Here is a 113,185-nt window from a genome sequence, read left to right on the forward strand (position 1 = left end):
ACCAGACGCCAAAGATCAACTAGCGGCACGACCCAAGATCGACAGTGGATCCAGGCTCAGTCTCAGGTTCACGTGCACCAAGCGCGAACGAGCACAGCCGACCCCGCCCAGATTCTCATCCTTCGAGGCGGCCCGGGGTAGGGCCATAACATCTCAGTCCAGCAGGGGCCTGATCTCGGTGTGGAAGCGGCCGAACAGCTCCCGTGCCTGGTCGGCGTCGCCGTGGAGGCCGGGCACGATCAGCTCGTCCAGACCCGCCTCACGCCACCGGCCGATCACGTCGACGATCCGGTCCACCGGGCCGGCGACGACCCCGGCGGGCGCGTCCGCGGGGGAGCCGTCGATCTGCAGCACCGCCTGCGTGGAGCGGCGGATCGTGCGGGGGTCGCGGCCGATCCAGGCGCAGTGCTCGTCGAGCACCGCGGACTTGCGGGCGAAGACCTCCGGGGTGGACCAGCAGTTCCACTCGTCGGCCCACCGCGCCGCGATGCCGAGCATCCGTCGCTCGCCCGAGGCCCCGAGCATCAGCGGGATCCGGCGCCCGGTGGTGACGGCCGGGGCGTCGGTGATCGTGTAGTGCGTTCCCGCAGGCGCGGCGGGACGGGCGTGATCAGTGGTACGGGGCCGGGTCGAAGGTGCCGTTGAGGTCGCGGAAGGACTGGGCGGAGCCGGGCCAGAGGAGCGTGAGCCGCCCGCTGCGGGGGTCGACGTACCAGCTGCGGCAGCCGCCGCGGAGCCAGACCGTGTGGGCGGAGCGGGCGTCGATCTGGCGCGTGTAGGCGCGTTCGGCGGCCGGGGTCACCTCGAGCGCGGCGCCGGGGTGGGCGGCGAGGTGGTCCAGCGCCCCGCGCACGTACTCGATCTGCGTCTCGATCATGTGGATGGCCGAGTTGTGGCCGAGGCTGGCGTTGGGCCCGTCGAGCACGAACAGGTTCGGGAAGCCGGAGACGACGGTCGAGGCGTAGGAGGTCATGCCCCGCGACCAGTGGTCGGCGAGCCGGATCTCGTCGCGACCGGTCACCCGGCCCGCAAAAGGGGCCTCGGCGGCGAGGAACCCGGTGGCGAGGACGAGGGCGTCGAGCTCGTGGCGCTCGCCGTTGCGCGCCACCGCGGTGCGGCCCTCGAGCCGCTCCAGCGCGGCCGACACCAGCGTGACGTCCGGCCTGGTCACCGTGGGGTAGAAGTCGTCGGACAGCAGCACGCGCTTGCAGCCGATCTCGTAGTCCGGGGTCAGCCGGGCGCGCAGCCGCTCGTCGGGCACCTGGGCGGCGAGGTGGCCGAGCGCGAGGTCGCGCAGCTCGTCGATCGCGGGGCGGGCGCCGAACCGTTGCGCGACGTTGCGGTCCGCGGCGGTGAACAGCTCCGCGCGTAGCCGGCGGGCCGCGGCGGGGTCCCGGACGAACGCCTCCTGCTCGGCAGGGGTGTACCGGCGGTCCTGCCGCGGCACGATCCACGGCGCGCTGCGCTGGAACAACACGAGGTGCTCGGTCCGCTCGGCCAGGTGCGGCGCGATCTGGACCGCCGACGCGCCGGAGCCGCACAGACCGATCCGCAGCCCGTCGAGCCGGGCCGTCGGGTCCCACTGCGCGGAGTGGACCACCGGGCCCGGGAAGTTCGCGAGGCCGGGGAAGTCCGGGATGCGTGGCTCGGACAGCCGCCCGGCGGCCATCACGAGCACCCGCGCGCGCACGGTGCCGGCGGTGGTCTCGACGGTCCACCGCCCGTCCCAGCGCGCGGCGAGCATCTCCGCGCCGAACCGCAGGTGGGGGCGCAGGCCCTCGTGCCGGACGACGTCGCGCAGGTACTGCTGGATCTCCGCGCCGCCCGCGTAGACGCGCGTCCAGTCGTGCTTCGGCGCGAACGACAGTGAGTAGAGGTGGGAGGGGACGTCGCAGGCGACGCCCGGGTAGACGTTGTCCCGCCAGGTGCCGCCCACCTCGTCCGCCCGTTCGAGCACGACGAAGCTCTCCCGAGCGCGCCGGGCGAGTTGCACGGCCATCCCCAGTCCGGCGAAGCCCGCGCCGACGACGGCGACGTCGACGTCGAGGGCGCCGTTCACAGCCCCGTTCACACCGCCGTCCACAGCAACGTTCACAGGGACGTTCACGCCTCGACCGGGCCGTAGGAGGTGGTGCGCTGCCGGATCTGGCGTCCCGGCGGGGCGATCGCCGCGACGTCGTCGACGGTGAGCTGCAGGCCGGCCTCGGCGCCCGCGGTCGGATCCAGCGTGCCGTCGAGCAGCAGGCCGCCGGCGTCGTCCGCGCCTGCGGCGAGCACCTCGCGGGACACCTCCCGGCCGAGCTTCGGCCAGGCCGCCTGGACATGGTCGATCCGGCCGTGCAGCAGCAGCCGGGCCACGGCGTGCAGGGCGAGGGTCTCGCGCCGGTCGGCGTAGCGGACCGCGAGCCCCGGCGGGACCTGTGCGGGCTGGACGGGCATCGGGATGAACTCGGTGAACCCACCCGTCCGGTCCTGGATCGCGGCGAGGGTGCGCAGGTGCGCCACCTGCTGCGCAGGCGTCTCGACGTGCCCGTAGACCATCGTCGCGGTCGACCGCAGGCCCACCCCGTGGGCGGTCTCGATCAGCTCGATCCACCGGGTGACGGGCAGGTCCGGACCGAGCCGGGCCCGTACCCCGTCGTCGAGGATCTTGGCGGCGGTGCCCGGCACGGAGTCGAGCCCGGCCTCCTTCGCGGCCGACAGGAACTCGCGCGGCGATACGCCCAGGCGTGCGGCACCGTCCGCCACCTCGGCCGGGCGGAAGGCGTGCAGGTGCACCGGCGCCTGCTCCTTCACCAGCCGGACGACGTCGAGGTACGACGCCCCCTCCGGCACCGGTCCCTGCATGCAGATCTCGGTGGCGCCGAGCGCCCATGCCTCCGCGACCAGCTCGCGGGCGAGCGCCGGGTCCCGTGCCGCCTGGGCCGGGTCCAGGTTCCGGTTGACGACGTAGGTCACCGCAGGACCGACGGCCGCCTCCCGCACCGCGTCGGCCAGCGCCGTCAGGGCGGCGAGCTCCGGACCGTCGGCCCCGAGGAGGGCCACGTACTCGGCGTCGGTGAGGCCCGCGGGGTCCACCTCGGCCCGGCGCAGTGCCGACGCCAGGGCGGGGTCCAGGGCATGCGTCGCCAACTCCTACCTCCCGACCGGCGGCGCCCGCCGGCGCTCGCTGCCGTGCCGGCGGATGACCTCCGGGAGAGGGCCGCCGATGCCACCCTAACGCGGCGGGCGGGGGCGACGGAGGCGCGCGGACGACGCCCGCCGCACGCGCCGGCTGGTCGTCCGGCCGGCGGGACGCGGGACCGTCACTCCGCCGGCGCGGGCATCTCCCAGTAGTCCTCCTCAGACAGCTCCTCGTGCTCGGGCTCGGCGGCCCACCGAGGTGCGTCGCGCACCTTCTTCAGCAACGCGAACAACTGATGCGCCTCCTGCTCGGACAGCGCGCCGAGCCCGAACTCGTTGCCCAGCAGCGCCGGGGCGCTCGCCTCGACGGCGGCGCGGCCGGCGTCGGTGATGCGGGCGAGCGTGGCGCGCCGGTCCCTCGGGTGCGGGACGCGCTCGACGAAGCCGAGCTTCTCCAACCCGGCGACGGTGCCCGTGACGCTGGTCGGGTGCACCATGAGGCGCTCGCTGATACGCCCCATCGGCATCTGCCCGTACCGGCTGAAGTGCAGCAGCGAGAGCAGCTCGTGCCGCGGGTAGGTCAGCTCGTGCTCCTTGAGCAACCTGCTCGCCTGCTCGCGGATCATCGCCTCGACCCGCAGGATCGACAGGGAGGCGGCCAGGCGCTCCCCACCGTCCCAGCCGTGCTCCCGCCACTTCGCGGTGATCTGCAGGATCGAGTCGGCGTCCCTCTGTGTTGGCTCGATCGTCGTGCCCCCGTCCTTCGTCAGCGGCCGGCCCGTCGGTGGGGGCCGAAGCCTACCCGCGGCGGCCCGGGCCGCAGGCGACATCCGCAAGTTACTCGTTACCCCTATTGATTTACTAGGGATCCCTAGTACTTTGCTGATCCGAGACGCCGGTCACCCTCTCGGGGATCCGGTCGTCGTCCAACGAGGACGCCGTTGTCCTCGTGCGACGCAGGGGAGAGCGCACCGGGATGCTCGAGAGCGCCGATGTCGCGGGCCGGCAGGCCGGCGAGGAACCGCTGGCCGAACGCCGTCGCCGGATCACCGAGCACCTGGGTGGACCGGAGCGGCTCGCGCGCCTGCGGTCCCGCGGGAAGCCGACGGTGCGGGAGAGGATCGCCGCGCTCCTCGACGCCGGCTCCTTCGACGAGATCGGGATGCACGCCCACTCGGCCCGGTGCGAGGACGCGGCGGACACGCCGGGCGACGGCAAGATCGGCGGGTACGGGAGGGTCGACGGCCGCAGGATCGCCGTCGTCGGCGACGACCTCACGGTGAAGAGCGGGACCAGCTCGCAGAACGGTGGCCGCAAGGTCGAACGCATCTACGACCAGGCCCTCCGGTCGAGGGTCCCGTTCGTCTTCCTCGGGGAGTGCGGCGGAGGCCGGATCCCGGACATCCTCGCCTCGTCGGACTTCTCGCGGCTCTCCGCCCTCCCGGTGTACGGGCACCGTGCCCGCCGCATCCCGTCGATCGCGTTCATCACCGGGGACTCCTTCGGCGGCTCGTCGTTCCACGCCGCGCTGTCCGACGTCGTCGTCCAGCTGCGCGGGTCGTGCATGTCGGTCACGTCGCCCCGCGTGGTCGAAGCCGCGGCGGGGGAGATCGTCACGCCGGAGGAGCTCGGCGGGGTCGAGGTCAACGGATCGATCAGCGGACAGGCGGACATCGTCGTCGACACCGAGGAGGAGGGGATCGCGACCCTCCGCCAGCTGCTCTCGCTGCTGCCCTCCTCGGCCCGCGAGATGGCCCCGCGCGCGCCGGTCGCGGAGCGCGACCGGTCCACGCCGATCACCCGGTTCGTCAGCCCGGACCGGCGCCGCGGCTACGACATGCGGCGGGTGCTCCGACTGGTCGCCGACGACGAGCCGCTCGAGCTCGGGGCCGGCATCGGCCGGGGCATCCTGACCGCCCTGGGCCGGATCGGGGGCCACGCCGTCGGCATCGTCGCGAGCCAGCCGCTGCACCACGCCGGGGCGTTCGGCGTGGACGGCCTGAACAAGATCACCCGGCTCGTCCTGCTGTGTGACTCCTTCAACCTCCCCCTGGTCTTCCTGCAGGACACCCCGGGCCTCATGGTCGGCCCCGACGAGGAGCACCGGCGGCTGCTGTTCACCGCGATGCACCTGCAGCAGGCGCTGGTCAACTCGACGGTGCCCAAGCTGACCGTGGTGCTGCGGAAGGCCTACGGCCTCGCGCACCACCTGCTCGCCGGCTGCGGGATGGGCGCCGACCTGCTGTGCGCCTGGCCCGGCTCGGAGTTCGGCTTCATGGACCCCGAGGTCGGGGCGAACGTGCTGCACGGTCGGGAGCTGGCCGGGCTCGAGGGAGAGGAGCGCCGGGCGCGGCGCCGGCTCCGCGCCGAGGAGCTCCGCCGGGAGACCGACGTCTGGGGTCCCGCCGGCGCCATGTCCATCGACGACGTCATCGAGCCCGACGAGACGCGCGAGGTCCTCCGCGCCCACCTGGACCGGCTGATGGAGGGCCGGACCGCCGCCGACCACGACCACGCCCTCGCCGGCTGGCCGACCTCCTGGTGAGCGCCGGGCGCCGGCGCAGCTGCACCACCTGGCCTCCGAGAAACGCGGCCCACGGGTCGCCAGAACGAGCGGAGCGAGATGCAGACCGCATCCGAGTACCTGAAGTCCCTCGACGACGGTCGGCAGACCTTCTTCGAGGGCGGCAGGGTCACCTCCATCCCCGACCACCCCGTCATGGGGACCGCCGCGGAGTGGGTGTCGACGTCGTACGACACGTTCTACGACCCGGCGGAAGGAGCCACGAGCCCGATCCTCGAACCGCCCCGGTCGGCGGACGAGCTGCGCGAACGCATCCCGCAGCTGCGCAGGGTCGACATCGTCACGCGCACCACGTTCGGCTCGCTGATGGCCATGCTCACCGCCGCCGCGCGGCTGCAGGGGGTCGAGGCGGCCCGCAGCGACAACGTCCTGGCCTACCGCGAGTCCGCGGCGCTGCGCGACATCCGGATCACCGAGTGCATCACCGACGCCAAGGGCGACCGCGGCCTCGCGCCCAAGGACCAACCGGATCCGGACGCCTACGTCCGGATCGTCGACCGCGACGACGCCGGCATCGTCATCCGGGGCGCCAAGCTGCACATCACCGGCGCGTCCTTCGGGCACGACCTGATGGTCATGCCGACCAAGCGGATGAAGGCCGGCGAGGAGGACTACTCCGTCGCCTGCGCCGTTCCCGTCGGCGCCTCCGGCGTGAAGATCATCAACTCGTCCTACGCGCCGCGCTCGGCCGACACCCGGCACTTCCCGGTCACCTCCCGCGAGCACATGCCCGACGGGTTCGTGATCTTCGACGACGTCTACGTGCCCGACGAGCGGGTGTTCCTCGCCGGCGAGGGGCGCTACGCGGCGGTCTTCGCGCACTCGCTGGGCCTGTGGGAGCGGATCGGCGGGACCTCGGCGATGGCCGAGCAGGCCGATCTGCTCGTCGGCTTCGCCCACCTCGCGGCCGATGCCAACGGGACTCTCAAGTACTCGCACGTCAAGGAGAAGATCGCCGAGATGGTGATCCACGCCAGCCTGATCCGGGCCGGGCTGGAGGCGGCGATCCTGCACTGCGTCGAGACCCCTGAGGGCTTCGTCCACCCCAACGAGCTCTACACGAACGCGGCGAAGTACCACGGGGCCGCCAACTACAACCTGATGGTCCGCCACGTGCACGACATCGCCGGCGGCGTCGTGCTGACGGCTCCGACGATCGGTGACCTCGAGAACGAGGAGACCAGGGCCTTCGTCAGCAAGTACATGCAGGGGCGCAAGGGCGTCGAGGCCGAGCACCGGCTGCGGCTGATGCACGCGATCCGCGACCTCACGGCCGACTCGCACGGCGGATGGCACTCGGTCACCAACGTCCAGTCCGGCGGCGGTCTCTACGCCCAGCGGATCGTGTCGTCGAACCACTACGACATGGAACGCGCCCGCGAGCTCGCGCTCGAGGCGGCCGGCATCACCGAGTGGGCGAGCTGATGCTCAGCCACTCGAGGATCCTCGCCGCCGCCACGTCCGGCTACGGCGCCCGCGTCGCGGTGGGCAGCGCCGAGGCCGGGCCGGTGACCTACGCCGAGCTCGCCGCGCGGAGCCGGGCCGTCGCCGCCGGGCTCCTGGGCATGGGCCTGCAGCCGAAGGACCGCGTGGTCTGGTTGTCCCACAACAGGGTCGAGTACCTGTACACCTACTTCGGCACGGCGCTCGCCGGCCTCGCCCTCGCGCCGATCAACTACTGGCTCCGGCCGGTCGAGATCCGTGGGCTGCTGGAGCTGCTCGAGCCGAAGGTGGCCTTCGTCGAGCGCGAGCTGCTGGAGTCCTTCACCCAGGCGGCCGACGGGCTGGCGATGCGGATCGTCACCGTCGACGGTCCCGCACCCGAGGTCGAGTCGACCTCCTGGGACGCATTCCTCGACGGTGCCACCGGGGGCTTCTGGGCGGAGCCATCCGACGACCTGCTGCACGAGATCGTCTTCACCAGCGGCACGACGGGCCAGTCCAAGGGGGTCATGCGCTCGCAGCGCAAGCGCATCATCGACTCCCTCGCCGCCGCGACGACGTTCCGGCTGCACCGGGACGACCACCTGCTCGGGTCCGGCCCGCAGTTCCACATCGGTGGGGGCGCGGTGCCGGGCCAGCTCCTCGTGCAGGGCGGCCGGGTAACGATCATGCGCCGGTTCGAGCCGGACCACATCGCGGCGACGATCGGTACGGGCGTCACCTACTTCATGGGCGTACCGGCGCACTTCAACCTGCTGTTCGCCTCCGGCGAGCTGGACCGCATCGACACCCGCGGGGTACGCGGGGTGTACCTGGGCGGCAGCGTCGCGACGCTGGGCCTGTTCGAGCGGATCCGCGAGGCCTTCCCCAACGCCGAGATCAGCCACGGCTACGGGTCGACCGAGTCCGGCCCGCACTCCATCGGCGTCCGCGGCGAGGTGTTCCTGCAGCGCCCCGGCACGATCGGACTGCCGGTCCCGGGCACCGAGGTCCGCGTCGAGGTCGACGGCAGGCCGGCCGCCCCCGAGGAGGTCGGCGAGCTCGTGCTCCGCGCGCCGACGACCATGGACGGCTACTACGGCAGGCCCGAGCTCACCGCCACCGTCCTCGACGCGGACGGCTGGTACCGCACCGGCGACCTGGTCCGCCGGGACGACGACGGCTACTTCTACGTGGCCGACCGGAAGAAGGACATGATCATCTCCGGTGGGGAGAACGTGTACTCCCGCGAGGTGGAGGACGTCCTGAGCCTGCATCCGGCGGTCGACGAGGTCGCGGTGATCGGGACCAAGGACCCGATCTACGAGGAGTGCGTCACGGCGGTCGTCCGGCTGCGCGCCGACGCGCCGCCGGCGGACTTCGAGGTCCTCCGGGCGTTCGTGCGCGAGCGCCTCGCCGGCTACAAGGCGCCTCGCCGCGTCGAGTTCGTCGACGAGATGCCGCGCAACCCGGTCGGCAAGATCGACAAACTGCAGCTGCGCGAGCGGTTCGGCTCGGCGTTCGCCGCCGCCGACGCGCCTACCCGCACGGAACAGGGGGCACGATGAGGTACCCACGAGTCCCGAGATCGCTCGGGGCGCTCGCCGCCGTGGCAGCGGTCCTGGTGGTCGCCGCCTGTGGCGGATCGGGCGGGGGCGGCGACGCCGCCGCCCCGGGCGGGCCGATCACCTACGCGGACTGGCAGATCGACGGCGCAGGTCGCGGCGACGCGCTGAAGGCGGCCGTCGAGGGCTTCGCGCAGTCGCCCGGCGGCAGCCCGGTCACCATCGACCAGATCGCGTTCCCGCAGTACCAGGACACGCTGCTCACCCAGCTCGGCGGCGGCACCGGGCCGGACGTCTTCAACGTGACCGTCGACGACTTCTACAACCTGCAGTCCCAGGGGCTGCTCGGCGACCTCGCCGGTACCGTCACCCAGCCGGCGTCGGACTTCATCGCGGCGGACAAGTACGCCTTCGTCGACGGCAAGCGCTACGGCGTGATCCACAGCGTGCAGAACTACGCCTTGTTCATCAACAAGGACCTCTTCGCGAAGGCCGGGTTGAACCCGCCGACCACGTACGACGAGTTCCGGGCCGACGCGCACGCGCTGACCACGGCGGACACCTTCGGTTTCGCGCTGCGGCACAGCACCAGCGATCCCGCCGGCTGGTGGTACGACCTGTCCAACTGGGTCTACGGCTTCGGCGGCCGCTGGTCGACGGACGACGGGACGCCCACCGTGAACAGCCCCGCCGTGAAGCAGGGCGTGGCCGCCTTCGCCGACATGGTGGCCAGCAAGGACCACCCCTACGGCAGCGATGGCGCGACCAACCGGCGGATGTTCTGGGAGGGCAAGCTGGCGATGATGATCGACAACGCGGCCGTCCCGGCCACGTTGCTCGGCAACAACCCGAACCTGAACCTGCAGGTCGTGAAGGTGCCGTTCCCGACCGACTCGACGGTGATCATCCCGATCTTCACCGCGACGAACGCCGACGGCAAGCAGCCCGAGCAGGCCGGCAAGTTCGTGGACTACTGGCTGAGCAAGCCGGTGCAGGACAAGCTGAGCACCGACACCCGCGGCAACATCATGGCGACGTCGCTGGAGCCGCCGCAGAGCCTGCTGGCCCAGAGCCCGTGGCTGCAGACGTTCTCGGACGGGACGAAGGACGCCGCGCTGGCGCTGCCGGCCGGGTACGAGGAGAACGCCAACCAGTTCCGCGACGCGGTGCTCCGCGAGATCGACCAGGTGATCACCAACGGCAAGTCGGTCGACCAGGCGCTGGACGACGCCCAGAACGCCGTCCAGGCGTTGAAGCGGTGACCGTCGCGCAGGTCGCGGCGCCGGCCCGGCGGCCCGCCCGCCGGGCCGGCGGGTTCGGCCTCGCGCTGGTGGCGCCGACCGTCCTGCTGTTGCTGTTGGTGCAGGCGTACCCGCTGGTCGAGGGGCTGCGGCTGAGCTTCACGCAGACCGCGCTCGCCCGACCCCGCGCGGGGAGCTACGTCGGTCTGGACAACTACGCCGAGCTCTTGGCGGACCCCCGGCTCGGCAAGATCCTCTGGGTCACCCTCGTGTACACGGTGGCGTCGGTGCTCGGGTCGCTCGTGCTGGGGCTGGTGGCGGCGATGGTCATGAACGTCGGGATCCGCGGGCGCGGTCTGCTGCGGGCGATCCTGACGGTGCCCTGGGCCGCGCCCGGCGTGGCCACCGCCCTCGTGTTCATCTGGATGCTCGACAGCCAGTACGGCATCACGAACTGGGCGCTGACCCGGCTGCCCTTCGTCGACTCCTACCAGCGCTGGCTCAACGACCCGGCGCTCGCGATGCCCGCGGTCGTCGCCGTCACGATCTGGAAGGTCTTCCCGTTCGCCGCGATCGCCCTGCTCGCCGCGCTGCAGGCGATCCCGGGCGAGCTGTACGAGGCGGCGAAGGTGGACCGCGCGACCGCGTTGAACCGCTTCCGGCAGGTCACGATGCCGGGGATCGCGCCCACCGTGCTGACCCTGGCCCTGTTCCTCACGATCTGGTCGTTCCGCCGCTTCGAACTCATCTGGCTGTTGACCGGCGGCGGCCCGGTCGACGCGACGAACACGCTGATGATCGACCTGTACCGGGAGAGCTTCCGCAACCGGCAGCTCGGGTACGGGTCGGCGATCGGTGTCGTGGGGCTGGTGCTCTCGGTGGCCGCCGCGGTCGTGTACTTCGTCGTGAGCCGCCGGCTCGGGCGCCGCTACGGAGGTGCCGGATGACCGCCGTCGTCACCACGCCGGCCGCACCCGAGTCCGTCCGGCCGGGTGGCCTCGTCGCCCGCCTGGCATCCCGGCTGGCCAAGTCGGTCGGGATCCTGGCGCTCTGCGTCGTCTGCGTGTTCCCGGTCTACTGGATGCTGGTCACCGCGACGCTGCCCACCGCCGACCTGTTCGACCGCACCCCGGAGCTCCTGCCACGGCCGGGGGACCTCGCGGTCTTCGGCGACCTCGTGTCGGGCACACCGATGCTCCGGTGGCTGGCGAACTCCACGATCATCGCGCTCGGCACCACCGTCATCAGCGTCGCGTTCGGGGTGACCTGCGGGTACGCCCTGTCCCGCACCCGCTTCCACGGGCGTGGTGTGCTCGGGTTCGCGCTGTTCGTGACCCAGATGCTGCCGGAGGCGCTGCTGGTGGTGCCGCTCTACGCGGTGTTTGCCGCACTGGGCCTGCTCAACGACCTCGGCGGGCTCGTGATCGTCAACGCGGCGTTCGTCGTGCCGATCATCGCGTGGATGATCAAGGGCGCGGTGGACGGGGTCCCGGCCGAGATCGAGGAGGCGGCCCGGGTCGACGGTTGCCCGCGGCTGGCCACGCTGCGCTTCGTGGTCCTCCCCGTGATCAAGCCGTCGGTGGCGGCCGCGGCGGTGCTGGCCTTCTTCTCGGCCTGGAACGAGTACCTGTTCGCGGCGACCTTCGCGACCGCCGACGCCGTCAAGCCGACCTCGGTCGGGCTGACCACCTTCATCGGGGAGTTCGCCACCCCGATGAACGTCGTCATGGCGGGCTCGCTGCTCTACGCGCTGCCGGCCGTCGTGTTCTTCATGCTCCTGCAACGCCACGTCGTCAGCGGCCTCGGGGCCGGCGCGGTGAAGGGATAGGTGGCCTGATGGGGCGGATCGAGATCCGGGACGTCACGCGCCGGTTCGGCGCGACGACCGCGCTCGACGGCGTCGACCTCGTCGCCGAGGACGGCGAGTTCCTGGTCCTGCTGGGCCCGTCGGGCTGCGGCAAGTCCACTCTGCTGCGCATGATCGCCGGCCTCGACACGCCGACCACCGGTCGGATCGTCGTCGACGGCGAGGACGTGACGGATCGGGCGCCGGGTGAACGGGACCTGGCCGTCGTGTTCCAGTCCTACGCCCTCTACCCGCACATGACCGTCCGCCGGAACCTCGCGTTCCCGCTGCTCATGGACGGGTTCCGGTGGTGGCACCACGTCCCGTTCCTCGGCTCGGCGCTGTACCGCCGCGAGCGCAGCGACCGCGGGGTCGCCGAGCGCGTGGCGCGCGCGGCGGACGTCCTCGGCATCACCGAGCTGCTGGACCGGCATCCCCGCACTCTCTCCGGCGGGCAACGGCAGCGGGTCGCCCTGGGGCGTGCCCTCGTGCGGGACCCGGTCGCCTTCCTCATGGACGAGCCGTTGTCCAACCTCGACGCGAAGCTGCGCGCCGAGACCCGCTACGAGATCCTCGCGCTGCACCGGCGCACCGGGCGCACGGTCGTCTACGTCACGCACGACCAGGTCGAGGCCATGACGATGGGCACTCGCGTCGTGGTGCTCCGGGACGGCGCGGTGCAGCAACAGGGGCCACCGGCGGAGATCTACGGCGAACCCGCGTCGGTCTTCGTCGCCCGCTTCCTCGGCACCCCGCCGATGAACATCGGACCGGGGGAGTGGGACCCGGCGGAGGGCGTGAGCTGGTGGGGCGGGCTCCTGCCGGCGCTGCCGGAGGGGACCATGCCGGCTGCCGGCGAGCTGCTCGTCGGCGTGCGGGCCGAGGACCTCGTCGTGGCCGTGGACACCGGGCCGGCGGAGGAGCCGGGCGTGCGGGGCACGGTGGAACTGCACGAGGACATCGGGCACGAGACGCTCGTCGCCGTGACGCCGCTGGCCGCCGACGCGAAGTCGGGCGTGCGCCGGGCACGGCTGTTCGTGCGGCACCACGGCGAGGCCCCGCCGGTCGGCGCGCCGGTGCGCGTCACCGTCCGGGACGGCGGCCGGATCACCCTCTTCGACCCGGCGACCGAGCTGCGCCTGGGCGCCACCCGCGGCGTCCGGATCCCGACCTCGCTCGGCCGCTGACGGCCGGGCACCCCTCGAAGACGGAAGGAGCACGGGAATGGTTCCCGCGCGGGCGGACGTGACCGGGAGCGTCGTCGTGGTGAAGGTGGCCGCGGGCGACGCCGTGGAGCAGGACCAGGAGATCATCGTCCTGGAGTGCATGAAGATGGAGATCCCGGTGCTCGCCCCGGTCTCCGGGACCATCGAGCGCGTCGACATCGCCCCGCACGACTCGGTCAAGGAAAGGCAGATCCTCGCCACCATTCGTGAGCAAGGATAGCGAGCGGCGGCGAGAAAGCCCGGCGACGGTGATTTCGGCCGCCTTCGCCCGGCCGCGGTCGGACCGGGGAGCGATCGTGCCGGTGTAGGCTCCGACCTGCATGTTTCCTTCTCGCGAACAGTCTACTCCGCACGCCGTGGACGTCGTCCCACGCGGCAGGTAACGTCCCGTGTCGAGAAATCCTATCCACTGGACCGACGGAGTTCCGAATGGGTGGATCGCGCGAGGGAATTGCGGGGAGAACGGATTCTCCGCACTCGGTGAAGTCCGTGCTCCACGCAGTCGACGTACTCGATGCGCTGCACGCCTCGCCCCGCCCGCTCGGCGTCAGTGACCTCGCCCGGCGGACCGGGCTCAGCAAGAGCACGGTGCACAAGATCCTCGTCACGTTGAGGTCGCGTCGGCTCGTCGAGCAGGATCCGGGCACCGCGCGGTGGCGGATCGGATGGCGGCTGTACGAGTTCGGCGCGGGGTTGACCGGCGACAGCGACCTGGCGCGGTGCGCGCGGCTCTCGCTCGACCAGCTGGCGGAGGAGACCGGCGAGACCGCGCTGCTGGGCGTGCTCGCCGACGACGAGGTCCTGTACCTCGACAAGTCGGACGCCCACGGTCCGGTGCCCATGGTGACCCGGCCGGGCCGGCGGAGCCCGCTGCACTCCTCGGCGTCCGGGAAGGTCCTGCTGGCGTTCGCCGAGCACACCGTCGTCGACCGTGTCCTCGGTGGTCGGCTGGTGCAGCGCACCCCGCGGACGGTCACCGACCCGGAGCGCCTGCTCGCGATGCTCGAGCGCGTTCGCGACGAACAGTTCGCCAAGGCCGAGGGGGAGAACGAGGTGGCGCTCACGAGCGTCTCCGTGCCGGTCCACGGCCCCGGGGGCCGGGTGCTCGGGGCGATGACGGTCGCCGGCCCCTCGGCGAGGTTCGGCGCCGCACGGATCCGGCGCTTCACCCGCTGCCTCCGAGCGGCGGCCGCCGCGACCACCGAGCTGCTCTGCCCCGATCCCGTCCCACCCGCGAGGGCCACCGAGCCCGCCTGATCAGCGAACGTCATGGACCGCCGGCGCCGACCGGCTGTCTCCGCCTGCCCGAAAGGCACCTGATGTCTGCCCCTACCGATGCCCGAACAGAACAGTCCGCTCCGCCCACCACCGGCGCGGTGGATGTCGACGTCCACCACGACCTGGCGGCGGTCGAGGAGCTGTTCCCGTACCTCGACGCCCACTGGCGCGACTACGTCGTGGAGCGCGGGCTCCCCGGGTTCGACACGAACTACTACCCGCAGGCTTCCCCGATGTCCGTCCGCCCGGACCTCCTCCGGCCCGACGGACCGCCACCGGCGACCGACCCGGCGACCGTCGCCGCCGACGTCCTCGACCGGACGGGAAGCTCGACGGCGATCCTGAACTGCCTCTACGGCGTGCAGCCGATGCAGAACGAGTATCTGGCCGCGGCGCTGTCCTCGGCCCTGAACGACTGGCAGCGCGAGCGGTGGCTCGCGGTCGATCCCCGGCTGCGCGCCTCGATCGTCGTGCCCACCCAGAACGCCGAGCTCGCCGCCCGCGAGATCGACCGGACGGCCGCCGACGGCGCGTTCGTCCAGGTGCTGATGTTCGTCCGGGACCGGATGCAGCTGGGGAAGCGCTTCTTCTGGCCGATCTACGAGGCCGCGGAGCGGCACGGCCTGCCGATCGCCGTGCATCCCTTCGGCTCGTTCAACCACCCGAACACACCTGCGGGGTGGGCCTCGACCTACATCGAGGAGTACGTGGCGCAGGCGCAGCTCTTCCACGCCCAGGTCGTGAGCATCGTCTGCCAGGGTGTGCTCGCCCGGTTCCCCGAGCTGCGGTTCGTCCTGCTCGAGAGCGGGGCCTCCTGGCTACCGCCGCTGATGTGGCGGTTCGACAAGGACTGGAAGGGCCTGCGGCACGACACGCCGTGGGTCGACCGGGCTCCCTCGGACCTGATCCGGCGGCACTTCCGGCTGGCGACGGCACCGCTCGACGTCGAGGGCCCCGACGGCCTGCTCCGGCTGATCGACCAGCTCGGCTCCGACGAGATGCTCCTGTACTCCTCCGACTACCCGCACCACCACCACGACCCGGGCGTCGGTTCCGTGCTCGGCCTGCCCGACGACCTTCGGCAGAAGGTGTTGTCCGGCAATGCCCGGGCCCTCTACCCGCTCGACCGAGGAGGCCACCGATGATGACCGCCGCTGAGCTGCCGGTCCGCGACCGCTCGCGCAGCGTCCTGCAGACCGGGATCGTCGATGCGGACGTCCACAACATGTACCCCGCTCCGGGCGCACTCGTGCCGTACCTGTCGCAGCGGTGGGCCCGGCACCTGGAGACGATCGGCCTCCGGACGACGGTGCCGTACCGGGACAACGCCACGACCTTCTTCAAGCTCGCCCCGGCGATCAGCCGTCGCGACGCCTGGCCGCCCGGCGGGGGCCTCCCGGGCTCCGACCTGGCCTTCCTGCGCGAGCAGTTGCTCGACGGCGTGAACGTCCGCTGGGGGGTCCTCAACTTCCTCACGTCGCTGGAGGACCAGCTCAACGAGGAGTGGGCGGCCGCCATGGCGCGGGCGATGAACGACTGGCAGATCGCGGAGTGGCTGGATCCGGAGCCGCGGCTGCGGGCGTCGATCGTCGTGCAGGCGCAGAACCCCGAGCTGGCCGTCGCCGAGATCGAACGCCTCGGCGGCCATCCCGGGTTCGTACAGGTGCTCATGCCGAACCGGACCGCGGAGCCGCTCGGCAGGCGGAAGCACTGGCCGATCTTCGAGGCCGCCGAGCGGCACGGCCTCACGATCGGCATGCACACCAACGACTCGTGGCGGATCCCGCCGAACTCGGGCTGGTATTCCTACTACCTCGAGGACCACACCCTGTTGTCCGGCACCACGCAGAGCCAGCTCGCCAGCCTGGTCCTTGGCGGCGTCTTCGAGCGGTTCCCGGGGCTCCGGGTGGTCTGCATCGAAGGCGGCTTCGCTTGGATGCCGGCGCTGATGCAGCGCCTCGACGCCGTCTGGCGCCGACTCGGCGACGAGATCCCGGACGTCGTGCGACCACCGTCCGAGTACCTGCGCGAGCAGGTCTGGGTCACGACGCAGCCGATGGAGGAGCCCGCCCGACCGCGGCAGCTGCTCGACGTGATCGAGCAGATGGGGGCCGACCGGATCATGTTCGCCACCGACTACCCGCACTGGGACTCCGACGACCCCGTCCACGCCTTCCCGCTCAAGCTCCCGCACGACATCGAGACCATGATCTTCCGCGACAACGCCGCGCGGCTCTACGGCTTCCCGATCGAGGAGGACACCGGTGTCTAGGCACGTCGTCGCCCGCACCGACGAGCTGGCCGACGGCGAGCGGAAGATCGTCGAGATCGAAGGGCGGTCCATCGGGCTGTTCCGGGTCGGCGACGCCTGGTACGCGGTCCGCAACACGTGTCCCCACCAGTCGGGGCCGCTGTGCCGCGGCTACCTCACCGGCCTGCTCGAGTCCGACGGGCCGGGGGAGTTCCGGTACAGCAGGCGCGGGGAGATGCTGCGCTGCCCCTGGCACGGCTGGGAGTTCGACCTGCGTACCGGACAGTCCTGGGTGGACCCCACGCGGCTGCGAGTGCGCCACTACGAGACGACGGTCGAGCCCGGCAGCGCCCTGCTCACCGGGACACCGCCTGTCGCGCCCGGACAGCGCGTCCCCGGCCCGTACACCGCCGAGACCTACGAGGTCTCGGTCGACCACGACTACGTGGTGATCGAGTTCTGATCGCACGGCAGCGAGAACCCGGCCTGCGCCGGGCCCACCACTCCGCAGAGAATCGCAGGTGCGCACATGGACGTGACGCCTTCCCCACCGCCCGCCTCCATCCGCCAGGTGGCCTTCGCGGGCTTCGTCGGCAGCATGGTCGAGTGGTACGACTTCTACATCTACGGCACGGCCTCGGCGCTCGTGCTGGGCAAGATCTTCTTCCCCGAGTTCAGCTCGACGGCCGGGACGCTGGCGGCCTTCGCGACGTTCGGGGCGGGCTTCTTCGCCCGGCCGCTCGGCGCGGTCGTCATCGGCCACTTCGGCGACCGGATCGGGCGGAAGTCCATGCTGGCGCTGACGCTGGTGCTCATGGGCGTCTCGACGGCCCTGATCGGGTTGCTCCCGCCCTTCTCCAGCATCGGCATCTGGGCCTCGGTGCTGCTGGTGCTGTTGCGCCTCGTGCAGGGCTTCGCCGTCGGCGGTGAGTGGGGTGGCGCGGCGGTGATGGTGGTCGAGTACGCCCCCGAGAGGAGACGGGGCTTCTACAGCGCGCTCCCGTCGTCGGGCAACGCGACGGGGCTGGTGCTCGCCAACGGGATCTTCGCACTGGTGTCGCTGCTGCCGCGCGACCAGTTCCTGTCGTGGGGATGGCGGCTGCCGTTCCTGGCGAGCCTCGTCCTGGTGGCCGTCGGGCTCTACGTGCGCATCCGGCTGGTCGAGACCCCCGAGTTCCGGCGCATGCAGAAGGCGGCGACCCGCGACCACATCCCCTTCCTCGAGATCCTGCGCCACCACAAGCGGCCGGCACTACTGGCAATGGGGATGGCAGCGGGCCTCTTCTCGCTGGCTTACGTCGCGATCACCTTCGTCGTCTCCTACGCCGGCGCGGACGGGAAGCTCAGCTCGACCCAGGTGCTCTTCGGGGTCACGGTCGCGGCCGCCTGCGCGACAGTCCTGTGGCCGCTCATCGGGCGATGGTCGGACCGGATCGGCCGGCGTCCCCTCTTCCTCGCCGGCGCGGCGCTCGCGGTCGTGTACGCATTCCCGTTCTTCTGGCTCGTCGACTCGGGCAACGTGGCGCTCACCTGGATCGCGATCGTCGTCGCCTACGCGGGTGTGGTCGGGCTCTACGCCGGCCCGATGGCGGCCTACTTCGCTGAGCTGTTCAGCACGGACGTCCGGTACACCGGAGCCTCCATCGGCTACCAGGGGTCGGCGCTCGTCGCCGGTGGCCTCACCCCCTTCATCGCGACGGCGCTCGCCGCGGCGACCGGCGGGTCGTCCTGGCTGATCTCGGTATACATCATGGCCGTCGCCGTGATCACGTTCGGCTGTGCGTGGGTGTGCAAGGAGACCTCGCACGCGCCACTGCAGGACTCCCGCCTCGATGCGGCGCGGGCGACCGGTACGGAAGGACAGGAGGCGGTACAGGCATGACGGGGACACCGACGGGGAACCGGATGCGGCGCGAGTGGACGCGCGGACCCGTACTCGGCGCCTGGTGCACCATCGGCAGCCCGGGCGCGGTCGAGCTGATGGCGGACTGCGGCTACGACTTCCTCATCCTGGACTGCCAACACGGCGAGTTCGGGGTGACCGAACTCGAGCCCATGCTGCGGGCGTTCGGCGGCACCGAGGTCACGCCCACCGTGCGGGTGCCGCACAACGACTACTTCGCGATCGGGCACGCACTCGACGCGGGCGCCCAGACGATCATCGTACCGATGGTGGAGACCCGGGAGCAGGCCGAACGGGCGGCACGGGCCGTGCGCTACCAGCCCGACGGCGCACGGAGCTGGGCGGTCACGCGGGCCGCACGTGCTCTCGGCTCCGATCCCGCCGCCGTCAACGAGCAGGTCGCCCTGCTTCTGATGATCGAGACCGCGACGGGCTTGGAGAACGCCGCCGAGATCGCCTCGGTCCCCGGCGTCGACGGGATCTTCGTCGGGCCGGCGGATCTGGCGCTCACGATGGGTCTGCAGCCGGGCGTCACGGCACCGGCGGCCGGGGTCGAGGACGCGCTCGACAAGATCGCGGGCATCTGCGCCGAGCACGGCATCGTCGCGGGGCTGGCCGGAGGTGCCGAGTACGCCCGCCACGGCTTCCGGGTGCTGACCGTCGGCAACGACCGCGCGCTGCTCGCGGCGGGCCGGGCGAAGGTCGACGAGGCGCGGGCCGCGGCGCCCTCGACGGGGTAGCTGCCCCGCGGTCGCGGGGGCGAGGCCCGGGGCTCGAGGATCACCGCCGGTCGCGGTCACGGACCGGGATCATGATCATCTTCACGTCGAGGTACTCCTCGATGCCCTGCCGGCCGCCCTCGCGACCGAAACCGGACTGCTTGACGCCGCCGAAGGGTGCGGCCGGGTTCGAGACCGCGCCGCCGTTGAGGCCGACCATGCCGACGTCGAGGGCCTCGGCGACCGACAGCGCGCGATCGAGGTCGCGGGTGAAGACGTAGCCGGCCAGGCCCCAGACCGTGGCGTTGGCGAGGGCGACGACGTCGTCGTCGGTGTCGAAGACCTGGATCGCCGCGACCGGTCCGAAGATCTCCTCCGAGACCAGGGCGCTGTCCGGGGCGACGCCGGCGAGGACGGTGGGCGGGTAGAAGTACCCCGAGCCGGACGGGATCGCGGCACCGCAGACGACCTCCGCCCCTCGCGCCACCGCGTCGTCGACGAGGCCGGCGACCTTGGCCCGGCTGCCGGCGTCGATCAGCGGGCCGACCTGGGTCGTGGGCGAGGTCCCGGGGCCGACGACGAGGGAGCCCATGCGTGCGCCGAGCCGTTCTGCGAACTCCGTCGCCACGGAGCGGTGGACGAAGAACCGGTTGGCGGCCACGCAGGCCTCGCCCATGTTGCGCATCTTCGCCTGCACCGCGCCGTCGACGGCGACGTCGAGGTCCGCGTCGTCGAAGACGAGGAACGGGGCGTTGCCACCGAGCTCCATCGACGTCCGGACGACGGCGTCGGACGCCTGTGCCAGGAGGAGCCGGCCGACGGCGGTGGAGCCGGTGAACGACAGCTTCCGGACGTGGCCGCTGCGCAGCAGCGGCGCGACGACCTCCCCGGCGCGGCTGGTCGGGACGACGTTGACGGCCCCTGCCGGGAGGCCGGCCTCGGCGAGGATCTCGGCGAGCAGCAGGCTCGACAGCGGGGTCTGCGGCGCCGGCTTGAGGACGACCGTGCAGCCGGCGGCGAGGGCCGGGGCGATCTTGCGTGCGGCCATCGCCAGCGGGAAGTTCCAGGGCGTGACCAACAGGCAGGTACCAACCGGGCGGCGGGTCACGACGGTGCGCGCCGCCCCGTTGGGCGTCCGGCCGTACTCGCCGCCGATCCGCACCGCCTCCTCGGCGAACCACTCCAGGAAGCCGGCGGCATAGGCGACCTCGCCGCGGGCCTCGGCCAGCGGCTTGCCCATCTCCCGGGTCATCACCAGGGCGAGCTCCTCGGTCCTGGACACGACCAGGTCGTGGGCGCGGCGCAGGACCCGGCTGCGCTCGCGGGCCGGGGCGGCTGCCCAGGCCGGGCCCGCGGCGCGGGCGGCGTCGAGCGCCGCGACCCCGTCGGCGGGCGAGGCGTCGGCGACGTGGCACAGGACCTGCCCGGTGGCCGGGTCCTCGACGGGCATCGTCGCCCCGTCCGACCCGGCGATCCAGCGCCCGCCGATGAAGAGCCGCGTCGGGACGTCCGTGGGCAGGCGGTCGGGTGCCGGGGCGTCGATGGTGGTCATCAGAGGGTTCTCCGTCGCAGCTGAGGGTGAGCGGCGCAGGGCGGCAGGGGTCGACGCCCGGCGCGCGCAGGCGGGTCGGCAGGAGGTCCGGGCGCGGGAACGGTCCGGGTGCCCGGCGGTCCGGTGTCAGGGCGACTGGGCGCCCGTGACGTTCAGGTAGATCGCGTAGAGCGACGACGTCGCGGTGATGTAGAGGCGGTTGCGCTTGGGTCCGCCGAAGGCGAGGTTCGCGGTGGCCTCGGGCACCCGGATCTTGCCGATGAGCTCGCCGTCCGGCGTGAAGCACTGCACGCCGTCGCCGGCCCCGACCCACAGACGGCCGTCGGTGTCCGCGCGGAACCCGTCGGGGATGCCGGGCTCCACCTCCGCCAGGACGCCCCGGTCGGCGAGACCGTTGTCCGCGTCCACCGCGAAGCGGCGGAGGTGCCGGGGCGCCGATGCGTCGGTGAGGAAGGCCGAGTCGGCCACGTAGAGGAGCGACTCGTCCGGGGAGAAGGCGAGCCCGTTCGGCATCACCACGTCGTCGGCGACCGCGGTGATCGTGCCGTCCGGGTCGATCCGGTAGACGTTGTTGGTGTCCTGCTCCTGCTCGGCCCTGTTCCCGACGTAGTCGGACATGATCCCGTAGCTGGGGTCAGTGAACCAGATGGTCCCGTCAGACTTGACCACGACGTCGTTGGGGGAGTTGAGCCGGCGGCCGCGGTACGAGTCGGCCAGGACGGTCGTGGAGCCGTCCGGCTCGGTCCGCACCACCCGTCGCGCCCCCTGCTCGCAGGTGACGAGGCGGCCCCGGCGGTCCCGGGTGTTCCCGTTGGCGTGCCCGGTCGACGCGCGGAGCACCGACACGGCGCCGGACTCCTCGTCGTAGCGCAGCAGCTTCTGGTTGGGGATGTCGCTGAACACGAGGCACCGCAGGTCCGCGTAGTACGCCGGCCCCTCGGTCCAGCGGTGGCCGCCGGAGAGGCGCTCGAGCCAGGACACCGGGTCGACGCACGCGCCGAACGCGGGGTCGAGGATCTCGTAGGTCGGTTCGGGGCCGATCACCGGGCCGAGCCCGCCACCGGGGGAATCGGGGGCCACGGGCCGGACCGTGCTGCCGGGGAGGGTCACTGCGGCTCCCAACGTCACACTGTCTGATTGTCAGACGAACCGTAGGATGCTCGACGTTCGGTCGTCAATCCTCACGAGCCTCTTGACATCCGGCCCGGCAGCGGCTTGAGTCCCGCGTTGTCGGATTGCCAGACGATCCGACATCACGGCGAGGTGAAGGTCTGCAATGGACAACCAGGTGTACGCGGTGCGTTACGGAACGCGCAGCACGACGAAGTCGAAGGTCTATCTGAACCACTGGCTCTACGACGAGGCCGACGAGCCGGTGGACATGGACTACTACTTCTGGGTCGTGCGTCGGGGCGATCGCTGCGTGCTCGTCGACACCGGCTTCTCCCGCTCGGGCGGGGACAAGCGGGCCCGCACGACGCTCGCCGATCCCGTGGACCTGCTGGCCCGCCTCGGCCTCGCGCCCGGCTCGGTGGACACCGTGGTCGTCAGCCACGCGCACTACGACCACATCGGGAACCTGTCGGTCTTCCCGGAGGCCCAGATCCTGATCGCCGAGCAGGAGTACGACTTCTGGACCTCGCCGATGGCGACGCGGCTGCAGTTCGCGACCTCCGTCGAGGCCGAGGAGCTCCGGTACCTCGAGAAGCTGCGCGGCGACGACCGGCTGACGATGGTCCACGGCGAGGGCGAGGTCGCCCCGGGCGTCTCGTTCGTCCAGGTCGGCGGGCACACACCCGGCCAGCTCGTGGTGAACGTCGAGACAGCTGCCGGCACGGTCGTCCTGGCCTCGGACGCGGTGCACTACTACGAGGAGGTGGAGCGGGACCGCCCGTTCCACTCCGTCGCGGACCTCGCCGCGATGTACCGCGCCTTCGACAGGGTGGCCGAGCTCGCGCAGGCACCCCGCACCTCCGTCGTCGCCGGGCACGACCCCCTGGTGCGGGAGCGTTTCACCGCCGTCGCCCCCGACATCGTCCAGATCCCCTGACCTCCCGGAGTTCCCCTGTGACATCCGTCCATCAGGACCAGGTCGCCGTCGTCACCGGCGGGGCCCACGGCATCGGCCGCGCGACCTGCGAGCTGCTCGCCGCCGCGGGTGCGCACGTGGTGGTCGTCGACGTCGACGGCGGGGCCGCGGAGAAGCTCGCGGCCGAGCTACCGACCGAGTCGGTCGCCGTGGTCGGCGACGTGGCCGACGAGGCCACCGTCGACGCGTACATGTCCGCCGCCGTCGCCCGGTTCGGGCGGGTCGACCTGCACCACCTCAACGCCGGGATCGGCAGCTCGCTGGCGCCCTTCCCGGACCTCGACGTCGCCGACTTCGACCGGACGATGGCGGTGAACGTCCGGGGCATGTTCCTCGGTCTGCGGGCCGCGTTCCGCGACTACCGCCGCCGCGAGGCCACCGGCGCGGTCGTGCTGACCGCCTCGATCGCGAGCCTGCGCGGCAGCGCGGACCTGATCGCCTACCAGACCTCGAAGCACGCGGTGCTCGGTCTGCTGCACGGCGCCGCGGTCTACGGCGGTCCGCTGGGCATCCGGGTCAACGCCGTCGCGCCCGGCATCGTCCCCACCGAGCTCTTCGCCGCGAACGCCGACAAGCCGGGCGGCCGCGACGACATGCGGCAACGCGCGTCGACGAGCCCGTTGCGCCGGGCCGGCACGCCCCAGGAGATCGCCTCGGTCGCCACCTTCCTGCTCGGCCCCGGGGCCGGGTACGTGACCGGCAGCTGTGTGAGCGCCGACGGCGGCTCGGCGGTGCTGTCGTCGGTCCGCCCCTCCGGCGGGGCCGGCGCCTGGGACCACGAGGCCGTCGACCGGCAGATGTACGGCTGACCCCGGGCCGAACCACCTCCCGAACCGCGACACCGAACCGACAGGAGCACGTCCATGTCCGTCACCGAGTCCACCGACGACCTCTACGAACGGGGTCTCGGGATTCGGCGCGAGGTCCTCGGGTCGGCGCACGTCGACCGATCCCTCGGCAACGTCAGCGAGTTCGGCCGGCCGATCCAGGAGCTCGTCACCCGGTACTGCTGGGGCGAGATCTGGGACCGGCCCGGCGTCGAACGCAAGACGCGCAGCCTGCTGAACCTCGCGATCCTCACCGCGCTCAACCGCATGCACGAGCTGGGCGTCCACGTCCGCGGCGCGATCAACAACGGCTGCACGCAGGAGGAGATCCAGGAGGTCCTCATGCAGACCGCGATCTACTGCGGCGTTCCCGCCGCCCTCGAGTCCTTCCGTGTGGCCGAGCGCGTGCTGATGGAGATGGCGGATGAGTGAGCAGCCGCGGGTCGCGTTCGTCGGCCTCGGCCGGATGGGCCTGCCCATGGCGGGCAACCTGGTGGCCGCCGGCTACCCGGTGACCGGCAGCGACCTGAGCGAGGCGGCCCGTTCGGCACTGACCGAGGCGGGCGGCGTCGCCGAGGCGGACCCGCTGCGCGCGGTCGACGGGGCGGACGTCGTGGTCCTCATGCTGCCCGACTCCCGGGTGGTCGACGTTCTCCTGTTCGACACCGGCGTCTTGGCGGCCCTGCCGGGCGGGACGCTGGTCGTGGACATGGGCTCGTCGGAGCCCGAGGCCACCCGCCGGATCGCCGAGCTGGCGGCCAAGAGCGGCGTCGCCTACGTGGACGCGCCGGTCTCCGGTGGCGTCTCCGGGGCGCGGGCCGGTTCGCTCACCATCGTCGCCGGCGGCGCGGACGCCGACGTCGCGCGGGCCCGCCCGCTGCTGGAGGTCCTGGGCTCGCGGGTGCTGCACGTGGGCCCCGCCGGCGCCGGGGACGCGGTGAAGGCGCTGAACAACCTGCTCTCGGCCACGCACCTGCTCGTGACGAGCGAGGCGATGCTCGTCGCCCGGAGGTTCGGGCTGGACGTCGGCCAGGTGCTCGACGCGATCAACACGAGCAGCGGCCGCAGCGGCTCCACCGAGAAGAAGTGGCCGGACTTCATCGTCCCGGAGACCTACGACTCCGGCTTCGGGCTGCGGCTGATGGTGAAGGACATGGGGATCGCGGTCGCGCTGGCCGAGTCGACCGGCGTGCCGTCCCCGCTCTCGCACGACGCGCTCGCGCTCTGGAAGCGCGCGGCCGACGACCTTCCCGAGAACGCCGACCACACCGAGATCGCCCGCTGGCTGAGCGGGCAGAACAGTACTGACGAGTGAGGACGAGGACGTCATGAAGACACGCGGTGCGATCATCCGGAAGGCGCCCGGCACCTACGAGACCGTCGACCTCGAGTTCGACGACCCGCGCCAGGGCGAGATCCGGGTGCGGATGGTGGCCACGGGCATGTGCCACTCCGACGACCACTTCGCCACCGGCGACATGGTCCCGGCCGTGTACCCCTGGCTCGGTGGCCACGAGGGCGGCGGTGTCGTCGAGGCCGTCGGCCCGCACACCCCCGGCTGGGAGGTCGGCGACCACATCGTCACCTCGTTCCTGCCCTCGTGCGGGCAGTGCCGCTGGTGTGCCGCGGGCATGCAGAACCTCTGCGACCTCGGGGCGACCCTCCTGATGGGTGGGCGCTTCGACGATCTCGGGAGCTACCGCGTGCACCTGGACGACGGCTCGCCCGTCGGCCAGATGTGCGGGCTGGGCACCTTCGCCGAACGCACCGTGATCAGCACCCAGTCCGCGGTCAAGGTGCCGAAGGACCTGCCGCTGGAGAAGATCTGCCTGCTCGGTTGCGCGGTGGGCACCGGTTGGGGCTCCTCGGTCAACGCCGGCCAGGTCGGCGCGGGCGACGTCGTGATGGTGATGGGCGTCGGCGGTGTCGGCATGAACGCGGTGCAGGGCGCCCGCCACGCCGGGGCGGACCACGTCATCGGCGTGGATCCGGTGGAGTTCAAGCGGGAGAAGGCCCTCGAGCTCGGCGCCACCCGCGCGTTCGCCGACGTCGACGAGGCCATCGAGTACGGCCGCAGCCTCACCAACGGGCAGGGCTGCGACGTCGCGGTCGTCACGGTCGGCCGCACCACCGGCGAGCACATCGCGAAGGGCTTCGCCGCCATCCGCAAGGCCGGCGTCCTCGTGTGCACCGGGATCGGCGACATGACCGAGGTCGGCATCCCGGCGCCGATCACCGAGCTGGTGACCTACCAGAAGCGGATCCAGGGCACGCACTTCGGCTCGTGCAGCCCGAAGGGCGACATCCCGCGCCAGATCCAGATGTACCGGGACGGCCGGCTGAAGCTCGACGAGCTGATCACCAAGGAGTACTCGCTCGACCAGGTCGCCTCGGCCTACGAGGACATGCACAACGGGACGATCATCCGCGGCGTCGTCCGCTTCGACTAGGTCCGATCCACCCCACCAAGGAGGTTGGGCTGTGAACGTCAGATCTGCCCGGCGGCGCCCCGCGCTGCTGGCGGCGGGGCTCGCCGCACTGACCTGCCTGGTCGCCGCGTGCGGCGCCGGGCCGTCGACGGAGCCCGGCGCCGCGCCGAGCATCGGGCTGTCGACCTACTACACCGGCAACAACTGGCGCAAGGAGATGGTCTCCAGCTTCCAGAGCGGGGCCACCGACGCGCAGAAGACCGGGATCATCGGCAAGTACTCGGTCGCGGACTCCAACGGATCCGTGCCGCAGCAGGCCGCGCAGATCCAGTCGATGATCATCCAGGGCTACAGGGCGATCCTGGTCGAGGCGGCGTCCCCGACCGCGCTCAACGGCTCGATCCAGAAGGCCTGCGACGCCGGGATCACCGTGGTGGCGTTCGACTCGCTGGTCACCGCGGACTGCGCCTACAAGGTCGCCACGGACTACGTGAAGTACGGCGAGCTGGAGACCGAGTACGTCGCGCAGCGCCTGGGCGGCAAGGGGAACATCCTCATGGTCCGGGGCATCCCGGGCAACTCCGTGGACAACGACGTCTACGCCGGCGTCCAGAACGTGCTGAAGAAGTACCCGGACATGAAGCTCGTGAGCGAGGTCTACGGCCAGTTCACCGAGTCCGTCGCCCAGCAGCAGGTCGCCGGGGTGCTCCCGTCCCTGCCGAAGATCGACGCCGTGCTCACCGAGGGCAACGACGGCGGCGGCGCGATGCAGGCCTTCCGGCAGGCGAACGTGAACCCGCTGCCGCTCGTCGTCATGGGCAACACCGGACAGGACCTGCAGGTCTGGCAGAAGGTCGCCCAGCAGGTCCCGGGGTACACCACGATGTCGGTCTCCTCGTACCCGTCGATGTCGACCGTGGCGATGTGGGTCGCGGTCAACGTGCTGGCGGGCAAGCCGGTGCCGAAGCTGGTCTACGCGCCGGTGCTCACCATCCCCGAGCAGAACCGGGACGCGTGGGCGGGTCACCTCGGCTACGGCGAGGTCGCGAACAAGGTGCTCTCCCAGGAGGACTCGCAGCGCTTCATCGACGCGTCGGCCTCGGGCAACCCGCTGCACGTCGACTCCCCGTTGCCGGAGGCGGCGCAATGACCACCGGAGGCGGAGACATGAGCGAGACCCTGCTCTCGGTCGAAGGCGTGACCAAGCGGTTCGGGTCGACCCTCGCGGTCGACGACGCCGCGTTCCGGCTGGCCCGTGGCGAGCTGATCGGCATCGCCGGGCACAACGGTGCCGGCAAGAGCACCGTGCTCAACGTCGTCACCGGCCGGTTGGCCGGGGACGCCGGCACGGTCACGCTCGACGGCACCACCCGCGACGCCACGGTTCCCGTCGCGTCGGCGGACGCGCTGGGCATCCGGATCGTCTTCCAGGAGCTGTCGCTCTGCCCGGCGCTGCGCGTCGACGAGACCGCGGCCGTGTTCGACCGTTCCGCACGCGGTACCTCGTGGCGCACGGCGGCCTGGAACCACCTGCAGACGGTGCTGGACGAGATGTTCCCCGGGCACGGGATCCGCCGGCAGCAGCAGATCCGGGACCTCTCGATCGCGCGCCGCCAGATGATCGAGTGCGCCGCCGCGATGCTCCCGGGGGAGGTGCCGGCGAAGCTGGTGATCCTCGACGAGCCGACCTCGTCACTGGACGCCAGCTCCACGGAGAGCTTCTACGCCTACCTGCACCGGCGCGCGGCGGAGGGCCTGTCGGCGATCGTCACCACGCACCGGCTGCACGAGATGATCGACAACCTCTCGCGGCTGTACATCATGCGGGACGGGCGGATCGTCTCCGAGGAGGTCGCCGCCACGTCGACCAAGGAGTCGCTGGTCGCGGCGATGGGTATCGGCGGGCACGAGGCCGCGCGCGAGCGGACGGTCTCCGACGTGGAGCGGCCCCCGGTCCCGGGCGACGCACCGGTGCGCGTGCACATCGGCGACCGCGCCACGGGAGCCGAGATCGAGCTCCGTGCCGGAGAGATCATCGGCCTCGGCGGGCTCGAGGGCCACGGCCAGGTGGCCGTGCTGGAGGCGCTCGCCAAGGCCGCCCGCTCCCGGCTGCCGGGACCGAAGCGGACCCTGCGCCAGGACGTGACCGTCGACGGCACCGTGGCCTACGTCAGCGGTGACCGCGGCGACCGCGGCATCTTCCGCTACTGGGACGTCGGCCAGAACGTCACGATCGCGAACCTCAAGCGGCTCAGCACCGCCGGGTTCCTGTCGCGGGGAGCCGAGCGCAGGCTCGTCGACGGCTGGTGGCCCAAGCTGGGCATCAAGGGCGGCCCGGAGGACCCGATCGTCAGCCTCTCCGGCGGCACGCAGCAGAAGGCGCTCATGGCCCGTGCCATGGCCGAGGACTCGGACCTGCTGCTGCTCGAGGACCCGACCCGCGGCGTGGACCAGTCCACCAAGGAGGACGTCTACGCCCTGCTGCGGCGGCAGGCCGCCGAGGGCCAGTGCGTGGTCTGGTACTCCACCGAGAACGAGGAGCTCCGGCACTGCGACCGGGTGCTCGTCTTCCGCAGCAACGAGATCGTCGCCGTCCTGGCGGGCTCCGAGGCCACCGAGGACGCCATTCTCTCCTCCTCCTTCGCCGGAGCCCCCTCCTCCTTGTCAGGTGCGTCATGACCCAGAGCGTCAAGGTCCGGTCCGGGACCGTGCCTCCACCCACTGCGCCCAAGCGCCTGAGCGTCCCCGGCGGGACGCTGGGCTCCTGGTTCCTCCCGGTCGTCGCCGCGGTGATCATGTTCGTGGTGATCTTCGCGGTGGCCCCGGCGGCGTCGAGCTACCTCGGCCTGTCGCTGCTGCTGTCCAGCCTTCTGCCGCTGGTGCTCGCGTGCCTGGCGCAGATGTTCGTGATCGCCGCTGGCGACGTGGACCTGGGCATCGGCTCGTTCGTCGGATTGGTCAACGTGACCGTCGCGGCGATCCTGCCCACCCACACGCTGCCCGGCATCCTGCTGCTGATCGGGCTCGTGGTCGCCTACGCCCTGATGGGGATGCTCATCGCGGTGCGGCGGCTGCCGTCCATCATCGTGACCCTGGGCATGTCGTTCGTGTGGCTCGGCCTGGCCATCCTGATCCTGCCGACGCCGGGCGGCACCGTGCCGGAGGGCATCGTGTCCTTCGTGGACTGGTCGCCGCCGCTGGTTCCCGGGACGATCGTCGCGATCGTCGTGGTGACGGTGGTGGTCGCGCTGTTCCTCAACCGCACCCGCTACGGCGCGGTGCTGCGCGGCTCCGGGAGCAACCCAGAGGGCATCCGCCGGGCCGGCTGGTCCGTGGTGCGCACCAAGATGGCGCTGTACGGCATCGCCGGGCTGCTCGGCGTGCTCTCCGGGATCGTGCTCTCCGGGCAGGCCGCCTCGGGCGACCCGAACATCGCCACCAGCTACGTGCTGCTGTCGATCGCCGGCGTGATCGTCGGCGGCGGCAGCTTCCGCGGAGGCGACATCTCGCCGGTCGGCACCGTGGCCGGTGCGCTGGTCATCGGCCTGATCGCCACCCTTCTGCAGTTCCTGGACGTCCCCTCGAGCTACCAGGTCGGCACCCAGGGCCTCGTGCTCGTCCTGATCCTCGTCCTGCGGGCCGGCGTGACCTGGTGGCGCCGCCGTGTCGAGACCGGAGGCCTGGCATGACCGCCACACTCGCCGCGCCGTCGCGCGAGCCCGTGCTCACGAAGATCACCCGCTCGCCCGCGCTGCCTGCCTTCGTCGGAGCACTCGTCATCTGGCTGGCCACCTGGCTGGTCTCCGGCAACGGGCTGTGGGGCACGCTCGCCATCGGCGCCAGCGTGGCCACCTACCTGGTCATGGTCGGCATCGGCCAGCTCTTCGTGATCACCTCGGGCAACGGAGGCATCGACCTCTCCGTGCCCTTCGTCATGACGATCAGCGCCTACCTGGGCAGCCAGGTCATGAACGGGGACGACGGCAACCTCGTGCTCGGCCTGATCGTCGCGATCGCCGTCGGCATCGGGGCGGGGCTGGTCAACGCGCTGCTCGTCGAGGTCGTCGGGATGCCGCCGCTCGTCGGCACGCTGGCCGTCGGCTTCACCATCCAGACCGCGATCCTGGTGTTCTCCAGCAACAGCACCGGCGTGCCGAGCCCGGGCCTGTCGAGCTTCGTCGACGGCAACTGGGGCCCGTTCCCGATCTTCGCGATCTTCGGTGTCCTGCTGACGATCGTGTTCGCGGTGCTGCTCAAGCGCACCAGCTACGGGCGGCGCACCGAGGCCGTGGGGCAGAGCGCCACCGCGGCGCGGCTCGCCGGGATCGACCCGCGGCTGGTCCGGGCGGCGGCGTTCGTGCTGTCCGCCGCGCTGGCCGGCCTGGCGGGCATCCTGCTCGCCGCGCACGCCGGCGGCCCGTCGCTGGAGCTCGGCACGCCGTTCCAACTGGAGTCCATCGCCGTCGTCGTGCTCGGCGGATCGCTCATCGCGGGCGGCCGCGGCGTGGTGCCGGGGGTGTGGGCGGGCGCCATGCTGCTCACCCTGCTGGTCACCCTCGTCAATGTCGCGCACGTCAGCTCCGCGGTGCAGAACATCGTCGAGGGCCTCTTGATCGTGGTGGTGCTCGCGGTGGCCCGAAACCCTGTGTTCCGCAAGTCCTAGAAGGGAAGCCATGTCCGCAGTGCCCTATCCGGTCGCGGCCCGGCTCGTCGCCGCGGCCCTCGACCGGGCGGCCGAGATCGCGTGCCCGGTGAGCGTGGCCGTGCTCGACGAGACCCGCGAGCTGGTCGCATTCGCCCGCCAGCCCGGCGCCCCGGTGTTCACGGCCGAGGTCGCGAAGGCCAAGGCGTTCACGGCCCGCTCGCTGCTCACCCCGACACACGAGACACAGAAGTTCACCGGGCCCGGCGGCCCGTTCTACGGGCTGGAGTCCGTGGGCGGCGGGGTCGTCTGCACCATCCCCGGCGGCCTCCCGCTCTCGGTGGACGGCGAGGTCGTCGGCGCGATCGGGGTGTCCGGCGGCAGCGCCGAGCAGGACCTCGACGTCGCCACCCACGCGGCAGGGGCGTTCTGATGCGCCTCGAGGGCAAGAAGGTCCTGCTCACCGGGTGCGTGGCCAACATCGGCCGGGCCGCCGCGGAGCGTTTCGCCGACGAGGGCGCGGATCTGTTCCTGGTCGACATCGACCCCCGCGTGGCCGAGACCGCCGGCGCGGTCCGTGCGCGCGGGCGGCGGGCCCGGTCGCACCTCGCCGACGTCGGCGACCCGGACGCCGTGCAGAAGGCGGTGGAGGAAGCCGTCGGGTTCCTCGGCGGGCTCGACGTCGTCGTCAACAACGCGGGTATCCAGCGCAGCGGCGTCGTCGAGGAGTTCGCCTACGCGGACTGGGCCGACACCCTGCGGATCAACGCCGGCTCCTGCTTCCTCTTCGCGAAGTACGCGCGGCCGTACCTGAAGAACACACCGGACTCGGCGATTGTCAACACCTCCTCGATCGCCGGGACCCATGGTGGGCCGCCCAGCCTGTCGGCGTACTCGGCGTCGAAGGGTGCGATCGTCGCCTTCACGAAGGTGCTGGCCAAGGAGGTCGGCCCGTTCGGCGTGCGGGCCAACGCGCTCTGCCCGGGCTGGGTCGACACGGCGTTCAACGACCCGGTCATCGAGTTCCTCGGCGGTCCGCAGGCGGTGGCCGACGACGTCGCGACGAACGTCCCGTTGCGCCGGCAGGGCACCCCGGAGGAGATCGCGGGCGCGATGGTCTTCCTCGCGTCGGCGGACTCCTCGTACATGACGGGCCAGGCGCTCGTCGTCAACGGCGGGGCGGGTTGAGCCATCAGCTCGTCCGCTCGTCATACAATGCGGGCCACCCCGCGGAAGGAGGCCGACGACGTGCCCAGCCGTCGGATCGGATTCATCGGTGTCGGGAACATGGGCGGCCGTATGGCCCGCTGCCTCGTCGCGGCCGGACGCCCGGTCCTCGCGTACGACAGGGACCCGGAGGTAGCCAAGGCCTCGGGTGGTGACGTCGCGGAGTCCGTGGCCGCCGTGACGCGCGACAGCGACGTGATCCTGCTCAGCCTGCCGGACAGCACGGTCGTCGAGGCCGTCGTGCTCGGTGAGGAGGGGGTCCTGGCCTCGTGCCGGGAGGGGCAGGTCGTCGCCGACCTGAGCACGGCCGCGCCCGCATCGACGCGGCGGATCCACGGCCTGCTCGCCGAGCGCGGCGTCCGGTACGTCGACGCCGGGATCTCCGGCGGTGCCGCGGCGGCCGAGAAGGGCGCGCTGACGATCATGGCGGGTGGCGACGCGGGCGTGCTCGCCGAGCTCGAGGACGTTTTCGCGCCGATCGCCTCGAAGGTCCACGACATGGGCGGGCCCGGCGCGGGCCACACCGCCAAGCTGCTCAACAACTTCCTCAACGCCGTCGCGCTCGCGTCCACCGCGGAGGTCATGGTGGCGGGGAAGAAGGCGGGCCTGGACCTCGACGTGCTGCTCGAGGTGCTCAACACCTCGAGCGGTGTCAACTTCGCCACGCTCAACCGCTTCCCGAAGATCGTCCACGGCGACTACCTCGAGGGCGGCCTGACCAGCGCCCTGATGACCAAGGACGTCACGCTCTACCTCGATCTCGCCCAGCAGCTCGGGGTGGCCTCGCTGAACGCCGCCGGTCCGCTCGCGAGCTTCGGGCTGGCCAACAACACCGGCTACGCCCAGAAGATCAGCAACCGTGTCGTCGACGCGATCGGCGACATCTCGGGCGGCGTGCGCGTCGCCGAGCCGTGGCCCGTGGAGGAGAACTGATGTACGTCGCACGTCGCCGGCTCGAAGGCTCCGCCTCGACGGCCAAGACCGACACCTTCACCGGCACCGTCTGGGCCGACTCGGTCGTCCCCACCACGGACGGCACCACGATCAACGACGTGTTCTTCTCCCCGGAGGCGCGCACCTTCTGGCACCATCACGAACACGGCCAGCTGCTGATCGTGCTGTCCGGCAGTGGGTTCGTGTGCCCGGACGGCGCCGAACCGGCTCGGATCGAGCAGGGGGACGTCGTCTGGGTCCCGGCGGGGGAGCGGCACTGGCACGGCGCGGCGCGGGACAGCTACCTCATCCACCGCGCGGTCTCCCTCGGCACGACCGGGTGGGCCGAGGCCGTCGCCGACGCGGACTACGCGGCCGTCGTCGGCGGCTGACCGTCGCGTTCTGCGGGGGAGGACAGGGATGAGCAGAGCCGTGCAGTCCGCGGAACAGCCGTCCGCGTGGAAGAACGCGCAGGTCGGGCGGGTCGCGGCGCCGCTGCGCGACCAGGTGCTCGGCATCGTGCGCCAGGCGATCATGGATTTCGAGCTCAAGCCGGGCCAGCGCCTGGTGGAGCGGGAGCTGATCGAGCACCTCGGCGTGTCGCGGTCGACGGTGCGCGAGGTGCTGGGCCAGCTGTCTGCCGAGGGCCTGGTCACGATCGTCCCGCAGAAGGGGGCGGTCGTCACCGTCCCCACCGCGGAGGACGCCGCCGACCTCTACGAGATCCGCGCCAGCCTCGAGGCACTGGCCGTGCGCCGGTTCGTCGAGCGGGCCACGGAAGCTCAGCGGGCGGCCCTGCGCGTTGCGTTCGACGAGTACGCCCGCGCGTCCGAGGACGGTGCCGTCTCGGCGCTCGTGGCCAAGGACGAGCTCTACCGGGTGCTGCTGGACGGGGCGGACAGCGCGCCGATCCAGCAGTTGCTGGCCAGCGCCCAGGGGCGGGTCCGGGCGATGCGCGCGACGTCGCTGTCCGAGCCGGGCCGGGCCAGGGAGGCCGTGGAGGAGCTGCGCCTGGTCGTCGAGGCGATCGAGGCCGGCAAGGCGGCACAGGCCGCGAAGCTCTGCGCCGCCCACGTCCGCGCCGCGGCGCGCTCCGGCCTCCGCCGCCTCGCCGAGATCGAGTCCGACCTCACCTGAGCAACCCCCACGACCTCACAGGAGTACCGACCATGCTGTCCCACACCGTCCTCTTCCGCCTCCGCCGTCCCCTGGGGGAGGGCGACAAGCAGAAGTTCGTCGCGGCCCTGCAGGAGTTCGCGGCGGAGGCCCCGCTCGCGGCCGGTCCGGCCCGGGTCGACACCGATCTCGGGCTTCGCGACCCCGAGAACCCCCGGGTCGCCGACGCGACGCTGTCGACCACCTTCGCCGATGCCGACACCTTCGCCCGCTACCTCGACCACCCCCGCCACCGTGCGCTCGTCGCCGAGGTCCTCGAGCGGCTCTGCGAGAGCTGGCTGTCGGTCCAGGCCGACGTCGAGGGGTGACGCGAACAGCCGGTGCCGTGTCCCGAGCGACCAAGCACGCTCGGGACACGGCTACCGATCCGCCCGCGGAACTGCGACGGGGTCGGGTGACGGATCAGGCCTGCGCCGCTGCCCTCGGTTCGACATCGAGGTCGACGGTGCTGAGGGGCAACTCGGGCGAACCACCGCACTCCCGACGCAACACTGGCATGATCTCCTCGGCGAAGTAGCTCATCTGCCCCTCTACCTCGTCGCCTCGAAAGCCGCCGAGCTCGAACCAGGCGTTGAACATGAAGTCCTCATAGCCGCACTGCTCCTTGATCTCCATGATCGAGTCGATCACGTACTGCTTCGACCCGTGGATGGCGACCTTCTTCTCCCGGAGCATGTCCGCGGTAACCTTCATGTTCAGGTCGTAGAACGGCTCGTCGGCCTCGGCCAGCACAGCCGCGAATCCGAACGGCCCGTAGTAGTCCCACTGGAGCTTCATAGCCCGTGCTGCCCGGTCCAGGTCGCCGAGACCCTTCTCGACGACGTGGATGTACCGACACGTCACCACGCCGCGGTGCTTGTCCGCGTCCCAGCCGCGTTTGAACTGACCGCGGTCCTGACGGTCGGGCCACCCTGCCGCTTCCGCCGCTTCGTAGTACAGGTCGATGTTCTTCCGGAGCCGGGAGTTCGGCTCGACGATGAAATAGCCGTTGATGCCGCGCTCGGCGGCCCACTTGACGGACCGAGGGCTGGTCAAGGGCTCCCACATCTGCGGGTACGGCTTCTGCAGCGGTTGCGGATACACGGAGAACTCGAGGAGTTTGGTGGTGGTCGCCTGTACTGGGTTCCCCCCGGAGTACATGTCCGGTCCGCCCACCTTGAGAACCTCGTCGAGCGCACGACCGACCCCGTGCTGGCTGAAGTAGGCAAGGGTTTGCTTGTGGTTCCACTTCGTGTACGAGGGCGGAAGTGACATGAACTCCCCGTGATGCGAGAACGAGTCCTGGGTCCAAGCCTTCAGGATGATTTCGTAGGCTTCTTCGTAGTAGGCCCGATTGCGTTCCTGGTCCTGAATGGTGGAGCCATAAGGCCACCCGAAGGTCTCGTTCTCGCGCGGCTGGTAGCCGCGTCCGATGCCGAATTCCAGCCGGCCTCCGCTGATCACGTCGAGCATCGCTGCTTGCTCGGCGATCCTGATCGGGTGCCACCAGGTGATGATGTTCGCCGCCTGCGCCAGCCTGATTCTCTTGGTGCGCGCGGCGATCGCGGCCTCACCGAGTAAAGGGTTGGGGCTGAGTTCAGCGCCCTCGGGCTGGAAGTGGTGTTCCGTCTGGAACCAGTAGTCGAAGCCCAGCTTGTCGGCAAGGACTCCTTGCCGGACCTGGTTGACGATCGTTCGTTGGGCTGACTGATGTGTGGTGGGGAGGTCGCCGTCGTTGACGACGACGCCCGCGCCATTCCACGGTACTTCCTTTGCCGGCAGGTCCGATGCCCCGTTGTGGAACACCCCGATCTCGATCATCGAATTCTCCTCGTTCGTGCGTCGCCGCTACGCGTATGTGTAGCCTTCGTCGAAGCGGATCGTCTTCAGTTCCGCGCGGCCGTCTAGATGTCGGGTTCCTGTCTCGTCGTGCCGAACTGCTTCAGACGCAGTTCCAGGCATGCCTCAGGTGAGGCAGCCCCGAGATCCACCACCTCCTGCCATTCGGAGAGCCACTCGTCCGACCCTTGCGCGGACAGCCCGGTTTCCCGCAGGATCCGTCCCTGCGGCGTATCGACGATGTAGGCGACAGCCGGGCACCGGTAGATCGTCCCGACGTGCTCGGCCTTGCTGACCAGCAGGGACTTGTCGAGCCCCACGTAACCCAGATCGACACCGCGGGGCGTCGCGCTCATGGCTGCCTCCCGATGGGGCAGGTCGCCGGCAGATCCGGCTCCTCACCATTCGATCGCCGTGACAAGGCTCACAGAGGTCTCAACTTGACACAAGGTCAAGTCGAGGTCCGGTGCCGAAGTTCGGAACGCGGTATGAGTCGCTCGGAGGGTCGACCATTGCCGCCGGCGGCGGCGCACCCAGGTGTCCCCCTAAGTGCACTGGGTCACAGAGATCGTCGCTCCCTACCGTCTCACCAGCGCGGATGCGCTTCCGAGTCACGAGCGCCCCAGCGTGGGGGCGGGGACGGAGCAGCGATGAGCGGCGAGCTCACGGACGTCGGTACGGGCGTCACCCTCTTCACGGCCGGCGAGGTGCGCGGCACGGCCCGATGGTTCCACGACACCTCGGACGTCCTGTCGATCGACGACGACGACCTCGAGGAGACGATCGCCTTCGTCAACAAGGGCGGCATGACCTTCCTGTCCCCGATCCTGCCGGACCTCAAGGCGATCGTGTGCACCGCGGGCAGCCGCGAGTCCCACCTCGCGATCCTCTCCCGGGAGTCCGACGTGCCGTGTGTGCTCGCGGCGCAGCTGTCCGGCGAGATCGCCGACGGCGACACCGTGGTCCTCGACCTGTCGGACGCCGAGACCACCCGGATCGCCGTGGCGGCGGGGGTCAGCGCGTGACAGCGGAGCCGATCGCGCCGGAGAACCTCAAGGCGCTCTACACCGACGCCTCCTACGAGCCGACGCTCGAGGAGTGGAACCACCTGGTCCACGTGGGTGGTGCCGCCTACAAGTCCGAGCTCTCGGCGCGGACGGTGTTCGAGTCCGAGCTGTTCGGGATGAACACCTACATCCTGATGGCGATGATGGAGGACTACCTCCGCGTCCCCGAGCGGCTGCGGACGATCCGCAAGCACGCGTCGCCCGCGGAGCTCGTGCGCCGCGCGCTCCCGATCGGGAACAAGCGCAGCTTCATCAACCTGGCCGCGATGCCGCTGCACTACCTGACCGGTCGCGAGCTGTTCGTCGACCTCGGCGAGAACTCCCTCGCCGACGGGCTGGAGGACCAGCTCGAGGTGCTGCGGTTCTGGCGCGAGGCCACGATCGCGATGCGCACCGACGGCGTGCTGTTCAACATGGACGCCGAGCCCGCGAACTCCAGCCACGTCGTCGGCGACCGGCTGCTGGCCGAGATCCGCTCGCACCTGCTGCCCGCCGACGACGTGATCAAGACGGCGATCCGCAAGTTCGGCGCCCGGCTCACCGCCTACGCGTTCCTGGAGAACTGCGACGCCCGCACCGCGGTCTGCGACACCGGCCCCTACGAGCTGGAGGACGGCACCTTCCTCGCCCTGCGCGAGACCTGTGCCGACGGCGACGGCGACTTCCCCTGGCTCGACGGGATCCGCGAGACGCTGCCCTACCACCACTTCGTGATCGCCTACCGGCTGCCCGCGCACGTCAAGATGGACAACAACGTCTGGGGCACCGCCTGGTTCACGCCGAGCGACTACCAGGCGGACATCCTCGAGACCCGGGTGTTCTGCACCGACGGCGACGTGCTGCGCCCGCTGGACCTCGCCGAGATCGACGAGGCGACCAAGGCGATCCGCAAGGCCCACCGGGCCCTCTACCAGCGCCTCGCCGAGACCGATCCGGAGGAGCGCAACCTCTACGCCACGCAGATGTACGCGTGGAAGACCAAGGCCTGGGCGCGGCTCGCCGGCTGCTACGACGAGATCGACTGGTCCGTCACCCCGCGCATCGCCGGGTCCTACGAGAGGTTCTCCGACCCGAACACCGCACTGCAGCTCATCGGCGGGGTGTTCGTGCCCCAGGACCGCGACGGCTGCTTCCGACCCCTGGGAGGCTGACCGATGTCACTGATCGGCAAGGGCACGCCCTCGTACACCTTCACCCGCACCACCGGCCTGGTCCGCTGGTTCCGCGAGCCCCAGGACGTGATCGACTCGCTCGATTCGGACCTGGAATCGACCGTCGCGCTGGTCGCCTCGGGCGGCACGACGTTCCTGTCCCCGATCCTCGGCAGGCTCGCGGGCATCGTCTGCCTCGACGGCACGCTGCGCTCCCACCTGGCGATCGTGTCCCGGGAGTTCGAGGTGCCCTGCCTGGTCGGCACGGACCTCACCGCGGACCTCACCGACGGCACCGAGATCGTCCTGGACATCGAGGACGGCGCGGGCGTGGTCCGCGCCGGCGCGGAACCCGCAGAGGCTCCTCCCGTCGCGGACGTGAGCGCCGCCTGGTGGTCCTACGTCCGCCGGGTCGGCGACGAGATCGCCGTGAAGGACTTCGACGTCACGGTGTCCCCGGAGGCCCTCGACGCGCTGCTCGCCGAGGAGCTCACCGACGACCGGCTCGACGACCTGGTCCAGCACATGGGCCGCGCCTTCAAGCCGGAGATGACCCGGCGCTCGGGCTTCACCTCCGAGCTGTTCCCGATGCTGCCGTACATGTCCCTGTCCGTGATCGAGGACTTCCACAGCTACGCCGAGCGGGTCGCGGTCATCGACGCCGCGATGCCGGCGGAGGAGATCGGGAAGCGGCTGCGCGAGGGGCCGAACCGGGTCAGCCCGCTGTGGATCTGGATGATCGGCTACCACTACCTGTGCGGCCGCGAGTGCCTGATCCAGATGGGGAAGCTCAAGCCGAGCGAGCGCCGCGAGGAGATCCGCACGGTCGTCGACTTCTGGCGCCGGCTGACGCTGGCCCACCGCGGCGACGGCACGATGGACTACAAGGACGCCGGGTTCACCAACCGGTACCTGCCGCAGGGCGTCGTCGACGAGCTGGCGGACGCGGCGACCCCGCTGGACGCGGCCGCGTCGAAGGCCCTGAAGCGGCTCAACGCCACGGTGTCCGGCTACTCGTTCCTGTACTTCTGCGACTCCCGGGTCGGGATCTGCGATTCGGGGCCGTACCCGCGCGGCACCCGGAAGACCCTGGTGCGGGACTACCTCTCGCTGGGCCCGAGCGCCTGGGCCTACCCGTGGGCCGAGGACCTGGAGCCGCCCTACACCGGGCTGACCATGGCGTTGACCTACGACCCGGCGTCCTTCCGCGAGTTCGAGATCAACGACTGGGGCACCACGTTCACCGAGCCGGACCAGCTGCTGGCCTCGGTGACCGAGGCGGCGGTGTTCGGCTGGCGTCCGGACGGCACGCGGGAGCAGCTGTCCCCCGAGGCCTGGCCGGAGGTGGCGGCCGCCCTCACGGCGTCGCACATGACGCTCTACCAGCGCTTCGCGGGCATGGACCGGAAGGACCGCATCTTCGCCGCCACCCAGATGTACACCTCCGGGCTGCGGCCGTTCGCCGCCCTGGCGGGGGTCACGGACCAGGTCGACTGGTCCTTCTCGCCGGACACGCTGGCCCTCTACCCGGACCCGTTCGACGACGACGACCAGGCCGCCGCGATCTTCGGGACCGCGCTGGTGGCCAACGACATGCCGGGCTCGTTCTCGCCCGTGCGCTAGGAGCGTCATGCGCCAGTCCATGCAGATCCTCACCGCGGCCGACGAGCTGCTGTGCCACCAGACCCCGGAGACGTTCGCGACGATCGCGCACGCGGACATCTCCTGGACCGAGAAGCTGTGGGCCTCGCTGTTCGCCCGCGACGGCTCGCTGCAGGTGGACGTCGGGATCGGCAAGTACCACAACCGGAACGTGATCGACATGTTCGCGGGGATCTCCCGCGGGAAGGAGCAGCTCACCGTCCGGGCGAGCAGGCAGCTGGACCTCGACCCGGACCGGGTCGGGGTGGGTCCGCTGGACTACGAGGTCCTCGAGCCGCTGCGGAAGGTGCGGTTCGTGCTGCGGGAGAACCACATGCTCCCGATCCGCTTCGACCTCACCGTCACCGGCGTGCTGCCGCCGTTCCTGGAGAAGAAGGACGCGCAGCGCGAGCCGCAGGGCTTCCGCATCCAGTCCGACCTCCTGCGCTACCACCAGTCCTCGACGATCTCGGGCACCGTCTGGATCGACGGGGAGGAGATCACGGTGCGGGACGAGGAGTGGTTCGGCTTCCGCGACCACTCCTGGGGTGTGCGGATGGACGTGGGCGAGCCCGCGCCGGACGTCTACAAGCCGCAGCGGCTCAACCAGGACTTCCTGCTCACCTGGAGCCCGATGTACCTGCGCCGCCCGGACGGCACGGAGTACGAGATCCACCACTACCACCAGGCCGTCGACGACAAGACCACGTACTTCTCGGGGTTCGCCAACGAGGCCGACGGGACTCAGACCGAGCTCCACGGGATGGTGGACGAGCTGAAGTTCGACCCGGTCAACCGGCGCCTGCTGGGCGGCAAGATGACCTTCGACGCGGGCTGGGGCAGGACCCGGACCGTGGAGATCGAGCCGATCAGCGACACCGGCTTCCACCTCGGTGCGGGTCTGTACTTCGGGTTCAGGGGCCACCGCCACGGGCAGTGGCACGGCCCCCAGCACCTCGACGGCGAGCGCTTCGCGGACGTCACCACCCACGAGGCCGTGGAGGAGATCCACCAGCTCCGCGACTGCGTGATCCGCGTCCGCGAGGGCGACGCCGTGGGCTACGGCATCTTCGAGTCCATGGTGATCGGCGGGCACCCGCGCTACGGCCTCACCCGCGAGAGCTCCTTCCTGTGACCCTGTGAGTGGCGATGGTCGCCCTGACGACCATCGCCACTCACGACTCCGGTCAGGACCCCAGCAGGCGCACCGGGACGTCGGGCAGCTCATCGAACCTCGCCCGTGCGTCCGTGGTCAGCAGCACTCGGTCGGTGGCCCGGGCCGTCGCGGCGATGATCAGGTCGTGCGGGCCCCGTGGACGGCTCGTGCGCCGGACATGGGCGCGCAGGGCGGCGTGGTGCTCGGCGACCTTCACCGTGTAGTCCACCACCGGGATGATGGCCAGCAGACCGTCGAGGTAGGGGCGCTGCGACGCACGGCGGCCCGGATCAGGGTCCTGTTCGATGCCGGCGAGGAACTCGGCCACCGCGACCGCGGGGAGTGCGAGTTCCTCGCTGTCGCTGATCGTGGCGAGATCGAGCCTGCCACGCGCGGTGGCCACCAGGACACCGGTATCGAGGATCACTCCTGCCAAGGATCGTCGTCCGTACCGGAGGCGGCCCCGCGAGCCGCCGCGACGTTCGCCTCGAACTCGTCGTCGAAGACATGACGGTCCTGCCAGCTCCGGACGAACTCCTTCACTGCGGCGCCGTTGCCTCGGGGCGAGGGCACGATCATCGCGACCTGGCGCCCACCCCGGGTGACGACGACGGTCTCACCCTTCTCCGCGCCGTCGAGCACCGCGGAGAAGCTGCGGGCGACCTCGGTCGCGGAGAGCTCCTTCACGGAATCAGATTATCAGATTCACGGTCAGCGGGAGCGGGCGAGCAGCGCCAGCTCCATGCGGGACTGGCAGCCGGTGGCGGCCAGGATCCGGCTGACGTACTTCTTCACGCTGTCCTCGGCCAGCGACAGCGTCTCGGCGATGTCGGCGTTCGACAGGCCCTCCGCGACCAGCTGCACCACCTGGCGCTGCCGCTCCGACAGGCCCGCGAGCGCCGCCTTGGGGCGGGACACCGGCAGGCTGCGGGCGATGGCCGACAGCTGGCGGCTGAGCAGCCGCAGCGTGGCCAGCTCGGCCGGCCCGAGCTTGTCCGCCCGCGGGTCGAACATGCCGACGAGCGCGGTGTGCCCGCCCGGCAGCTCCAGCCGCAGCGCGGCCGCGCACTCCATGCCCCACGTCGCGTGCAGGAAGTGCCGCACGTAGGCCTCGGCCGCGGCCGGGAGCGTGCCGCGCGCCTGCAGCTCGCTCAGCGACGCCAGCCCGCTCGACACGAGCTGGCGCATGGCCATCGGCGTGCCGAAGATGTCGTGGCGCGACCAGCGCTCCTGGTACTCCGGGAGCATCCGGGCGGTGTTGCCCTCGGTCAGCGGCGACAGGTCGCCGAACACGTTGTGGAAGGTGGCCCCGGCGAAGAACGAGACGTGCTGCAGGGCGAAGTGGCTGCTCAGCGCCGCGACCATCTGCTCTTTGAAGTCGGGGAGCGAGGCGGCGCTGTCGCAGCACTCCAGCACGTCGAAGGCCCGTTCGTAATCGGCCTTCCGGAGCACGGGACGAGTCTGGCGGCGAGGGGACCGGGGAGTCGTCGCTGACGCCTGACTGTCCACCAACGTGGACTGGGTCACAGGGCTCACGGTACCTACCTTTCCACCTCGTGAACAGCAGGGGATCCGATGGGGTGAGGGCCCGGATCCGCCGCCGGTGGCTCACCCGCCGGCACGACCTCGACGGTTCCGCTCACAGTGAGGTGACGATGTCCGATTCCCGCGACGCCACGGTGGCAGCGCAGACCCCACCGAAATGGGGGGGCACCGAGATGCTCCCGCTCCCGGCCCGGTTCAACGGGGCGGTCCGCGCGTTGGCCGCGAGGCGCTTCGCCGCGACCGACGCGGACTGGAAGGACGTGGTGTTCGACCGCCAGTTCGACCTGTTCTCGCTGGCCGACGCCCGCGCGATCGAGCAGGAGGCGCTCGACTCCGGCTACCGCTTCGACTTCTCGGCGACGGTGTCGCTGGAGTCGGAGCCGGACAAGTACAAGCGACCGGAGAAGGCCGCGTCGTCCTTCGCGGAGGGGCCGTCGGCCGACGGCCGCCGCCAGGTCGGGGTCGGCGACAACGTCCTGCGCAAGGGCGAGACGGTGACCGGCCCGGTCGCCCTGATCTCGACCACCGAGCAGGTCATGGGCTTCCTGGCCGACGGGGTCCCCGCCGGCACGATCGCCGTGATCGACGACTCCGGCGGCACGCTCACCGCGCCGATCATCGAGGGCTTCGCCGGCGTGATCTGCCTCGGCGGCTCGGTGCGTTCGCACCTCGGGATCCTCGCCCGCGAGTACGACGTCCCGACGCTCATGAACTGCACCATCGACACCCTGCGCGACGGCGACGTCGTCGAGATCGAGGTGACCGCGGCCCCGCCGGCGGCCGACGCGTACGAGACCGGCGACACCGGGCACGCCCGGATCTGGATCCTGGAGAAGGGCGCCTGAGATGGGCAACGGAGACCTGACGTACGCCAAGCTGCTCGAGTCCAACAACTACCTGCGGCAGCTCTCGGACACGACCTACTGGCTGTGCATCACGCGCACGGTGCAGGAGTCGAAGCTCTTCCCGATGAACCCGTACATGCTGCTCAGCTACCTGAACAGCTTCTACCGGCTGCCGACGCTGCTGCGCGAGATCGACGCCGCGACCCCCGCCGAGGAGCTCGGCGACCGGGCCCGCGAGGTCTCGCTCAAGGTCGACACCGTCAACGCGGCCTGGGGGATGCCCGCCTTCTACCTCATCGGGCGGGAGATGCTGATGAACTGGGGCCTGCTGGGCCCCTCCGACGCCGTCGACGACGTCGTGGACGTGCTGGACTTCTCCCGGCGCTTCAACCTGGCCTACCACCGCAACGACGGGCACCTGACCAACAAGGAGTTCGGCGACCGCTCGCAGTTCCTGCCGGAGCGGACCCTGCAGGTGTTCGAGTCGGACCTGCACGGCGTCACCCCCGGCGACCGGCTGCACACCGCGGCCACGAAGCTGATCGCCCAGCTGTCGCAGTACGCGTTCCTGGCGCACTGCGAGTGCCGGATCGGGATCCACAACTCGGGTCCCTACAACTTCGGCGACAACCGGCAGATGATCGTCCGGGACTTCTTCGAGCTGACCGAGGGCGACTACCCCTGGCTCGACGGGATCGCGACCCAGCTGCCGTTCGGGAACCTGACCATCCCGATCGTCTTCCAGGACACGAACTTCCACCTGATGGACGACTGGGCCTCGTTCGAGGCCGAGCCGAGCTACGCGGCCGCGAACATCGCCGCGGTCGGCATGTACACCTCGGACGCCCTGACCGACGGGTACGTGCCGGTCGGCATGGAGAACGCGGAGGTGCTCGCCGAGACGATGGAGCAGTACCGCGAGATCCTCAACCAGGCGACCGCGGACCTGTGGAAGCGGATCGCGACCTGGACCCGCGAGCAGATGATCGACGCGGGCGCGCTGGTCTACTCGTCGGTCGCGAAGGACTTCGCGCACCTCGCGGGCACCTACCGGCAGTCGGACTGGTTCGAGCTCGACGACCGGGTGCAGCGGTTCAAGCCGCTGATGAACGACGAGTACGGCCGCGACAACCTCGGCGAGATGGTCGGGCTGCTCGGGTTCCCGCACCAGAAGGCCAACGAGTACACGATGGCCCGCTACTCCGGCCTGAACCAGAACATGCTCACCGGCATCCCGTACTCGGTCCTGACCGACGACGACTTCGCCCGGACCGCGGGCTCCACGCTGTCGGGCTCGTCGAGCCTGCCGGTCAAGGCCGGGCTGTGGACCACGAGCGCGGGCCGCCTCGACCTCGACGAGTACAACCGCCGGGCACGGGAGTTCACCCCGGGGGTCCTCGCGGACGGCAACCGCTACCTCGACGAGGAATGGGTCAAGCGCAACTACACCACCGACCGCGCCGACGCCCTCTACAAGCTCGCGCAGCGCGGCAGCCGCGCCCTCGAGGGCCGCGGGGCCGGGCTGCGCCGGGCCGACCTGCAGGGCTGACACCGACGGCGGCCGGTCGCGGTGTCCCACCGCCGCGACCGGCCGCGCACCACTGAGGAGATCCAGTGCAGATCGGAGACCTGATCAGGCGGGCGGGCCGACAGTTCGGCGCCGCGCCCGCGCTGGTCGAGGGCGAGCGGGTCGTGACGTTCGCCGAGTTCGACGCCCTGACCGACCGGCTTGGGCACGCCCTGCTGGCCCGCGGCCTCGAGCCCGGTGACCGGGTGGCCGCGCTGCTGCCCAACGGCATCGACGGCGTCGTCGTGTACTACGCCCTGGCGAAGTCCGGGCTGGTCCGGGTGCCGCTCAACGCCCGGGAGACCCGGCACGAGCTGGCGTTCAAGATCGAGGACTCGCAGGCGCGCGCGCTGGTCGTCGCGGGCGACGCGCCCGCCCCCGTGGAGATCACGATCCCGGTGGACGACCTGCCGTCGATGATCGCGGACGCGCCCGACGGGCCCTGCGACGTCCGACGGGACCCGGACGCCCCGCTGCGGCTGGCCTACACCGGCGGCACCACCGGCAAGCCGAAGGCCGTCGTGCTCACCACCCGCAGCGAGCTGGCCGAGGTGGACAACTTCCTCGTCGACCTGCTGCCCAACCTGCGGCCGGACTCGGTGATGCTGCACGCCGCGCCGATCACCCACGGCAGCGGCGCGTTCTTCCTGCCGCACCTGGTCAAGGGCGCGGCGAACGTGATCGTCCCGAAGTTCTCGCCGGCCGCGTTCCTGGAGGCCGCGCAGAAGCACCGCGCGACCTCGACTTTCATGGTGCCGACCATGATCGGGATGCTGGTGGAGGACCCGGCGACCGCCGCGGCGGCGTCGTCCGGCGACCTCGCCCTGGAACGCCTCTGCTACGGCGGCGCGCCGATCGCGACCACCGTCCTGCAGCGCGGGATCGACGTGCTCGGCCCGGTGTTCACCCAGCTCTACGGCCAGGCCGAGGCGCCGCTGGCGATCACCTGCCTGCAGCCCTGGGAACACACCCCGGAGCGGCTGACCGCCGCGGGCAAGCCGTACACGTTCGTCGAGGTCGACATCCGGGACGCCGAGGGCAGGTCACTCGGCGTCGACGAGGTCGGTGAGGTGCTCACTCGCGGACCGCACACGATGGACCGGTACTGGCGCCGCCCCGAGGCCACCGCCGAGACCAAGGACGCCGACGGCTGGGTCCACACCGGGGACATCGGCCGCTGGGACGCCGAGGGCTACCTGCACCTGCTCGACCGCAGGCACGACGTGATCATCTCCGGTGGGTTCAACGTGTACCCCCGCGAGGTGGAGGACGCCCTGCTCGCCCACCCGGCCGTCGTCGAGGCGGCCGTGGTCGGGCTGCCCGACGAGAAGTGGGGCGAGCGGGTGACCGCCGCCGTGGTGACCCGGACGGACGCCGACCCGGAGGAGATCCGGGGGTTCTGCACCGACCGGCTCGCCGGTTTCAAACGCCCCAAGACCGTGGAGATCTGGGCCGAACTGCCCACCAGCCCGGTCGGCAAGTCGCTGCGCCGCGAGGTGCGCGACCGCATGCTCTCGCGCGCGGAGCTTGCCGGAGCGCGCCATGAAGACCGAGAGGACGCCTGATGCTCGACTCGTACCAGCTCACCGTGCACACCCTGACGCTCCGACAGCTCGGCACCGCCGAGCAGCTCGCCGAGGTGTCCGGGCAGGCCCTCGCCGACGTCGAGGCCGGCCTGGAGAAGGCGGCCGCGGACGGCGCCGTCGTCGCGGCGAAGGACAAGTACATGATCAGCCCCGCCGGGCGCACGCTGCTCGACGAGGCCTACCCGACCGCGTTCGCCGACATCCGCGCCTCGGACGCGATCCGGGAGGCCATGGACGCCTTCGAGACCGGCGTCAACAAGCAGGTGCTGTCCCTGACCACGGACTGGCAGACCAAGGAGGTCGACGGGGACCGGGTCCCCAACGACCACGGCGACGCCGACTACGACGCCGCGATCATCGACAAGCTCGGCCGGGTGCACGAGAAGACCGCGAAGGTGCTGCGGCCCCTGGCCTCGGCGGACCCGCTGGTGGACCGCTTCGTGGACCGGATCGGCGCCGCGCTGACCCGGGCCGAGGGCGGCGAGACGGACTACGTGAGCGGCGTGCGCGTAAACTCCGTGCACACGGTGTGGTTCCAGATGCACGAGCACCTGCTGCGCCTGACCGGGCGGGAGCGTCCGGAATGAGCGCGGTCCTGCAGTCGGAGACGGGGCACCGCTGGATCGTCGTCCCGGACGACCCCCAGGCCGAGCCGAGCCGGGACCTGGTGGGCGGCAAGGCGTGGAGCCTGTGGCGGATGCGCTCGCTGGGCCTGCGGGTCCCGCCGGCGTTCGTGGTGACGACCGAGGCGTGCGCCGAGTACTTCGCGGGGGACGGGCTGCCCGAGGGCCTCGTCGACGAGCTGGCGGCGGGCATCCGGCGCCTGGAGGCCGAGCTCGGCCGCACGTTCGGCGGCGGCGACCGGCCGCTGCTCGTCTCCGTGCGCTCCGGCGCCGCGATCAGCATGCCCGGGATGATGGACACGATCCTCGACCTGGGGATCACGGACTCCGTGGAGGCGGCGCTCGCGGCCGAGACCGGTGACCCGGCGTTCGCCGCCGAGGTGCACCGCCGGTTCACCGGCTTCTACGGGCGGCTCGTGCTGGGCTGCACCGAGGAGCTCGAGGACCTCCCGGACACCGCCGCCGTGCGGGCCGCGGTGCTGGACGACACCGGGTCGCGGGTGCCGACGGACCCGTGGGAGCAGCTGCGCGAGGCGGTCGCGGCCGTGTTCGCGTCCAGCCGCTCGCGGCGCTCCGTGGCGTACCGCAAGCACTACGGCATCCCCCAGGACCTCGGTACCGCGGTGACGGTGCAGGCCATGGTGTTCGGCAACCTCGACGCGGACTCCGGCACCGGGGTGCTGTTCACCCGCAATCCGGTGACCGGGGCGAAGGAGCCCTACGGCGAGTACCTCGAGTGCGGGCAGGGCGAGGACGTGGTCTCCGGACGCGTCACCCCGAAGCCGTTGTCGGAGCTGGCCTCGCGGGCCCCGGAGGTGCACGCGGAGCTGCTGCGCGCCGCCGACTGCCTCGACCGCGAGGGCCGCGACGCCCAGGACATCGAGTTCACCGTCCAGCACGGCGAGCTGTTCCTGCTGCAGTCCCGCCCCGCCAAGCGGACGGCGCAGGCGGCGGTGCGGATCGCGGTCGCGCTGGTCGAGGAGGGCGCGATCACGCCCGCGGAAGCGGTGCGACGGGTGACGGCCGAGCAGGTCCGGACCCTGCTGCGGCCGCGGCTCGCGGACGGGGCCGCCGACGGCGTCGCGGAGCTGGCGGCGGGGACCGCGGCGAGCCCGGGCGTGGCCTGCGGGATCGCGGTGGCCACGCCGGAGGAGGCGGGGCCCGGCACGATCCTGGTCCGGCGCTCCACCAGCCCGGACGACGTCCACGGCATGATCGCCGCCGCGGGCGTCGTGACCGAGCAGGGCGGGGCCACGTCGCACGCCGCCGTGGTCAGCCGCGCCCTCGACACGCCCTGCGTCGTCGGGTGCGGCGGGGGCACCGTGGACGCGCTGGTCGGCCGGACGATCACGGTCCACGCGACCGCCGGTCGGGTCTACGAGGGCGAGCTGCCCACGTCGGCGACCAGCGAGGACGGCGACGCCGACCTGGCCCGGCTGTGCGAATGGGCCGAGGCGGCGGCGCCGGTCCGGGTCGCGGGATCCGGGCCGGAGCCGGTGTTCGACGCGGACACCGTCCCGCCGGAGGAGCTGGGGGAGTCCGTGCCCACGGTCCCGCCGGGCACCCGCACGGTGCGCGGCGCGGTGTTCGCGACGTCCGAGGGCGTGCGGGCCGCGCTCGACGCCGGGGTGGAGGTGATCGTCGCGGAGAACCGGTTGCCGGTGCTGCTCGCGGCGATCGAGCACGGGGACGCAGCTTGCGTAGTCGACCATCAAGGCAGAGACGCAGCCCGCGTAGTCGACCATCAGAGCAGTGGAGGCAGGTCGTGAGCGCGCCGACGGAGCAGACGGGTTCGGAGTCCGTGCCGGAGGCGGTGACCTACCGCGAGGTACAGGAGATCCTGCGGACCTTCCGGGACTCGGACTGGACCGGCATGACGGTCGAGCTGCACGGGATGCGGATCACGGTGGGCAAGCAGGGCCCGCCCGCCGCGGCGGCGGTCTCGACAAGGGCAGCGGTGCCGGCGGGCGCAACGGTGTCGGCAGCGGCGACGGCCACCGCACCCGCCCCGGCCGCGGCGCCTGCCCCGGCGGCGGCGCCCGCCCCGGTCGCGGCGGCACCGGTCGCGGCGCCCGCTCCGGCGGGCCCGACCGCACCGGCTGCCGACACGGCTGGCTGCGTCGCCGTCAGCTCCCCGGCCGTCGGGGCGTTCTGGGTCGCGCCGAGCCCGGGACAGTCGCCGTTCGTGCAGGTCGGCGACACCGTGGCGCAGGACCAGCAGCTCGCGATCGTCGAGGTCATGAAGCTGATGAACCCCGTCGTCGCACCCGTCGCCGGGACCGTGGTGCAGGTCTGCGCGGCCAACGCGGACCTGGTCGAGTACGAGCAGACGCTGTTCTGGATCAGGCCGAGCGATGGGTAGCCCGGCCGCGGTCGCCTCCCGGGTGGAGGCCCGCCCGCTACGGCGCGTCCTCGTGGCCAACCGCGGTGAGATCGCCGTCCGGGTCGTGCGGGCGTGCCGGTCGCTGGACATCGAGTCCGTGGTCGTCACGTCCACGGTCGACCGGGACGGCCTGGCGGCGCGGCTCGCCGATCGCGCGGTCTGCATCGGGCCGGCTCCGGCGGGCCAGAGCTACCTGGCGATCCCGTCGGTGCTCAGCGCCGCGCTCGGCAGCGGGTGCGACGCCGTCCACCCCGGTTACGGGTTCCTCTCCGAGAACCCGGACTTCGCGGCGGCCTGCGTGGCCGAGGGGCTGACGTTCGTCGGGCCGCGGCCCGAGGCCGTCGCCCAGGCCGGGGACAAGGCCCGGGCCCGGGAGCTGGCGCGCAGCGCGGGGATTCCGACGTTGGACGGCTCGCCGATCCTCGAGACCACCGAGGCGGCCGTCGCCGCGGCCCGGGAGCTCGGCTACCCGGTGCTGGTCAAGGCGGCGGCGGGCGGCGGCGGTCGCGGCATGTCCGTGGTCGAGGACGAGGCGGAGCTGCGCGGCCGGTTCACGGCGGCGGCCGAGGAGGCCCGGGCGGCCTTCGGCGACGGGCGCGTCTACCTGGAGCGCTTCGTCCGCAACGCGCGGCACATCGAGGTGCAGGTCGTCGGCGACAAGCACGGGACCGTGCTGCACGTCGGGGAACGGGACTGCACGCTGCAGCGCCGCCACCAGAAGGTCGTCGAGGAGTCGCCCGCGCCGAACATCCCCGAGGGGGTCCGGCAGGACATCCGCCGCAGCGGCGTGGCGTTCGCCGAGGCCCTGGGGCTGGACAGCGCGGGGACCGTCGAGTTCATCTACGACGCCGATCGGAAGACCTACGCCTTCCTCGAGTTCAACGCCCGCATCCAGGTCGAGCACCCGGTGAGCGAGCTGGTCTCCGGCGTCGACCTGGTGGCCGCGCAGCTGCGCGTCGCGGGCGGCGAGCCCCTCGGCCTCACGCAGGACGACATCGTGATCGGCGGCCACGCCGTCGAGGTACGGATCACCACCGAGGACCCGGCGCGGGGCTTCGTGCCGCACCCCGGCACCGTCACCGTCTGGGACCCGCCTGCGGGCGAGGGCATCCGCGTGGACAGCCACTGCGAGCCCGGGTACGTCGTGACCCCGTACTACGACTCGCTGCTCGCGAAGATCATCGCGTTCGGCCCGGACCGGGACACCGCGATCGACCGGATGCTCGGCGCGCTCGACGACCTGAAGGTCGAGGGCGTGCCCACCACCCGCGAGTTCTGCCGCGCCGCGCTCGACCATCCCGACTTCCGCGCCGGTCGCGTCACCACGGACTGGATCGCCGAGCGCGGTCTGCCCGACTACCTGGAGACTCAGCGATGAGCTACCTCAACGTGGCGCCCGAAAGGCGCAAGATCGAGATCATCGACCAGACCCTGCGGGACGGCCCGCAGAGCTGGTGGGGCATGAAGCTGCGCCGCGACATGGGCCTGCCCATCGCCGGCGAGCTCGACCGCACGGGCTTCCACACCATCGACCTCGTCGGCAGCTCGATCTTCGAAGTCCTTGCGCGGCACTGCAAGGAGGACCCCTGGGAGCAGCTGATCTCGCTCTCCCGGGCCATGCCGCGCACCACCGTCCGGGCCGGCACCCGCTCCAACGGCATCGTGACCTTCGGGCTCACCGCGGACAGCGTCATGGACCTGTGGGTGCAGCGGCTCGTGGCGCACGGCATCGGCAGCTTCTGGATCTACGACGGCCTGTTCAACACCGACAAGATCGGCAGGCTGGTCAAGACCGCGCAGGCCGAGGGCGCCAAGGCCATCCCCTGCATCCTCTACGCCGACAGCCCGTACCACACGGACGAGTACTACGCGGCCCGCACGCGGGAGCTCGTCGCGCTCGGGGCGGACGGGATCGAGCTCGAGGACGCGGCCGGGCTGCTGACCCCGGAGCGCACCCGGACCCTGGTGGGCGCCATCAAGCAGGCCGCGCCGAACATCCCCGTGGAGATCCACTTCCACAGCAACAACGCGCTGGCCCCGATCAACTACCTGGAGGGCGTGCTCGCGGGGGCGGACGTCGTGCACACGGCGTCGGGTCCGCTGGCGGCCGGGGTGTCGTTGCCCAGCACCGAGAACACGGTGGCGAACCTGCGCTACGCGGGTTTCGACGTCGAGCTCGACGAGACCCGCTTCGCGCCGGTCGCGGAGCACCTGCTGCGCGTGGCCGAGTACGAGAACCTGCCGGTGGGCAAGCCCGCCGAGTACTCGCTGTTCCTCTACCGCCACCAGCTCCCCGGCGGCATGACCGGCACGTTCAAGGACCAGCTCAGGGCGCGCGGGATGGAGGACCGGTTCGAGGAGGTCCTCGACGAGATGTCCCGGGTCCGCGAGGAGCTCGGCCACCCCGTCATGGCGACGCCGTTCTCGCAGCTAGTGGGCACGCAGGCGGTGCTGAACATCGTCACCGGCAAGCGGTACTCGGTCGTCCCGGACGAGGTGATGATCTACGCGCACGGCTTCTACGGGAAGCCGGTCGCCCCGCTGGACCCGAACGTGCTGGACCTGATCATGGGCTCGGCCAAGGCCAAGAGCTACGCCGAGTGGCAGCCCCCGCAGCCCAGCCTGCAGGAGCTGCGGCACCGGTTCGGGGAGAACATCTCGGACGACGAGCTGATCCTGCGGCTGCTCGTGCCGGAGAGCGATGTCGAGGCCATGCGGGCGACCCCGCAGCGCAACCGCGACTTCGCGCCGACGACGAAGCAGGCCCGGTTCCTCCGGGAGCTCGTCGAGACGTCCGTCGGGGCCTACCTGCACATCGACGGGCCCGGCTTCGAGCTGACCCTCGAAGGGGACCACTGATGGCCACCGAGCTCGGCGTCGGGCGTCCGACGAAGCGGCGCCCCGGCGCGGCGGTCGGCGGGCTCCCGGTGGCCGACTCGCGTCCATCGCTCGTGGACGGGCAGGTCGGCGGGGTGCGCTGCACGACGTGCCGCTATCCGGTGGCGCAGACCGGCATCCCGTGGTGCCCGGCCTGCTACGGGCCCGTCGAGCCCGCCCGCTTCGCCGCGACGGGCGCCGCCTGGTCGTCGACCGTCGTGCAGATCCCGGTGGGGACGCGCCGGCCCCCGTTCGGGCTGGCCTATCTCGACCTCGACGACGGCCCGCGGGTCCTCGTCCACCTCGCCGAGCCCACGGTGCTCCCGCTGGGCGCCCGGCTGCGCATCACGGGCCTCGACGACGGAGATCTGACCGCCGTCACGATCGAGAAGGGGGTGGAGAAGTGAACCCCATGCTGTGGGGCGTCGGGACCAGCGACTACGGCCTCCAGCCCGGGACCCGCGTCGAGGTGCTGTGCTGGACCGCGATCCGGGAGGCCGTCGACGACGCCGGGATCACCCCGGCCGAGATCGACGCGATCATCGTCGGCTCGGTGTTCGGGCCGCCCGGCGTCGCGACCCGCGTGCAGCGGGGCCTCGGGCTGCCCGGCGTTCCGATGTGGACGGTGGAGAACGCCTGTGCCAGCGGCACCAGCGCCTACCACGAGGCGGTGCAGGCGGTCCGGCAGGGCCGCTTCGGCTGTGTGCTGGTGCTCGGCGTCGACCAGATGTCGACGTTGTTCTCCGGCGCGATCGTGCCCGAGGCCACGGATCCCGAGGGCGCGGCGTCCCTGCCGCTGCCGGGGCTCTATGCGCTCCAGGCCCAGCGGTACGTGCAGGAGTTCGGGGTGACGCCCGAGCAGCTCGCGGCCGTCGCGGTGAAGAACAAGCGCAACGGGCTGGACAACCCGCGGGCGCAGCTGCGCAAGGCCGCGCCGACGGTCGAGGAGGTCCTGGCCTCGCGCATGATCGCCGAGCCGCTGACCTTCCTGCAGTGCTGCCCGACCAGCGACGGCGCCGGCGCGGTGATCGTCGGCGGGGAGCGCGGCAACCCGGCGGACCTGCGCATCGAGGCCTCGGCGATGGTCTCCGGCGCGCTGTGGGACCACCGCAGCCAGGACGTGTGGGGCTACGCGAGCGTGGCCCGCGCCGCCGAGCAGGCGTACGCCCAGGCCGGGCGGACGCCGGGCGAGATCGACGTCCTGGAGGTGCACGACGCCTTCACCATCGGCGAGATCCTCACCCTCGAGGCCCTCGGCCTCGCGCCCCGCGGCAAGGGCGCGGAGCTGGCCCCGTCCGGCCACACCGCCCGGGACGGCGCCCAGCCGGTCAACCCCAGCGGCGGGCTGCTGTCCCGCGGGCATCCGCTGGGCGGCACGGGGACCGCGCAGATCGCCGAGATCGCGTGCCAGCTGCGCGGCCGGGCCGGGGACCGGCAGGTGGCCCGGCACCGCGTCGGCCTCGTCGAGACCATGGGCGGGGGAGCGGCGGGCATGGACGGCAACGCGTGCGTCGTCACCATTCTGTCCGTCCCGTGAGCTACCCCGGGTTGCTGGGGTTCCGCGAGGTCGCGGGGCTGCGGACCCGTTCCGGCGGGCGGGTCCGCCCGGGCCTGCTCCACCGGAGCGGCACGCCGCAGTTCCTCGACCTCGGCGCCGGGCGCCGGCTGCTCGCGGACACCGGCATCGTCGCGACGATCGACCTGCGGCTGCCCCACGAGGCCGACCAGGAGGGCCGCGGGCCGCTCGACGAGCTCGGTGTCCGCCACGCCCGCCACCCCGTGCGCCTGCGGGCCCTGGTCGCCCCGGGCTCGGCGGTCGCCCCGATGCCCGGCGACGACCCGCTCGTCGGCACCTACCTGCGCTACCTCGACGAGGGCGGGGAGGCGGTCGCCGGGGCGGTCGCGGAGCTGCTGCGGCCCGGCACCCTCCCGGTCCTCCTGCACTGCACGGTGGGCAAGGACCGCACCGGCGCCCTCGTGGCCGTGCTGCTCGACGCGCTCGGGGTGCACCGGGAGGACATCGCCGCCGACTACGCCCGGGGCGCGGCCGACGCCGCCGAGGCCATGGCGCGGCTGCGGACCATGGTCTCCTACGGCGACGCGGTCGACCTCTACCCGCCCGAGGCGCTGACGGCCGAACCCGGCACGATCCACCGCTTCCTCGCCGGCGTGGACGAGCGCCATGGGGGCAGCCGCGCCTTCCTGCTCGACCACGGGCTGACCCCGGCGATGCTCGACGACCTGGAGGCGCTGCTCGTCGAGGCCCCCGGGTAGGAGAGGGGTCAGCACGGGTGGGGTGTGACACATGTTGACCCCCCTCCGAGTGGATCGGTACGTGGTTCCGGCATGCTCGCTTGACACCCCGAGCGGCCCCTCGTGATCGTGGTCCGAGCCTCATCGCGGAGTGCCGGAGGAGCCCGTTTGAACGCCGACGAGTGGAGCGAGATCCAGCGGCTCCGCGCCGCGGGTATGTCCATCAAGGGCATGGCCGCCCACCTCGGGATGTCCCGCAACACGATCCGGCGGGCGCTGTCGTTCGACAGCCCCCCGCCGGACCACCGCCCCGGGCGCGGCTCGGCGACCGACGCCTACGCCGAGCACATCCGCGCCCTCCTGTCCGACGAGCCCGGGCTGACGATCGCGCAGATCGGCGAGCGGATCGGCTGGGAGCGCTCGCGCACCACGCTCGCCAAGCGTGTCGACCAGGAGCGCCGCCTCGCGGGTGGGACGGGCGCCCCGCTCGTGCGGACGCGCTCCCCCGTGCCGGAGTTCGCCACGGAGTTCATCGGCCGGAGGGCCGAGCTCCGCGAACTCCGTGAGCTGCTGGGGGGTCACCGGCTGGTCACCGTGATCGGCGTCGGCGGGGTCGGCAAGACCAGGCTCGCCGCCCAGGCCGCGGTGGAGCTGCGCCGCGCCTTCGCCGACGGCGTCCGGGTGGTCGAGCTCGCGTCCCTGCGCAACCCGGCGCTGCTACCGCAGGCCGTGTTCGACGGGCTCGGGATCGCGCACCGCGACCAGCCGGACCGCTCCGCCGTCGACGCGCTCGTGGAGCACGTCCGCACCCGGCACATGCTGATCGTGCTGGACAACTGCGAGCACGTGCTGGAGGCGGCGGCCCGGTTCGTCGACGACGTCCTGCGCGCCACCTCGCGGGTTCACTTCCTCACCACCAGCCGCGAGGTCCTCAACCTGCCGGGGGAGCGGATCACCGTGCTGCACCCGCTGTCCACGACGGGCGACCGGACGCCGGCGATCGACCTGTTCGAGAGCCGGGCCCGCGACGTGCTGCCGGGCTTCACGGTCGACGACACCAACCGCGACGCGGTGCGGCGGGTGTGCGAGCGGCTCGACGGCCTGCCGCTGGCGATCGAGCTGGCCTGCGCGCGGCTGCGGGTCCTGTCCGTCCACGAGCTCGCCGAGCGACTGTCGGACAGCGTCGAGCTGCTCTCCACCCGCGGGCGCGGCGGCGCGGAACGGCACCAGAGCCTGCAGGCGGCGATGGCCTGGAGCCACGAGCTGTGCACCCGCGAGCAGCAGCTCCTGTGGGCGCGCGTGTCGATCTTCGCCGGCGGTTTCGACACCCCGGCGGCGGAGGCCGTCTGCGCCGACGAGGCGTTGCCGGCGGGTGCGGTCCTGGACTGCCTGTACGACCTGGTGGGCAAGTCGATCCTGCAGCGCGAGGAGTCGCACGGGCGCGTCCGCTTCCGGATCCTCGAGACCATCCGCGAGTTCGGCCAGGCCGTGCTGTCGCCGGAGGAGAGCGCGCGGCTGCACCGCCGGCACCTCGAGTGGTGCGCCGGGCTGGTCACCGACTCCGTCCGGTCCTGGTACAGCGACGAGCAGTTCGAGATCTCCGAGCGGCTGCGCGCGAACCTGGCCAACGTCCGCAAGGCACTCGAGACCGCGCTCGCCCTCCCCGCCGACGCGCACGGCCCGTCGGCGGCCGAGCTCGTCTCCGCCCCGTGGTTCCTGTGGGCCTGCGGGCTCTCCGCCCGCGAGCACGCCATGTGGCTCGGCCGGGTGCTCGAGCGGGAGGACCTGGGCCCCGCGCGGCGGGCGGCCGCCCTCGGCACGCTCGGCCTGGTGCGGACGATGCAGGGTTACCAGGCGGCCGCCGAGCCGGTCGTCGCGGAGGCGCTCGACCTCGCCGAGCGGGCCGGGGACGTCCCGGCGACGGCCTTCGCGCTCGACGCGCAGGGCCTCGGCGCCTTCTTCGGCGGGGACCACCGGCGCGCCGAGCCGCTCCTGACCGAGTCGCTGGCGCTCTACGAGAGCCGGCCCGACGTGCGGGGCGACCTGCACTGCGCCGTCCGGGTGCACCTCGGGATGCTGCTCTGCTTCGACGGCCGGACCGGCGAGGGACAGCGCTACTTCGATGACGTGCGCCGCCGGTGCGAGCAGGTCGGCGAGCGGTGGATGCTGTCCTACGCCGTCTTCGGCCAGGGGCTCGTGGCCGTGACCGAGGAGCGCTACCCGGACGCGATCGAGCTGGCGCGCGCCAGCCTGTGCCTCAAGCGGGACTTCGAGGACTCGGTGGGCACCCCGCTGGCGGTCGAGCTGCTCGGCTGGGCGGAGGCCGGGGCGGGGTCGGCGGCCCGGTCGGCCGTGCTCATCGGGGCCGCCTCGGTGCTCTGGCGCGCGTTCGGCCAGCAGCTCTACGGCTCGGCGCAGTGGATGGCCCGCCGGGAGCGGTTCGCGCTGCGCGCCCGTTCCGAGCTCGGCAACGCCGCCTACGAGGCCGGAACGCGCCGGGGCGCGGCGATGGGGATGCCCGAGCTGCTCGACTTCGCCCTCGACCGGTCCGCCCCGCGCGTGCCGGAGGGGGAGGCCGAGCTCGTGGCCGTCCTGTCGCCCCGCGAACGCGAGGTCGCCGGCCACCTCGCCGCCGGTCTCACCAACCGGCAGATCGCCGCGGCGCTGGTGCTCTCGCACCGCACCGTCGAGGGCCACGTCGAGCACATCCTGCAGAAGCTGCGGCTGCAGAACCGCAACCAGGTCGCGGTCGCCCTCGCCGCGGCCCGCACGGCGACCCCCACCGGGTGACCGCAGGGGTGACCACGTGGCGGACCACGTGGTTCCCCGGGTACGCCCGCGGCCCCGCCTCGGCATCGTGATCCACGTCCTCAGCGACGTGCGACCAACGGAGGCCGACACCCATGACCCAGACCCTCGAGAAGCCCGGCAACCCGGACGCGGGGCCCGACGTGGACTACGTCGCCCGGGCCCGCGCCCTCAAGCCGATCATCGACGCCGAGGCGAACGAGATGGAGGCGAACGCCACCATCACGAAGCCCGTGGTGGACGCCATCGCCGAGAGTGGCCTGTTCTGGCTGCTGGTCCCGCAGGAGTACGGCGGCGCCGGGCAGGACATCGTGACCTCGCTGAAGGTCGTCGAGGAGCTCGCCCGCGCCGACGGCTCCGTCGGCTGGGCCTTCATGGCCAACGCGTTCTCGACCGGCGTCGCGGTGGGCTTCTTCCCGCCCGAGGGCGCCGAGGAGATGTTCGCGGGCGCGGACAAGGCCATCACCGCGGGCATGATCCTGCCGACCGGCACCGGCGTGCGGGTCGACGGTGGCTACGAGGTCACCGGCACCTACGGCTTCGGCAGCGGCTCGCACCACGCGTCGTGGATCGGCGCGGGCTTCGTCGTCCTCGGTGAGGACGGCAACCCGGAGATGAACGGCCCAGAAGACAACCCGGTCCCGGTCTGCCGGATCGCCTTCGTGCCGCGCGACCAGGTCGAGTTCCTGGGCGGCTGGAACGTGATGGGCATGGCCGCGACGGGCAGCGACAACTACAAGGTCGACGGGCTGTTCGTGCCCGAGGCCCACACGATGGACACCTTCTCCACCGAGCCGGTGCGCCCCGAGGCCGTCTACAAGCTGGGCATGCTCGGCATCGGCGTCGGCGGGCACGCGCCGGTCGCGCTCGGTGTCGCCCAGCGTGCGCTGGAGGAGATCGCCCAGATCACCGCCGACAAGAAGCGCCCCGGCTACCCGACGGTCGTCGGCGACTCGGAGATGTTCCGCCGCGGCTTCGTGGAGCACGAGGCGCTGCTGCAGGCCGCCCGCCTGTACGTCTACCGGGCCCACGCCGACGCCGAGGCCGCCGCGGCCGCGGGCACCATCACCGACGAGCACCGCGCGCGTCTGCGCCAGGCCGCGACGTGGGTGCAGAAGGTCGCCCAGGACGTCGTCACCTGGGCCTACAACTGGGGCGGCTCCGCCTCGATCCGCAACCCCAGCGTGCTGGGCCGCTGCCTCCGGGACATCTCCGTGGGCGCCCAGCACATGCTCGTCGAGCCGATGACGCTGGTCGAGGCCTCCGCCCCGATCATCGCCGGCTACCTGAAGAAGGAGAACGCCTGATGTCCGACGCCGACAACCTCGTCGAGGCCTTCGCCGCCGCCGACAAGGGTGACCCCACCCTCCTGGTGAACCTCTACGCCGACGACATGACCTGGGCCGGGTTCAAGGCCGACGGAACCCAGACCGTCTACACCAAGGCGTCGTTCCTCGAGGGCTTCGGCATCCTCGCGCACCTCGACGAGGCGAAGAACGAGGTCGTCCGCACCGAGACGACCCCCGAGGGCGTCGTGATCGCCTGGGTCCGCGCGCTGCGCCGCAAGGGCGACGACGTCCTGGACTTCACCCTGATCATGGTCCACCAGTTCGTCGACGGGAAGGTCACCCGCGGCGCGGATGTGGCCCCGCCGTCGTTCGGCGAGTACTGGACGAAGCTGGGTCTCGCCTGATGGGGTCGTTGGACGGGAAGGTCGCGCTGGTCACCGGCGCCGCCCGCGGCCAGGGCCGGTCGCACGCGATCCGGCTCGCCGAGGAGGGCGCCGACGTCATCGCGATCGACGTCTGTGCGCCGGTCGAGACGGTGACCTACCGCGGTGCCACCGCCGCCGAGCTCGACGAGACGGCGGCGGAGATCGAGAAGCTCGACCGCCGCGTCGTCGCGAGGCAGGCGGACGTCCGCGATCTCGCGGCGCTGCAGTCGGCGGTGGCCGACGGTGTCGCGGAGCTGGGCAGGCTCGACGTCGTGGTGGCCAACGCGGGCATCTTCACCACCGCTCCGGTCCACGAGCTGACCGAAGAGCAGTGGGACACCATGATCGAGATCAACCTGACGGGCGTCTGGAAGACCGTCAAGGCCACCGTGCCGCTGCTGATCGAGCAGGGCACCGGCGGGTCGATCGTGCTGATCAGCTCCACCGGCGGGACGCAGGGCTTCCCCAACTTCGCGCACTACGTCGCGGCGAAGCACGGCGTCATCGGCCTCGCCCGCACGATGGCGAACGAGCTGGGACAGCACAGCATCCGGGTCAACGCCGTGCAGCCGACGTCGGTCCTCACGGACATGATCGACCACGAGGGCATGTACAAGCTGTTCCGGCCGGACCTGGAGCACCCCACCCGCGAGGACTTCCGCGAGGCGCTGCTGAGCGGGATGAACATCCTCCCCACTCCGTGGGTGGAGCCGCGCGACATCAGCAACGCGGTGGCCTGGCTCGCCTCGGACCAGTCCCGGTTCGTCACCGGGACGACCGTGCCGGTGGACGCCGGCGCGCTGCAGAAGATGTGACCTCCCGGGCCGGGGTCGTCGTCGGGTGGCCCCGGCCCGGTGAACCGAGAGGACGAACGCATGAGCGGACGCGTGGAAGGAAAGGTCGCCCTGGTCACCGGGGCGGCACGCGGTCAGGGTCGGGCGCACGCGCTGCGGCTGGCCGAGGAGGGCGCGGACATCGTGGCGGTGGACGTCTGCGCCGACCTGAACGTCCCGTACCCGTCCTCCACCCCGGAGGACCTCGCCGAGACCGTGGCGCTCGTCGAGAAGCTGGACCGGCGGATCGTCCCCGCGCAGGTGGACATCCGTGACCTGGCCGGGCTGAAGTCCGCCGTGGACGGCGCGGTGGCCGAGCTCGGGCGCCTGGACGTCGTGGTGGCCAACGCCGGGATCTGCGTCCCGGCGATGTGGGACCGGGTCACCCCGGAGCTGTTCGAGTACCACCAGAGCGTCAACGTCACGGGGACCTGGAACACCGTGATGGTCGCGGCGCCGCACCTGGTCGCCGCGGGTGGTGGCTCGGTGATCATCATCAGCTCGGCCGCCGGGATCACCGTCCAGCCCTTCCTCGTGCCCTACACCACGAGCAAGTTCGCGGTGCGCGGCATGGCGAAGGCGTTCGCGGTGGAGCTGGGCGAGCACGACATCCGGGTCAACAGCGTGCACCCGTGCGCCGTGCAGACCCCGATGGGCGGCGGCGACGTGCTCGGCATCATCGGCGAGGCCCTCGAGGCCCACCCGAAGCTGGGTGCGATGTTCACCAACATCCTCCCGCTGGACCAGGCCGAGCCGCGGGACATCGCGAACACGGTGCTGTTCCTGGCCTCGGACGAGTCCCGCTTCATGACGGCGCACGAGCTGTCGCCCGACGCGGGGGTCACCGAGTACTGACCCGCCGGCCGGCGGGTTAGGCTGCGGATCACCGGCAGCAGTGGAGGTGTCCGGAGCATGCAGGCGGTGGCGGCGACGAGCCTCGACGCGAGGCATCTCACCCGCGTGTTCGAGGTGCTCGAGCGGGTCGACCGCTCGCGCGACGTCGCCGAGTTCGCCGGGCGCACGCTCGAGGCGCTCGGCTCCGTGCTCGGCTACCGGAACACCACGTTCTTCGCCGGGCCCACCTACGGCGGGCTGTTCCTGGACCCGTCGCCGCTGCTCGAAGGCACGCAGCGGCGGCTGATCCGGGAGTACCGGCAGCGCTGGGACCGGCACGACGTCTTCGCCAAGCCGGCCGCGGCCGCCCGCCTGCACCGGGTGGCCGCGGTCTCGGTCGACGCCGACGACCCCGTCCCGCCCGCGGACCGGCCGTACCGGGACTGGTTGGCCGGCCACGGGATCGAGAGCCTCACCGCGGTCCACGTGGCACCCGGCGGCCGGCAGGCGCTGTTCGGGATCTTCGGACCGCGGGGCACGGTCGGACCGGTCGATCTCGCCGTCCTGCGGCTGCTCGGCCGTCAGCTCGGGGCGATCGCCCGGCACCTGCCGGCCTCCGCGGCCGGCGCGGCGGGCGTCCCGCGCCTGTCGCCCCGGCTCGCGGAGGCGGCCGGGCTGGTCGCGAGCGGGCTGACCAACGCGGTGATCGCCCGCACGATGGGCGTCGCCGAGGACACGGTGAAGAAGTACGTCAGCAGGCTGCTCGCCGAGACCGGCACCCGCAGCCGGACCGAGCTCGCGCTGGTCCTGCAACAGGGCCGCTGAACCGCCCGGCCCGAGGAGTTCCCGAGCCGGGCGGCGGTGGTCAGGAGAGGGCGGCGAACAGCCCCGCGAGCTGCGCGGTGTCGACGTACTCCTCGATCCGGGTGACCTGCCCCGACCCGTCGACGTGCACGGCCAGCGCGGCCGGGGCACGGAAGCGGGCGCCGTCCGGCAGCGTGCCGGTGATCGCGTAGCGCGCCCAGGACACCCCGTCCACCACCGGGGACGTCCGCACCTCGTCCATCCCGAAGTCCGGGACCACCGCGCGGATCGCGCGGACGCTCTCCAGCGTGTCCGGCACCGTCGGGGCCTCGATCTCGTCGAAGGAGTGCCATGTCACGGCGCCCGGCGCGAACAGCCCGTCCCCGGGCTCGAGCGTGGTCAGCGCCTGGACCACGCGGGCCGCGGTGTCGTGCTGTGCCGGTGATCCGCTCGCGAGCTCGCTCATCGGGCGCGCTCCGCCTCGTACTTGGCGGTCATGTGCGCGACGGCGTCGAGCTGGGCCTTCGAGTGCACGTCCCGGCCGGCGCTGGCCAGCCGCGCGGCCTCGAGCGTCGGCTCGGCCTGGCCCTGGAAGTGCGGCGCGACGTCCCGGGCGAAGATCTCGAAGGAGCGCCGGGTGGCCGTCGGGTCGGCCCAGTCGTGTCCCATGAGCAGCATGGTGCCGAACCCGCCGGCCTGGTCCACCAGCCGTTGCACCTGGGCCCGGGCCTGGTCGGCGGTGCCGATCACGCCGATCCCGGCCGAGTTGATGAAGTCGATCATCTCGTCCAGGTTGTCGCCGGACACCGCCATCTGCGGGAACGCGGCCACGTGCTGGAAGTAGCGGAACCAGTGCTCGATCCCGTACGCGACCTCGCGGCGGGCCTGCTCCTCGGTCTCGGCGAGGTGGAAGGGCCCGACGAGGCGCCAGCCCGAACGGTCCACGGTCGTGCCCGCCGCGGCCGCCCGCTCCTCCATGACACCCCAGTGGTGGGCGAGGGCGTCGAAGCCGTCGGCGCTCAGCGTCGCGCCGATGCTGAGCAGCCCGAGCCCGTGGGTGCCCGCGAGCCGGGCGCCGGTCGGGGAGGCGACGGCCGCGACGGCGATGTCGAACAGCGGGTCCGAGTACGGCGCCATCTGCAGCCGGGCGTCGATCAGCTCGTGGGTCCTGGTCTTCGCGTTCACGGTCTCGCCGCGGAACAGCCGCAGGATGATATCGAGGTTCTCCTCGAGCAGCTCCCGGGTCTCGGTCGGGTTCAACCCGATCATCGCGGAGTCGGTCGGCAGCGACCCCGGGCCGACCCCGAACAGCGTCCGGCCCCGGGTGAGGTGGTCCAGCATGACCATGCGGTCCGCCACCCACAGTGGGTTGTGGTAGCTGATCGACGTGACGCCGGTGCCCAGCTTGATCCGCCGGGTGCGCTGCGCGGCGGCGGCGATCAGGATCTCCGGCGACGCGTAGATCTCCGAGCCCGCGCTGTGGTGCTCGCCGAACCACGCCTCGTCGTAGTCGAGGGCGTCGAGGTGCTCGATCAGCTGCAGATCCTGCTCGAACGCGACGGCGGGCTTCACCCCCGGGGCGTGGACGGGGGCGAGGAATATGCCGAACTTCAGCCTGGCCATGCGGTGACCTCTCGTGCCGGCGGCGCTGCGGTGCGCCGCGGTCTGCCTGTGTCGCAAGCCACCTTCGGGCCGTCCGCCGCCGCTGCACAGTGCACGAAAGTGCACCCCACCCCGTCCACCAACGTGCACTCACGACGTCGTCGCCCGCGTGGTGAGCTGCGCCGACCCTGCTTCCCCGACGCCTGTGGAGGTGCCCCATGACCGCAGTGATCGACCCGCTGATCGGACACGGCCCGAACGCCGCCGTGCGGGAGCGCCTCGCCGGTGGACCCGTCGTCGTGCTCGACGGGCGGGGCTCCGGCCATCTCGTCGCCCCGGCCGACGACGTCACCACCGAGACCATGGCGTTCCTGGTCCGTGTCGGGTCGGGCTTCGTGCAGGTGGCCGTGACGGGCGAGACGTGTGAGCGGCTCCTGCTGCCCCCGATGGTGTGGCCGGTCCCGGCCGGCCCCCGGGGCGACCACTGCGTCTCGGTGGACGCCACCCACGGGGTGTCCACGGGGATCTCCGCGGCCGATCGCGCGCTGACCGCGCGGCTGCTGGCGGCCCCGACGACCGAGCCCGACGCGCTCACCAGGCCGGGCCACGTCGTCCCCGTGCGGGTCCGCACGGCGGACAGCCCCGCGGGCCTCGCCCTGGCCGTCGCCGCCCGGGCGGGGCGGCGGGCCGCGGTGCTGTGCGCCGCGGTACCGGCGGGCGACCCCTGCGCGGAGGCCCGCACCGAGGACCTGCTCGCCCTCGCCGACGCCCACGGGCTGCCCGTGGTGTCGGCGGCCGATCTCCTGACCACCTCCGAAGGGAACCTCTGATGGCTCTGCGCACCGCGCAGCAGTACCGCGACGGCCTGCGCGACGGCCGTCGAGTCCACTACCGCGGCGCCCGGGTGGACGACGTCGTCGCGCACCCGGAGCTCCGGCCCGCCGTCGACCACTCGGCGCTCTGCTACTCCATCGCCGAGGACCTCCCGGACCTGGCGGTGCGCAAGAGCACGGAGGCGGGCACCTACTCGGCCTTCTACCACCTGCCGCGCACTCCCGAGGACCTGCGCGACCGCGGTGCCCTGATCGAGGAGGTGTCCCGCCGCGGAGCGGGCACGATCGTGCTCAAGGAGGTCGGCTCCGACGCCCTGTTCGCCCTCCTGCGCGCCACCGAGGGCGAGGGGCTGGAGCGCGCGCAGGCCTTCTTCTCCCGCGTCCTCGAGGAGGACCTGGCCCTCGCGGTCGCCCAGACCGATGTCAAGGGCAACCGCACCCTGGGCCCGTCGCAGCAGACCGATCCCGACCTCTACCTGCGCATCGTCGACTCCGACGCCGACTCGATCACGGTCCGCGGCGCCAAGACCCACACCTCGTTCTCGGCCAACGCCGACGAGATCGTCGTGCTGCCCACCCGCGCCATGGGACCCGCGGACACCGACTACGCGGTCTCCTTCGCGATCCCGGTCGACACCCCCGGCCTCGACCTCTACGTGTCGCCGTACGCGGCGGGGGAGCGGGACGACTTCAGCTTCCCGCTGTCCTCGAAGCACAAGCTGCTGGAGTCGCTGACCGTCTTCGACGACGTCCGGATCCCGCGCGAGCGGGTGTTCCTGGAGCGGCGCCCGGAGCTCGCGGGCCCGCTGGCGATCGCGTTCGTGGACTACCACCGGTTCACGGCGATCAACTACAAGCTGCCGCTGCTCGACGTCATCGTCGGTGCCGCGCACCTCGTCGCCGAGGCCAACGGCATCACCCGGGCCGGGCACGTCCGCGACAAGATCGCCAAGCTGATCGCCTGGTCGGAGACCGTCCGCGGGCTCGCCGAGCTCGCGGCCCTGCGGGCCCGTGAGGGCGCCCGGGGCGTCTGGCTCCCGGACCCGCTCGCGGTGAACATGGCCAAGTACACATTCGCGCACGGTTTCCACGAGGCCACGGCGACGCTCGTCGACCTCGCCGGCGGCCTGCTCGCCACCGGGCCCGGCGCCGAGGACTGGGCGAACCCCGGCATCCGCGCGGTGCTGGAGAAGTACTACGCCGCGACCGTCCCCGCCGAGCAGCGCCTGCGGATCCTCAACTTCATCGGCGACCTCACGGCCCGCGACTACGGCGGCTACCAGTCCGTGCTCGCCACCCACGCCGAGGGCTCGCTCGAGGCCGAGAAGATGCAGATCGCGCGCTCCTACGACCCCGCGACGGCGGTCGCGTACGTGCGCCGGCTGGCCGGGATCGACACCGGCGGGGTCGCGTGATGACGAACGGGACCGACACGACGGACGGCACCGTGGTGATCCCGCCGGAGCACTTCCGGGAGGTCCTCGGCGCCTTCTGCTCCGGCATCACCGTGATCACCGCGGCCGGCCCCGACGGCGCGCCGCTGGGCATGACCTGCCAGTCCTTCAGCTCGCTGTCACTGGACCCGCCGATGATCCTGATCGCCCCGGCGCTCACCTCGACCACCTGGCCGCGGATCCGCGAGGCCGGCACGTTCTGCGTGAACATCCTGGCCGACGGGCAGCACGGCGTCAGCGACGCCATGTCCCGCCGCGGGACGGACAAGTTCGCCGACGTCGCGTGGACGCCGTCGCCGACCGGCGCCCCGCGGCTGGCGGACGTCGCGGCCTGGATCGACTGCGACCTCGCGGCGGAGCACGACGGCGGCGACCACACGATCGTCGTCGGGGCCGTGCGGGCCCTCGGGAGCGCACCGTCCCTGGAGCCGCTGCTCTACCACCGCGGCCGGTACGCGCTCGTCCGCAGTCACCCGGCGGCGGCCTCCCGCTGACCCGGGCTCCGGCCCGAGCCCCGGCCCGGGCCGACGAGCTCCGGTCGTCCGCCCGCCCACCCCTGAGGAGACCTCCATGTCCGTGTACGACGACAAACCCTGGCTGGCCGTCTACGACGACGGCCGGCCCGCCACGACGACCGTCGAGTTCGCGACGGCCGTCGACATGTTCCGCGCCGCGGTCGCGCGCAACCCCGACGGGGACGCGATCCGCTACTTCGACGGCCGCATCAGCTATGCCGAGCTCGACGCGCTCACCGACGCCTTCGCCGCCGGCATCACCGCCGAGGGCTTCACGCCGGGTGACCGGGTCGCGGTCTACCTGCAGAACGTCCCGCAGTTCGTGATCGCCCAGGTCGGCGCGTGGAAGGCCGGCGGGATCGCCGTCTCGATCAATCCGATGAACAAGGAGCGGGAGCTCGCGGAGCTGCTGGCCGACTCCGGCGCGTCGGTGCTGGTGTGCCTGCAGTCGCTCCACCGCGACGTCGCCGCGGGCGTCCTGTCCGGCACCGCGGTGCGTACCGTGCTCACCACCTCCGAGCTCGACCTGCAGACCCGGAACGAGCCGGCCGTCCTCGCCGGTGCCGAGCGGATCGCCTGCCCCGGCACCACGGACCTGCTCGAGTTCCTGGAGCGGCACCGGGGTGCGGCGGCCCCGGCCGTCGAGCTCGGGCCCGACGACGTCGCCTTCCTGACCTACACCTCCGGCACCACCGGCCCGCCGAAGGGCGCGATGACCACGCACCGCAACGTGGTCTTCAACGCGCAGACCTACCGCGACTGGGTGGGCCTGGGGCCCGACGACGTCGTGCTCGGGATCGCCCCGCTGTTCCACGTCACCGGGCTCGTCGGGCACATCGCGGTCGCGCTGCTCACCGGGGCGCCGCTCGTCCTGATGTACCGGCTCGACCCCGGCCTCACCCTCGACACGGCCGAGGCGGAGGGCGCGACGTTCACGGTCGGGTCGATCACCGTCTTCATCGCCCTGATGAACGCGCCCGACGCCGACAAGGCCAAGCTGGCGTCCCTGACCAAGGTCTACTCGGGCGGGGCGCCGATCCCGCCGAGCACCGTGCAGGCCTTCCGGGACGCCTTCGGCCACTACATCCACAACATCTACGGGCTCACCGAGACCACCTCGCCGTCGCACGCGGTGCCGCGCGGCGCGGAGGCGCCGGTCGACCCGGCGTCGGGTGCGCTGTCGGTCGGCGTGCCGGTCTACGACACCGTGGTGCGGATCGTCGACGAGAACGGCGAGGACGTGCCCGCCGGCGAGATCGGCGAGCTCGTCACCGCCGGTCCGCAGGTCGTCGCCGGGTACTGGAACAAGCCCGAGGAGACCGCGAAGGCGCTGCCGGACGGCGCGCTGCACACGGGCGACGTCGGCTACATGGACCCGCAGGGCTGGTTCTACATCGTCGACCGCAAGAAGGACCAGATCAACGCGGGCGGCTACAAGATCTGGCCGCGCGAGGTCGAGGACGTCCTCTACGAGCACACCGCCGTCCGCGAGGCCGCCGTCGTCGGGGTCCCGGACGAGTACCGCGGCGAGACGGTCAAGGCGTTCGTCTCCCTGCGGGCCGGCGCGACCGCCTCCGCGGAGGAGATCGTCGCCTTCACGAAGGAGCGCATGGCGGCCTACAAGTACCCGCGCCAGGTGGAGATCCTCGAGGAGATCCCCAAGACGGTGAGCGGCAAGGTCCTGCGGCGGGAGCTGCGGACGCGGTCCTGATCCACGAGACGGCCGGGTGGGTGTGTGCGTCGGGACACCCGCCCGGCCGTCGCGCGTTCTCGCGGGGCCGGAGCGAGCCCCTTCGTGGCCGGTGTGTTGCCGCTCGGTTACTTCGCCTGAAGACTGTTGACAGTTTTCAGTCATCCCCTTTAGCGTGACGCGCGCCATGAAGCCGGTTCGGACCGCCGACCCGGACGGCGAGTCGAAGGGGATCCGTGACGTCGATGAGCAGCTACTGGACGAGCTGGTCCGATCTTCCCGAGCGTGAGGTGCTCCCGGGGAACTTCCGGACGGCGGCCACCGGCAAGGAGATGGGGCTCAACCGCATCCGCTGGGTGCACCCGACGGAGCTGCCCGCGCACACCCACCCCGACGCCGAGCAGGCGATGGTGGTGACGAGCGGGCGCATCGCCTTCACGGTGGCCGGCGAGAAGACCGTGCTCGCCGAGGGCGACGTCGTGGTGATCCCGCGGGGTGTCGAGCACTCCGGCCACAGCATCGAGGGCGAGTCCACCTTCATCGAGGTCTTCGCGCCCACCCGGATCGAGAACCTGCTCGGTTTCCTCGGCGGGTCGTCGATGCCCGAGCCGGCCGAGGGTGACGCCCGATGAGCCTGCAGCAGGTCAGCGCGCACGTGCACGTCGAGACCGCGCACCTCGGGAGCAACAACTCGATCGTCGTGGGTGCGGAGGGCCTGGCCCTGGTCGACACCCCGCACCGCCCGACCGATGCGATGGCCTGGCGGAAGACGGTCGACGGCTTCGGCGCCACGCGGTTCGTGGTCAACACCGACCACCACCCGGACCACACCATCGGCAACTTCTGGCAGGGCGGCGAGGTCGTCTCGCACCGGGGCACCCGCCGGCGGCTGCTCACCGAGCCGCCGAGCCAGGAGTACCTCGCGAACCTGTTCGCCCGGATCGACCCGGACGCCGTGGCCCTCCTGGACACCTACCGGGTGCGGGTGCCCACCGTGGTCTTCTCCGACCGGATGGACCTGCACCTCGGGGACGTCCACCTGGAGCTGAGCTTCCAGCCGGGGCACACCGCGAACAGCCTCCTCGCCTACCTGCCCGAGGACGGCGTCGTGTTCACCGGCGACATCGTCTGCGAGGCCGGGCTCCCGTCCTTCCAGGACTCCCGGCTGTGGGACTGGTTCGACGCCATCGAGGAGGTCGCGTCCTACGACTTCGAGGTGCTCGTCCCCGGGCACGGCGAGGTCGCCGACCGCAGCGTGCTCGAGCGCTACCGCGACTGGGGCCGCGAGGTCGTCGGGCAGGTCGCCGAGGCGATCGCCCGGGGTGCGGACCGCGAGCAGGCCAGCGACGAGATCCGGTTCCCCGACAACATCCACGTCGACACCGAGGACTACGTCGGCTACCCCGACGACCTCATCGAGATGTTCCAGCGCCGCTCCATCGAGCGCATCTACGACGACCTCCGCGAGAGGCCCGATCTCGCGGCGCGCTGACGCCGCACCACCCGATCCCGGCGCGTCCGCGCCGTCCGATTCCCCGGCGCACCCGCGTCGTCCGATTCCCCGGCGCGCCCGCGCCACATCCTCATCGGAGAACCCATCCATGCGCATCACGAAGCTCGTCGTCGCGCTCGCTGCTGCGACCTCACTCGGCCTGCTGGCCGGCTGCGGGGGCGGAGGAAGCACCAGCACCGCGGCCACGCCCGAGGGCACCCAGAAGGCCGAGGCCGCGCAGAAGGTCGTCGACGCCGCCAAGGCCGTCCCGGGCACGAACGACCTCGGCCCGGCCATCGACGTCAGCTCCCTGCGGGGCAAGACGATCTACAGCATCCCGATCGACAGCAAGGCGGAGTTCTACCAGGCGGGTGAGGAGGCGATGAAGGGCGTCGCCGCCAAGGCCGGGGTCAACTTCGTGACCTTCCCGTCGGACGGCACCCAGACCTCGTACCAGCAGGGCATCGCCCAGGCCATCAACGCGGGCGCGGGGGCGATCCTGCTGAACGGCCCGCTGCCCGCGACCCTGGGCCCGCAGATCGACGCCGCGACGAAGGCCGGGATCCCGGTCGTCCCGCTGCACCTGTCGGACAAGGGCAGCCCGGTCAGCGCGGGCCTGAAGTACGAGGCCTTCGCCCCGTTCAACGAGGCCGCACGGCTCATGGCTCTGACCGCGGTGGCGGCGCAGAAGGGCTCGCCGGTGCACGCCCTGATCATCCAGTCGTCGGAGACCGGGCCGGCCAAGGGCATGGTCGACACGATGCAGAAGGCCCTGACCGACGAGGCGCCCGCCGGGTCCGGGTCCGAGGTGATCAACGTGGCGGTGCCGCAGTGGTCGCAGCAGATCCAGAGCCAGGTGCAGTCGGCGCTGCTGAAGGACCCGAACATCAACGCGGTGCTGCCGATGTACGACTCGATGGCGCTCTACGCCGCCCCCGGCATCAAGCAGGCCGCCGGCGGCCGTGACGTGCCGATCTACACCTTCAACGGCACCCCGTCGATCCTGAAGATGGTCCAGGACGGCCAGGTCGCCATGAACGCCGCGGAGAACCCGGACTGGGTCGCGTACGTGAACATCGACGTCGCCTTCCGCGCCATGCTCGGTGCCGACCCGGTGCCCGCCGAGTCCGGCCCGCTCCGCGTGATCGACTCGTCCAACGTGGCCGAGACGGGCACGCCGCCGCAGAGCGGCAAGGGCTTCGGCGACACCTACGGCGCCGCCTTCCTGAAGCTGTGGGGCCTGGCCTGATGACCGCTCCGGCACCGCTGCTGGCCGTGGCCGGCCTGACCAAGGCGTTCAACGGCGTCCCCGCCCTGCGCGGCGTCGACCTGGACGTGCGGGCCGGCGAGGTGCACGGCCTGCTCGGGGCGAACGGCTCCGGCAAGTCCACCCTGATCAAGGTCCTGGCCGGCTTCCACGACGCGGACGGGGGCACCGTCACCGTCGCCGGCACGTCGGTGCGCGGCCCGTTCGGCGCGCGCGGCCTGCGCGACCACGGCCTCGGCTTCGTGCACCAGGACCTCGGGCTGGCCGGGGCCGGCACGGTGCTGGAGCACATGGCGCTGGACTCGGGCGGCGACGCCCCGGGGTGGCGCCGGGTGAACTGGAAGGCCGAGCGGAGGCGGGTCACCGACCTCCTGGACCGCTTCGAGGTCGACGTCGACCCGGCCGCCCCGATCGACACCCTGACCCCCGTGCAGCGGGCCATGGTCGCGGTGGTCCGGGCCGTCGGCTCGCAGGAGCTCGCCGGAGCCGGATCGCACGGTCGAGCGGGGCGGGCCGGCGGGCAGATCCTCATCCTGGACGAGCCGACGGTGTTCCTGCCCCGCCACGAGGTCGGGCTCCTGTTCGCCCTGCTCAGGCGGCTGCGCGACCGCGGCGACGCGGTCCTGCTCGTCTCGCACGACCTCGACGAGATCCTCGAGGTGACCGACCGGGTCACGGTGTTCCGCAACGGCCGCACCGCCGGCACGCGCTCGACCACCGGGGCCACCCGCGACGACCTCGTGCAGCTCATCCTGGGTGCGCGCGACGAGCACGTGGCGAAGGGCGACGCGACCGTGCGGACCGACCGGCCTGCGCTCCTGTCCGCCCGCGGGCTGCGCGGAACCCGGGTCCGCGACCTGGACCTGGACCTGTTCGCCGGCGAGGTGGTCGGCGTGACCGGGCTGGCCGGTTCCGGGTTCGAGGAGCTGCCCGACCTGCTGTTCGGCGCGCGTCCGGCCTCGGGGGGCCGGATCGAGCACGGCGGCCGCGAGGTCGCGCGGCCGACGCCGGCCCGGTCCATGGACGCCGGCGTGGTGCTGATCCCGGCCGACCGCAAGGGTCAGGGCGGGGCGCTGGGGCTGTCGGTCCTGGAGAACGTCTCGCTGCCCTTCCTCACCGGCCGGGCCCGGGGCTTCGCCGTGGACTGGAAGGGGCTCGAGCGCCAGGCGCAGGACACCTGCGACCGGCTCGGCGTGGTCCCCGCCAACCCGCAGGCGCTGTTCGGGCACCTGTCCGGCGGCAACCAGCAGAAGGCCCTGCTGGGCAAGTGGATGGACACGAACCCGCAGGTGATGCTGCTCGCCGAGCCCACCCAGGGCGTCGACATCGGCGCCCGGCGGGAGATCTTCACGCTGATCCGCTCGGCCGTCGCGCAGGGCATGGCGGTGCTGTGCGCGACGTCGGACTACGAGCAGCTGGTGGAGATGGCGGACCGGGTCCTCGTGCTGGACGGCGGCCGGGTCAGCGCCGAGATCACCGGATCGGACATCACCAAGGACGTCCTGGCGTCCGCCGTCTACGCCGAAGATGCAGCGGAGGAAGCATCGTGAGTGCCACACAGGAACAGAAGGCACAGGACCGGAAGGCACGGGAGAAGGACGAGGCCCGGACGCCCGCGTCCACCGCCTCCGCCCGCCGCAGGCGCAAGGCGCCGGCCGAGCCCGAGCGGTTCGCGCTGCTCGGCGTGTGGGCCGTGCTGATCGTCGCGTTCAGCCTGATCGTCCCGCAGACGTTCCCCACCGCGGCCAACGTCTCCAACATGCTGTCGTCGCAGGTCGTGCTGCTGATCCTCGCGATCGGCCTGCTCTACCCGCTGCGGGCCGGCGACTACGACCTGTCCGTGGCCTCGACGCTGAACCTCGCGACCGTCGTGGTCGCGGTGCTCAACGTGCAGCAGGGGTGGGGGATCTGGCCGTCCGTGCTGGTCGCGCTCGTGGCCAGCCTCCTGGTCGGGGTGCTCAACGGGCTGATCGTCACGGTCTTCGACATCAACCCGTTCATCGTGACCCTGGGCATGGGCACGGTCGTGCAGGGCCTGATCTACCTGCTCTCGGACTCGTCGACCATCAGCGGCATCGACCGCGTCCTGTCCGACGCCGTGCTCACCCAGCCGTTCCTGGGCATCCCGATCGGGTTCTTCTACGCGCTGGCCCTCGTCGTGGTCGCGTGGTACGTCTTCGACCACACCGCCTTCGGGCAGCGCCTGCTGTTCGTCGGGCAGAGCCACGACGTGGCCCGGCTCAACGGCGTGAACGTGCCCCGGCTGCGGTGGCGCTCGCTGATCATCTCGGCGGGCTTCGCGGGCCTGGCGGGCGTCGTCTACGCCGGCACCACGGCCAGCGCCGACCCGGTGTCCGGCGCGTCGTTCCTGCTCCCGGCGTTCGCGGCCTGCTTCCTCGGCTCGACAGTGCTGCGGATCGGCCGGTTCAACCCCTGGGGCACGCTGATCGCCGTGTACTTCCTGGTCACCGGCATCACGGGCCTGCAGCTCCTCGGCGCCCAGCAGTACGTGCAGCAGCTCTTCTACGGCGGCGCGCTGGTCATCGCCGTCGTCCTGTCCAAGCTCGTCCGCAGCCGCGGCGAGCGCAAGCGGCGCGCCCAGGCCGCGGCCGTCTGATCCCCCTCTTCTCGCAAGGAGCACCACCATGAAGGCACGCGGAGCCGTCATCCACGAGGTCGGCGCGAAGTGGGAGGTCCAGGACCTCGAGCTCGACGAGCCGCGCGACCACGAGGTCCGGATCAAGGTCATGGCCAGCGGGCTGTGCCACTCCGACGACCACTTCGTGACCGGCGACCTGGCCGTGACCCTGCCGATGGTCGGCGGCCACGAGGGCGCCGGGATCGTCGAGGCCGTCGGGCCGGGCGTCACCAAGGTCGAGGTGGGCGACCACGTCGCCACCCTGTTCATCCCGGCCTGCGGCAAGTGCCGCTACTGCGCCCGGGGTCAGCAGTACATCTGCGACAACGGCGCGGGCATGGAGCACGGCCGCGCGATGGACGGCACCGCCCGCTTCCACGCGACGGACGGCACGGACGTCGGCGGCGTGACCCGGCTGGGCACCTTCGCCAACTACCTGGTCTGCCACGAGAACCAGGCCGTCAAGGTCGCCGACGACATCCCGTTCGAGCTGGCCTGCCTGGTCTCCTGCGGCGTGGCCACCGGCTTCGGCGCCGCGGTCAACGGCGGCCCGGTCCGCCCGGGCGACGTCGTGCTCGTCGCCGGTCTGGGCGGGGTCGGCGCCAACGCGGTCCAGGGCGCCCGGATCGCCGGCGCCGCGCACGTGATCGTCGTGGACCCGGTGCCCTACAAGCAGGAGCGGGCCGAGGACTTCGGCGCCACCGCCGCGTTCGGCTCGATCGCCGAGGCCCGGCCGCTGATCGACCAGCTCACCAACGGGCAGGGCGTCAACGTCGGGATCGTGACCGTCGGCCGGGTCGACGGCGACATCATCGGCGACGTCTTCGCCGCCGTCGGTAAGGCCGGGCGCTGCGTGCTGGTCTCCGTCGGCTCCTCGGACAAGCACCTGGCCGTGAGCCCGCAGGACCTGACCAACTTCGCCAAGTCCATCAAGGGCGTGATGTACGGCGACTGCAACCCGACCGCCGACATCCCGGGCCTGCTGGAGCTCTACCGCAGCGGCGTCCTGCGCCTCGACGAGCTCGTGACCCGCCGCTACTCGCTCGACGAGATCAACCAGGCGGTCGAAGACATGCACGCCGGCCGCAACATCCGCGGCGTCCTCGTCCACCAGCACTGAGCTCCCGTCCCGGAAGAGGAACGACACGCATGACTGCAGTGACCGAGACCCCGGCCGACCTGGCGTCCCGGCCGGTGGAGCACACCCGCCTGCACATCGGGGGCGAGTGGGTGGAGGCCCTCGGCGGGGGTGAGCTCGACACCGTCAACCCGGCGACCGGCGAGGTCTTCACCCGGGTGGCGCTGGGCGAGGCGGCCGACGTCGACCGGGCGGTCGCGGCCGCCCGCACGGCCTTCGAGGAGGGCCCCTGGCCGCGGATGACCCCGCGGGAGCGGGCCGCCGCGCTGTGGCGCCTCGGTGACCTGATCCTCGCCGACGCCCCGGAGATGGCCCGGGTGGAGACGCTGGACCAGGGCAAGCCGTACGCGATCGCGCAGGCGGGCGACGTGCCGTCGGCGGCCGGGCTGTTCCACTACATGTCCGGCTACGCCACGAAGATCGAGGGCGAGACCATCCCGATCTCGGCGCCGGGGGAGTACCTCACCTACACCCGCCGCGAGCCGCTCGGCGTCGTCGGCCTGATCGTGCCGTGGAACTTCCCGCTGGTGATCACCTCGTGGAAGGTGGCACCCGCGCTGGCCGCCGGCAACACCGTGGTGCTCAAGCCCGCCGAGGCCACCCCGCTCTCGGCGCTGCGGCTCGCGCACCTCGCCCTGGAGGCGGGCATCCCGCCGGGCGTGCTCAACGTCGTCAACGGCTACGGCTCGACGGTCGGCGCGGCGCTGGCCGCGCACCCGGGCGTCGACAAGGTGTCGTTCACCGGCTCGACCGCGACCGGCCGCCGGATCCTCGACGCCGCCGGGGGCAACCTCAAGCGGGTCACCCTCGAGCTCGGCGGCAAGAGCGCGAACATCGTCTTCGGCGACGCGGACCTGGAGAAGGCGATCGCCGGGTCCACGGAGGCGATCTTCTTCAACGCCGGGCAGGCCTGCGCCGCGGGCTCGCGGCTGTACGTGCACGACAGCGTGTACGACGAGTTCGTGGCGGGCCTGGTCGAGAAGGCGAAGCAGATCAGGGTGGGCGACGGGTTCGACCCGGCCACCCAGATCGGGCCGCTCGCGAGCCGCGAGCACTTCGACCGGGTGAGCGCGTACCTGGAGACCGGGCGGTCCGAGGGCACGGTGCTGACCGGCGGCGGGCGCGTCGGGGAGACCGGCTACTTCGTGGAGCCGACCGTCATCGCCGACACCGCGGCGGACTCCCGGGTGACCCGCGAGGAGATCTTCGGCCCGGTCGTCGTCGCGCACCGGTTCACCGACGAGGCCGAGGTGATCCGGGCGGCCAACGACACCCGCTACGGTCTCGCGGCCGGCATCTGGACCCGGGACGTGGCCAGGGCACACCGGGTCGCGGCGCGGCTGCAGGCCGGCACGGTGTGGGTGAACACCTACGGCGTCTTCGACCCGAGCATGCCGTTCGGCGGGATGAAGGAGTCCGGCTGGGGCCGCGAGATGGGCCACGAGGTGCTGCACGACTACACCGACGTCAAGACGGTCTGCGTCGACATCCATGGCTGACGGGACGGCCGGGGGGACGGCGCAGGTCGCCCCGCTGCCGATCGACCGCTCCAACCTCACGCTGGCCGACCGGGTCGAGACGTTGCTGCGCGACGCGGTCGTCCAGGGTGAGCACCCGCCGGGCGCCCGGCTCTCCGAGGCGGACATCGCCCGGTCCTACGGGGTCAGCCGGGGGCCGGTGCGCGAGGCGCTGCGCCGGCTGGAGCACCACGGCCTCGTGACGGTCGAGCCGCACCGCGGGGCGTTCGTCCGGACCCTCGACCTGGAGGAGGTCCGGGAGCTGTTCGAGGTCCGCATCGCCCTCGAGGCGGAGGCGGCCGAGCTGGCCGCCACGCGGATCGACGCGGCCGGCGTCGCCGAGCTGCGCGGGCTCGCGCGCACCGCCGGGCAGGAGGTCGCGCGCAGCGGCCGGTCGGGGATCTTCGACACCCACGACCTGCACGACCTCGTGGTCCGGCAGGCGGGCAACCAGCGACTGGCACGCGCCGTCGCACAGGTCAACGCCGAGCTGCGGCTCGCCCGCTCCCGTTCGGGGGCGACCGGGTCGCGTGCGGTCGAGGCCGTCGGCGAGCACGACCGGCTCGTCGACGCCCTGGCCTCGGGCGACGCGCGCGGTGCGCGGGAGGCCATGCGGGAGCACCTCGGTGCGGCCCTGCGCAACACGCTGGCACTGCTCCACCCCACGCTCGCGGACGGGAAGGCCGGATGAGCACGCTCTTCGAACCCTGGAAGCTCGGCCGGATCGAGCTGGCCAACCGGGTCGTCATGGCCCCGATGACCCGCAACCGGGCGGACGTCGCGGGGGTGCTGCCGGACTCGGCGGCCACCTACTACGCCCAGCGCGCCGGGGCCGGGCTGATCGTCACCGAGGGCACCCAGCCCAGCGCCGCGGCGCAGGGCTACCCCGGCACCCCCGGCCTGCACACCGACGACCAGGAGAAGGCCTGGTCCCGGGTGGCCGACGCGGTGCACGCCGCGGGCGGGCGGATCTTCTGCCAGCTGATGCACACCGGCCGGATCTGCCACGAGAGCCTGATCCCCGCGGACGCGCAGGTGGTGGCGCCGAGCGCGGTCCGGGCGGACGTCGAGGTCGCCCGCGCCGACGGCGTCATGGTTCCCGCGCCCGAGCCGGTCGCGCTCGACCAGGCCGGGATCGCGCAGGTGATCGAGGACTTCGCCGCCGCGGCGGCCCGCGCGGTGCGCGCCGGTCTCGACGGCGTGGAGCTGCACGGCGCCAACGGCTACTTGCTGCACCAGTTCCTGTCCCCGGGGACCAACGTCCGCACGGACGCCTACGGCGGCTCGCCCGAGAACCGCGCGCGGTTCGTGGTCGAGGTGACCGCGGCCGTCGCGGACCGGATCGGCGCCGACCGGGTCGGCCTGCGGATCTCGCCCGGCGGTCAGTTCAACGACATGGCGGACAAGGGCAACGAGGACACCTACCTCGCGCTCGCGGAGGCCCTCGCGCCGCTGCGGCCCGCCTACCTGCACACGCTGCGCCGGCGCTCGTCGCCGCTGCACACCGAGCTGCGCCGGCGCTGGCCGACCACCTACGTCCTCAACACCGGCTACCTCGGCGGCAGCGAGCTCGACGACGTCGCACCGCTGGTCGGGGCCGAGACGGACCTGGTCAGCGTGGGGCGGCTGTTCATCTCCAACCCGGATCTCGTCCGGCGCTGGCGCGAGGACATCCCGCGCGCCGAGTGGGACGAGTCGACCTTCTACACGCCCGGGGACGCCGGTTACACGGACTACCCCAGCTGGCAGGGGAGTGACGCATGAGCACCATCCAGGCACCCTTCGACGGCCGGGTCGTGGTGATCACCGGCGCAGCCTCGGGCATCGGGGCCGCCACCGCAGAGGTGTTCCGCGACCAGGGCGCGACCGTGGTCGGCTGGGACCTGAGCGGCACGAAGGAGTACGGCCCGCTCGACCTGACCGACCCGGCCGCCGCGAAGGCCGCCGCCGAGGCCGCGGTCGCCGAGCACGGACACGTCGACGCGCTGGTCAACTGCGCGGGGATCATCACCGAGAACCTGCCGGTCGAGCAGACCGACCCGGCGGACTTCCGGCGCACCTACGACGTGAACGTGGGCGGGATCGTGCATGCCGCCCAGGCGCTGTACCCCGCGCTGAGCGCGGCGAAGGGCGCGATCGTCAACGTCGCCTCCCAGGCGGCGCTGGTCTGCCTCCCGCACCAGTCCGCGTACTCGGCGTCGAAGGGCGCGGTCGCCGCGCTGACCCGCTCGATGGCGATCGACTGGGCCGAGGCCGGGATTCGGGTCAACGCCGTGTGCCCCGGCTTCACGCTCACCCCGATGGCCAAGCAGCAGATGACCCCCGAGCTCGACGCGGCGGTGTCCCGGCGGGTGCCCATGGGGCGGATGTTCGAGCCCGAGGAGATCGGGCGGGTGATCGCGTTCCTGGCCTCGTCGGCCGCGTCCGCGGTGACCGGCGTCGTCATGCCGGTCGACGGCGGATGGACCGCCGGGGAGCCGGCCCTGCCGATGGGAGCGCCGTGAGCCGCATCGCCTATGTGTCCGGGGCGAGCTCCGGCATCGGCCGCGGCGCCGCCGTGCGGCTCGCCGCCGACGGGTACCGGGTCGTGCTGCTGGGCCGGGACGAGAAGCGGCTCGCCGAGGCCGCGGCCGAGTGCGGGCCGGACGCCGTCACCGCGGCGTTCGACGTGGCCGGCGCGGCCGAGGTCGACGCCGAGCTGCCGGGCCTGATCGAGCGCACCGGCGCCCCGGACGTCGTGGTGCACGCCGCCGGGCAGACCGTCGTCGGGGCGCTGGACCAGCTCACCGCCGAGCAGTGGCACCGCCAGCTCGACGTGAACCTGACCAGCATCCACAGCCTCAACCGGCACCTCTGGCCGGCCATGGTCCCCGCGGGCGGATCCATCGTCCTGGTGGCCTCGACGGCGTCCTTCGCGGCGTTCCCGCAGGACGCGGCGTACGTCGCGTCCAAGGGCGCGGTGCTCGCGCTGACCAAGGCCATGGCGCTCGACGGCGCTCCCGTGGGCATCCGGGTCAACGCCGTGTGCCCGGGGTTCATCCGCACCCCCAACCTCGAGGGCTACTTCGACGCCCAGCCCGACCCGGCGGCCGCGGCCGCCGGTGCCGCGGCGGCCGCGCCGATCGGCCGGATGGGCACGCCCGAGGACGTCGCCGGTGCGGTGGCGTTCCTCGTCTCGCCCGACGCGGCCTTCGTCACCGGCACCTCCGTGCTGGTCGACGGGGGGCTGCTGGCCCGCGTTCCGGGCTGATCGCCGACTCGCCGCCGTAAACTGTTGACAGTTGGCAGTTTCCGTTACAGAGTGGCAACACGGGGCGTCGACCGCCCCGGCCGAGCACGATCGATCGACCTCCAGGAGGTTCCATGACCACCCCGGCGCGAACCCTGCGCGCCCTGATCGGGGCGCCGGACCGGCCGCTGGTGCTGCCGGGTGCGGCGAACGCCCTGACGGCGAGGGTGGTGGAGGACGCGGGCTTCGACGCGGTCTACGTGACCGGCGCGGGCGTGACCAACACCTACCTCGGGGTGCCGGACCACGGCATCCTGACCCTCGACGAGCTGTGCGGGCACGTCGACGCCATCTGCGACGTCGTCGGCCTGCCGGTCGTGGTCGACGCCGACACCGGCTTCGGCAACGCGCTCAACGTGCAGCGCACGGTGCGCAGGCTGGAGCGGGCCGGCGCCGCGGCCGTCCAGCTCGAGGACCAGATCAGCCCGAAGAAGTGCGGGCACTTCAGCGGCAAGGACGTCGTGTCGCTCGGCGAGATGGTCGGCAAGGTGCACGCCGCCGTCGACGCCCGCCGCGACGACGACCTGGTGATCGTCGCCCGCACCGACGCCCGGGCGACCGAGGGCCTCGAGGCCGCCTGCGAGCGCGCCGCCGCCTACCTGGACGCCGGCGCCGACGTCATCTTCGTGGAGGCGCCCGAGAGCGCCGACGAGATGCGGTACATCACGACGCAGGTGCCGGGACTGCACATCGCCAACATGGTCGAGGGCGGTCGGACGCCGCTGCTGCCCCGCAAGACCCTGGGCGAGTTGGGCTTCGCGGTGGCGCTGTACGCGAATGCCACGATGCGCGGTGCGGTCGTCGGGATGCGCGAGGTCCTCGCGCACCTCGACAAGCACGGTGACACCCGGGAAGCGGGACACCTGATGATCAGCTGGGAGGACCGGCAGGCGCTGGTGCGCAAGCCCGAGTTCGACCGGCTCGAGGAGCGGTACGCAGCGACCGCGGAACGGAGGCGGGTGCGGTGAGCACGCACGACCTGAGGCTGCGCGGGGGCAGGGCCTTCCAGCACGGCGCCGGCCTGCAGGAGCTCGACGTCCTCGTGACCGGCGGGGTGATCAGCGGGCTGGTGGCCCGGGACGCCGAGGTGGCGGCCGCCGAGGAGGTCGACCTCGCGGGCAAGGTCGTCCTGCCGGGCGGCATCGACCCGCACGTGCACCTGGGCAAGGACATCCGGGTGCCGCGCGACCCCGAGGACGGTGAGCGCGAGACGGCCTCGGCCGTCGCGGGCGGCATCACCTCGATGCTGATCTACCTGATGAGCGCAGACCCCTACGAGAAGGTCTTCGCCGAGTCGGACGCCGCGATGGCGGGCAACTCGCACACCGACTACGGGTTCCACTTCGTGCTCGGCACCGACGAGCAGGTCGCCTCGATTCCGGACTACGTGCGCGAGCTGGGTGTGCCCAGCTTCAAGTTCTTCATGAACTTCCGCGGCGACGAGGGCAAGTACCTCGGCCTGCCCGGCAACGACGACGCGTACATGTACAACCTGCTGGGCAGCGCGGCCGACGCCGGTGCCCTGGTGTGCCCGCACCCCGAGAACATCGAGCTGGTGTGGAAGCTGCGCGAGCAGCCGCGGGACGAGTCGCTCCCGCCGCTCGAGGCCTGGTACCGCAGCCGCCCGCCGGTCGTCGAGGCCGAGGCGGTGCAGCGGGTCGCGTACTTCGCCAGCCAGACCGGTGCCTCGGTCTACGCGGTGCACACGAGCAGCAAGGCCGCGCTGGACGCGATGCGGATGCAGCAGACGGCGTACCCGAACCTGTTCACCGAGACCTGCACGCAGTACCTGACGCTGACCACGGACGCCGACTGCGGCACCTACGGCAAGGTCAACCCGCCGATCCGGCACACCGAGGACGTCGAGGCCCTGTGGGAGGGCGTGCGGTCCGGCGCGGTCGACACCGTCGGCTCGGACCACAACTCCCGGCACCGCACGGCCAAGGAGAAGGACATCTGGACGGCGTCCGCGGGCTTCCCCGGCACCGGCCTCGTCCTGCCGACGACCGTCGGCGAGGGGCTCCGCCGAGGCATCGACCTCGAGCGCCTGGTCGACGCGACGAGCACGCGGGCGGCGCAGCTGTTCGGGCTGTTCCCGCGCAAGGGCACCATCCGGGTCGGCTCGGACGCCGACCTCGCCGTCGTCGACCTCGACGCGACCACCACGGTGCGCGCCGAGACCCAGCACTCCGTGGCGGAGTACTCGCCGTGGGAGGGCCGGGAGATCCCGCTGAAGGTGGTGCACACGCTCGTCCGCGGGCGGTTCGCGGTGCGCGACGGCGAGCTCGCCGCCACGCCCACCGGCACATACCTGTCCCGGACCAACGGCGGCGCCGCGGCGCTCGCCTCGCAGAAGGAGCTCGTGTGACGGATCCCGTGTGGACGGTCGGCGGTGCCGGGGTGATCGACGAGACCACCCTGCGTCACTACGACCTGGCCGGCTTCGGCAAGCCCGTCGGCCTGGGCGCCCGGCCCGCCCTGCTGATCATCGACGTGCAGTACCGCACCGTCGGCACCACGCCCGCCCCCTTCGAGGAGGCGGTCAAGGAGTTCCCGACCAGCTGCGGCGAGGTCGGCTGGGCCGCGGTGGAGCGGATCGCGAAGCTGGTCGCGACCTTCCGGGAGAAGGGCTGGCCGATCCTCTACCCCCACGTCGCGCCCAAGCAGTCCTACGACGCCGGACGACTCGGCGCCAAGGTGCCGGGGATCATGGACATCCCGGCCAAGGGCTACGAGTTCGTCGCCGACGTCGCGCCGGTCGAGGGCGACGTGCTGGTGCCCAAGCGGCACCCCAGCGCGTTCTTCGGCACCCCGCTGGTCAGCTACCTGGTCGAGACCGGTGCGGACTCGCTGGTGGTCACCGGGTGCACGACCTCGGGCTGCGTGCGCTCCAGCGTGGCCGACGCCTTCTCGTACAACTTCCGGGTCAGCGTGCCGGCCGACGCCGTGTACGACCGCAGCCCGGTGGTGCACGAGGTCAACCTGTTCGACATGGCGCAGAAGTACGCGGACGTGACCACCACCGACGCCCTGCTGGGCGCGCTGGCGGAGCTGCCCCCGCGGGCCTGAGCCACGCGGTGCGCGGCCGGGCCCTCAGTCGGGCTCGGCCGCGCGCAGCACGGCGAGGGCGTTGTTGAGCGAGCTCGTCAGATGGGCCTCGAGGAGCGTGGCGGCGTGGTCGCCGTCCCGGTCGTTGAGCGCCGCGACGATGGTCCGGTGCTCGTCGAGGGCGGTCCGGGCGCGCCGGGGCTGGTGTGCCGAGCGGGCCCGGGCCAGCTGGATCTTGCGCCCGACGTCGGTGAGGGCCTGGACCAGCGGGGGGTTCGCCGCCAGTCGCACCAGGCGGGCGTGGAAGTCGGCGTCGGCCGGGTAGGACCCGGTGGAGTCCGAGCCCATGCTGGACTCGGTGTCGTCGAGCATCCGGCCGACCTCGTCGATCCGCTCCTGCGGGGCGTAGCGGGCGGCGAGGCGCACGGCATGCGTCTCCAGCGCGATCCGCAGCTCGTAGAAGTCCGAGAGCTCCCGGGCCGAGAACGAGCGCACGTACACGCCGCGGTGCGTCACGGCCTCGACCAGGCCTTCGCTCGCCAGGCGCTGGATGGCCTCCCGCAGGGGCCCGCGGCTGATCCCGAGCGCCTGCGACAGGTGTACCTCGTTGAGCCGCTCGCCCGGGGCGAGCGTTCCGTCGAGGATCATGTCGCGCAGGACCTCCAGGCTGCGCCCGGCGAAGGTCGCCACGGGGCCCAGCTTGGCTGGGCGGTTCTGCTCGGTCACCGGGTCTCCTCGCCGCGGTCGCGGGCGACGCGGGCGTCCGGTGGGCGGCCCGTCCGGCTGCGATCGCCGATCGGTTCGAACTGTCGACACGTCGAATAGTAACTGAGCTGCTGCGGAGGGCAGTCGAATCGGGTCGCGGATCGCAAACTGTTGACAGTTGTCAGTTTATGCCGCAGCGTAGGCCCGTGCCGCGGGAGCCGCGGCCGGCAGGACAAGGAGGTGCTGGCGGTGAAGACGGGTAGGAGGTCCCCCGCGGGCCGGGAGCGTCCCGGCGACGCGGCGGAGGCCGGGACCACGGCGACGGGCGGGGCCGCGCCGGAGTCGATCGACGGCAGGGTGGTGGCGGCCGGCCTCGTCGGCTCCGTGGTCGAGTACTACGACTTCGGCATCTACGGCTATCTGGCCACGGTGCTCTCGGTGGTCTTCTTCGCGAACGGCACCGACCCCACCACGGCCCTGCTCGCCACCTTCGCGACGTTCGCCGCGGCCTTCGTGCTCCGTCCCCTCGGCGGGCTCCTCTTCGGGCACCTGGGCGACCGCTTCGGCCGCTCGCACATCCTCGCCGCGACGATCCTGTCGATGTGCCTCGCCACGGTCGCCATCGGCGTCCTCCCCACGTATGCCGCGATCGGCGTCGGTGCCGCGTTCCTGCTGGTCGCGGCGCGGTGCGTGCAGGGCGTCGCCTCCGGTGGCGAGGTCGGCGGCGCGGCGGCGTACGTCGCGGAGAAGTCGCCCGCCGCCCGGCGCGGGTTCTTCTGCTCGACCGTCCAGCTCGGGGCGCTCGCGGGCGCGCTGCTCGCGTCCGTCGCGGTCACGATCCTGACCTCGGTGCTGACGTCGGAGCAGCTCGCGGCCTGGGGCTGGCGCATCCCGTTCCTGCTCAGCCTGCCGCTGGGGCTGGTGGGTCTGTGGATCCGGTTCCGCCTCGAGGACTCGGTCTCCGACGACGAGCTCGAGGCGGGGGAGGGGCAGGCGTCCGCTCCCGCCGTCGAGCTCCTCCGGGCGCACCTGCCCGCCCTGCTGCGCACCCTCGGCCTGTCGACGCTGCTGTTCGCCGGCTACTACGTCACCTACGTGTACGCGTCCACGCACCTGCAGCGGACCGGCGGGTTCAGCCCCGCCGCCGCCTTCTGGTCGACCACGGTCACGCTGATGGTGTCCTGTGCCGCCATGCCGTTCTTCGGGAAGCTCTCCGACCGGTGGGGGCGGCGACCGGTGCTCCTGGTGGCCGCGATCGCGTTCGGCGTGCTCGCCGTACCCTGCTTCGCCGTCATGAACGCAGGCGTCCTGGTGCCGGCCGTGCTGGCCCAGGTCGTGCTCGGCCTGCCCGAGTCCGCGCTCATGGGCGTCGTCTTCGCGACGTTCGCCGAGATGTTCCCCTCGCGGGTCCGGTACACCGGCATCGCGTTGGGCTTCAACCTCGCCAGCATGGCGGTGGGCGGCACGGCGCCACTGATCTGCCTGTGGCTGTTGGGGCTGACCGGCAGCCCGCTGGCCCCCGCATGGTTCCTGGTGGCGGCCGCCGTCGTCACAGTGGGGACCGCGCTGACCCTCGCCGAGACCCGCGGCACCGCGCTGCGGACCGGCTGACCCGTACCCCGATCGAGGAAGGACCCCCGTGCCCGAACAGGCCGAAGTGGATGTGGACGTCGTCGTGGTCGGCGCCGGCGGCGGCGGGCTCACCGCCGCGCTCGCCGCGACCAACGGCGGCGCCACCGCCGTCGTGCTGGAGAAGGAGGAGCGCGCGGGCGGCAACACCGCCCTGTCCACCGGCTCCGTGCCCGGCGGCGGGACGCGCTGGCAGGGCGAGGCGGGGATCGACGACTCGCCCGAGCGTCTGGCCGCCGACCTGCTCCGCCAGTCCGGCCCGCACGACGCCGAGGACCTCGTCCGGGTGCTCGCCGGAGCGAGCGCGAACCTGGTCGAGTGGCTGGTCGACACCCATGCGATCGACCTGCGGCTGATCACCGACTACAAGCACGTCGGGCACTCGGTACCGCGGCTGCACGCGCCGCCGTCGCGCAAGGGGCACGCCCTCGTCGCCGACCTGTTGCGGGCGTGCAAGGCCGCGGAGGTCGAGGTGCTCACCCACTCGCCGGTCGAACGGCTCGTCGTCGAGGACGGGGCGGTCCGCGGGGTCGTCGTCTCCGGGGGCCGCTCGGGCACCTACACCCTGCGCTGCCGCGCGGTCGTGCTCGCCGGCAACGGCTTCGGCGCCAGCCCGGACATGATCGCCCGGTTCGCGCCGCAGGCCGCGGGCCTGGAGTACCTCGGCGCCCACGGCAGCACCGGCGAGGCGATCCGTTGGCTGCTCGACCTCGGCGCGACGCTCGGCAACGCCGAGGCCTTCCAGGGCTACGCCGCCGTCGCGAGCCCGCACGGCTCGATCACCTCGTGGACCACTGTCGAGCACGGCGGGATCCTGGTCGACGCGCACGGTGCCAGGATCGGCGACGAGTCGATCGGCTACTCCGGCTTCGCCGCCGACGTCTCGCGGGTCGACGGTCCCGTGCACGTCGTCTTCGACACCTCGATCCGGGACTCCGTCGCCGCGCACGAGGAGGAGTTCGCCGACCTGCTCGCGGCGGGCGGGGTCAAGGAGGCGCCCGACGTCCCGACTCTCGCCGCCGCGATCGGCGTCGACACGGCGGAGCTGCAACGCAGCCTCGACGTCGCCGGGGCCGCGGCCGCCGGCGAGGGCACGGACCCCACCGGCCGCACCGACTGGGGCCGTGGCCCGCTGCAGCCGCCGTACGCCGCGGTCAAGGCGATCCCGGCGCTGTTCCACACGCAGGGCGGGGTCCAGGTCGACGCCGACGCCCGGGTGCTCGGCCAGGCGGGCCCGATCCCCGGCGTGTACGCCGCGGGCGGGGTCGCCGCCGGCGTGAGCGGGCGGGCGGGCGGCGCGGGCTACTCGTCGGGCAACGGGCTGCTCACCGCCCTCGGCCTCGGCATGCTCGCCGGCCGACACGCCGCCGGCCTGCGCTGACCCGGCCCGTTCCGACAGAAGACGAGGAAGACACCGGTGTCCGTCGATCCCCCCGCCCCCGCCCGCCAGTCCCGCAGGGCCGCCCTCGGCAGCTTCGTGGGCACCACCCTCGAGTGGTACGACTTCTTCATCTACGGCACCACCGCCGCCCTGGTGTTCGGGATGTTCTTCTTCCCGACCGAGGAGGGCGTGGTCGGGACCCTCGCCGCCTTCGCGACCTTCGCCGTCGGCTTCGTCGCCCGCCCGCTGGGGAGCATCCTGTTCGGTCACTTCGGTGACCGGCTCGGCCGGCGCAACGTCCTGATCACCACCCTGCTGATCATGGGTGCGGCGACGGTGCTGATCGGCTGTATCCCCTCCTACGCCACGATCGGGGTGTGGGCGCCGGTGCTGCTCGTGCTGTGCCGGATCGCGCAGGGCGTGGCGCTGGGCGGCGAGTGGGGCGGCGCCGCGCTCCTGTCCGTCGAGAACGCGCCCGCCCGGCGGAAGGGCCTGTTCGGGTCGTCGACCCAGATCGGTTCGCCCGCCGGACTGCTGCTGGCCAGCCTGGTGATCGCCGGTGCGTCCGCGTTCAGCGGCGACGCCTTCGACCAGTGGGGCTGGCGGATCCCGTTCCTGGCCAGCGCGGTGATCGTGATCGTGGGGCTGGCCATCCGGCGTGGGCTGGCGGAGTCCACCGACTTCGCCGCGACCGCGGACGCCGGGAAGGTCGAGGCCCTGCCGATCGCCCAGGTGTTCCGCGAGGACTGGCGCTCGGTCCTGCTGGGCGCGGGCCTGGGCGCGGCGAACAACGCCATCTACTACACGGTGGCGACCTACACCCTGGCGTACGTCACCGGAACCCTCGGCGTGCCGAAGGGCGAGACGATCAACCACCTGACGATCGTGTCGGTGTGCTACCTCGTCTCGATCCCGCTCTTCGGCTGGCTGTCCGACAAGGTGGGCCTGCGCAGGCAGGTCGCGGTCGCGGCGGTCTGCGCCGCCCTGTTCGTCTTCCCGTACTTCGCCATGATCGAGACCGGTGAGTCCTGGATCATCCTGCTCGGGATGGTGCTCGGGCTCGCCGTCGTCCAGTCCGCCGCGTACGCGCCCCAGCCGGCGGTGTACAGCGAGCTGTTCCCGGCCCGGACGCGGTACACCGGGGCCTCGCTGAGCTACGCCCTGCCCACGACGATCGTGGGCGGCACGGCGCCGTTCCTGGCCACCTGGCTCTACAGCGTGACCGGCAGCAACACCGCGATGGCCTGGTACGTCGTCGTGCTGTCGCTGCTCGCCGCCGGCTGCGCCTGGGGCGCGCACCGCCGGCACACGGCACAGGAACGCGCGACGGTGACGGAGATGCACCATGCCTGAGCTCGACGACCTGCTGGGCTGGGCCGCAGAACGGTCCGGCGCGGGGGCGGCCGGGCTGCCCGAGCCGGTCCTCCGCACGACGCTCACGATCGTCGCCGACGACGTCGCCGCGATGGTCGGGGCCCACGCCGAGCCCGAGGTGCGGGCGGTCTCGGCCCAGGCCGGGGGCGCGCCGGAGGCGTCCGTGCTGGGACGTCCCGGGGTCCGGGCCGAACGGCGGCGGGCGGCGCTGGCCAACGCCGTGGCCGCCAACTGGACCGAGCTCGACGGCGGCTACCGCCCCGCCACCTGCCACGGGTCGCTGTACACGCTGCCGGCCGCGCTGGCCGAGACCGAGGCGGCCGGCGGGACGCTCGGCGACCTGCTGACCGCAGTCGCCGTCGGGTACGAGGTCGTCACCCGGGTCGCGCGCGCGTACCGCCCGCCGCTCCCGCTGGTGCTCCACCCGCACGCCACCCTGTCCCCGATCGGCGCGGCCGCCGCGGTGGCCGCCGCCCGTCGGCTGCCCACGGACGAGTTCTCCCGGGCGGTGCTCGGTGCGGCCTCGATGTCGCTCACCGGCCCGTTCGGACACGCCACCGAGGGCGCCACGGTGCGCAACGCCTGGGCGGGTGCCGGCGCGCAGCTCGGCTTCGTCGCCGTGGACATGGCCGCGGCCGGGCTGATCGCGAGCCCCGCGGTGCTCGACGAGGTGTTCGGCCGGGTCGGTGGCGCCACCGCGGACCCGGCCGCGCTCACCGCGGACCTGGGGGAGCGCTACGCGGTGCAGGACGGCTACCAGAAGCCCTACGCCTGCTGCCAGTACCTGCACTCGAGCGTCGAGGCCGCCGCGCTGATCGCCGCCGGCTCGGCCGGCACGAAGGTCGAGCGGATCGACGTGCGGGCCCACCCCCTGGCCGCCGCCCTGCGGAACGCCGAGCCGGAGACCACGCTGGCCGGACGCTTCTCCCTGCCCCACGCCGTCGCCACCGTCCTGGCTGCACGGGACACGGCCGCCACGGTGTTCTCCGGTGCCTCGCTCCGGGACCCGGAGGTGGCCCGGCTCCGCTCGGTCGTCGCGATCGAGGAGTGGTCCGATCCACCCGCGCCGCCGCACGACCGGCCGGCCACGGTCCGGGTGACCCTCGCCGACGGCCGTGCCCTCACGGAGACGGTCCTGTCGGCCTCCGGGGGACCGGACCGCCCCCTCACGCGCGAGGAGCTGCTCGCCAAGTACCGCACGCTCACCGGGGACGTCCGGCCCGGCTTCGCCGACCGGCTGCAGGTGCTCACCGATCCGTCGTCGCCCCTCGATCCCGGCGCCCCGCTGCGCCCGGTGCTGGACGACCTGCTGGCCGAGGGGGACCGATGACCCGCACGACCGCGGAGATCCTGGCCGACGGCGTGCTCGGCCTGCCCGAGCGCCTGCCGGAGCCGGCCGAGGAGGCCGCCCGGTTGCACCTGCTCGACGCCCTCGGGGTCGGGCTGGCCGCCTCCCGGCTCGGGCCCGCGGCGGGCCTCCTCGGCGTCGCGCGCCCGGACGGGCCGTGCACCGTGCTCGGCGCCGCCACCGGCACGACCCCGGCCGACGCCGCACTCGTGAACGGCACCCTCGTGCACTCGCTCGAGTACGACGACACCCACACCGGTGCGGTGATGCACGGCAGCAGCGTCCTCGCCCCGGCGGTGCTCGCGGCCGCCGAGGCCGGGAAGGCCACGGGACCGGAGACGGTGCGCGCCTTCGCCGCCGGGTGGGAGGTGCTGGTCCGGCTCGGGCTGGCCACCCCGAGCGGCTTCCAGCGCGCCGGGTTCCAGGGCACCTCGGTCGCCGGGCCGGTCGCCGGCGCCGTCGCGGTCGGCCTCCTCGCCGGCCTCGACCGTGAGGGGCTGCTCGACGCCGTCGCCGTCGCCGCGAGCTTCTCCGCGGGGAACTTCACGTTTCTCAGCCGCGGCGCGTCGAGCAAGGCGGCCCAGGCCGGCATCGCCGCCCAGGCGGCCATCTCCGCGGTGCAGCTCGTGCAGGGCGGGATCACGGGAGCCCGCGACGTCTTCGAGGGCGGCCGGGGGTTCTTCGGCCTCTACGCCGGGGACCCGACGGCGGCGGACCGTCTCGGTGGGCTCTGCGCCGACCTCGGATCCCGGTGGCACCTCGCGGACGCGGCCTTCAAGGGCCTGCCGTGCTGTCACTTCCTGCACCCGTTCGTCGAGGCCGTGGCGAGGCTCGGGCTGGGGGAGGACGGGCACCGGGGGATCGCTCGCATCCTCTGCCGCGTCCCGCAGGGACAGGAGGCGGTGATCGCCCTCCCGTGGGAGGCCAAGCAGGCCCCGGCCCGCGCCGACGAGGCCCGCTGGAGCCTGCCCTACGTGGTCGCGCTGCAGGCGGTCCGCGGCCGGGTGCTGCTGTCCGACTTCGCCGGTCCTCCGGATCCCGAGGTGCTCGCCGTCGCGGCCCGGGTCGACTGGGAGCCCTGGCCCGACTCCGGGTACCCGGCGCTGTTCCCCGCGGAGATCGAGGTCGTCCGCACCGACGGCAGCGTGCGGACCGTCCGGATCGACGACGTCGACGGGGGTGCCGGCCGTCCGTGGGCTTCGGAGCGGGTGGTCGAGAAGTTCCTCCGCAACTGCGAGGCGACCGAGCTGCCGGCGGACCGGTCCGCCGGGTTCGCGGCGGAGGTGACGGGATCCGGTCTCCCCGACCCGGGCATGCTGCGGTCCCTGGTCACCGAGACGGGGTGAGTCGGGGGGCCGCCACGAGCCGTGAGGCGGCCGGTCCTCCCGGGCCGTCGCGGAGCCCGGACGCCGGGTTCAGCGGGGGAGGGTGAGCTCGGGCAGCTCCGTGGCGCAGACCTGGCGGAGGGCGTCGAGACCCGCGGAGACGGCCGGCCGTCCCGCCGATCCCGCGCGGATCGCGGTGAGGACGTGCCGGGTGGGCAGGGGCGGGCCGGCGACCGGGATCCGCCGGATGTCGTGGCGGCCGGGGAGGTCGGCGAGGCGGGGGACGAGGGCGACGCCGAATCCGGCCGCGACCAGCGCGGCGCCGGTGTCCCACTCGTCGGCGTGGTGGGCGACGGTCGGCTGGAAGCCCGCGCTCGTACAGGCCAGGACGACCAGCTGGTGGTAGGCGCCGCCCGGCGACCCGACGATCCAGGGGTCGGCGGCGACCTCCTGCAGGGCGACGGCGTCCCGGCCGGCCAGCGGGTGTCCGGGACCCACGAGGACGTCGAGCGGCTCGGTGTAGAGCGGCTGCTGTTCGAAGGCGGCGTCCGAGCGTGGCGGGATGTCGGGTGTGGCCACGACGACGGCGACGTCGACCTCGCGGCCGGCGAGGAGGTCGAAGGCGCGAGCGGGTTCGTGCTCGCACAGTCGCACCGCCAGCGCGGGGTGGTGGCGGCGGAGGTGGACGAGCGCCCGTGGGGCGACGACCGCGGCGGCGGTGGAGAAGCCGCAGAGGCGAAGCGACCCGGTGAGGTCGCCCGTGCGGTGCGCGGCGAGGTCGGCCTGCGCCCGTTCCCAGGCGGCCGTGAGCGAGACGGCGTGCTCCAGCAGGGTGTGGGCCGCGGGGGTGAGCCGGACCGTGCGGCCGACCGGCTCGAGAAGGGCGACGTCGAGCTCGCGGGAGAGGGCCTGCATCTGGTGCGAGACCGCCGAGGGCGTCAGTCGGCACACCTCGGCCGCGGCCGTGACGGTGCCGTGGCCCGCGATGGCCTGGAGGACCCTCAGCCGCCGATCGATCATGTACGAAGCGTACAAGGTCAGCTGCACCAAGTTCAGATGGACGTGAACGTTCCGTCGCCATGACACTCCTCCCACGACAGGCCGGTGCGGGGTGCGAGGCCGGCCTGTGCTCGTCACTCATCGGGGGTGGACGTGGACCGTTGTCAGGTGATCGTCGTCGGCTGCGGGGGCCTCGGCTCGGCCGCGCTGTACCGGCTGGCCCGTGAGTTGGGGAGCGGGGTGGTGGGCCTGGAACAGTTCGCGCTCGGGCACGACCGCGGTGCCTCGCAGGACCACTCCCGGATCATCCGGCTCGCGCAGCACCAGCCGCAGTACGCCGCCCTGGCCGGGCCGGCCTACGCGGCGTGGGCGGAGGTCGAGGCCGAGTCGCAGCAGACGCTCGTGACCCGCACCGGTGGCCTCGTCATCGAGGACCGCGAGGTGCGGCGGGGCATCGACTCCGGGACCCGCAACATCGAGGGCTACACGGCGGTGTTCGACGAGTTCGACGTCGACTACGAGCTCCTCGACGCCGACGAGCTGCAGAGCCGCTGGCCGCAGTTCCGGCTCGACGGCGGCGAGCAGGCGCTCTACCAGTCGGAGTCCGGCATCGTCGACGCCGCCCGGGCCAACGCGGTGCACGTCGCCCTCGCCCGGGCGCACGGCGCACAGGTCCACGAGCACACTCCGGTCCGGAGGGTGTGCCCCGACGGCGACGGCGTGCTGGTGGAGACCGACGACCGGACCTACCGCGCCGACCGTGTCGTCGTCGCCGCCGACGCCTGGACCAACCAGGTGCTGCGGGACTGCGGGGTCCGGTTGCCCCTGACGGTGACCCAGGAGCAGGTCACCTACTACGCGACCCCGCACCTCGCGGAGTTCTCGCCCGCCCGGTTCCCGGTGTTCATGTGGCACGGCGAGCACAACTTCTACGGTTTCCCCGTCTACGGCGAGGTCGCCACCAAGCTCGGCCAGCACATGGGCGGGCACGAGACCACCGCCGACGACCGCACCTTCGAGCCCGATCCCGTGCGGCAGAAGCGTTACGCGCGGTTCGTCGAGCAGCACCTGCCGCGCTTCGGCGGCCCCGAGCTCTACACGAAGACCTGCCTCTACACGGTGCCGCCAGACCAGGACTTCGTGCTCGACACGGTCCCGGACCATCCGCAGATCACCGTCGCCGTCGGGGCCGGCCACGCCTACAAGTTCGCCGCGCTCCTCGGCGAACTGCTCGCCGACCTCGCCCTCGACCGGGCTCCCGCCCATCCGATCGAGGCCTTCTCCCTCACCCGGAGGGCGCTCACCGACCCGACGTTCGCGCGGTCCTTCCACGTCTGAGAGAGGCCTCCGCACCACACCCTCGGAAGGGACCCACTGGAATGAGCAGCGCGCCGAGCACCGGGACCGCCACCGGGGCCGGGGATCCTTACGGGCCGCCCTATGCGGCGCTGCCGGCCCGCCCGGTCGACCCGGCGTCGTTCACCGACGAACGGCTGTACGCCCACACCCGGCTGCCGGTCGGGTCGGCCTCGACGCTGATCCCCGACGCCTACACCAGCCCGGAGTTCTTCGCCCTCGAACAGGAGAAGGTCCTCGCCAGCAGCTGGGTCGCGGTCGGGTGCACCGCCGACCTCGACCGGTCCGGCGCGTGCCTGGTCGCAGAGGTCGCCGGGCGCTCCGTCATCGTCACTCGCAACCGCGCCGGCGAGCTGCGCGCCTTCCACAACGTCTGCCGGCACCGGGCCGCCGCGCTCCTCGCGGCGGACGCCGCCCACGTCGGGCGGGGCGACCGGATCCGGTGCCCGTACCACGCCTGGGCCTACGACCTCGACGGCGCGTGCCTGGGCACACCGCTCTTCGCGGGCTCCGACATCCCTGCCGGCCAGGAACCGGTCTTCGACACCGCGCCGGCCCACGACTTCGACCGGAGGGACTACGGGCTGCTCCCCGTCGCGGTCGACAGCTGGGGCTTCCTGGTGTTCGTCTGCCTCGAGCCCGACCCGGCCCCGCTCGCCGACCATCTCGGCGACCTGCCGCAGCGGTTCGCCGCCTACGAGCTCGACCGGTGGCGACCGGAACGCCGCCGCACCTACGAGGTCGCCGCCAACTACAAGCTCGTCGGCGAGAACTTCATGGAGTACTACCACCTGCCCTGGGTGCACCCCGAGCTCAGCAAGGTCTCGCGGTTCTCCGACCACTACCGCTGGCAGGGCACCGGCATGTACACGGGCATGTGCACCACCCCCGTCTCCCGGAACGGCGACGCCGGCGGCTGGGACGGACTGCACCCGGTCGGCTCTCTCACCGGGCCGGACGCCGAGAGTGGCCGCTTCGTCTGGCTGTTCCCGACCACCGCGTTGGTCGTGCTGCCCAACCACGCCTTCGTCCTGTTCACCCGGCCCGTCGGCCCGGCCCGGACCGTCGAGACCGCGGTCCTGCTCTGCCATCCCGACTCCCTGGCCCATCCGGACCGGGAGCCCGGCCTCGACCAGCTCGAGAAGTTCTGGGACCTCGTCAACCGCCAGGACCTCGAGATCGTCGAGCGCGTCCAGGAGGGCCTGCGGAACCCCGCCTACCGCGGCGGGCGGATGTGCTTCCGGTTCGAGGAGCCGCTGCACCGCTTCCAGAACATGATCGCCGACCGCATGGTCGGTCTGCGCCGGGTTCCGGAGGGCGACGCCGACACCGCACTGCGGATGTTCCCGGACCCGCCCACGCCGGACTGAGGCGGCCGGCTACGCGGCGCCCCTCGTCGCGGGCTCCTCGGCGGCCCGCCGGGTGAGCACCAAGGGGGCGTCCTCGGTGACGGCGACCGTGTGCTCGGAATGGGCCGTGCGTGAGCCGTCGGCCGACCGGATGGTCCAGCCGTCGGGGTCGTAGACGATCCGGTCGGTCGTGCGCGCGAACCAGGGCTCGATCGCGAGGGTGAGGCCGGGCCGGAGCGTCAGGCCGCGCCCCGCCCGGCCCTTGTTGGAGAGGTGGGGATCCTCGTGCATGGTGCGGCCGATGCCGTGACCACCGAACTCGTCGTTGACCGGGTAACCGTGGTCATCGGCGACCGCCGAGATGGCCGCCGAGATGTCGCCCAGGCGGTTGCCCGGACGCGCCACCTCGATCGCCGCCTCCAACGCCTCCTCGGTGGCCCGGACGAGCCGCAGGTCCTCCTCGGCGGCGGTGCCGACGACGACCGTGCGCGCCGAGTCGGCCACCCAGCCGTCGATGCCGACCGCGAGGTCCGCGGTGAGCACGTCGCCGTCGCGCAGCGTGTAGTCGTGGGGCAGCCCGTGCAGGACGGCGTCGTTCACCGCCAGGCAGATGACGTTGCGGAACGGGCCGCGCCCGAACGACGGCGCGTAGTCCCAGTAGCACGACTCCGCCCCGCGTCGCTCGATCATGCGGCGTGCGTGGAGCTCCAGGTCGAGGAGGTTGACGCCCACGTCGGCGAGCCGGCCGACCTCGGAGAGCACCTCGGCGACGAAGCGCCCGGCCACGTGCATGCGCTCGATCTCCGCAGGCGTCTTCAGTTCGATCACGAATACCTCGCGTCCCGAGTGTCGGTATAGTTATACCGATACCCTAGCACGCTCCGGTATAATAATACCGCTCGCGGGTTCCCGGCGTGCCGGCCTCGCCGCTCGGCCGCCCGGGGCCGGCCGCGGGCAGGATGAGCCCGTGGGTTCCCGCGCCGCGCCCGGACATGCCTATGGTCGGAGGATGACGGCACCGACCTCGCCGCGCGTCCTGGTGATCGGCCTCGACCCCTACCGGGTCCCCGGCCCCTGGGACCCGGAGCCGGTCGCCACCGCGATCACGGAGTGGACGGCGCGGTTCGCCGAGCAGGGGATCGACGTCCGAAACTGCCTCATCGGGCTCGACGGCAGCGACGACGTCGAGGCCGTCGTCACCGCGGCGCTGCGGGACCACCCCTGGGAGTGCGTCGTGGTCGGCGGCGGCATCCGGAAGCACGAGGAGCAGCTGGACCTGTTCGAGACCGTCGTCAACCTGGTCCACCGGTACGCGCCGGACGCCGCGATCGCCTTCAACCACACGCCGTCGGACGTCGTCGAGGCGGCGGTGCGCCGACTCCCGTGAGCGACGGGAGCGGGCCTGCCCGGAACGCCCCGTGGGTTCGATGGGACAAGGGTCGCGTCACTATGATGGCGGGATGCCCCGCTGGCGACCGGATGCGCGAGAACGGCTGGTCCTGGCCGCGCTCGACCTGTTCACCGAGCAGGGCTACGACGACACCACGGTCGCGCAGATCGCGGAGCGCGCCGGGCTGACCAGGAGCACGTTCTTCCGGCACTTCCCCGACAAGCGCGACGTCCTGGCGGCCGGCCAGGACACGCTGTCCCGCCTGCTCTCCGACGGCATCGCGGCCGCACCCGACGACGCCACGCCCCTGGCCGCGGTCGCCGCGGGCCTGGAGGCCGCGGGGCGCGCCATGACGTCGTTCAACCGCGAGCTCGCGCCGAAGCTCGGCGCCGCCATCGCCGCCAGCACCGAGCTCCAGGAGCGCGACGCGCTCAAGCAGGTCGGGCTCGCCGCGGCGATGGCCGCGGCCCTGCGCGCCCGTGGCGTGCCGGACCCGGCGGCCGGCCTCGCCGCCGAGCTCGGCGTCCTCGCCTTCAAGACGGCGTACGCCCGCTGGTCCGCGCCCGACAACCGGCAGGAGCTCGGCGAGCTGGCCCGCGCGTCGCTCCTCGAGCTGCACGCCGCGAGCACCGAGCTCACCTGAGCCGACCCGGGATCAGGCCTCGGCCCTGCGCCCGACCAGGTGGAACGCGCGGCTGAGCTGCCGGTACGGGTCGCGGGACGCGGCACGCAGCTCGACCTCGGCGACGGCCGCGACGTCCGTGGTGTCGAGGGGGAGCTCCGTCCAGTCGCTGAACAGCCACACGCCGTACCAGCTCTCGACCTCGATCCCGCCCTCGTGGAGCAGGGCCGACAGGTCCTCGACGGTGTCGCCGCGGGTCCGCGCCCCCAGCACGCCGATCTCCGAGTCGGCGTCGAAGGCGGCCAGGGCGTCGGCCCATCGCCGCTCGAGCGCCGGGCGCACCGCCAGCGTCCTCGCGTTCAGCGCCATCAGCGACACCACGCCGCCGGGTCCGGCGCACCGGCACACGGCCTCCACCATGGGGCCGGGATCGTCCAGGTACAGGAGCACGCCGTGGCAGAGGACGGCGGCGAACCGCCGACCGCGGGTCAGGACGTCGGCCTGCTCGCCCGCGCCCTCGACCAGGCGGACCCGCCGGCGCACGTCCTCCGGCTCGGCCCGCAGGCGCTGCTCCGCCCGCGCCAGCATCGCCGCGGACGGGTCCAGCACGGTGACCTCGTGGCCGAGCCGGGCCAACGGCACCGACTGGTGCGCGGCGCCACCGCCCACGTCGAGGACCGGAGCGGGCGGCGGCGGGAGGTGCCGGAGCAGCTGCCGGTGCAGGACGTAGGTCCGCACCCGGCCCTTGACCGTGGCGTACGCGCCGTCGACGAACGCGTCGGCCAGCGAGGCCCAGGGGTCCTCAGTCACCCTCGGCGACCGTGGGGATCTCGACGCAGTCGGCGCCGCATCCGGGCCCGGGGTCGGGCGCGGCGGCGGGCCGGTGCAGGACCGCCCGCGTGGGCGTGACGACGAGGGCGTCGCCGGACAGGCTCGATCCTCCGTCGACGATCAGCGAGTACCCCTCGGCGGAACCCGGCGGCCAGACGAGCGTCACGACCGGGCGTGCCGCCAGGTTGCCGCGGGTCCGGCGCCCGAGATCGCCGACGACGAGGCCCGTGTCGGTGACCACCGGGGACACCGCGGTGACGTGGGGCCTGCCGTCGTCGCCGATCGTCAGCAGGTAGGCGAAGTCGTAGCGGGCGACGGTCGAGGCCAGTTCGTCGGTGGGAACGGCGATGCTCACCCGGTCGAGCCTAGGGTCGGGCCCCGCGACCGCGCAGCAGGTCGAGGGACCCGGCCCCTCGGCGTGGACCGCGCTTGCCGGGCCGGCAGCTCACGGCCCCGGTCCGGGGTGGAGGTGCCCCGGGTTCCGCCGACCACCGTGATCACCCTCAGGACCGGACGAACTCCAGGAGGTCGGCGTTGATCGTCTCGGCCTCGGTGGTCGGCATGCCGTGCGGGAAGCCCGCGTAGGTCTTCAGGGTGCTGTTCCGGACCAGCTCCGCCGACAGGGGGCCGGAGTCGGCGTAGGGGACGATCTGGTCGTCGTCGCCGTGCATCACCAGCACCGGCACTGTGATCCTCTTCAGGTCCTCGGTGAAGTCGGTCTGGGAGAAGGCGACGATGCCGTCGTAATGCGCCTTCGCGCTCCCCGTCATCCCCTGCCGCCACCAGTTCCGGATGATCGCCTCCGAGGGCTCCGCCCCGGGGCGGTTGTAGCCGTAGAAGGGCCCCGACGCCAGGGCCAGGTAGAACGCGGACCGGTTGGCGGCCAGCTGGGCCTGCAGGTCGTCGAAGACCTTCTTCGGCAGGCCGCCGGGGTTGGCGTCCGTCCGCACCATCAGTGGCGGCACGGCGCTGATCAGCACCGCCTTCGCCGCGCGGCCCTCGCCGTGCCGCCCGAGATAGCGCGCCACCTCGCCGCCGCCCGTGGAGTGCCCGACGTGCACCGCGTCCCGGAGATCGAGGTGGGCGGTCAACGCGGCCAGGTCGTCGGCGTAGTGGTCCATGTCGTGGCCGTCGGCGGTCTGGGCGGAACGGCCGTGCCCGCGGCGGTCGTGGGCGATGACCCGGTACCCCTGCTGGAGGAAGAACAGCATCTGGGTGTCCCAGTCGTCGCTCGAGAGCGGCCAGCCGTGGCTGAAGACGATCGGTCGTCCCGAGCCCCAGTCCTTGTAGAAGATCTCCGTACCATCGGGCGTGGTGATCGTGGCCATGGGTGCCTCCGGTTGGTCCAGCCGCGCGGCCGCGGACGCGCGCCGGCCGCGTCCTCCCACTGTGGTGGCGGGCCACCGGGCCGGATACCGCCGAGTGACGCCGTGGGTGCTCTGGTGTGTGGCGGGACGCCCGGTCGGCGACCGGGCCCCGGCTCAGCGCTGCGTCATCTCGGCGGCGGGGCGGGATCCGGGCTCCCGAAGATCGCCGTGCGGATGGCGGTGATGGCCCGGTCGAGACGGTGGACCACGCGGCGCAGCTCGGCCTCGGCGCCGGGATGGCGACCGGCGAGCGCGGTCAGGGTCAGGGCGAGCGAGGACAACTCGAGGATCACCTCGTTGCGCAGCGTGTCCGCCATGCGTTCGGCCTGGTCGGCGCGAGCGCGCAGGCGTTCGGTCCGTGCGGTCTCCGCAGCGTGGTCGGTGAGGCGGTCGCGCATCGTCGCGACGCCCCGGCCGACCGTGGCGAGCTCGCGCAGGCCGTCGTCGCGGATGGGGTGGTCGTGGTCCCCCGCGGCGACGGCGGCGACGTCGTCGCCGAGCCGGGTGAGGGGAGCGAGCACCCAGCGTCGCTGCAACCGCACCGCGACGATCCCGAGGGCCACCCCGAGGAGGGCCACGGCGACGAGGACGCCGACGAGACGACGGCGGGCCGCCTCGGCGTCGGCCGCGGCGGCGCCCGCCTCGGCACTGATCTGCGTGCGGAGCGTGTCGACCCGCTGACGGAGCACGTCGAAGCGGTTCTTGCCCACCCCCTGAGCGGCGAGCGCCGACGCCTGGGCGACGTCACCCGCCCGGCGGAGGTCGATGAAGGGCCGGGCGGCGTCGGTCGTCCAGCCGTCGTGGGCGGCGACGACGGCCTTCAGGTCGTCGGCCAGTTCCGGGACCTCGGTGCCGAGCGCTCGCTGTTCGGCTGCGATCCGCGGTGACGCGGCGGTGTACGGCTCCAGGAAGCCCTCCTGTCCCGTGAGGACATAGCCCCGCAGGCCGGTCTCCTGGTCGACGTAGGCGCTCTGCAACCGCTCCACCGAGGTCAGCGCAGGGCCGAGGCGCTCCATCATCACCCCGTCGGCGGTGGTGGCCTGCGCCATGTTGACCACCGCCACCGCGAGCAGCCCGAACAGGGCGACCAGCACGACCAGCACCAGGGCCTGCATGCGCCCGCGGAGGGAACCCGGGAGGTCGGCCGGCCATCGTCGCCGTTGTCGCCGGCGGTCCGCGGCAGGACCGGCAGGCCGCCCACGGTCGGGATGCTCCACGTCGCCTCCTCGGGGGAACCTCGACGGTCGAGAGAGTTCCGAAAGGAGCCCGGCACGGCAAGACCGGGGCGGTGTGCCGGCGACCAGGGCGCGACCCAGCCGGTTCCGGGCTCGAGGAAGGGGGAGCGTCAGCGGGGGGCGGTCCCCGGTCCACCGGCCACGCCGGCGGCAGACGACGGCCCCCGGCGACCGGTCACGGCACCCGTCCGTGGCCGAGTCGAGGATGACGAACGTCCCGTCGACCGTGGAGCGGACCCGCTTCAGCAGCGTGGCCCCCGGCGGCACGACCAGCGTCATCCGCCGGCTCGGCCTGCACGTCGAGTGCGTCGGCGGGCGCGCCGCCGGCGCGGTTCAGGCGGGGCGCCGCCCACCCGGCTCGTGGTCGCGGGGGTGCAGGACGAGGGCGCACACGGCGAGCAGGCCGCAGGCCGCCGAGACGGCCGGGAGGTGGAGGACGACGGCCGCGGTCATCAGCAGCAACGGCACCAGGATCATCAGGTCCCGCCCGCAGCCGGGGTGGACCGGCGCACGGAGGGTCCGGAGTCGTCGGTCGAGGCCCGGGTCCTCCGCGGTGAGCGCGCGTTCGATCGCCGCGAGTTCCCGTCGTTCCCGCTCGGTCACCATCACGCCTCCCGGCCTGCGTCGCGAGCCCCGTGCCCCGGGAACGGTGCGTACCCAGAATAGTTGCGCGAGCGCACACGAGTGGAGTGAGCTGGGTCACGCCGACGGCGCGAGCGGCCGGGCGGTTGCGTCGGCGCAACCTTTGAGTATCGTCGGTCACCTTCATCGACCGGGGCCGACCCGGTCGTCGGTTGCTGCCGGGGCAGGGTGATGCCGCGATGTCCACGACGGTCGGGCCGGAGTCCGGACGCGGTCTCGTCCGGCTCCGAGCGGGTCTCGGCGGCGAGATGCTGGCCGAGTTCCTCGGGACGTTCGTCCTGATCATGTTCGGGCTGGGGTCGGTCGCCGTCGCGGTGGTCGGGCTACCCGGCTCGGGTCGGCAATCCGTGCCCTTCGGCGCCGCGAACTGGCTGATCATCGCCTGGGGATGGGGGATGGCCGTCGTGTTCGGGGTCTACGTCGCCGGTGGCATCAGCGGCGCGCACCTGAACCCGGCCGTCACACTGGCGATGGCCGTGCGGCGGGGATTCTCCTGGGCCCGCGTGCCGGCGTACTGGTTCGCCCAGGTGCTGGGGGCGTTCGCGGCCGCGGCGCTCATCTACGCCGTGTACCGCAACGCGATCGACGCGTTCAATCTGACCAACCAGATCGCCTCCCGCAGCCAGTCGCTGTCCACCTTCGCCATCTTCGCGACCTTCCCGGCCAGCTACTTCAACGGCGGCCTGTGGGGGCCGCTCATCGACCAGATCGTCGGCACCGCACTGCTGCTCGGGCTCATCGCCGCGTTGATCGACAACCGCAACCAGGCGCCGCGGGCGAACATGGCCGCGCTCCTGGTGGGGTTCGTCGTGGTCGCCATCGGGTTGAGCTTCGGCACCAACGCCGGCTACGCGATCAACCCTGCCCGCGACCTCGGCCCCCGGCTGCTCACCTACATCGAGGGATGGGGGCAGCTGGCGTTCCCCGGTCACGGGACGTACTTCGACCACTACTGGTGGGTGCCCATCGTCGGGCCGCTGATCGGCGGCGTGATCGGCATCTGCGCCTACGACCTGCTCGTGGGCAGCACCCTCGTCACCCGCCTGCGCCTCGGCGAGGAGGCGGAGCCCGGGCGCGTCCCGGAGCCGGACGAGGACTGACCCTCCGGCGCCACCCGGACTTGACGGGCAGCACGCGCCGCGGCGCCTACGGTCGCGGACGTGCAACGGGGTCAGCACGGTGTGCCGTGCCGCCACGCCGTCACGGACGGGCTAAGGTCCCGCGTCGTGCGTGGAGAGGATCGGCCCGGGACGACCAGGCGGAGCGTTCTGCGGGCCGCCGTGGTCCTGCCGCTGGCGGCCGCGTGCTCCGCGCCGTCCGGATCGACCGCGCCGTCCGGATCGACCGCGCCGTCCGGATCGGCCGCGCCACAGGCCGGCCCTGCCCCGTCGGCCGCGACGTCCGCCGCCGCGACCCCGTCGGCCCGCCCGCCGACCGGTGAGGTCGAGCGGGCCACGAGCGGTCGTCCGGAGGTGGCGCTGACCTTCCACGGTGCGGGGGACCTCGATCTCGCCCGGAAGGTGCTGGGCACGCTGCACGACCGCGGTGCCGGGGTGACCGTGCTGGCCGTCGGCACGTGGCTGCAGCAGTCCCCGGACGCCGCCCGGATCGTCACGGACCTGGGGCACGAGCTGGGCAACCACACGTGGTCGCACCGCGACATCGACGGGCTGGCCGAGAGCGCCGCCCGGGTCGAGATCGAGCGGTGCCGCGACCTCATCGCCGCGGCGACGGGCGGCCCGGGGGCGTTCTTCCGGCCGTCGCAGGCCCAGCACGCCACACCGGAGGTGCGGGCACTGGCCGCGGCGGCGGGCTATCCGACCGTGTTGTCCTACAACGTGGACTCCAGGGACTTCACCGATCCCGGCGCCGCCGCGATCCGCCGCAACGTCGCGACCGCGACCGCCGGCAGCGTCGTCAGCATGCACCTGGGCCACCCCGGGACCCTGGCCGCGCTGCCCGGCCTTCTCGACGACCTCGCCGCCCGGGGGCTCACCCCGGTCACGGCGACCAGACTGTTCGGCTGAACGTGGGGGTACTCGGGTGAACGCTCGTCGAAGGCTGGCGACGGCGGCGGTGCTGGCGGCGACGGTGGTGCTCGCGGGATGCAGTACGGGCAGCGGGTCGACGGCCGGGGCGACGGCAGCACCCCCGTCGGCGGCCTCCCCGTCGGGAACGACGGCGGCGACCCCGTCGCCCGCGGCGGGGGTGGACGGGCTGCCGGGCATGCCGCCGGTGACGGACGCGCACAACGTCTACGCCGACGCGGGGGCGAACATGCTCTCGGACGCCGCGAAGGCGGCGAAGCCGCTGGTCTACGTACCGCACACCAAGTCCGGCGAGGTCCGGGTGATCGACCCGACGACGTTCGCCACGGTCGGCACCTACCGGCTGGGCGGGGAGCTGCAGCACGTCGTGCCGTCGTGGGACATGCGCACCCTCTACGCCACCGACGACACGACCAACAAGGTCGTGCCCTTCGACCCCGTCACCGGCAAGCCCGGCGCCGCGATCCCGGTGCAGGACCCGTACAACATGTACGCCACCCCGGACGGCACCTCGGCGATCTCGGTGGCCGAGGCGCAGAAGCGGCTCGTGTTCTACGACCCGCACACCTGGAAGCAGCAGGGGGAGCTGGCGACACCCGACTGCGCCGGGATCGACCACGCCGACTTCACCCCGGACGGCCGCACCGCTGTGTTCACCTGCGAGTTCGCCGGGAGGGTGGCGGTGGTCGACATCGAGCACCGCTCGTTGGTGCGGATGGTCGACATGCCGAAGCGCAACAGGCACATGGGCCCGCAGGACATCAAGCTGGCGCCGGACGGCTCGGTCTTCTACATCGCCGACTCCGACCAGAACGGGGTGTGGGTGCTCGACGGGGCGGCCACCCACGTCGTCCGGGAGATCCCGACCGGGCCCGGGGCACACGGGCTGTACCTGTCCCGGGACGCGACGAGGTTGTTCGTGACCAACCGGCACGAGGGCTCGGTCAGCGTGCTCGACGCGTACACCGGCGCCCCGATCACCAAGTGGATGATCCCGGGCGGGGGCAGCCCCGACATGGGCAACGTGTCCGCGGACGGCTCCCAGCTGTGGTTGTCCGGTCGCTACAACCGTGCCGTGTACGTGCTCTCCACGACCGACGGCAGCCTCATCAAGAAGATCGACGTCGGTGACGGACCCCACGGGCTGTGCGTGTGGCCCCAGCCCGGGCGCTACTCGCTGGGCCACACCGGGATCACCCGGTAGCCCTCACCGCACCTCGAAGTCGGCCGGGTCCGGGTGGCGGAGGCGCTCCCAGATCTCCGTCCCCTCGAAGGGGCAGTTCGAGGCGGAGCGCCCGTGCGCGTTGCGGTAGTAGTTGTCCGCGCGCGGGTCGCTCCAGGTCCGCAGGGCCTCGCGCTCGTCGAGCTCGCGGTTGTAGCGGCGGTAGGCGTCCGGGGTGACGTCGACGGAGCGCCGGTCCTCCAGGACGAGCTCGGCGATCCGCTCCAGGGCGAACCGCGTCGTCATCTCGGAGAAGGTGACGACGCCGAGGCTGAACGGGTTCGTGTTGGGCCCGTAGAGCAGGAACAGGTTCGGGAAGCCCGGCAGCATCGTGCCCACCCAGGCCCGCGCCCCGTCCTCCGCCCACAGGTCCTCGACCCGCACCCCGTCCCGGCCGCGGATCTCCATGGGCCACAGGAAGTCGTTGGCGCGGAAGCCGGTGGCGTAGACGACGACGTCGGCCGGGTGCTCGCGGCCGTCGACGGTCTCGACCCCGTGCTCGGTCAGCCGGGCGATGCCCTCGGAGACGAGGGTGACGTCCTCGCGCAGCAGTGCGTCGTAGATGCCGTAGCCGCTGTCCACGGCGACCGGCCGCGCCGACATCGGCGGGTGCGGCGGCAGCATCCGCTCCAGCAGGTCGGGGCGGGAGCCGAGCTTGTGGCGCAGGAACTCGAGCCGGCCGTCCCGGATCCGCTTGTTCATCGCGCTGCGGCTCAGCGGGTCGGTCCAGTCCGGGTCGACGTCGAAGGCGCGGCTCTGCACGTGCGGGCCGGTCAGCCAGCTGGTCCGGAAGCGCAGGAAGTTGGCGTAGTACGGGACGTTGCGGTCGAGCCACGCGACCTGGTCGGGGTAGCGGCTGCGGTACCCGGGGCGGTCGAAGACCCACTGCGGCGTCCGCTGGAACAGCTCCACGTGACCCGCGAGGTCGGCGAGCTCCGGCACCATCTGGTAGCTCGTGCAGCCCGAGCCGATGACGGCCACCCGCTTGCCGGACAGGTCCAGGTCCGCGGGCCACCGGGCGGTGTGGAAGGCCGGCCCGGAGAAGCGGTCCGCCCCGTCGAGCTCGGGCAGGTTCGGCCGCGCGAGGAACCCGACGGCACTGATGACCGCCCTCGCCCGGAGCACCCGTTCGCCCTCGGGGTCCCGGACCCGCACCGCCCAGCTGCCGCGAGCCTCGTCCCAGTCCGCGGAGACGACCTCGGTGTCGAAGGCGATGTCGCCGCGCAGGTCGAAGGTGTCCGCGACCCAGTTGAAGTACTTCTCGTTCTCCGCCTGCTCGCAGTAGGGGCCCGCGTACTCGTAGCCGAGTCCGTAGAGGTGCGTGTAGGCGCGGCTGGGGGTGTCGACGCGCGCGCCGGGGTAGCGGTTCTCGTGCCAGGTGCCGCCCACGCCGGGGTTCTTCTCGACCACCGTGAACGGGATCCCCGCCCGCTTGAGCTGCACCGCGGCGTTGAGCCCGCCCAGCCCGGCCCCGATGACCAGCACGGAGAAGTCCGCCAGCCGGCTCGCCGGGGGCTCGGCCGGCCAGCGCAGTGACCTGGCCCACGGGTCGAGCGCGAGCTCCTCCACCCACAGCTCGAGCTCGGCCTCCGGGACCTCCTGCCCGGCGGCGAGGCCCAGGCTGCGGCGCAGCCGCTCCGGAGGGCCGATTCGATCGTGGCCCCGACCCGGCCGTCCGGCTGCGGGAACGGGGCCGCTCAGCCGGTGGCCGCCGGGGACCGCGGTGCGCCGAGGCGCCTGAGGTGGTGGTCGGTGCCGCCGAACATCGCGTCGACCGCCAGGACCCGCTTGTGGAGGTGGCCGATCGGCAGCTCGTCGGTCATGCCCACTCCGCCGTGGGTCTGGATCGCGGACTCGCCGACCCGTCGGCCCAGCCGTCCGACCTGCGCCTTCAGCACGGCGACGTCCTGCGGCGCCAGGCGACCCGCCTCCGCCAACGCAGTGGTGTGGAGCAGCGTGGACCGCGCCGCGACGTAGGCGATCTTCATGTCGGCGAGGCGGTGCGCGACGGTCTGGAAGCTGCCGATGGGGACGCCGAACTGCTCCCGGGTCGACGCGTACTCGGCGGTGCGGCGCAGGAGCCCGCCCATGGCCCCGACCGCCTCGGCGGCCAGGACCACGATCGCGCGGTCGAGGACGCCGCGCAGGAGGGGCTCGGCGTCCGCGGCGAGGAGGGTGCCCGGCGCGCCGTCGAACCGCAGGTGGGCGGCGCGCCGGCCGTCGACGGTGGTGAACCGGGTCGCGACCGGGGCGGAGGCGTCGACGAGGAACAGGGCGAGGCCCGCGTCCAGGCGCGCCGAGACGACCAGCACGTCCGCGTCGGCGCCGTGCAGCACGAGCCTCTTCTCGCCGGTCAGCGCGTACCCGTCCGCGCTGCGCTCGGCCTTCGTCGTGACCAGAGAGGGGTCGGGCGTACCGCGGCCCTCCTCGTGGGCGAGGGCGCCGATCGCCTCGCCGGAGGCGATCCGCTCCAGCTCGTCCTTCCGCCCGACGGCGGCGAGCACGCCGCCCGCCAGCACGATCGAGGCGTCGTACGGCTCGACGAGCAGGTGCTCGCCGAACACCTCCGCCACCGCGACGACGTCCACGACCGACCCGCCCAGCCCGCCGACGTCCTCGGGGAACGGCAGGGCCGTCAGCCCGAGCTCGACCAGCCGCGCCCAGACGTCCGGCGACCAGCCGGTCCCCGAGCGGACGATCGACTGACGGGCCTCGAAGGAGTAGTCGCGCTGCAGGGCGCGGACCACGCTGTCGCGGAGCAGCGTCTGCTCCTCGGTGAAGGTGAAGTCCACGGCGGCCTCCGTCAGGATCGCAGGGTGCGGGCGATCAGGTCGCGCTGCACCTCGTTCGTGCCGGCGTAGATCGTGGTCGCGCGGCTGTTCAGGTAGTACGGCATCGCGATCAGCGCGAGGTCCCCGCCGAGCGGCTCGGCGTCGGACCCGACGAGCAGGGCCTCGCGCTGGTCGGGGAGCCCGTCCAGGCCGACGACCCGGGTCATCAGCACGGAGATGCGCTGGGTGAGCTCGGAGCTCATCACCTTGTTCAGCGAGGGGTAGGCCGGGTCCCGCGCAATCGGGTGCCCGCTGATCGCGAGCTTCTCGAAGTGCTCGTAGGAGGCGACCTCGGCCTCCAGCTCGCCGAGGTCGCGCTGGAAGACGGGATCGTCGGCGAGCGTGCCGCCGAACCCCGAGGGTGTCTCGGCCGCCGCCGCGCGGGCCACCTCCAGCCGGCGGCGCAGCATCGGGCTGTGCGCGGACCCACCGCGCTCGTGCTTGAGCAGCTGCTTGGCCACCGACCAGCCGTCGTTCTCCGCGCCGACCCGGTCGGCCTGCGGCACCCGGACGTCGGTGAAGAACACCTCGCACTGCTCCGGCGCCCCGTCGAGCCCGATGATCGGGCGCACCTCCAGGCCCGGGAGGTCCATGCGGTCGAGCAGCAGGAACGTGATGCCCTGCTGTTTCTTCCCCTCCCGGCTGGTCCGGACGAGCATGAACATCCGGTTGGCGTGGTGGGCGTACGTGGTCCAGATCTTGCTGCCGTTGAGGACGTAGTCGTCCCCGTCGGGGACCGCCATGGTGCTCAGCGAGGCGAGGTCGGAACCCGCGCCCGGCTCGGAGTAGCCCTGGGTCCAGTAGTCCTCGCCGGACAGGATCCCGGGCAGGTAGCGGGCCTGCTGCTCGGGCGTGCCGAGCTCCATCAGCAGCGGGCCGATCATGCGCAGGCCGTTGGGCAGCAGCGGGGGCAGGCCGCGCTTCTGGTACTCGTCCGCGAAGACGTACCGCTGCTCCACCGACCAGCCCGGCCCGCCGTGCTCGACCGGCCAGTCCGGGGCGGACCAGCCGCGGGCGTGCAGGATCCGGTGCCAGGCCATGACCTGGTCGAACGGGCCGAAGACGCTGGTGGTCCTGCGACCCGCCTCGCGGATCTCCGGGGTCGGCGCGGTGTCCAGGAACTCCGCCACCTCGGCGCGGAACTTCTCCAGGTCGGCGTCCGGCGCGATGTCCATGCGGGTCAGCCCTTCCGGCTCGTGAAGGCGGCGATGCGCTCCTGGGCGTCCGGCCCGCGGCCCTCGCCCTCCAGGACCTCCCACTGCAGGCCGGCGTCGAGCGGGCGGCCGTCGGTGGCGTCGAGCAGGCGCTTGTTCGCCGCGTGCGAGAAGGGCGACTGGGCGGCGATGCGCGAGGCGAGCGACTCGATCTCGGCGTCGAACTCCGCGAGCGGGACGGCGTACTCGGCCAGTCCGATCCGGACGGCCTCGGCGGCGTCGACCATGTCCGCGGTGAACATCAGCCGCTTCGCCGTGGCGACCCCGACGCGGCGGGGGAGCCGCTGGCTCATGCCCCAGACCGGCGTCAGCGCCCACTTGGCGTGGGTGTCGCCGAAGCGCGCGTCGTCGGCGGCGACGAGGAAGTCCGCGGCGAGGGCGACCTCGAGCGCGCCCGTGTAGCAGTGCCCGTGCACGGCGGCGACGACCGGCTTCGGCAGCTTCTCCAGCATCCGCAGCGTCTCGCTGTGCCAGCCGCGCGACGGCACCGTCTCGCCCGCCCCGATGTCCGCCAGGTCGTGGCCCGCGGAGAAGCACCGTCCTGCCCCACGGAGGACGACGCAGCGGACCGCCGCATCCTCGGCCAACGCCTCGACGTGCGCACGGAGCTCGGTGAACATCGCCACCGTGAGCGCGTTGAGCTTCTCCGGACGGTTCAGCGTCAGCACCGTCCACCCGTCGTGGTCGGTGCGGAGCACGAGTTCGCCCACGGACGCCCCCTTCCCAGTCTGAACGAACGAACGTTAACCGGCCGGCGGCCCGCGGAGAAGGGCGCCCCTACGGAGTCGCCGTGGCCCGGGCGAGCAGCCCGTCGACGATCGCCTCGAGCGCCTGGCGGTAGGTGTCCCGGGCGGCCAGCACCGGCCACCGGTCGCCGAGGGCGGGCCGTGGGCCTGACCTGGGTGATCCACGCCTATGCGCTTGCCTTCGGCGGGCTGCTCCTGCTGGGCGGCACGAGCGCGGGCCACTACGGCCGCACGCGGGTGCTGCGTGTCGGGCTCGCCCTCTTCGGGCTCGCGTCCCTCGCCGGCGGGCTCGCCCAGGCGCCGTGGCAGCTGGTGGCCGCCCGCGCCGTGCAGGGCATGGGTGCCGCCGCCCTCGCCCCGGCCGCGCTGGCCCTGCTGACGTCGGCCTTCCCGTCGGGCAGGGAGCGGGTGCGCGCGTTCGGTGTGTGGAGTGCGACGAACGCCGCCGGTGGCGCCCTCGGCGTGCTGGCCGGCGGCCTGCTCACCGAGTACGCCGGGTGGCGCGCCGTGATGGTCGTGAACGTGCCGATCGTCGTCGTCGCGCTCGCCCTGGCAGGCCGGGTCGGTGGCGGGCCCGCGCCGGTGCGCGGCGGGCGGCCGGACGTCCTGGGCGCCGGCCTCGTCACGGCCGGCGTGACGCTGCTGGTGTTCGGGGTCCTCCGCACCGACCGGTACGGGTGGACCTCGCCGGTCACCCTGGTGACCTTGGCGGTGGCCGTCGCGGTGCTGGCCGGGTTCGTCGTGGTCGAACGGACCACGTCCGGCGAGCCGTTGGTCCGGCCCGCGCTGACCGGACTGATGTTCCTGCCGTTCGCGCTGGGCGTGGTCGTGGGGTCCGTGCTCGCCGTCCGGCTGGGGTACCGCGTCGCCCCACGGACCCTGCTGGTCGGCGGGGGAGTGCTGACCGCGGCCGGGTTCGCGTGGTTCGGCCTGATCACCGCCTCCGCCGGACCACCGGGCCGGCGATCGAGCAGAACCGGGGTGCAGACCGATGACGACCATCCGGCCTGACCCGGGCCGGGCGGGCTCCGCGCAGGAGGACGGGGCAGAGTCGGGGCATGTCCGACGAACGAGCGACCCCGCGGGTCGTGCACGACCTTCGCCCACTCCTCGCCGACGACACCACCGTGCCGCCCGGCGTGGTGTGGCGGCTGGCCGAACCGGGCCGCCAGCTCGACGCCAACGTCCTGCGCCTGGGCCCCGACCAGGTCGTCGAGACCCACACCGAGTCGGATCTCGACGTGCTCCTGGTGGTCGTGTCCGGGACCGGCACCCTCGAGGGCGCCGACGGCCCGATCGCGCTCGCTGCGGGGACGACGCTGTGGCTGCCGCGCGGGTCCACCCGCAGGTTGTCGGCCGGCGCGCAGGGGCTCGGCTACCTCACCGTCCACCGCCGCCGCCCCGGCATGCAGATCACGCCGGGGCCCCCGGCGTGAGGACGTGCGGCGGAGCGGGCCCGGAGGGTGTCAGCCCCGGCTCTCCGGCTGCCTGAGCCGCTCGCAGTCCCGCTCCACGGAGGCCCACAGCGCGCGGGCCGTGGGGTCGTCCGCGACCCAGTCCGCCGCCTTGCGCGCGGCCTCCGCATCCCCGTTCTCGGCCAGCACGTGCAGCTCGACGAGCTGCTCGACCCAGTCGGTTCCCTGCTTCACGTCTGCCATTGGGCAACGATTGCGCATCCGCACCGGATCTGCAGTGCCCCCGTGACCGACGACACAGGACTCGATCTAACGTATGCGTGAGCGCAATCATTGCGGCGCGCAGCATTCATGGTCACCATGTTTCGGTGAGATCCGACGACTCCCCGCCGTCCTCCGGCTCCGCCGGCGGAGCCGTGTCCCTGCCCCACCACCTCGGCGACTTCACGCTGAACCGCCGCGTCCTGGTGACCGTCGCCTGGGCGGTGCCGATCGGGGCCCTCGGCGCGGTCGCGGCATGGGTGTTGCTGCGGTTGATCGCGTTGATCACCAACGCCGTGTTCTTCCAGCGCCTCTCCACCGCGATGGTCGCCCCGGGCTCCGGGTCGCACCCGTGGTGGCTCGTGCTGTGCGCGCCCGTCGTCGGGGGCCTGGTCGTCGGGCTGATGGCGCGCTACGGCTCGGAGAAGATCCGCGGCCACGGCATGCCCGAGGCGATCGAGGCGATCTTGATGCGCCGCAGCCGGGTCGAGCCCCGGATCGCCGTGCTCAAGCCGACGTCGGCGGCGATCAGCATCGGGTCCGGTGGTCCGTTCGGCGCCGAGGGCCCGATCATCATGACCGGCGGGGCGGTGGGGTCGATCCTGGCGCAGCACCTGCACCTGTCGGCCGACGAGCGCAAGGCGCTGATGGTGTCCGGCGCCGCGGCCGGCATGGCGGCGACCTTCAACGCGCCGATGGCCTCTGTGCTGCTCGCCGTCGAGCTGCTGCTGTTCGAGTGGCGACCGCGCAGCTTCCTGCCGGTCACCTGCGCCGTGGCCGTCGCGACCGTCCTGCGGGCACCGCTGCTGGGTGGGGGCCCGCTCTTCCCGGTGGACCTCGGGGCTGCGCGCACCACCCCGCTCGTCGACCTGCTCTGCGTGGGCGCGGGGATCATCGGCGGGCTGCTCGCCATCGCGGTGACCGCGCTGGTGTACTTCTCGGAGGACAACTTCGCCCGGCTGCCGCTGCACTGGATGTGGTGGCCCGCGATCGGCGGGCTGATCATCGGCATCGGCGGGCTGGTCGAGCCGCGGGCGCTCGGCGTCGGGTACGACGTCATCGACGAGCTGCTCACCGGGCGCGCCACGCTGTCCCTGATCGTCGGCATCCTGGTGGTGAAGAGCCTCATATGGGGGCTCTCGCTCGGCTCGGGCACCTCGGGCGGGGTCCTGGCCCCGGTGTTCATGATCGGCGCCGCGCTCGGCGCGGTGGAGGGGCTGGTCTTCCCCGACGTCGGCCCGGGCTTCTGGGCGATGATCGGGTTGGCGGCCGTGGTGGGGGGCGTGATGCGGTCCCCGCTCACCGGCGTGGTGTTCTCCCTCGAGCTGACCCATGCGTGGTCCATGCTGCTGCCGCTGCTGATCGCCTCGGCCTCGGCGTACGGGATCTCGGCCCTGCTGCTGCGCCGCTCGGTGCTGACCGAGAAGATCGCCCGGCGCGGCTACCACCTCTCCCGCGAGTACGACGTCGACCCGCTCGAGGTCCTGCTCGCCGACGAGGTCATGGCCCCCACGCCCGCCGTCGTCGCACCCGACACGGCCCTCCCGCCGTCGCCCGAGCTCCTGGCCGCCACGCTCGCGCGCCGGGAGGTCGACGGGAGTCCGCGCGCCGCGGCCGGCGGCCCCCCGCTGCAGCGGCTCTACCCCGTCGTCGAGGACGACGGCCGGCTCCGCGGCGCGGTGCCCCGGCAGTCCCTCGTGGCGCCCGGCGAAGCCCGCTCGGTGGCGGACGTGCTGATCGGCGACCCGGTCGTGGTGCACGCCGACGACACCCTGCGCGAGATCGCGTCCCGGTTCGCGCGCCACGGGATCACCGCGGCACCGGTCGTCGACCGGGCGGACCCGGCCCGGCTGGTCGGGCTCGTCACCGTCGACCACCTCCTCGACGGACGGCTCCGCGACCTCGCGGAGGAGCACGACCGCGAGCGTCCGCTGGGCCCGCGCACCTGGCGCTCCGGGCGCTCCGGGCGTCGGCGGGACGGGTACGCGACACTACGGCCATGACCGACGCCGCCGGCCTCCCCGACCCGCCCACGCGCGACCAGGTCGACGCGGTGATGCGGACGGCCCGGGTGCTGGTGGGGGTGACGGCGCGCTCGTTCGCCGCGATCGAGGACCGCGTCACCCTGCCGCAGCTGCGGATCATGGTCATGATCGCCAGCCGCGGGCCGCTCAACCTGGGCAGCATCGCCGCGAGCCTGGACGTGCACCCGTCCAACGCCAGCCGGGCCTGCGACCGACTGGTGGCCGCGGGCCTGCTCGACCGTCGCGACGACCCCGCCGACCGGCGCAACCTGCTGCTGCAGCTCACCGACGCCGGCGCACGGCTGGTCGACGAGGTCACCACGCAGCGCCGGCAGGCCATCCACGACACGCTCGAGAAGATGCCCGTGGGCCGGCGCCGGAGCCTGGTCGCGGCGCTGAGCGCGTTCGCCGACGCGGCCGGCGAGCCCGCGGAGGCGGCGTGGAGCCTCGGCTGGACCACCGAGAACCCCGTGCGCTCACTGCCCCTGCGCGGCCCGGACCGGAACGGGGCGGAGCGCGACGGGACGTAGCGGCGTCCGCGCGTCGGCTGCACATCGGGCGGCCGGGACCTACCCTGGGCGAGCCGAGTCGATCAAGGATGTTCCTCGGGGGTGCAGCATGCAGCGGATCTCGTCCGGACGGGTGCGGGGGTTCGTCGGGTGTCGGTGAACTACGCGGAACAGGTCCGCCGGCACGCGGTGCGGACACCGAAGCGCACGGCGGTGGTCGACGGCGACCGTGAGGTGAGCTGGGCGGAGCTCGACGAGCGGGCGACCCGGATCGCGAACGGGCTCGCCGCGGCCGGGGTGGTCCGCGGCGACCGCGTGGCCCTGCTCGTGGACAACTCGCTGCGCCCGCTGGAGGTCATGATCGCCTGCGCGCGGGCGGGCTTCGTCCACGTGCCGCTGGATTTCCGGCTCGCCGAGGCCGACGTCCGCAGCATCCTCGCGGACTGCGGGGCGCGGGCGGTGATCGTCGACACGCCCTACCTCCCGACCGCCCGCCGGGTGCGGCCCGACCTGCCGGACGTCGCGGTCTGGGTGACCGACCGGGCTGCGGACGGGGCTGCGGACAGGGCGGTGGGATTCACCGACTACGACGAGCTCGTCGACCGGGCCTCCACCACGCGGCCCGCCGCCGACGTGGACGACCACGGCCTGCTCTGCATCCTCTACACCAGCGGCACCACCGGGCGGGCGAAGGGCGTGACGGCGACGCACCTGCAGTCGCTGGACAACGCGATGGGCGTGATCCTCGGCTCGGAGATCGACGGGGACACCCGCTACGCCGTCTCCTACCCGCACGGCTCCGCCGGCACCATCCACCACGTCTGGGGCCCGGTGCTGCTGCGCGGCGGCTGCCTGGTGCTCTCCGACGTCCGGCAGTTCTCCGCGGAACGCTTCTTCGCGCTGGTGGAACGGCACCGTGTCACGCACTGCCAGCTCGTCCCGACGATGGTGTTCCGGCTGCTCGACCACCCGGACCGGGGCCGCTTCGACCTGTCGTCGCTGCGGACCATGGGGTACGCGTCGGCCCCCATCCCGCCCGAGCGGGTGCGGCACGTGCTCGAGACGTTCGGCCCGATCCTCGTGCAGATGTACGGGATGACCGAGACGGCCTCCCACGCGACGATCCTGGGCAAGGCCGACCACGTCCGGGCGGCGGCGGGCGCGGACCACCTCTTCGCCTCGTGCGGGCGGCCCGCGATCGGCGCCGAGATCCGGATCCTCGACGACGACGGCCGCCCGGTGCCGACCGGCGAGGTCGGCGAGATCGTCATGCGGGCCCGCTGGTTCACCTCCGGCTACTGGAACGACCCGGAGCGGACGGCCGAGGCGCTGCGGGACGGG

111 protein-coding genes (1 of these 111 cut by a window edge) are annotated in these 113,185 nt (G+C 72.5%); 85 read left to right on the forward strand and 26 right to left on the reverse strand.

Annotated features, from left to right (window positions below; translation table 11 throughout):
- Positions 1-153: 153 nt before the first annotated feature.
- The 4 genes from LWC33_RS07955 to LWC33_RS07970 form a co-directional block, all read right to left on the reverse strand.
- On the reverse strand, positions 154-525 hold the full coding sequence (locus tag LWC33_RS07955) for an LLM class oxidoreductase (RefSeq protein ID WP_233303591.1): 372 nt from the start codon (positions 523-525) through the stop codon (positions 154-156).
- A gap of 85 nt (positions 526-610) precedes the next feature.
- Positions 611-2,071, reverse strand: coding sequence for a flavin-containing monooxygenase (locus LWC33_RS07960; protein ID WP_233303592.1), 1,461 nt, complete (start codon positions 2,069-2,071; stop codon positions 611-613).
- Between the two features lie 32 nt (positions 2,072-2,103).
- Entirely contained in the window at positions 2,104-3,132 is a 1,029-nt protein-coding gene (locus LWC33_RS07965) for an FO synthase (protein ID WP_233303593.1), read from the reverse strand.
- Positions 3,133-3,305: 173 nt separating this feature from the next.
- Positions 3,306-3,953, reverse strand: coding sequence for a MarR family winged helix-turn-helix transcriptional regulator (locus LWC33_RS07970; RefSeq protein WP_233303594.1), 648 nt, complete (start codon positions 3,951-3,953; stop codon positions 3,306-3,308).
- A 119-nt stretch (positions 3,954-4,072) separates the two neighbouring features.
- Here LWC33_RS07970 and LWC33_RS07975 point away from each other — a divergent pair, with 119 nt between their 5' ends.
- From LWC33_RS07975 to LWC33_RS08040, 14 genes are all read left to right on the forward strand, one after another.
- Positions 4,073-5,668: an acyl-CoA carboxylase subunit beta gene (locus LWC33_RS07975; RefSeq protein ID WP_233303595.1), complete on the forward strand. Its 1,596-nt coding sequence runs from the start codon at positions 4,073-4,075 to the stop codon at positions 5,666-5,668.
- 78 nt (positions 5,669-5,746) lie between these two features.
- Positions 5,747-7,132, forward strand: coding sequence for a 4-hydroxyphenylacetate 3-hydroxylase N-terminal domain-containing protein (locus tag LWC33_RS07980; RefSeq protein ID WP_233303596.1), 1,386 nt, complete (start codon positions 5,747-5,749; stop codon positions 7,130-7,132).
- On the forward strand, positions 7,120-8,697 hold the full coding sequence (locus LWC33_RS07985) for a class I adenylate-forming enzyme family protein (RefSeq protein ID WP_233303597.1): 1,578 nt from the start codon (positions 7,120-7,122) through the stop codon (positions 8,695-8,697). Before LWC33_RS07980 ends, LWC33_RS07985 begins: the two co-directional genes overlap by 13 nt.
- A complete protein-coding gene (locus LWC33_RS07990) occupies positions 8,694-9,956 on the forward strand; it encodes an ABC transporter substrate-binding protein (protein WP_233303598.1) in 1,263 nt (420 codons plus the stop codon). Before LWC33_RS07985 ends, LWC33_RS07990 begins: the two co-directional genes overlap by 4 nt.
- The gene (locus LWC33_RS07995; protein ID WP_233303599.1) at positions 9,953-10,882 is read left to right on the forward strand and encodes a carbohydrate ABC transporter permease; all 930 of its coding nucleotides are present in this window, start codon (positions 9,953-9,955) and stop codon (positions 10,880-10,882) included. Before LWC33_RS07990 ends, LWC33_RS07995 begins: the two co-directional genes overlap by 4 nt.
- Positions 10,879-11,763: a carbohydrate ABC transporter permease gene (locus LWC33_RS08000; protein ID WP_233303600.1), complete on the forward strand. Its 885-nt coding sequence runs from the start codon at positions 10,879-10,881 to the stop codon at positions 11,761-11,763. The genes LWC33_RS07995 and LWC33_RS08000 overlap by 4 nt, the downstream gene beginning before the upstream one ends.
- A gap of 8 nt (positions 11,764-11,771) precedes the next feature.
- Positions 11,772-12,968, forward strand: a complete 1,197-nt coding sequence (locus LWC33_RS08005; protein WP_233303601.1) for an ABC transporter ATP-binding protein — start codon at positions 11,772-11,774, stop codon at positions 12,966-12,968.
- A 37-nt stretch (positions 12,969-13,005) separates the two neighbouring features.
- Positions 13,006-13,227: an acyl-CoA carboxylase biotin carboxyl carrier protein subunit gene (locus tag LWC33_RS08010; RefSeq protein WP_233303602.1), complete on the forward strand. Its 222-nt coding sequence runs from the start codon at positions 13,006-13,008 to the stop codon at positions 13,225-13,227.
- A 269-nt stretch (positions 13,228-13,496) separates the two neighbouring features.
- A complete protein-coding gene (locus LWC33_RS08015) occupies positions 13,497-14,264 on the forward strand; it encodes an IclR family transcriptional regulator (RefSeq protein WP_233303603.1) in 768 nt (255 codons plus the stop codon).
- 119 nt (positions 14,265-14,383) lie between these two features.
- A complete protein-coding gene (locus tag LWC33_RS08020; RefSeq protein WP_233303604.1) occupies positions 14,384-15,430 on the forward strand; it encodes an amidohydrolase family protein in 1,047 nt (348 codons plus the stop codon).
- Positions 15,427-16,557, forward strand: coding sequence for an amidohydrolase family protein (locus LWC33_RS08025; RefSeq protein WP_233303605.1), 1,131 nt, complete (start codon positions 15,427-15,429; stop codon positions 16,555-16,557). Before LWC33_RS08020 ends, LWC33_RS08025 begins: the two co-directional genes overlap by 4 nt.
- On the forward strand, positions 16,550-16,999 hold the full coding sequence (locus LWC33_RS08030; RefSeq protein ID WP_233303606.1) for a Rieske (2Fe-2S) protein: 450 nt from the start codon (positions 16,550-16,552) through the stop codon (positions 16,997-16,999). The genes LWC33_RS08025 and LWC33_RS08030 overlap by 8 nt, the downstream gene beginning before the upstream one ends.
- 66 nt (positions 17,000-17,065) lie before the next feature.
- A complete protein-coding gene (locus tag LWC33_RS08035) occupies positions 17,066-18,418 on the forward strand; it encodes an MFS transporter (protein WP_233303607.1) in 1,353 nt (450 codons plus the stop codon).
- A complete protein-coding gene (locus LWC33_RS08040; protein WP_233303608.1) occupies positions 18,415-19,179 on the forward strand; it encodes an HpcH/HpaI aldolase family protein in 765 nt (254 codons plus the stop codon). The genes LWC33_RS08035 and LWC33_RS08040 overlap by 4 nt, the downstream gene beginning before the upstream one ends.
- A 40-nt stretch (positions 19,180-19,219) precedes the next feature.
- Here the strand turns inward: LWC33_RS08040 and LWC33_RS08045 are convergent, their stop codons facing one another.
- Entirely contained in the window at positions 19,220-20,710 is a 1,491-nt protein-coding gene (locus LWC33_RS08045; protein ID WP_233303609.1) for an NAD-dependent succinate-semialdehyde dehydrogenase, read from the reverse strand.
- Positions 20,711-20,836: 126 nt separating this feature from the next.
- On the reverse strand, positions 20,837-21,790 hold the full coding sequence (locus LWC33_RS08050) for an SMP-30/gluconolactonase/LRE family protein (RefSeq protein WP_233303610.1): 954 nt from the start codon (positions 21,788-21,790) through the stop codon (positions 20,837-20,839).
- A 196-nt stretch (positions 21,791-21,986) separates the two neighbouring features.
- Between LWC33_RS08050 and LWC33_RS08055 the strand changes: the two genes are divergently transcribed.
- The 15 genes from LWC33_RS08055 to LWC33_RS08125 are packed head-to-tail and all read left to right on the forward strand — an operon-like array spanning position 21,987 to position 34,341.
- A complete protein-coding gene (locus LWC33_RS08055) occupies positions 21,987-22,760 on the forward strand; it encodes an N-acyl homoserine lactonase family protein (protein ID WP_233303611.1) in 774 nt (257 codons plus the stop codon).
- Positions 22,761-22,777: 17 nt separating this feature from the next.
- Positions 22,778-23,608: an SDR family NAD(P)-dependent oxidoreductase gene (locus LWC33_RS08060; protein ID WP_233303612.1), complete on the forward strand. Its 831-nt coding sequence runs from the start codon at positions 22,778-22,780 to the stop codon at positions 23,606-23,608.
- A 54-nt stretch (positions 23,609-23,662) separates the two neighbouring features.
- Positions 23,663-24,058: a carboxymuconolactone decarboxylase family protein gene (locus tag LWC33_RS08065; RefSeq protein ID WP_233303613.1), complete on the forward strand. Its 396-nt coding sequence runs from the start codon at positions 23,663-23,665 to the stop codon at positions 24,056-24,058.
- A complete protein-coding gene (locus LWC33_RS08070; RefSeq protein ID WP_233303614.1) occupies positions 24,051-24,941 on the forward strand; it encodes an NAD(P)-dependent oxidoreductase in 891 nt (296 codons plus the stop codon). Before LWC33_RS08065 ends, LWC33_RS08070 begins: the two co-directional genes overlap by 8 nt.
- Before the next feature lie 13 nt (positions 24,942-24,954).
- Positions 24,955-26,076, forward strand: a complete 1,122-nt coding sequence (locus tag LWC33_RS08075; RefSeq protein WP_233303615.1) for an NDMA-dependent alcohol dehydrogenase — start codon at positions 24,955-24,957, stop codon at positions 26,074-26,076.
- Positions 26,077-26,107: 31 nt separating this feature from the next.
- Positions 26,108-27,205, forward strand: a complete 1,098-nt coding sequence (locus LWC33_RS08080) for an ABC transporter substrate-binding protein (RefSeq protein ID WP_233303616.1) — start codon at positions 26,108-26,110, stop codon at positions 27,203-27,205.
- A gap of 17 nt (positions 27,206-27,222) precedes the next feature.
- Positions 27,223-28,734: an ATP-binding cassette domain-containing protein gene (locus tag LWC33_RS08085; protein WP_233303617.1), complete on the forward strand. Its 1,512-nt coding sequence runs from the start codon at positions 27,223-27,225 to the stop codon at positions 28,732-28,734.
- Positions 28,731-29,744 carry an ABC transporter permease gene (locus tag LWC33_RS08090; RefSeq protein ID WP_233303618.1) on the forward strand — a complete coding sequence of 338 codons (1,014 nt, stop codon included), beginning with the start codon at positions 28,731-28,733 and terminating at the stop codon, positions 29,742-29,744. Before LWC33_RS08085 ends, LWC33_RS08090 begins: the two co-directional genes overlap by 4 nt.
- Complete coding sequence (locus tag LWC33_RS08095) at positions 29,741-30,718, forward strand: ABC transporter permease (RefSeq protein WP_233303619.1); 978 nt, start codon at positions 29,741-29,743, stop codon at positions 30,716-30,718. The genes LWC33_RS08090 and LWC33_RS08095 overlap by 4 nt, the downstream gene beginning before the upstream one ends.
- Before the next feature lie 10 nt (positions 30,719-30,728).
- The gene (locus tag LWC33_RS08100; RefSeq protein ID WP_233303620.1) at positions 30,729-31,130 is read left to right on the forward strand and encodes a GlcG/HbpS family heme-binding protein; all 402 of its coding nucleotides are present in this window, start codon (positions 30,729-30,731) and stop codon (positions 31,128-31,130) included.
- Entirely contained in the window at positions 31,130-31,885 is a 756-nt protein-coding gene (locus tag LWC33_RS08105; RefSeq protein ID WP_233303621.1) for an SDR family NAD(P)-dependent oxidoreductase, read from the forward strand. The genes LWC33_RS08100 and LWC33_RS08105 overlap by 1 nt, the downstream gene beginning before the upstream one ends.
- 27 nt (positions 31,886-31,912) lie before the next feature.
- Complete coding sequence (locus LWC33_RS08110; RefSeq protein WP_255691255.1) at positions 31,913-32,857, forward strand: NAD(P)-dependent oxidoreductase; 945 nt, start codon at positions 31,913-31,915, stop codon at positions 32,855-32,857.
- A complete protein-coding gene (locus LWC33_RS08115; RefSeq protein WP_233303623.1) occupies positions 32,857-33,249 on the forward strand; it encodes a cupin domain-containing protein in 393 nt (130 codons plus the stop codon). The genes LWC33_RS08110 and LWC33_RS08115 overlap by 1 nt, the downstream gene beginning before the upstream one ends.
- 28 nt (positions 33,250-33,277) lie before the next feature.
- On the forward strand, positions 33,278-33,994 hold the full coding sequence (locus tag LWC33_RS08120; RefSeq protein ID WP_233303624.1) for a GntR family transcriptional regulator: 717 nt from the start codon (positions 33,278-33,280) through the stop codon (positions 33,992-33,994).
- 32 nt (positions 33,995-34,026) lie between these two features.
- A complete protein-coding gene (locus LWC33_RS08125; RefSeq protein ID WP_233303625.1) occupies positions 34,027-34,341 on the forward strand; it encodes a Dabb family protein in 315 nt (104 codons plus the stop codon).
- Between the two features lie 94 nt (positions 34,342-34,435).
- Here LWC33_RS08125 and LWC33_RS08130 read toward each other — a convergent pair whose 3' ends face one another.
- Positions 34,436-35,833 (reverse strand): LLM class flavin-dependent oxidoreductase, encoded by a 1,398-nt coding sequence (locus LWC33_RS08130; protein ID WP_233303626.1) that lies wholly within the window; start codon positions 35,831-35,833, stop codon positions 34,436-34,438.
- 83 nt (positions 35,834-35,916) lie between these two features.
- The gene (locus tag LWC33_RS08135) at positions 35,917-36,207 is read right to left on the reverse strand and encodes a hypothetical protein (protein ID WP_233303627.1); all 291 of its coding nucleotides are present in this window, start codon (positions 36,205-36,207) and stop codon (positions 35,917-35,919) included.
- A 294-nt stretch (positions 36,208-36,501) separates the two neighbouring features.
- On the opposite strand from LWC33_RS08135, the gene LWC33_RS08140 reads away from it, so the two are divergent.
- From LWC33_RS08140 to LWC33_RS08155, 4 genes are read left to right on the forward strand one after another with little or no spacing between them, the layout of a single operon-like run.
- A complete protein-coding gene (locus LWC33_RS08140; protein WP_233303628.1) occupies positions 36,502-36,876 on the forward strand; it encodes a PEP-utilizing enzyme in 375 nt (124 codons plus the stop codon).
- Positions 36,873-38,069 (forward strand): hypothetical protein, encoded by a 1,197-nt coding sequence (locus LWC33_RS08145; protein ID WP_233303629.1) that lies wholly within the window; start codon positions 36,873-36,875, stop codon positions 38,067-38,069. The genes LWC33_RS08140 and LWC33_RS08145 overlap by 4 nt, the downstream gene beginning before the upstream one ends.
- 3 nt (positions 38,070-38,072) lie before the next feature.
- On the forward strand, positions 38,073-39,692 hold the full coding sequence (locus LWC33_RS08150) for a PEP-utilizing enzyme (RefSeq protein WP_233303630.1): 1,620 nt from the start codon (positions 38,073-38,075) through the stop codon (positions 39,690-39,692).
- A gap of 7 nt (positions 39,693-39,699) precedes the next feature.
- A complete protein-coding gene (locus LWC33_RS08155) occupies positions 39,700-40,845 on the forward strand; it encodes an Rv3169 family protein (protein ID WP_233303631.1) in 1,146 nt (381 codons plus the stop codon).
- Between the two features lie 52 nt (positions 40,846-40,897).
- Here LWC33_RS08155 and LWC33_RS08160 read toward each other — a convergent pair whose 3' ends face one another.
- Genes LWC33_RS08160 through LWC33_RS08170 form a run of 3 tightly spaced genes read right to left on the reverse strand, consistent with a single transcriptional unit; the run spans position 40,898 to position 42,318 of the window.
- The gene (locus LWC33_RS08160; protein ID WP_233303632.1) at positions 40,898-41,293 is read right to left on the reverse strand and encodes a type II toxin-antitoxin system VapC family toxin; all 396 of its coding nucleotides are present in this window, start codon (positions 41,291-41,293) and stop codon (positions 40,898-40,900) included.
- Complete coding sequence (locus tag LWC33_RS08165) at positions 41,290-41,553, reverse strand: type II toxin-antitoxin system Phd/YefM family antitoxin (protein WP_233303633.1); 264 nt, start codon at positions 41,551-41,553, stop codon at positions 41,290-41,292. The genes LWC33_RS08160 and LWC33_RS08165 overlap by 4 nt, the downstream gene beginning before the upstream one ends.
- A gap of 24 nt (positions 41,554-41,577) precedes the next feature.
- A complete protein-coding gene (locus LWC33_RS08170) occupies positions 41,578-42,318 on the reverse strand; it encodes a helix-turn-helix transcriptional regulator (RefSeq protein ID WP_233303634.1) in 741 nt (246 codons plus the stop codon).
- A 203-nt stretch (positions 42,319-42,521) separates the two neighbouring features.
- On the opposite strand from LWC33_RS08170, the gene LWC33_RS08175 reads away from it, so the two are divergent.
- The 17 genes from LWC33_RS08175 (at position 42,522) to LWC33_RS08255 (ending at position 61,559) form a co-directional block, all read left to right on the forward strand.
- A complete protein-coding gene (locus LWC33_RS08175; protein WP_233303635.1) occupies positions 42,522-43,256 on the forward strand; it encodes a PEP-utilizing enzyme in 735 nt (244 codons plus the stop codon).
- Between the two features lies 1 nt (position 43,257).
- Complete coding sequence (locus LWC33_RS08180; protein ID WP_233303636.1) at positions 43,258-44,805, forward strand: hypothetical protein; 1,548 nt, start codon at positions 43,258-43,260, stop codon at positions 44,803-44,805.
- A gap of 65 nt (positions 44,806-44,870) precedes the next feature.
- Complete coding sequence (locus LWC33_RS08185) at positions 44,871-46,388, forward strand: class I adenylate-forming enzyme family protein (protein WP_233303637.1); 1,518 nt, start codon at positions 44,871-44,873, stop codon at positions 46,386-46,388.
- Positions 46,388-46,996 carry a hypothetical protein gene (locus LWC33_RS08190; protein ID WP_233303638.1) on the forward strand — a complete coding sequence of 203 codons (609 nt, stop codon included), beginning with the start codon at positions 46,388-46,390 and terminating at the stop codon, positions 46,994-46,996. The genes LWC33_RS08185 and LWC33_RS08190 overlap by 1 nt, the downstream gene beginning before the upstream one ends.
- Positions 46,993-48,801 carry a pyruvate, phosphate dikinase gene (locus tag LWC33_RS08195; RefSeq protein ID WP_233303639.1) on the forward strand — a complete coding sequence of 603 codons (1,809 nt, stop codon included), beginning with the start codon at positions 46,993-46,995 and terminating at the stop codon, positions 48,799-48,801. Before LWC33_RS08190 ends, LWC33_RS08195 begins: the two co-directional genes overlap by 4 nt.
- Positions 48,798-49,394 carry an acetyl-CoA carboxylase biotin carboxyl carrier protein gene (locus LWC33_RS08200; protein WP_233303640.1) on the forward strand — a complete coding sequence of 199 codons (597 nt, stop codon included), beginning with the start codon at positions 48,798-48,800 and terminating at the stop codon, positions 49,392-49,394. Before LWC33_RS08195 ends, LWC33_RS08200 begins: the two co-directional genes overlap by 4 nt.
- Entirely contained in the window at positions 49,387-50,793 is a 1,407-nt protein-coding gene (locus LWC33_RS08205; RefSeq protein WP_233303641.1) for an acetyl-CoA carboxylase biotin carboxylase subunit, read from the forward strand. Before LWC33_RS08200 ends, LWC33_RS08205 begins: the two co-directional genes overlap by 8 nt.
- Positions 50,790-52,274: a hydroxymethylglutaryl-CoA lyase-like TIM-barrel protein gene (locus tag LWC33_RS08210; RefSeq protein WP_233303642.1), complete on the forward strand. Its 1,485-nt coding sequence runs from the start codon at positions 50,790-50,792 to the stop codon at positions 52,272-52,274. Before LWC33_RS08205 ends, LWC33_RS08210 begins: the two co-directional genes overlap by 4 nt.
- On the forward strand, positions 52,274-52,699 hold the full coding sequence (locus LWC33_RS08215; protein ID WP_233303643.1) for a PhlB family protein: 426 nt from the start codon (positions 52,274-52,276) through the stop codon (positions 52,697-52,699). The genes LWC33_RS08210 and LWC33_RS08215 overlap by 1 nt, the downstream gene beginning before the upstream one ends.
- A 5-nt stretch (positions 52,700-52,704) precedes the next feature.
- On the forward strand, positions 52,705-53,829 hold the full coding sequence (locus LWC33_RS08220) for a thiolase family protein (RefSeq protein WP_233303748.1): 1,125 nt from the start codon (positions 52,705-52,707) through the stop codon (positions 53,827-53,829).
- Positions 53,826-54,566, forward strand: coding sequence for a tyrosine-protein phosphatase (locus tag LWC33_RS08225; RefSeq protein ID WP_233303644.1), 741 nt, complete (start codon positions 53,826-53,828; stop codon positions 54,564-54,566). The genes LWC33_RS08220 and LWC33_RS08225 overlap by 4 nt, the downstream gene beginning before the upstream one ends.
- Positions 54,567-54,713: 147 nt before the next feature.
- The gene (locus tag LWC33_RS08230; protein WP_233303645.1) at positions 54,714-57,335 is read left to right on the forward strand and encodes an ATP-binding protein; all 2,622 of its coding nucleotides are present in this window, start codon (positions 54,714-54,716) and stop codon (positions 57,333-57,335) included.
- 113 nt (positions 57,336-57,448) lie between these two features.
- A complete protein-coding gene (locus LWC33_RS08235; RefSeq protein ID WP_233303646.1) occupies positions 57,449-58,660 on the forward strand; it encodes an acyl-CoA dehydrogenase family protein in 1,212 nt (403 codons plus the stop codon).
- Positions 58,660-59,046 carry a nuclear transport factor 2 family protein gene (locus tag LWC33_RS08240; protein ID WP_233303647.1) on the forward strand — a complete coding sequence of 129 codons (387 nt, stop codon included), beginning with the start codon at positions 58,660-58,662 and terminating at the stop codon, positions 59,044-59,046. Before LWC33_RS08235 ends, LWC33_RS08240 begins: the two co-directional genes overlap by 1 nt.
- Positions 59,046-59,882 (forward strand): mycofactocin-coupled SDR family oxidoreductase, encoded by an 837-nt coding sequence (locus LWC33_RS08245; protein ID WP_233303648.1) that lies wholly within the window; start codon positions 59,046-59,048, stop codon positions 59,880-59,882. The genes LWC33_RS08240 and LWC33_RS08245 overlap by 1 nt, the downstream gene beginning before the upstream one ends.
- A gap of 60 nt (positions 59,883-59,942) precedes the next feature.
- A complete protein-coding gene (locus LWC33_RS08250) occupies positions 59,943-60,755 on the forward strand; it encodes a mycofactocin-coupled SDR family oxidoreductase (protein WP_233303649.1) in 813 nt (270 codons plus the stop codon).
- 57 nt (positions 60,756-60,812) lie between these two features.
- Positions 60,813-61,559: a helix-turn-helix transcriptional regulator gene (locus LWC33_RS08255; RefSeq protein WP_233303650.1), complete on the forward strand. Its 747-nt coding sequence runs from the start codon at positions 60,813-60,815 to the stop codon at positions 61,557-61,559.
- A gap of 40 nt (positions 61,560-61,599) precedes the next feature.
- Here LWC33_RS08255 and LWC33_RS08260 read toward each other — a convergent pair whose 3' ends face one another.
- Both LWC33_RS08260 and LWC33_RS08265 read right to left on the reverse strand, forming a co-directional pair.
- Positions 61,600-62,004, reverse strand: a complete 405-nt coding sequence (locus tag LWC33_RS08260) for a nuclear transport factor 2-like protein (protein WP_233303651.1) — start codon at positions 62,002-62,004, stop codon at positions 61,600-61,602.
- Entirely contained in the window at positions 62,001-63,161 is a 1,161-nt protein-coding gene (locus LWC33_RS08265; RefSeq protein ID WP_233303652.1) for an LLM class flavin-dependent oxidoreductase, read from the reverse strand. Before LWC33_RS08265 ends, LWC33_RS08260 begins: the two co-directional genes overlap by 4 nt.
- Before the next feature lie 197 nt (positions 63,162-63,358).
- On the opposite strand from LWC33_RS08265, the gene LWC33_RS08270 reads away from it, so the two are divergent.
- The 18 genes from LWC33_RS08270 (at position 63,359) to LWC33_RS08355 (ending at position 82,042) form a co-directional block, all read left to right on the forward strand.
- Positions 63,359-63,970 carry a 3,4-dihydroxy-2-butanone-4-phosphate synthase gene (locus LWC33_RS08270; RefSeq protein ID WP_233303653.1) on the forward strand — a complete coding sequence of 204 codons (612 nt, stop codon included), beginning with the start codon at positions 63,359-63,361 and terminating at the stop codon, positions 63,968-63,970.
- Complete coding sequence (locus LWC33_RS08275; protein WP_233303654.1) at positions 63,970-65,388, forward strand: 4-hydroxyphenylacetate 3-hydroxylase N-terminal domain-containing protein; 1,419 nt, start codon at positions 63,970-63,972, stop codon at positions 65,386-65,388. Before LWC33_RS08270 ends, LWC33_RS08275 begins: the two co-directional genes overlap by 1 nt.
- Complete coding sequence (locus LWC33_RS08280; RefSeq protein WP_233303655.1) at positions 65,388-65,921, forward strand: flavin reductase family protein; 534 nt, start codon at positions 65,388-65,390, stop codon at positions 65,919-65,921. The genes LWC33_RS08275 and LWC33_RS08280 overlap by 1 nt, the downstream gene beginning before the upstream one ends.
- A 76-nt stretch (positions 65,922-65,997) precedes the next feature.
- Positions 65,998-67,653, forward strand: coding sequence for a class I adenylate-forming enzyme family protein (locus tag LWC33_RS08285; RefSeq protein ID WP_233303656.1), 1,656 nt, complete (start codon positions 65,998-66,000; stop codon positions 67,651-67,653).
- A 224-nt stretch (positions 67,654-67,877) separates the two neighbouring features.
- A complete protein-coding gene (locus LWC33_RS08290; protein ID WP_233303657.1) occupies positions 67,878-68,264 on the forward strand; it encodes a cupin domain-containing protein in 387 nt (128 codons plus the stop codon).
- Positions 68,261-69,124: an MBL fold metallo-hydrolase gene (locus LWC33_RS08295; RefSeq protein WP_233303658.1), complete on the forward strand. Its 864-nt coding sequence runs from the start codon at positions 68,261-68,263 to the stop codon at positions 69,122-69,124. The genes LWC33_RS08290 and LWC33_RS08295 overlap by 4 nt, the downstream gene beginning before the upstream one ends.
- Before the next feature lie 109 nt (positions 69,125-69,233).
- A complete protein-coding gene (locus LWC33_RS08300; protein ID WP_233303659.1) occupies positions 69,234-70,373 on the forward strand; it encodes a sugar ABC transporter substrate-binding protein in 1,140 nt (379 codons plus the stop codon).
- Positions 70,373-71,941, forward strand: coding sequence for a sugar ABC transporter ATP-binding protein (locus LWC33_RS08305; RefSeq protein ID WP_233303660.1), 1,569 nt, complete (start codon positions 70,373-70,375; stop codon positions 71,939-71,941). Before LWC33_RS08300 ends, LWC33_RS08305 begins: the two co-directional genes overlap by 1 nt.
- Positions 71,938-73,008 carry an ABC transporter permease gene (locus tag LWC33_RS08310; RefSeq protein WP_233303661.1) on the forward strand — a complete coding sequence of 357 codons (1,071 nt, stop codon included), beginning with the start codon at positions 71,938-71,940 and terminating at the stop codon, positions 73,006-73,008. The genes LWC33_RS08305 and LWC33_RS08310 overlap by 4 nt, the downstream gene beginning before the upstream one ends.
- A 28-nt stretch (positions 73,009-73,036) precedes the next feature.
- On the forward strand, positions 73,037-74,149 hold the full coding sequence (locus LWC33_RS08315; protein WP_233303662.1) for an NDMA-dependent alcohol dehydrogenase: 1,113 nt from the start codon (positions 73,037-73,039) through the stop codon (positions 74,147-74,149).
- A gap of 29 nt (positions 74,150-74,178) precedes the next feature.
- Entirely contained in the window at positions 74,179-75,666 is a 1,488-nt protein-coding gene (locus tag LWC33_RS08320) for an aldehyde dehydrogenase family protein (RefSeq protein ID WP_233303663.1), read from the forward strand.
- Entirely contained in the window at positions 75,659-76,375 is a 717-nt protein-coding gene (locus LWC33_RS08325) for a GntR family transcriptional regulator (protein ID WP_233303664.1), read from the forward strand. Before LWC33_RS08320 ends, LWC33_RS08325 begins: the two co-directional genes overlap by 8 nt.
- Complete coding sequence (locus LWC33_RS08330; RefSeq protein WP_233303665.1) at positions 76,372-77,448, forward strand: alkene reductase; 1,077 nt, start codon at positions 76,372-76,374, stop codon at positions 77,446-77,448. The genes LWC33_RS08325 and LWC33_RS08330 overlap by 4 nt, the downstream gene beginning before the upstream one ends.
- Positions 77,445-78,188, forward strand: a complete 744-nt coding sequence (locus LWC33_RS08335; protein ID WP_233303666.1) for an SDR family NAD(P)-dependent oxidoreductase — start codon at positions 77,445-77,447, stop codon at positions 78,186-78,188. The genes LWC33_RS08330 and LWC33_RS08335 overlap by 4 nt, the downstream gene beginning before the upstream one ends.
- Entirely contained in the window at positions 78,185-78,934 is a 750-nt protein-coding gene (locus tag LWC33_RS08340) for an SDR family NAD(P)-dependent oxidoreductase (protein ID WP_233303667.1), read from the forward strand. The genes LWC33_RS08335 and LWC33_RS08340 overlap by 4 nt, the downstream gene beginning before the upstream one ends.
- 113 nt (positions 78,935-79,047) lie before the next feature.
- Positions 79,048-79,941 carry an isocitrate lyase/PEP mutase family protein gene (locus LWC33_RS08345; RefSeq protein ID WP_233303668.1) on the forward strand — a complete coding sequence of 298 codons (894 nt, stop codon included), beginning with the start codon at positions 79,048-79,050 and terminating at the stop codon, positions 79,939-79,941.
- Entirely contained in the window at positions 79,938-81,341 is a 1,404-nt protein-coding gene (locus LWC33_RS08350) for a dihydroorotase (protein ID WP_233303669.1), read from the forward strand. Before LWC33_RS08345 ends, LWC33_RS08350 begins: the two co-directional genes overlap by 4 nt.
- Entirely contained in the window at positions 81,338-82,042 is a 705-nt protein-coding gene (locus LWC33_RS08355; protein WP_233303670.1) for an isochorismatase family protein, read from the forward strand. Before LWC33_RS08350 ends, LWC33_RS08355 begins: the two co-directional genes overlap by 4 nt.
- Positions 82,043-82,066: 24 nt before the next feature.
- On the opposite strand, the gene LWC33_RS08360 is transcribed toward LWC33_RS08355, so the two are convergent.
- Entirely contained in the window at positions 82,067-82,747 is a 681-nt protein-coding gene (locus LWC33_RS08360; protein ID WP_233303671.1) for a GntR family transcriptional regulator, read from the reverse strand.
- A gap of 228 nt (positions 82,748-82,975) precedes the next feature.
- Between LWC33_RS08360 and LWC33_RS08365 the strand changes: the two genes are divergently transcribed.
- From LWC33_RS08365 to LWC33_RS08385, 5 genes are read left to right on the forward strand one after another with little or no spacing between them, the layout of a single operon-like run.
- On the forward strand, positions 82,976-84,337 hold the full coding sequence (locus LWC33_RS08365; RefSeq protein ID WP_233303672.1) for an MFS transporter: 1,362 nt from the start codon (positions 82,976-82,978) through the stop codon (positions 84,335-84,337).
- Between the two features lie 28 nt (positions 84,338-84,365).
- The gene (locus LWC33_RS08370; protein ID WP_233303673.1) at positions 84,366-85,736 is read left to right on the forward strand and encodes an FAD-dependent oxidoreductase; all 1,371 of its coding nucleotides are present in this window, start codon (positions 84,366-84,368) and stop codon (positions 85,734-85,736) included.
- A 36-nt stretch (positions 85,737-85,772) separates the two neighbouring features.
- On the forward strand, positions 85,773-87,089 hold the full coding sequence (locus LWC33_RS08375; protein WP_233303674.1) for an MFS transporter: 1,317 nt from the start codon (positions 85,773-85,775) through the stop codon (positions 87,087-87,089).
- Positions 87,082-88,440 carry an MmgE/PrpD family protein gene (locus tag LWC33_RS08380; protein WP_233303675.1) on the forward strand — a complete coding sequence of 453 codons (1,359 nt, stop codon included), beginning with the start codon at positions 87,082-87,084 and terminating at the stop codon, positions 88,438-88,440. Before LWC33_RS08375 ends, LWC33_RS08380 begins: the two co-directional genes overlap by 8 nt.
- Positions 88,437-89,804 (forward strand): MmgE/PrpD family protein, encoded by a 1,368-nt coding sequence (locus LWC33_RS08385; protein ID WP_233303676.1) that lies wholly within the window; start codon positions 88,437-88,439, stop codon positions 89,802-89,804. The genes LWC33_RS08380 and LWC33_RS08385 overlap by 4 nt, the downstream gene beginning before the upstream one ends.
- A gap of 69 nt (positions 89,805-89,873) precedes the next feature.
- On the opposite strand, the gene LWC33_RS08390 is transcribed toward LWC33_RS08385, so the two are convergent.
- Positions 89,874-90,803, reverse strand: coding sequence for a LysR family transcriptional regulator (locus LWC33_RS08390; RefSeq protein ID WP_233303677.1), 930 nt, complete (start codon positions 90,801-90,803; stop codon positions 89,874-89,876).
- A 147-nt stretch (positions 90,804-90,950) separates the two neighbouring features.
- Here LWC33_RS08390 and solA point away from each other — a divergent pair, with 147 nt between their 5' ends.
- Together solA and LWC33_RS08400 are read left to right on the forward strand one after the other, a co-directional pair.
- Entirely contained in the window at positions 90,951-92,120 is a 1,170-nt protein-coding gene (gene solA, locus LWC33_RS08395) for an N-methyl-L-tryptophan oxidase (RefSeq protein ID WP_233303678.1), read from the forward strand.
- 41 nt (positions 92,121-92,161) lie between these two features.
- Positions 92,162-93,508: an aromatic ring-hydroxylating oxygenase subunit alpha gene (locus LWC33_RS08400; protein WP_233303679.1), complete on the forward strand. Its 1,347-nt coding sequence runs from the start codon at positions 92,162-92,164 to the stop codon at positions 93,506-93,508.
- A gap of 9 nt (positions 93,509-93,517) precedes the next feature.
- Here LWC33_RS08400 and map read toward each other — a convergent pair whose 3' ends face one another.
- Positions 93,518-94,315 (reverse strand): type I methionyl aminopeptidase, encoded by a 798-nt coding sequence (map, locus tag LWC33_RS08405; RefSeq protein ID WP_233303680.1) that lies wholly within the window; start codon positions 94,313-94,315, stop codon positions 93,518-93,520.
- A 181-nt stretch (positions 94,316-94,496) separates the two neighbouring features.
- Here map and LWC33_RS08410 point away from each other — a divergent pair, with 181 nt between their 5' ends.
- Positions 94,497-94,874: a hypothetical protein gene (locus LWC33_RS08410; protein ID WP_233303681.1), complete on the forward strand. Its 378-nt coding sequence runs from the start codon at positions 94,497-94,499 to the stop codon at positions 94,872-94,874.
- A 73-nt stretch (positions 94,875-94,947) separates the two neighbouring features.
- Positions 94,948-95,520 carry a TetR/AcrR family transcriptional regulator gene (locus LWC33_RS08415; RefSeq protein WP_233303682.1) on the forward strand — a complete coding sequence of 191 codons (573 nt, stop codon included), beginning with the start codon at positions 94,948-94,950 and terminating at the stop codon, positions 95,518-95,520.
- A 12-nt stretch (positions 95,521-95,532) separates the two neighbouring features.
- On the opposite strand, the gene LWC33_RS08420 is transcribed toward LWC33_RS08415, so the two are convergent.
- The 5 genes from LWC33_RS08420 to LWC33_RS08440 all read right to left on the reverse strand — a co-directional run bounded on the left by LWC33_RS08420 (position 95,533) and on the right by LWC33_RS08440 (position 99,538).
- A complete protein-coding gene (locus LWC33_RS08420) occupies positions 95,533-96,309 on the reverse strand; it encodes a methyltransferase (protein ID WP_233303683.1) in 777 nt (258 codons plus the stop codon).
- Positions 96,302-96,685, reverse strand: a complete 384-nt coding sequence (locus LWC33_RS08425) for a pyridoxamine 5'-phosphate oxidase family protein (RefSeq protein WP_233303684.1) — start codon at positions 96,683-96,685, stop codon at positions 96,302-96,304. The genes LWC33_RS08420 and LWC33_RS08425 overlap by 8 nt, the downstream gene beginning before the upstream one ends.
- 148 nt (positions 96,686-96,833) lie before the next feature.
- Positions 96,834-97,658, reverse strand: a complete 825-nt coding sequence (locus tag LWC33_RS08430; RefSeq protein ID WP_233303685.1) for an alpha/beta fold hydrolase — start codon at positions 97,656-97,658, stop codon at positions 96,834-96,836.
- A gap of 164 nt (positions 97,659-97,822) precedes the next feature.
- Positions 97,823-98,812: a CHASE3 domain-containing protein gene (locus tag LWC33_RS08435; RefSeq protein ID WP_233303686.1), complete on the reverse strand. Its 990-nt coding sequence runs from the start codon at positions 98,810-98,812 to the stop codon at positions 97,823-97,825.
- A gap of 453 nt (positions 98,813-99,265) precedes the next feature.
- Positions 99,266-99,538 carry a DUF3040 domain-containing protein gene (locus LWC33_RS08440; RefSeq protein WP_233303687.1) on the reverse strand — a complete coding sequence of 91 codons (273 nt, stop codon included), beginning with the start codon at positions 99,536-99,538 and terminating at the stop codon, positions 99,266-99,268.
- Between the two features lie 215 nt (positions 99,539-99,753).
- Here LWC33_RS08440 and LWC33_RS08445 point away from each other — a divergent pair, with 215 nt between their 5' ends.
- The 3 genes from LWC33_RS08445 to LWC33_RS08455 all read left to right on the forward strand — a co-directional run bounded on the left by LWC33_RS08445 (position 99,754) and on the right by LWC33_RS08455 (position 102,826).
- Complete coding sequence (locus LWC33_RS08445) at positions 99,754-100,674, forward strand: MIP/aquaporin family protein (RefSeq protein WP_233303688.1); 921 nt, start codon at positions 99,754-99,756, stop codon at positions 100,672-100,674.
- A gap of 126 nt (positions 100,675-100,800) precedes the next feature.
- The gene (locus LWC33_RS08450; protein ID WP_233303689.1) at positions 100,801-101,601 is read left to right on the forward strand and encodes a polysaccharide deacetylase family protein; all 801 of its coding nucleotides are present in this window, start codon (positions 100,801-100,803) and stop codon (positions 101,599-101,601) included.
- 16 nt (positions 101,602-101,617) lie between these two features.
- Positions 101,618-102,826 carry a YncE family protein gene (locus tag LWC33_RS08455; RefSeq protein ID WP_233303690.1) on the forward strand — a complete coding sequence of 403 codons (1,209 nt, stop codon included), beginning with the start codon at positions 101,618-101,620 and terminating at the stop codon, positions 102,824-102,826.
- Between the two features lie 3 nt (positions 102,827-102,829).
- Here LWC33_RS08455 and LWC33_RS08460 read toward each other — a convergent pair whose 3' ends face one another.
- From LWC33_RS08460 to LWC33_RS08475, 4 genes are all read right to left on the reverse strand, one after another.
- Entirely contained in the window at positions 102,830-104,413 is a 1,584-nt protein-coding gene (locus tag LWC33_RS08460; protein WP_233303691.1) for a flavin-containing monooxygenase, read from the reverse strand.
- 128 nt (positions 104,414-104,541) lie between these two features.
- A complete protein-coding gene (locus LWC33_RS08465) occupies positions 104,542-105,636 on the reverse strand; it encodes an acyl-CoA dehydrogenase family protein (RefSeq protein WP_233303692.1) in 1,095 nt (364 codons plus the stop codon).
- 11 nt (positions 105,637-105,647) lie between these two features.
- A complete protein-coding gene (locus LWC33_RS08470) occupies positions 105,648-106,850 on the reverse strand; it encodes an acyl-CoA dehydrogenase family protein (protein ID WP_233303693.1) in 1,203 nt (400 codons plus the stop codon).
- A gap of 5 nt (positions 106,851-106,855) precedes the next feature.
- Entirely contained in the window at positions 106,856-107,599 is a 744-nt protein-coding gene (locus tag LWC33_RS08475) for an enoyl-CoA hydratase/isomerase family protein (RefSeq protein WP_233303694.1), read from the reverse strand.
- A gap of 177 nt (positions 107,600-107,776) precedes the next feature.
- On the opposite strand from LWC33_RS08475, the gene LWC33_RS08480 reads away from it, so the two are divergent.
- Both LWC33_RS08480 and LWC33_RS08485 read left to right on the forward strand, forming a co-directional pair.
- Positions 107,777-108,646, forward strand: a complete 870-nt coding sequence (locus tag LWC33_RS08480) for an MFS transporter (protein ID WP_233303695.1) — start codon at positions 107,777-107,779, stop codon at positions 108,644-108,646.
- Positions 108,647-108,693: 47 nt separating this feature from the next.
- Positions 108,694-109,071, forward strand: coding sequence for a cupin domain-containing protein (locus LWC33_RS08485; RefSeq protein ID WP_233303696.1), 378 nt, complete (start codon positions 108,694-108,696; stop codon positions 109,069-109,071).
- A 30-nt stretch (positions 109,072-109,101) separates the two neighbouring features.
- On the opposite strand, the gene LWC33_RS08490 is transcribed toward LWC33_RS08485, so the two are convergent.
- Complete coding sequence (locus LWC33_RS08490) at positions 109,102-109,284, reverse strand: hypothetical protein (protein ID WP_233303697.1); 183 nt, start codon at positions 109,282-109,284, stop codon at positions 109,102-109,104.
- Positions 109,285-109,418: 134 nt separating this feature from the next.
- Here LWC33_RS08490 and LWC33_RS08495 point away from each other — a divergent pair, with 134 nt between their 5' ends.
- The 3 genes from LWC33_RS08495 to LWC33_RS08505 all read left to right on the forward strand — a co-directional run.
- Positions 109,419-111,314 (forward strand): chloride channel protein, encoded by a 1,896-nt coding sequence (locus LWC33_RS08495; RefSeq protein ID WP_233303698.1) that lies wholly within the window; start codon positions 109,419-109,421, stop codon positions 111,312-111,314.
- Entirely contained in the window at positions 111,311-111,865 is a 555-nt protein-coding gene (locus LWC33_RS08500; RefSeq protein ID WP_233303699.1) for a MarR family winged helix-turn-helix transcriptional regulator, read from the forward strand. Before LWC33_RS08495 ends, LWC33_RS08500 begins: the two co-directional genes overlap by 4 nt.
- Before the next feature lie 129 nt (positions 111,866-111,994).
- A protein-coding gene (locus tag LWC33_RS08505) for a class I adenylate-forming enzyme family protein (protein ID WP_233303700.1) crosses the window boundary here: on the forward strand, positions 111,995-113,185 show its 5' portion. The gene runs 375 nt beyond the window's last position; 1,191 of the gene's 1,566 nt are visible here — the first part of the coding sequence; its start codon is at positions 111,995-111,997; its stop codon lies beyond the right edge, outside the window.

Source organism: Pseudonocardia terrae, assembly GCF_021343995.1.
GTDB classification, from domain to species: Bacteria; Actinomycetota; Actinomycetes; order Mycobacteriales; family Pseudonocardiaceae; genus Pseudonocardia; species Pseudonocardia terrae.

Coding starts and splice junctions, on each gene's coding strand:
- LWC33_RS08175 (WP_233303635.1), top strand. CDS start 42,522: ATGTCCGATTCCCGCGACGCCACGGTGGCAGCGCAGACCCCACCGAAA.
- LWC33_RS08380 (WP_233303675.1), top strand. CDS start 87,082: ATGCCTGAGCTCGACGACCTGCTGGGCTGGGCCGCAGAACGGTCCGGC.
- LWC33_RS08265 (WP_233303652.1), bottom strand. CDS start 63,161: ATGGCCAGGCTGAAGTTCGGCATATTCCTCGCCCCCGTCCACGCCCCG.
- LWC33_RS08315 (WP_233303662.1), top strand. CDS start 73,037: ATGAAGGCACGCGGAGCCGTCATCCACGAGGTCGGCGCGAAGTGGGAG.
- LWC33_RS08085 (WP_233303617.1), top strand. CDS start 27,223: ATGAGCGAGACCCTGCTCTCGGTCGAAGGCGTGACCAAGCGGTTCGGG.
- LWC33_RS08485 (WP_233303696.1), top strand. CDS start 108,694: ATGTCCGACGAACGAGCGACCCCGCGGGTCGTGCACGACCTTCGCCCA.
- LWC33_RS08400 (WP_233303679.1), top strand. CDS start 92,162: ATGAGCAGCGCGCCGAGCACCGGGACCGCCACCGGGGCCGGGGATCCT.
- LWC33_RS08220 (WP_233303748.1), top strand. CDS start 52,705: ATGCTGTGGGGCGTCGGGACCAGCGACTACGGCCTCCAGCCCGGGACC.
- LWC33_RS08105 (WP_233303621.1), top strand. CDS start 31,130: ATGCGCCTCGAGGGCAAGAAGGTCCTGCTCACCGGGTGCGTGGCCAAC.
- LWC33_RS08215 (WP_233303643.1), top strand. CDS start 52,274: ATGGCCACCGAGCTCGGCGTCGGGCGTCCGACGAAGCGGCGCCCCGGC.
- LWC33_RS08435 (WP_233303686.1), bottom strand. CDS start 98,812: ATGCAGGCCCTGGTGCTGGTCGTGCTGGTCGCCCTGTTCGGGCTGCTC.
- LWC33_RS08155 (WP_233303631.1), top strand. CDS start 39,700: ATGCGCCAGTCCATGCAGATCCTCACCGCGGCCGACGAGCTGCTGTGC.
- LWC33_RS08235 (WP_233303646.1), top strand. CDS start 57,449: ATGACCCAGACCCTCGAGAAGCCCGGCAACCCGGACGCGGGGCCCGAC.
- LWC33_RS08000 (WP_233303600.1), top strand. CDS start 10,879: ATGACCGCCGTCGTCACCACGCCGGCCGCACCCGAGTCCGTCCGGCCG.
- LWC33_RS08245 (WP_233303648.1), top strand. CDS start 59,046: ATGGGGTCGTTGGACGGGAAGGTCGCGCTGGTCACCGGCGCCGCCCGC.
- LWC33_RS08135 (WP_233303627.1), bottom strand. CDS start 36,207: ATGAGCGCGACGCCCCGCGGTGTCGATCTGGGTTACGTGGGGCTCGAC.
- LWC33_RS08005 (WP_233303601.1), top strand. CDS start 11,772: ATGGGGCGGATCGAGATCCGGGACGTCACGCGCCGGTTCGGCGCGACG.
- LWC33_RS08010 (WP_233303602.1), top strand. CDS start 13,006: ATGGTTCCCGCGCGGGCGGACGTGACCGGGAGCGTCGTCGTGGTGAAG.
- LWC33_RS07955 (WP_233303591.1), bottom strand. CDS start 525: ATGCTCGGGGCCTCGGGCGAGCGACGGATGCTCGGCATCGCGGCGCGG.
- LWC33_RS08110 (WP_255691255.1), top strand. CDS start 31,913: ATGCGGGCCACCCCGCGGAAGGAGGCCGACGACGTGCCCAGCCGTCGG.
- LWC33_RS08065 (WP_233303613.1), top strand. CDS start 23,663: ATGTCCGTCACCGAGTCCACCGACGACCTCTACGAACGGGGTCTCGGG.
- LWC33_RS08320 (WP_233303663.1), top strand. CDS start 74,179: ATGACTGCAGTGACCGAGACCCCGGCCGACCTGGCGTCCCGGCCGGTG.
- LWC33_RS08500 (WP_233303699.1), top strand. CDS start 111,311: ATGACCGACGCCGCCGGCCTCCCCGACCCGCCCACGCGCGACCAGGTC.
- LWC33_RS08190 (WP_233303638.1), top strand. CDS start 46,388: ATGCTCGACTCGTACCAGCTCACCGTGCACACCCTGACGCTCCGACAG.
- LWC33_RS08075 (WP_233303615.1), top strand. CDS start 24,955: ATGAAGACACGCGGTGCGATCATCCGGAAGGCGCCCGGCACCTACGAG.
- LWC33_RS08205 (WP_233303641.1), top strand. CDS start 49,387: ATGGGTAGCCCGGCCGCGGTCGCCTCCCGGGTGGAGGCCCGCCCGCTA.
- LWC33_RS08275 (WP_233303654.1), top strand. CDS start 63,970: ATGGCTCTGCGCACCGCGCAGCAGTACCGCGACGGCCTGCGCGACGGC.
- LWC33_RS08195 (WP_233303639.1), top strand. CDS start 46,993: ATGAGCGCGGTCCTGCAGTCGGAGACGGGGCACCGCTGGATCGTCGTC.
- LWC33_RS08045 (WP_233303609.1), bottom strand. CDS start 20,710: ATGACCACCATCGACGCCCCGGCACCCGACCGCCTGCCCACGGACGTC.
- LWC33_RS08305 (WP_233303660.1), top strand. CDS start 70,373: ATGACCGCTCCGGCACCGCTGCTGGCCGTGGCCGGCCTGACCAAGGCG.
- LWC33_RS08150 (WP_233303630.1), top strand. CDS start 38,073: ATGTCACTGATCGGCAAGGGCACGCCCTCGTACACCTTCACCCGCACC.
- LWC33_RS08210 (WP_233303642.1), top strand. CDS start 50,790: ATGAGCTACCTCAACGTGGCGCCCGAAAGGCGCAAGATCGAGATCATC.
- LWC33_RS08095 (WP_233303619.1), top strand. CDS start 29,741: ATGACCGCCACACTCGCCGCGCCGTCGCGCGAGCCCGTGCTCACGAAG.
- LWC33_RS08325 (WP_233303664.1), top strand. CDS start 75,659: ATGGCTGACGGGACGGCCGGGGGGACGGCGCAGGTCGCCCCGCTGCCG.
- LWC33_RS08285 (WP_233303656.1), top strand. CDS start 65,998: ATGTCCGTGTACGACGACAAACCCTGGCTGGCCGTCTACGACGACGGC.
- LWC33_RS08140 (WP_233303628.1), top strand. CDS start 36,502: ATGAGCGGCGAGCTCACGGACGTCGGTACGGGCGTCACCCTCTTCACG.
- LWC33_RS08470 (WP_233303693.1), bottom strand. CDS start 106,850: ATGGACATCGCGCCGGACGCCGACCTGGAGAAGTTCCGCGCCGAGGTG.
- LWC33_RS08070 (WP_233303614.1), top strand. CDS start 24,051: ATGAGTGAGCAGCCGCGGGTCGCGTTCGTCGGCCTCGGCCGGATGGGC.
- LWC33_RS08115 (WP_233303623.1), top strand. CDS start 32,857: ATGTACGTCGCACGTCGCCGGCTCGAAGGCTCCGCCTCGACGGCCAAG.
- LWC33_RS08410 (WP_233303681.1), top strand. CDS start 94,497: ATGACGGCACCGACCTCGCCGCGCGTCCTGGTGATCGGCCTCGACCCC.
- LWC33_RS08440 (WP_233303687.1), bottom strand. CDS start 99,538: ATGGTGACCGAGCGGGAACGACGGGAACTCGCGGCGATCGAACGCGCG.
- LWC33_RS08250 (WP_233303649.1), top strand. CDS start 59,943: ATGAGCGGACGCGTGGAAGGAAAGGTCGCCCTGGTCACCGGGGCGGCA.
- LWC33_RS08025 (WP_233303605.1), top strand. CDS start 15,427: ATGATGACCGCCGCTGAGCTGCCGGTCCGCGACCGCTCGCGCAGCGTC.
- LWC33_RS08270 (WP_233303653.1), top strand. CDS start 63,359: ATGACCGCAGTGATCGACCCGCTGATCGGACACGGCCCGAACGCCGCC.
- LWC33_RS08345 (WP_233303668.1), top strand. CDS start 79,048: ATGACCACCCCGGCGCGAACCCTGCGCGCCCTGATCGGGGCGCCGGAC.
- LWC33_RS08255 (WP_233303650.1), top strand. CDS start 60,813: ATGCAGGCGGTGGCGGCGACGAGCCTCGACGCGAGGCATCTCACCCGC.
- LWC33_RS08330 (WP_233303665.1), top strand. CDS start 76,372: ATGAGCACGCTCTTCGAACCCTGGAAGCTCGGCCGGATCGAGCTGGCC.
- LWC33_RS08300 (WP_233303659.1), top strand. CDS start 69,234: ATGCGCATCACGAAGCTCGTCGTCGCGCTCGCTGCTGCGACCTCACTC.
- LWC33_RS08040 (WP_233303608.1), top strand. CDS start 18,415: ATGACGGGGACACCGACGGGGAACCGGATGCGGCGCGAGTGGACGCGC.
- LWC33_RS08180 (WP_233303636.1), top strand. CDS start 43,258: ATGGGCAACGGAGACCTGACGTACGCCAAGCTGCTCGAGTCCAACAAC.
- LWC33_RS08385 (WP_233303676.1), top strand. CDS start 88,437: ATGACCCGCACGACCGCGGAGATCCTGGCCGACGGCGTGCTCGGCCTG.
- LWC33_RS08120 (WP_233303624.1), top strand. CDS start 33,278: ATGAGCAGAGCCGTGCAGTCCGCGGAACAGCCGTCCGCGTGGAAGAAC.
- LWC33_RS08290 (WP_233303657.1), top strand. CDS start 67,878: ATGAGCAGCTACTGGACGAGCTGGTCCGATCTTCCCGAGCGTGAGGTG.
- LWC33_RS08130 (WP_233303626.1), bottom strand. CDS start 35,833: ATGATCGAGATCGGGGTGTTCCACAACGGGGCATCGGACCTGCCGGCA.
- LWC33_RS07980 (WP_233303596.1), top strand. CDS start 5,747: ATGCAGACCGCATCCGAGTACCTGAAGTCCCTCGACGACGGTCGGCAG.
- LWC33_RS07970 (WP_233303594.1), bottom strand. CDS start 3,953: ATGTCGCCTGCGGCCCGGGCCGCCGCGGGTAGGCTTCGGCCCCCACCG.
- LWC33_RS07990 (WP_233303598.1), top strand. CDS start 8,694: ATGAGGTACCCACGAGTCCCGAGATCGCTCGGGGCGCTCGCCGCCGTG.
- LWC33_RS08090 (WP_233303618.1), top strand. CDS start 28,731: ATGACCCAGAGCGTCAAGGTCCGGTCCGGGACCGTGCCTCCACCCACT.
- LWC33_RS08260 (WP_233303651.1), bottom strand. CDS start 62,004: ATGAGCGAGCTCGCGAGCGGATCACCGGCACAGCACGACACCGCGGCC.
- LWC33_RS08430 (WP_233303685.1), bottom strand. CDS start 97,658: ATGGCCACGATCACCACGCCCGATGGTACGGAGATCTTCTACAAGGAC.
- LWC33_RS08100 (WP_233303620.1), top strand. CDS start 30,729: ATGTCCGCAGTGCCCTATCCGGTCGCGGCCCGGCTCGTCGCCGCGGCC.
- LWC33_RS08035 (WP_233303607.1), top strand. CDS start 17,066: ATGGACGTGACGCCTTCCCCACCGCCCGCCTCCATCCGCCAGGTGGCC.
- LWC33_RS08390 (WP_233303677.1), bottom strand. CDS start 90,803: ATGATCGATCGGCGGCTGAGGGTCCTCCAGGCCATCGCGGGCCACGGC.
- LWC33_RS08445 (WP_233303688.1), top strand. CDS start 99,754: ATGTCCACGACGGTCGGGCCGGAGTCCGGACGCGGTCTCGTCCGGCTC.
- LWC33_RS08240 (WP_233303647.1), top strand. CDS start 58,660: ATGTCCGACGCCGACAACCTCGTCGAGGCCTTCGCCGCCGCCGACAAG.
- LWC33_RS08415 (WP_233303682.1), top strand. CDS start 94,948: ATGCCCCGCTGGCGACCGGATGCGCGAGAACGGCTGGTCCTGGCCGCG.
- LWC33_RS08335 (WP_233303666.1), top strand. CDS start 77,445: ATGAGCACCATCCAGGCACCCTTCGACGGCCGGGTCGTGGTGATCACC.
- LWC33_RS08280 (WP_233303655.1), top strand. CDS start 65,388: ATGACGAACGGGACCGACACGACGGACGGCACCGTGGTGATCCCGCCG.
- LWC33_RS08055 (WP_233303611.1), top strand. CDS start 21,987: ATGGACAACCAGGTGTACGCGGTGCGTTACGGAACGCGCAGCACGACG.
- LWC33_RS08295 (WP_233303658.1), top strand. CDS start 68,261: ATGAGCCTGCAGCAGGTCAGCGCGCACGTGCACGTCGAGACCGCGCAC.
- LWC33_RS08125 (WP_233303625.1), top strand. CDS start 34,027: ATGCTGTCCCACACCGTCCTCTTCCGCCTCCGCCGTCCCCTGGGGGAG.